104 protein-coding genes and 2 pseudogenes (2 of these 106 cut by a window edge) are annotated in these 110,681 nt (G+C 73.3%); 53 read left to right on the forward strand and 53 right to left on the reverse strand.

The window, feature by feature from the left end:
• Positions 1-583, reverse strand: partial view of an L-glyceraldehyde 3-phosphate reductase gene (mgrA, locus tag ACIG0D_RS26090; RefSeq protein ID WP_399805413.1) — the 5' portion only. The gene continues 410 nt to the left of window position 1, outside the view; the window shows 583 of its 993 coding nt (coding positions 1-583); its start codon is at positions 581-583; its stop codon lies off the left edge, out of view.
• 139 nt (positions 584-722) lie between these two features.
• Between mgrA and ACIG0D_RS26095 the strand changes: the two genes are divergently transcribed.
• Both ACIG0D_RS26095 and ACIG0D_RS26100 read left to right on the forward strand, forming a co-directional pair.
• A complete protein-coding gene (locus tag ACIG0D_RS26095) occupies positions 723-1,607 on the forward strand; it encodes a LysR substrate-binding domain-containing protein (RefSeq protein WP_399805415.1) in 885 nt (294 codons plus the stop codon).
• Positions 1,608-1,632: 25 nt separating this feature from the next.
• A complete protein-coding gene (locus tag ACIG0D_RS26100; RefSeq protein ID WP_399805417.1) occupies positions 1,633-2,148 on the forward strand; it encodes a DinB family protein in 516 nt (171 codons plus the stop codon).
• Here ACIG0D_RS26100 and ACIG0D_RS26105 read toward each other — a convergent pair.
• Complete coding sequence (locus ACIG0D_RS26105) at positions 2,130-3,209, reverse strand: adenosine deaminase (protein WP_399805419.1); 1,080 nt, start codon at positions 3,207-3,209, stop codon at positions 2,130-2,132. The genes ACIG0D_RS26100 and ACIG0D_RS26105 overlap by 19 nt on opposite strands.
• A gap of 48 nt (positions 3,210-3,257) precedes the next feature.
• Positions 3,258-3,653, reverse strand: coding sequence for a VOC family protein (locus ACIG0D_RS26110; protein ID WP_399805421.1), 396 nt, complete (start codon positions 3,651-3,653; stop codon positions 3,258-3,260).
• A 160-nt stretch (positions 3,654-3,813) separates the two neighbouring features.
• Between ACIG0D_RS26110 and ACIG0D_RS26115 the strand changes: the two genes are divergently transcribed.
• Positions 3,814-4,437, forward strand: coding sequence for a hypothetical protein (locus ACIG0D_RS26115; RefSeq protein WP_399805423.1), 624 nt, complete (start codon positions 3,814-3,816; stop codon positions 4,435-4,437).
• Positions 4,438-4,611: 174 nt separating this feature from the next.
• On the opposite strand, the gene ACIG0D_RS26120 is transcribed toward ACIG0D_RS26115, so the two are convergent.
• Positions 4,612-4,812, reverse strand: coding sequence for a hypothetical protein (locus ACIG0D_RS26120; RefSeq protein ID WP_399805426.1), 201 nt, complete (start codon positions 4,810-4,812; stop codon positions 4,612-4,614).
• A gap of 108 nt (positions 4,813-4,920) precedes the next feature.
• Here ACIG0D_RS26120 and ACIG0D_RS26125 point away from each other — a divergent pair, with 108 nt between their 5' ends.
• The 3 genes from ACIG0D_RS26125 to sph all read left to right on the forward strand — a co-directional run bounded on the left by ACIG0D_RS26125 (position 4,921) and on the right by sph (position 7,004).
• A complete protein-coding gene (locus ACIG0D_RS26125; protein WP_399805428.1) occupies positions 4,921-5,241 on the forward strand; it encodes a hypothetical protein in 321 nt (106 codons plus the stop codon).
• A gap of 214 nt (positions 5,242-5,455) precedes the next feature.
• Complete coding sequence (locus tag ACIG0D_RS26130) at positions 5,456-5,914, forward strand: pyridoxamine 5'-phosphate oxidase family protein (RefSeq protein WP_399805430.1); 459 nt, start codon at positions 5,456-5,458, stop codon at positions 5,912-5,914.
• A 103-nt stretch (positions 5,915-6,017) separates the two neighbouring features.
• A complete protein-coding gene (gene sph / locus ACIG0D_RS26135) occupies positions 6,018-7,004 on the forward strand; it encodes a sphingomyelin phosphodiesterase (protein WP_399805431.1) in 987 nt (328 codons plus the stop codon).
• Between the two features lie 35 nt (positions 7,005-7,039).
• Here sph and ACIG0D_RS26140 read toward each other — a convergent pair whose 3' ends face one another.
• Positions 7,040-7,654: a TetR/AcrR family transcriptional regulator gene (locus ACIG0D_RS26140; protein ID WP_399805433.1), complete on the reverse strand. Its 615-nt coding sequence runs from the start codon at positions 7,652-7,654 to the stop codon at positions 7,040-7,042.
• A gap of 62 nt (positions 7,655-7,716) precedes the next feature.
• Between ACIG0D_RS26140 and ACIG0D_RS26145 the strand changes: the two genes are divergently transcribed.
• Genes ACIG0D_RS26145 through ACIG0D_RS26155 form a run of 3 tightly spaced genes read left to right on the forward strand, consistent with a single transcriptional unit; the run spans position 7,717 to position 10,131 of the window.
• Complete coding sequence (locus ACIG0D_RS26145) at positions 7,717-8,871, forward strand: saccharopine dehydrogenase family protein (RefSeq protein ID WP_399805435.1); 1,155 nt, start codon at positions 7,717-7,719, stop codon at positions 8,869-8,871.
• Entirely contained in the window at positions 8,868-9,686 is an 819-nt protein-coding gene (locus tag ACIG0D_RS26150; protein ID WP_399805437.1) for a class I SAM-dependent methyltransferase, read from the forward strand. Before ACIG0D_RS26145 ends, ACIG0D_RS26150 begins: the two co-directional genes overlap by 4 nt.
• The gene (locus tag ACIG0D_RS26155; RefSeq protein WP_399805439.1) at positions 9,676-10,131 is read left to right on the forward strand and encodes an archease; all 456 of its coding nucleotides are present in this window, start codon (positions 9,676-9,678) and stop codon (positions 10,129-10,131) included. Before ACIG0D_RS26150 ends, ACIG0D_RS26155 begins: the two co-directional genes overlap by 11 nt.
• Before the next feature lie 31 nt (positions 10,132-10,162).
• On the opposite strand, the gene ACIG0D_RS26160 is transcribed toward ACIG0D_RS26155, so the two are convergent.
• The 5 genes from ACIG0D_RS26160 to ACIG0D_RS26180 form a co-directional block, all read right to left on the reverse strand.
• Positions 10,163-11,572 (reverse strand): RtcB family protein, encoded by a 1,410-nt coding sequence (locus tag ACIG0D_RS26160; protein WP_399805441.1) that lies wholly within the window; start codon positions 11,570-11,572, stop codon positions 10,163-10,165.
• 1 nt (position 11,573) lies between these two features.
• Positions 11,574-13,337 (reverse strand): DNA polymerase/3'-5' exonuclease PolX, encoded by a 1,764-nt coding sequence (gene polX, locus ACIG0D_RS26165; RefSeq protein ID WP_399805443.1) that lies wholly within the window; start codon positions 13,335-13,337, stop codon positions 11,574-11,576.
• 53 nt (positions 13,338-13,390) lie between these two features.
• Positions 13,391-14,704 (reverse strand): hypothetical protein, encoded by a 1,314-nt coding sequence (locus ACIG0D_RS26170; RefSeq protein WP_399805445.1) that lies wholly within the window; start codon positions 14,702-14,704, stop codon positions 13,391-13,393.
• Between the two features lie 97 nt (positions 14,705-14,801).
• A complete protein-coding gene (locus tag ACIG0D_RS26175) occupies positions 14,802-16,925 on the reverse strand; it encodes an MMPL family transporter (protein ID WP_399805447.1) in 2,124 nt (707 codons plus the stop codon).
• 178 nt (positions 16,926-17,103) lie between these two features.
• Positions 17,104-17,610 carry a MarR family winged helix-turn-helix transcriptional regulator gene (locus tag ACIG0D_RS26180; RefSeq protein ID WP_399805449.1) on the reverse strand — a complete coding sequence of 169 codons (507 nt, stop codon included), beginning with the start codon at positions 17,608-17,610 and terminating at the stop codon, positions 17,104-17,106.
• Positions 17,611-18,342: 732 nt separating this feature from the next.
• Between ACIG0D_RS26180 and ACIG0D_RS26185 the strand changes: the two genes are divergently transcribed.
• From ACIG0D_RS26185 to ACIG0D_RS26205, 5 genes are all read left to right on the forward strand, one after another.
• Positions 18,343-19,875: an SDR family oxidoreductase gene (locus ACIG0D_RS26185; protein ID WP_399805451.1), complete on the forward strand. Its 1,533-nt coding sequence runs from the start codon at positions 18,343-18,345 to the stop codon at positions 19,873-19,875.
• A 107-nt stretch (positions 19,876-19,982) separates the two neighbouring features.
• Positions 19,983-21,038: an acyl-CoA dehydrogenase family protein gene (locus tag ACIG0D_RS26190; protein ID WP_399805453.1), complete on the forward strand. Its 1,056-nt coding sequence runs from the start codon at positions 19,983-19,985 to the stop codon at positions 21,036-21,038.
• 91 nt (positions 21,039-21,129) lie between these two features.
• Positions 21,130-21,570, forward strand: coding sequence for an SPW repeat protein (locus ACIG0D_RS26195; RefSeq protein WP_399805455.1), 441 nt, complete (start codon positions 21,130-21,132; stop codon positions 21,568-21,570).
• A 196-nt stretch (positions 21,571-21,766) separates the two neighbouring features.
• Positions 21,767-22,039, forward strand: coding sequence for a GlsB/YeaQ/YmgE family stress response membrane protein (locus ACIG0D_RS26200; protein ID WP_399805457.1), 273 nt, complete (start codon positions 21,767-21,769; stop codon positions 22,037-22,039).
• 125 nt (positions 22,040-22,164) lie between these two features.
• The gene (locus ACIG0D_RS26205; protein WP_399805706.1) at positions 22,165-22,653 is read left to right on the forward strand and encodes a nucleoside deaminase; all 489 of its coding nucleotides are present in this window, start codon (positions 22,165-22,167) and stop codon (positions 22,651-22,653) included.
• Between the two features lie 3 nt (positions 22,654-22,656).
• On the opposite strand, the gene ACIG0D_RS26210 is transcribed toward ACIG0D_RS26205, so the two are convergent.
• Entirely contained in the window at positions 22,657-22,824 is a 168-nt protein-coding gene (locus ACIG0D_RS26210; RefSeq protein WP_399805460.1) for a hypothetical protein, read from the reverse strand.
• Between the two features lie 19 nt (positions 22,825-22,843).
• Between ACIG0D_RS26210 and ACIG0D_RS26215 the strand changes: the two are divergent.
• The 3 genes and pseudogenes from ACIG0D_RS26215 to ACIG0D_RS26225 form a co-directional block, all read left to right on the forward strand.
• A pseudogene (locus tag ACIG0D_RS26215) lies at positions 22,844-23,023 on the forward strand (UDP-glucose 4-epimerase GalE); the annotation flags it as partial.
• A 170-nt stretch (positions 23,024-23,193) separates the two neighbouring features.
• A complete protein-coding gene (locus tag ACIG0D_RS26220) occupies positions 23,194-24,327 on the forward strand; it encodes an aminotransferase class I/II-fold pyridoxal phosphate-dependent enzyme (protein WP_399805461.1) in 1,134 nt (377 codons plus the stop codon).
• Between the two features lie 5 nt (positions 24,328-24,332).
• Entirely contained in the window at positions 24,333-25,082 is a 750-nt protein-coding gene (locus ACIG0D_RS26225) for a class I SAM-dependent methyltransferase (protein ID WP_399805463.1), read from the forward strand.
• Between the two features lie 379 nt (positions 25,083-25,461).
• Here ACIG0D_RS26225 and ACIG0D_RS26230 read toward each other — a convergent pair whose 3' ends face one another.
• Positions 25,462-26,169 carry a chaplin family protein gene (locus tag ACIG0D_RS26230; protein WP_399805465.1) on the reverse strand — a complete coding sequence of 236 codons (708 nt, stop codon included), beginning with the start codon at positions 26,167-26,169 and terminating at the stop codon, positions 25,462-25,464.
• A gap of 286 nt (positions 26,170-26,455) precedes the next feature.
• Here ACIG0D_RS26230 and ACIG0D_RS26235 point away from each other — a divergent pair, with 286 nt between their 5' ends.
• The 3 genes from ACIG0D_RS26235 (at position 26,456) to ACIG0D_RS26245 (ending at position 30,358) form a co-directional block, all read left to right on the forward strand.
• The gene (locus ACIG0D_RS26235; protein ID WP_399805709.1) at positions 26,456-28,075 is read left to right on the forward strand and encodes an alpha/beta hydrolase; all 1,620 of its coding nucleotides are present in this window, start codon (positions 26,456-26,458) and stop codon (positions 28,073-28,075) included.
• Positions 28,076-28,129: 54 nt separating this feature from the next.
• The gene (locus ACIG0D_RS26240; RefSeq protein WP_399805467.1) at positions 28,130-29,224 is read left to right on the forward strand and encodes a chemotaxis protein; all 1,095 of its coding nucleotides are present in this window, start codon (positions 28,130-28,132) and stop codon (positions 29,222-29,224) included.
• Between the two features lie 108 nt (positions 29,225-29,332).
• On the forward strand, positions 29,333-30,358 hold the full coding sequence (locus ACIG0D_RS26245; RefSeq protein ID WP_399805469.1) for a Gfo/Idh/MocA family protein: 1,026 nt from the start codon (positions 29,333-29,335) through the stop codon (positions 30,356-30,358).
• A 1-nt stretch (position 30,359) separates the two neighbouring features.
• Here ACIG0D_RS26245 and ACIG0D_RS26250 read toward each other — a convergent pair whose 3' ends face one another.
• A complete protein-coding gene (locus tag ACIG0D_RS26250; RefSeq protein WP_399805471.1) occupies positions 30,360-30,773 on the reverse strand; it encodes an SsgA family sporulation/cell division regulator in 414 nt (137 codons plus the stop codon).
• A 375-nt stretch (positions 30,774-31,148) separates the two neighbouring features.
• On the opposite strand from ACIG0D_RS26250, the gene ACIG0D_RS26255 reads away from it, so the two are divergent.
• The gene (locus ACIG0D_RS26255; protein ID WP_399805473.1) at positions 31,149-32,588 is read left to right on the forward strand and encodes a PP2C family protein-serine/threonine phosphatase; all 1,440 of its coding nucleotides are present in this window, start codon (positions 31,149-31,151) and stop codon (positions 32,586-32,588) included.
• 114 nt (positions 32,589-32,702) lie between these two features.
• On the opposite strand, the gene ACIG0D_RS26260 is transcribed toward ACIG0D_RS26255, so the two are convergent.
• A complete protein-coding gene (locus ACIG0D_RS26260) occupies positions 32,703-34,205 on the reverse strand; it encodes a hypothetical protein (protein ID WP_399805475.1) in 1,503 nt (500 codons plus the stop codon).
• A gap of 243 nt (positions 34,206-34,448) precedes the next feature.
• Here ACIG0D_RS26260 and ACIG0D_RS26265 point away from each other — a divergent pair, with 243 nt between their 5' ends.
• Both ACIG0D_RS26265 and ACIG0D_RS26270 read left to right on the forward strand, forming a co-directional pair.
• On the forward strand, positions 34,449-35,585 hold the full coding sequence (locus ACIG0D_RS26265; RefSeq protein WP_399805477.1) for an aminoglycoside phosphotransferase family protein: 1,137 nt from the start codon (positions 34,449-34,451) through the stop codon (positions 35,583-35,585).
• A gap of 301 nt (positions 35,586-35,886) precedes the next feature.
• Complete coding sequence (locus tag ACIG0D_RS26270; RefSeq protein WP_399805479.1) at positions 35,887-37,863, forward strand: N-acetylmuramoyl-L-alanine amidase; 1,977 nt, start codon at positions 35,887-35,889, stop codon at positions 37,861-37,863.
• 10 nt (positions 37,864-37,873) lie between these two features.
• Here ACIG0D_RS26270 and ACIG0D_RS26275 read toward each other — a convergent pair whose 3' ends face one another.
• From ACIG0D_RS26275 to ACIG0D_RS26290, 4 genes are all read right to left on the reverse strand, one after another.
• Complete coding sequence (locus ACIG0D_RS26275; protein WP_365768418.1) at positions 37,874-38,371, reverse strand: hypothetical protein; 498 nt, start codon at positions 38,369-38,371, stop codon at positions 37,874-37,876.
• Positions 38,372-38,797: 426 nt separating this feature from the next.
• Positions 38,798-39,709: a universal stress protein gene (locus ACIG0D_RS26280; RefSeq protein WP_399805481.1), complete on the reverse strand. Its 912-nt coding sequence runs from the start codon at positions 39,707-39,709 to the stop codon at positions 38,798-38,800.
• Between the two features lie 146 nt (positions 39,710-39,855).
• A complete protein-coding gene (locus ACIG0D_RS26285) occupies positions 39,856-40,098 on the reverse strand; it encodes a DUF397 domain-containing protein (RefSeq protein WP_399805483.1) in 243 nt (80 codons plus the stop codon).
• A gap of 93 nt (positions 40,099-40,191) precedes the next feature.
• Positions 40,192-41,046, reverse strand: a complete 855-nt coding sequence (locus ACIG0D_RS26290; protein WP_399805485.1) for an alpha/beta fold hydrolase — start codon at positions 41,044-41,046, stop codon at positions 40,192-40,194.
• Positions 41,047-41,234: 188 nt separating this feature from the next.
• Between ACIG0D_RS26290 and paaK the strand changes: the two genes are divergently transcribed.
• A complete protein-coding gene (gene paaK / locus ACIG0D_RS26295) occupies positions 41,235-42,533 on the forward strand; it encodes a phenylacetate--CoA ligase PaaK (RefSeq protein ID WP_399805487.1) in 1,299 nt (432 codons plus the stop codon).
• A gap of 1 nt (position 42,534) precedes the next feature.
• Here paaK and ACIG0D_RS26300 read toward each other — a convergent pair whose 3' ends face one another.
• Positions 42,535-43,803, reverse strand: a complete 1,269-nt coding sequence (locus ACIG0D_RS26300) for a hypothetical protein (RefSeq protein WP_399805489.1) — start codon at positions 43,801-43,803, stop codon at positions 42,535-42,537.
• An 8-nt stretch (positions 43,804-43,811) separates the two neighbouring features.
• Positions 43,812-45,302, reverse strand: a complete 1,491-nt coding sequence (locus ACIG0D_RS26305; protein ID WP_399805491.1) for an acyl-CoA synthetase — start codon at positions 45,300-45,302, stop codon at positions 43,812-43,814.
• Positions 45,303-45,435: 133 nt separating this feature from the next.
• Between ACIG0D_RS26305 and ACIG0D_RS26310 the strand changes: the two genes are divergently transcribed.
• Together ACIG0D_RS26310 and ACIG0D_RS26315 are read left to right on the forward strand one after the other, a co-directional pair.
• Positions 45,436-47,877: a penicillin acylase family protein gene (locus ACIG0D_RS26310; RefSeq protein ID WP_399805493.1), complete on the forward strand. Its 2,442-nt coding sequence runs from the start codon at positions 45,436-45,438 to the stop codon at positions 47,875-47,877.
• Between the two features lie 125 nt (positions 47,878-48,002).
• A complete protein-coding gene (locus ACIG0D_RS26315; protein WP_399805495.1) occupies positions 48,003-49,799 on the forward strand; it encodes a serine hydrolase in 1,797 nt (598 codons plus the stop codon).
• A gap of 122 nt (positions 49,800-49,921) precedes the next feature.
• On the opposite strand, the gene ACIG0D_RS26320 is transcribed toward ACIG0D_RS26315, so the two are convergent.
• The 3 genes from ACIG0D_RS26320 to ACIG0D_RS26330 all read right to left on the reverse strand — a co-directional run bounded on the left by ACIG0D_RS26320 (position 49,922) and on the right by ACIG0D_RS26330 (position 54,947).
• Entirely contained in the window at positions 49,922-51,481 is a 1,560-nt protein-coding gene (locus ACIG0D_RS26320; RefSeq protein ID WP_399805497.1) for a phytoene desaturase family protein, read from the reverse strand.
• Positions 51,482-51,979: 498 nt separating this feature from the next.
• Positions 51,980-54,202 carry a tetratricopeptide repeat protein gene (locus ACIG0D_RS26325; protein ID WP_399805499.1) on the reverse strand — a complete coding sequence of 741 codons (2,223 nt, stop codon included), beginning with the start codon at positions 54,200-54,202 and terminating at the stop codon, positions 51,980-51,982.
• Between the two features lie 370 nt (positions 54,203-54,572).
• The gene (locus ACIG0D_RS26330) at positions 54,573-54,947 is read right to left on the reverse strand and encodes a ferredoxin (protein WP_399805501.1); all 375 of its coding nucleotides are present in this window, start codon (positions 54,945-54,947) and stop codon (positions 54,573-54,575) included.
• A gap of 126 nt (positions 54,948-55,073) precedes the next feature.
• Between ACIG0D_RS26330 and ACIG0D_RS26335 the strand changes: the two genes are divergently transcribed.
• The 3 genes from ACIG0D_RS26335 to ACIG0D_RS26345 are packed head-to-tail and all read left to right on the forward strand — an operon-like array spanning position 55,074 to position 56,276.
• Complete coding sequence (locus tag ACIG0D_RS26335) at positions 55,074-55,490, forward strand: ChaB family protein (RefSeq protein WP_399805503.1); 417 nt, start codon at positions 55,074-55,076, stop codon at positions 55,488-55,490.
• A gap of 25 nt (positions 55,491-55,515) precedes the next feature.
• Positions 55,516-55,884: a DUF6479 family protein gene (locus ACIG0D_RS26340; protein ID WP_399805505.1), complete on the forward strand. Its 369-nt coding sequence runs from the start codon at positions 55,516-55,518 to the stop codon at positions 55,882-55,884.
• A 41-nt stretch (positions 55,885-55,925) separates the two neighbouring features.
• Entirely contained in the window at positions 55,926-56,276 is a 351-nt protein-coding gene (locus ACIG0D_RS26345) for a hypothetical protein (RefSeq protein WP_399805507.1), read from the forward strand.
• Between the two features lie 154 nt (positions 56,277-56,430).
• On the opposite strand, the gene ACIG0D_RS26350 is transcribed toward ACIG0D_RS26345, so the two are convergent.
• From ACIG0D_RS26350 to ACIG0D_RS26365, 4 genes are all read right to left on the reverse strand, one after another.
• Positions 56,431-56,886 (reverse strand): RpiB/LacA/LacB family sugar-phosphate isomerase, encoded by a 456-nt coding sequence (locus tag ACIG0D_RS26350; RefSeq protein WP_399805509.1) that lies wholly within the window; start codon positions 56,884-56,886, stop codon positions 56,431-56,433.
• A gap of 264 nt (positions 56,887-57,150) precedes the next feature.
• Positions 57,151-59,520 carry a glycoside hydrolase family 65 protein gene (locus ACIG0D_RS26355; RefSeq protein ID WP_399805511.1) on the reverse strand — a complete coding sequence of 790 codons (2,370 nt, stop codon included), beginning with the start codon at positions 59,518-59,520 and terminating at the stop codon, positions 57,151-57,153.
• Positions 59,521-59,664: 144 nt separating this feature from the next.
• Entirely contained in the window at positions 59,665-60,069 is a 405-nt protein-coding gene (locus tag ACIG0D_RS26360; RefSeq protein WP_399805513.1) for a luciferase family protein, read from the reverse strand.
• 117 nt (positions 60,070-60,186) lie between these two features.
• Positions 60,187-61,155: a RimK family alpha-L-glutamate ligase gene (locus ACIG0D_RS26365; RefSeq protein ID WP_399805515.1), complete on the reverse strand. Its 969-nt coding sequence runs from the start codon at positions 61,153-61,155 to the stop codon at positions 60,187-60,189.
• A gap of 734 nt (positions 61,156-61,889) precedes the next feature.
• Between ACIG0D_RS26365 and ACIG0D_RS26370 the strand changes: the two genes are divergently transcribed.
• A complete protein-coding gene (locus ACIG0D_RS26370) occupies positions 61,890-62,390 on the forward strand; it encodes a DUF6069 family protein (RefSeq protein WP_399805517.1) in 501 nt (166 codons plus the stop codon).
• A gap of 96 nt (positions 62,391-62,486) precedes the next feature.
• Positions 62,487-63,236, forward strand: coding sequence for a hypothetical protein (locus ACIG0D_RS26375; RefSeq protein ID WP_399805519.1), 750 nt, complete (start codon positions 62,487-62,489; stop codon positions 63,234-63,236).
• A 417-nt stretch (positions 63,237-63,653) separates the two neighbouring features.
• Here the strand turns inward: ACIG0D_RS26375 and ACIG0D_RS26380 are convergent, their stop codons facing one another.
• Together ACIG0D_RS26380 and ACIG0D_RS26385 are read right to left on the reverse strand one after the other, a co-directional pair.
• Positions 63,654-64,490 carry a hypothetical protein gene (locus tag ACIG0D_RS26380; protein WP_399805521.1) on the reverse strand — a complete coding sequence of 279 codons (837 nt, stop codon included), beginning with the start codon at positions 64,488-64,490 and terminating at the stop codon, positions 63,654-63,656.
• The gene (locus tag ACIG0D_RS26385; protein ID WP_399805523.1) at positions 64,487-64,816 is read right to left on the reverse strand and encodes a hypothetical protein; all 330 of its coding nucleotides are present in this window, start codon (positions 64,814-64,816) and stop codon (positions 64,487-64,489) included. Before ACIG0D_RS26385 ends, ACIG0D_RS26380 begins: the two co-directional genes overlap by 4 nt.
• Positions 64,817-64,914: 98 nt before the next feature.
• Here ACIG0D_RS26385 and ACIG0D_RS26390 point away from each other — a divergent pair, with 98 nt between their 5' ends.
• A complete protein-coding gene (locus tag ACIG0D_RS26390) occupies positions 64,915-67,992 on the forward strand; it encodes a CHAT domain-containing protein (RefSeq protein ID WP_399805525.1) in 3,078 nt (1,025 codons plus the stop codon).
• Positions 67,993-68,206: 214 nt separating this feature from the next.
• On the opposite strand, the gene ACIG0D_RS26395 is transcribed toward ACIG0D_RS26390, so the two are convergent.
• The 13 genes from ACIG0D_RS26395 to ACIG0D_RS26455 all read right to left on the reverse strand — a co-directional run bounded on the left by ACIG0D_RS26395 (position 68,207) and on the right by ACIG0D_RS26455 (position 80,475).
• Positions 68,207-69,232 (reverse strand): peptidase, encoded by a 1,026-nt coding sequence (locus ACIG0D_RS26395; RefSeq protein ID WP_399805527.1) that lies wholly within the window; start codon positions 69,230-69,232, stop codon positions 68,207-68,209.
• A gap of 162 nt (positions 69,233-69,394) precedes the next feature.
• Positions 69,395-70,777: an NtaA/DmoA family FMN-dependent monooxygenase gene (locus tag ACIG0D_RS26400; RefSeq protein WP_399805529.1), complete on the reverse strand. Its 1,383-nt coding sequence runs from the start codon at positions 70,775-70,777 to the stop codon at positions 69,395-69,397.
• 12 nt (positions 70,778-70,789) lie between these two features.
• Complete coding sequence (locus ACIG0D_RS26405; RefSeq protein WP_399805531.1) at positions 70,790-71,989, reverse strand: LLM class flavin-dependent oxidoreductase; 1,200 nt, start codon at positions 71,987-71,989, stop codon at positions 70,790-70,792.
• Positions 71,990-72,064: 75 nt separating this feature from the next.
• Positions 72,065-72,952, reverse strand: a complete 888-nt coding sequence (locus tag ACIG0D_RS26410; protein WP_399805533.1) for a glutathione S-transferase C-terminal domain-containing protein — start codon at positions 72,950-72,952, stop codon at positions 72,065-72,067.
• Between the two features lie 129 nt (positions 72,953-73,081).
• Positions 73,082-73,207 (reverse strand): hypothetical protein, encoded by a 126-nt coding sequence (locus tag ACIG0D_RS26415; RefSeq protein WP_399805535.1) that lies wholly within the window; start codon positions 73,205-73,207, stop codon positions 73,082-73,084.
• Between the two features lie 57 nt (positions 73,208-73,264).
• Positions 73,265-74,365 carry an LLM class flavin-dependent oxidoreductase gene (locus tag ACIG0D_RS26420; RefSeq protein ID WP_399805537.1) on the reverse strand — a complete coding sequence of 367 codons (1,101 nt, stop codon included), beginning with the start codon at positions 74,363-74,365 and terminating at the stop codon, positions 73,265-73,267.
• Positions 74,366-74,513: 148 nt separating this feature from the next.
• Positions 74,514-75,071: an NADPH-dependent FMN reductase gene (gene ssuE, locus ACIG0D_RS26425; RefSeq protein ID WP_399805539.1), complete on the reverse strand. Its 558-nt coding sequence runs from the start codon at positions 75,069-75,071 to the stop codon at positions 74,514-74,516.
• Between the two features lie 33 nt (positions 75,072-75,104).
• Positions 75,105-76,085 carry an ABC transporter substrate-binding protein gene (locus ACIG0D_RS26430; RefSeq protein ID WP_399805541.1) on the reverse strand — a complete coding sequence of 327 codons (981 nt, stop codon included), beginning with the start codon at positions 76,083-76,085 and terminating at the stop codon, positions 75,105-75,107.
• 37 nt (positions 76,086-76,122) lie between these two features.
• Positions 76,123-76,887: an amino acid ABC transporter ATP-binding protein gene (locus ACIG0D_RS26435; RefSeq protein ID WP_399805543.1), complete on the reverse strand. Its 765-nt coding sequence runs from the start codon at positions 76,885-76,887 to the stop codon at positions 76,123-76,125.
• Positions 76,884-77,822 carry an amino acid ABC transporter permease gene (locus ACIG0D_RS26440; protein ID WP_399805546.1) on the reverse strand — a complete coding sequence of 313 codons (939 nt, stop codon included), beginning with the start codon at positions 77,820-77,822 and terminating at the stop codon, positions 76,884-76,886. Before ACIG0D_RS26440 ends, ACIG0D_RS26435 begins: the two co-directional genes overlap by 4 nt.
• A 3-nt stretch (positions 77,823-77,825) precedes the next feature.
• On the reverse strand, positions 77,826-78,770 hold the full coding sequence (locus ACIG0D_RS26445) for an ABC transporter substrate-binding protein (RefSeq protein WP_399805548.1): 945 nt from the start codon (positions 78,768-78,770) through the stop codon (positions 77,826-77,828).
• Positions 78,767-79,294 carry a GNAT family N-acetyltransferase gene (locus tag ACIG0D_RS26450; protein ID WP_399805550.1) on the reverse strand — a complete coding sequence of 176 codons (528 nt, stop codon included), beginning with the start codon at positions 79,292-79,294 and terminating at the stop codon, positions 78,767-78,769. Before ACIG0D_RS26450 ends, ACIG0D_RS26445 begins: the two co-directional genes overlap by 4 nt.
• The gene (locus ACIG0D_RS26455; RefSeq protein ID WP_399805552.1) at positions 79,291-80,475 is read right to left on the reverse strand and encodes an LLM class flavin-dependent oxidoreductase; all 1,185 of its coding nucleotides are present in this window, start codon (positions 80,473-80,475) and stop codon (positions 79,291-79,293) included. The genes ACIG0D_RS26450 and ACIG0D_RS26455 overlap by 4 nt, the downstream gene beginning before the upstream one ends.
• Positions 80,476-81,183: 708 nt before the next feature.
• Between ACIG0D_RS26455 and ACIG0D_RS26460 the strand changes: the two genes are divergently transcribed.
• From ACIG0D_RS26460 to ACIG0D_RS26485, 6 genes are all read left to right on the forward strand, one after another.
• Positions 81,184-82,365 carry an acyl-CoA dehydrogenase family protein gene (locus ACIG0D_RS26460; RefSeq protein ID WP_399805711.1) on the forward strand — a complete coding sequence of 394 codons (1,182 nt, stop codon included), beginning with the start codon at positions 81,184-81,186 and terminating at the stop codon, positions 82,363-82,365.
• Positions 82,366-82,715: 350 nt separating this feature from the next.
• The gene (locus ACIG0D_RS26465; protein WP_399805555.1) at positions 82,716-83,174 is read left to right on the forward strand and encodes an RrF2 family transcriptional regulator; all 459 of its coding nucleotides are present in this window, start codon (positions 82,716-82,718) and stop codon (positions 83,172-83,174) included.
• A 127-nt stretch (positions 83,175-83,301) separates the two neighbouring features.
• The gene (locus tag ACIG0D_RS26470) at positions 83,302-83,403 is read left to right on the forward strand and encodes a putative leader peptide (protein WP_365767734.1); all 102 of its coding nucleotides are present in this window, start codon (positions 83,302-83,304) and stop codon (positions 83,401-83,403) included.
• A gap of 150 nt (positions 83,404-83,553) precedes the next feature.
• Positions 83,554-84,660: an ABC transporter substrate-binding protein gene (locus ACIG0D_RS26475; protein ID WP_399805557.1), complete on the forward strand. Its 1,107-nt coding sequence runs from the start codon at positions 83,554-83,556 to the stop codon at positions 84,658-84,660.
• Positions 84,661-84,745: 85 nt separating this feature from the next.
• Positions 84,746-85,540: an ABC transporter ATP-binding protein gene (locus ACIG0D_RS26480; RefSeq protein WP_399805559.1), complete on the forward strand. Its 795-nt coding sequence runs from the start codon at positions 84,746-84,748 to the stop codon at positions 85,538-85,540.
• Positions 85,527-86,426 carry an ABC transporter permease gene (locus tag ACIG0D_RS26485; RefSeq protein ID WP_399805561.1) on the forward strand — a complete coding sequence of 300 codons (900 nt, stop codon included), beginning with the start codon at positions 85,527-85,529 and terminating at the stop codon, positions 86,424-86,426. The genes ACIG0D_RS26480 and ACIG0D_RS26485 overlap by 14 nt, the downstream gene beginning before the upstream one ends.
• On the opposite strand, the gene ACIG0D_RS26490 is transcribed toward ACIG0D_RS26485, so the two are convergent.
• Entirely contained in the window at positions 86,416-87,120 is a 705-nt protein-coding gene (locus tag ACIG0D_RS26490) for an adenosylcobinamide amidohydrolase (protein WP_399805563.1), read from the reverse strand. The genes ACIG0D_RS26485 and ACIG0D_RS26490 overlap by 11 nt on opposite strands.
• Before the next feature lie 114 nt (positions 87,121-87,234).
• Between ACIG0D_RS26490 and ACIG0D_RS26495 the strand changes: the two genes are divergently transcribed.
• A complete protein-coding gene (locus ACIG0D_RS26495; RefSeq protein ID WP_399805565.1) occupies positions 87,235-87,630 on the forward strand; it encodes a hypothetical protein in 396 nt (131 codons plus the stop codon).
• Positions 87,627-88,103: a hypothetical protein gene (locus ACIG0D_RS26500; RefSeq protein ID WP_399805567.1), complete on the forward strand. Its 477-nt coding sequence runs from the start codon at positions 87,627-87,629 to the stop codon at positions 88,101-88,103. The genes ACIG0D_RS26495 and ACIG0D_RS26500 overlap by 4 nt, the downstream gene beginning before the upstream one ends.
• Here the strand turns inward: ACIG0D_RS26500 and ACIG0D_RS26505 are convergent.
• Positions 88,079-88,552: a carboxymuconolactone decarboxylase family protein gene (locus ACIG0D_RS26505; protein WP_399805569.1), complete on the reverse strand. Its 474-nt coding sequence runs from the start codon at positions 88,550-88,552 to the stop codon at positions 88,079-88,081. The two genes, ACIG0D_RS26500 and ACIG0D_RS26505, sit on opposite strands and share 25 nt — an antisense overlap.
• 413 nt (positions 88,553-88,965) lie before the next feature.
• Here ACIG0D_RS26505 and ACIG0D_RS26510 point away from each other — a divergent pair, with 413 nt between their 5' ends.
• From ACIG0D_RS26510 to ACIG0D_RS26520, 3 genes are read left to right on the forward strand one after another with little or no spacing between them, the layout of a single operon-like run.
• Entirely contained in the window at positions 88,966-89,586 is a 621-nt protein-coding gene (locus ACIG0D_RS26510; protein ID WP_399805571.1) for a DUF6230 family protein, read from the forward strand.
• The gene (locus tag ACIG0D_RS26515) at positions 89,577-90,134 is read left to right on the forward strand and encodes a DUF6114 domain-containing protein (protein WP_399805573.1); all 558 of its coding nucleotides are present in this window, start codon (positions 89,577-89,579) and stop codon (positions 90,132-90,134) included. Before ACIG0D_RS26510 ends, ACIG0D_RS26515 begins: the two co-directional genes overlap by 10 nt.
• Before the next feature lie 21 nt (positions 90,135-90,155).
• Positions 90,156-90,836, forward strand: a complete 681-nt coding sequence (locus ACIG0D_RS26520; protein WP_399805575.1) for a hypothetical protein — start codon at positions 90,156-90,158, stop codon at positions 90,834-90,836.
• A 173-nt stretch (positions 90,837-91,009) separates the two neighbouring features.
• On the opposite strand, the gene ACIG0D_RS26525 is transcribed toward ACIG0D_RS26520, so the two are convergent.
• A complete protein-coding gene (locus ACIG0D_RS26525; RefSeq protein ID WP_399805577.1) occupies positions 91,010-91,357 on the reverse strand; it encodes a hypothetical protein in 348 nt (115 codons plus the stop codon).
• A gap of 218 nt (positions 91,358-91,575) precedes the next feature.
• On the opposite strand from ACIG0D_RS26525, the gene ACIG0D_RS26530 reads away from it, so the two are divergent.
• The 3 genes and pseudogenes from ACIG0D_RS26530 to ACIG0D_RS26540 all read left to right on the forward strand — a co-directional run bounded on the left by ACIG0D_RS26530 (position 91,576) and on the right by ACIG0D_RS26540 (position 94,059).
• The gene (locus ACIG0D_RS26530) at positions 91,576-92,325 is read left to right on the forward strand and encodes a hypothetical protein (protein WP_399805579.1); all 750 of its coding nucleotides are present in this window, start codon (positions 91,576-91,578) and stop codon (positions 92,323-92,325) included.
• 271 nt (positions 92,326-92,596) lie between these two features.
• Positions 92,597-93,245: pseudogene (locus tag ACIG0D_RS26535) on the forward strand (hypothetical protein).
• Between the two features lie 58 nt (positions 93,246-93,303).
• Positions 93,304-94,059, forward strand: a complete 756-nt coding sequence (locus ACIG0D_RS26540) for an SOS response-associated peptidase (RefSeq protein ID WP_399805581.1) — start codon at positions 93,304-93,306, stop codon at positions 94,057-94,059.
• Positions 94,060-94,420: 361 nt separating this feature from the next.
• On the opposite strand, the gene ACIG0D_RS26545 is transcribed toward ACIG0D_RS26540, so the two are convergent.
• Positions 94,421-95,398 (reverse strand): SDR family oxidoreductase, encoded by a 978-nt coding sequence (locus ACIG0D_RS26545; protein ID WP_399805583.1) that lies wholly within the window; start codon positions 95,396-95,398, stop codon positions 94,421-94,423.
• A 253-nt stretch (positions 95,399-95,651) separates the two neighbouring features.
• Between ACIG0D_RS26545 and ACIG0D_RS26550 the strand changes: the two genes are divergently transcribed.
• Positions 95,652-96,221 (forward strand): DUF6328 family protein, encoded by a 570-nt coding sequence (locus ACIG0D_RS26550; protein WP_399805585.1) that lies wholly within the window; start codon positions 95,652-95,654, stop codon positions 96,219-96,221.
• Between the two features lie 115 nt (positions 96,222-96,336).
• Here the strand turns inward: ACIG0D_RS26550 and ACIG0D_RS26555 are convergent, their stop codons facing one another.
• A complete protein-coding gene (locus ACIG0D_RS26555; RefSeq protein ID WP_399805587.1) occupies positions 96,337-97,776 on the reverse strand; it encodes an MFS transporter in 1,440 nt (479 codons plus the stop codon).
• A 309-nt stretch (positions 97,777-98,085) separates the two neighbouring features.
• Here ACIG0D_RS26555 and dhaK point away from each other — a divergent pair, with 309 nt between their 5' ends.
• Genes dhaK through ACIG0D_RS26570 form a run of 3 tightly spaced genes read left to right on the forward strand, consistent with a single transcriptional unit; the run spans position 98,086 to position 100,134 of the window.
• Positions 98,086-99,078, forward strand: coding sequence for a dihydroxyacetone kinase subunit DhaK (gene dhaK / locus ACIG0D_RS26560; RefSeq protein WP_399805589.1), 993 nt, complete (start codon positions 98,086-98,088; stop codon positions 99,076-99,078).
• A gap of 44 nt (positions 99,079-99,122) precedes the next feature.
• Positions 99,123-99,722 (forward strand): dihydroxyacetone kinase subunit DhaL, encoded by a 600-nt coding sequence (dhaL, locus tag ACIG0D_RS26565; RefSeq protein WP_399805591.1) that lies wholly within the window; start codon positions 99,123-99,125, stop codon positions 99,720-99,722.
• Positions 99,715-100,134 (forward strand): PTS-dependent dihydroxyacetone kinase phosphotransferase subunit DhaM, encoded by a 420-nt coding sequence (locus tag ACIG0D_RS26570; RefSeq protein ID WP_399805593.1) that lies wholly within the window; start codon positions 99,715-99,717, stop codon positions 100,132-100,134. The genes dhaL and ACIG0D_RS26570 overlap by 8 nt, the downstream gene beginning before the upstream one ends.
• Positions 100,135-100,215: 81 nt before the next feature.
• On the opposite strand, the gene ACIG0D_RS26575 is transcribed toward ACIG0D_RS26570, so the two are convergent.
• Entirely contained in the window at positions 100,216-100,953 is a 738-nt protein-coding gene (locus tag ACIG0D_RS26575) for a glycoside hydrolase family 75 protein (protein WP_399805595.1), read from the reverse strand.
• Between the two features lie 368 nt (positions 100,954-101,321).
• On the opposite strand from ACIG0D_RS26575, the gene ACIG0D_RS26580 reads away from it, so the two are divergent.
• Both ACIG0D_RS26580 and ACIG0D_RS26585 read left to right on the forward strand, forming a co-directional pair.
• A complete protein-coding gene (locus ACIG0D_RS26580; RefSeq protein WP_399805597.1) occupies positions 101,322-102,290 on the forward strand; it encodes a fibronectin type III domain-containing protein in 969 nt (322 codons plus the stop codon).
• 157 nt (positions 102,291-102,447) lie between these two features.
• A complete protein-coding gene (locus ACIG0D_RS26585; RefSeq protein WP_399805600.1) occupies positions 102,448-102,984 on the forward strand; it encodes a hypothetical protein in 537 nt (178 codons plus the stop codon).
• Here the strand turns inward: ACIG0D_RS26585 and ACIG0D_RS26590 are convergent.
• The 3 genes from ACIG0D_RS26590 to ACIG0D_RS26600 form a co-directional block, all read right to left on the reverse strand.
• Entirely contained in the window at positions 102,972-103,523 is a 552-nt protein-coding gene (locus tag ACIG0D_RS26590) for a PadR family transcriptional regulator (protein ID WP_399805602.1), read from the reverse strand. The genes ACIG0D_RS26585 and ACIG0D_RS26590 overlap by 13 nt on opposite strands.
• A 33-nt stretch (positions 103,524-103,556) precedes the next feature.
• Positions 103,557-105,572, reverse strand: coding sequence for an FAD-dependent oxidoreductase (locus ACIG0D_RS26595; protein WP_399805604.1), 2,016 nt, complete (start codon positions 105,570-105,572; stop codon positions 103,557-103,559).
• A 172-nt stretch (positions 105,573-105,744) separates the two neighbouring features.
• Positions 105,745-106,113, reverse strand: coding sequence for a hypothetical protein (locus tag ACIG0D_RS26600; RefSeq protein ID WP_365765069.1), 369 nt, complete (start codon positions 106,111-106,113; stop codon positions 105,745-105,747).
• A 336-nt stretch (positions 106,114-106,449) separates the two neighbouring features.
• On the opposite strand from ACIG0D_RS26600, the gene ACIG0D_RS26605 reads away from it, so the two are divergent.
• Positions 106,450-108,528 carry a SpoIIE family protein phosphatase gene (locus ACIG0D_RS26605; protein WP_399805606.1) on the forward strand — a complete coding sequence of 693 codons (2,079 nt, stop codon included), beginning with the start codon at positions 106,450-106,452 and terminating at the stop codon, positions 108,526-108,528.
• 615 nt (positions 108,529-109,143) lie between these two features.
• Here the strand turns inward: ACIG0D_RS26605 and ACIG0D_RS26610 are convergent.
• Together ACIG0D_RS26610 and ACIG0D_RS26615 are read right to left on the reverse strand one after the other, a co-directional pair.
• Positions 109,144-109,950, reverse strand: a complete 807-nt coding sequence (locus tag ACIG0D_RS26610) for a putative protein N(5)-glutamine methyltransferase (protein WP_399805608.1) — start codon at positions 109,948-109,950, stop codon at positions 109,144-109,146.
• A 179-nt stretch (positions 109,951-110,129) separates the two neighbouring features.
• A protein-coding gene (locus ACIG0D_RS26615) for a hypothetical protein (RefSeq protein WP_399805610.1) crosses the window boundary here: on the reverse strand, positions 110,130-110,681 show its 3' portion. It continues 480 nt past the right edge of the window; the window shows 552 of its 1,032 coding nt (coding positions 481-1,032); its start codon lies beyond the right edge, outside the window — the gene reads right to left on this strand; it ends in the stop codon at positions 110,130-110,132.

Consider the following 110,681-nt stretch of genomic DNA (forward strand, 5'->3'; position numbering starts at 1 on the left):
AGCGCGGCTGGTGGATCAGCAGCGGGGTGCCCAGCTCGCCGAGGATGCGGGCGGCCTCGCGGGTCTGCTCCGCGGAGTAGTTGGAGACGCCGACGTACAGCGCCTTGCCCTGCTGCACGGCGGAGTGCAGGGCGCCCATCGTCTCCTCCAGCGGAGTCTCCGGGTCGGGGCGGTGCGAATAGAAGATGTCGACGTAGTCGAGACCCATCCGCTTCAGGCTCTGGTCGAGCGAGGACAGCAGGTACTTGCGGGAGCCCCACTCGCCGTACGGGCCGGGCCACATCAGGTAGCCGGCCTTGGTGGAGATGACCAGCTCGTCGCGGTACGGCGCGAAGTCGGCCCTCAGCGCCTCGCCGAACGCGGACTCGGCGGCGCCGGGCGGCGGGCCGTAGTTGTTGGCGAGGTCGAAGTGGGTGACGCCGAGGTCGAAGGCGCGGCGCAGGATGGCGCGCTGGGTCTCCACCGGGCGGTCGGGGCCGAAGTTGTGCCACAGGCCGAGCGACAGCGCGGGGAGCTTGAGGCCGCTGCGTCCGGTGCGCCGGTAGGGCATGGCGGCGTAGCGGTCGGGGTGTGCGGTGTACAACGCGACTCCAGAGGGGTTGGCACACGGGAGGCGGTTCCGTGGGCCGGTGCCGGCGGAACCGTCCCCTACTCTGGCGTGACCTGCGACCAGTGGTCCAACAGAAGAATCCGATGGGATTCAGCGATTACGCTTCTCGGTCATGGAACTGCGCCAGCTCAGGCACTTCCTCGCGGTCGCCGAGGACCAGCACTTCACCCGGGCGGCCGAACGGCTCATGGTCTCCCAGTCGGGCCTCTCGGCGTCGATCCGCGCACTGGAGCGGGAGCTGCAGACCCCGCTGTTCGTGCGCACCACGCGCCGGGTGACGCTCACCGAGGCGGGCCGGGCGCTGCTGGTGGAGGCGGAGCGGGTGCTGGACCGGGTGCGGGCGGCGCACGAGGCGGTGGCCGCCGTACAGGGCGTGCTGCGCGGCACGCTCGCGCTGGGCACCGAGCAGTGCATCGCCGGGGTGCCGGTGGCGGGGCTGCTCGCCGCGTTCCGGCGGCGCCACCCGGACGTGGAGATCCGGCTGCGGCAGGCGGGCTCGGGGGCGCTGGCCGAGGAGGTGGCGGCGGGGCGGCTCGACCTGGCGTTCGTGGTGCGCACGGACACGGACACCGAGCATTTGCGGGCCGTGGCGCTGACCAGCGAGCCGATGACCGTGCTGTGCCATGCGGACCATCCGCTGGCGGCGGCCGGGGCGGCCGTCACCCCGGGGGACATCGGCGGGGAGGTGTTCGTCGACTTCCACCCCGACTGGGGGCCGCGGCGGACCACCGACGCCGCGTTCGCCGCCGCGGGCGTGCGGCGGACGGTGGCGCTGGAGGTGAACGACGTGCACAGCCTGCTCGACCTGCTGGGCGAGAACCTGGGTATCGCCGTGGTCCCCCACCACTTCCGCCACAAGCGCCCGTCACTCACCGCGCTGCCCCTGAAGGGCACCGGCGAGGCCGCGTACGAGACGGTGGCCGTGCTGCCGCCACCCGAGGCCACCAGCCCGGCCGCGCGGGCGCTGATGGCGCTGCTGGAAACGGGGGGCGCGTGAGCGGCGTCCGGGTCATGGTGGACGTATGCATGCGAAGGACGTCCTCATCGACGGCTACAGCCGTATCCAGGAAGAAGTCCATGCCGCCGTCGACGGTCTCGGGCCCGAGGAGCTGAACGCCCGGCCGTCCGACGACGCCAACTCCATCGCCTGGCTGATCTGGCATCTCACCCGGGTCCAGGACGACCACATCGCCGACGCCTCCGGGCTCGACCAGGTGTGGCTGGCGCAGGACTGGTCGAAGCGGTTCGGGCTGAAGCTGCCGCTGGGCGACACCGGGTACGGGCACAGCCCGGCCAAGGTCGCCAAGGTGCGGGTCGACTCCCCCGACCTGCTGACCGGCTACTACGACGCCGTGCACGAGCAGACGCTGGGGTTCGTGCGCGGGCTGACCGCCAGGGATCTCGAACGCATCGTGGACGAGAACTGGGATCCGCCGGTCAGCCTCGGCGTACGGCTGGTCAGCGTCCTGTCCGACGATCTTCAGCACGTCGGACAGGCCGCCTATGTGCGCGGGCTGCTTCAGAGCGCCGCGGCGTAGCCCGGCAGCACGACGTCCTCGAGGAGGGCCTTGCGCTCGTCGAACGGGATGAACGCGCTCTTGACCGCGTTCACGGTGACCGTGCGCAGGTCCTCGACGGTCCAGCCCGCCTGCTCGACCAGCAGGGACATCTCGCGGGTCATGGTCGTGCCGGACACCAGGCGGTTGTCGGTGTTCAGGGTGACCCGGAAGCCGAGGTCCTTCAGCGCGGTGATCGGGTGCTCGGCGATCGAGGTGGCGCAGCCGGTCTGGAGGTTGGAGGTGGGGCACATCTCCAGCGCGATCCGGCGGTCGCGCACCCAGCTCGCCAGTCGGCCGAGCTTGCCGGCCGCGAGGTCGGGGATGTCCTCGGTGAGGCGGACGCCGTGACCGATGCGCTGGGCGCCGCAGACCTGGAGGGCCTGGTGGATGCTGGGCAGGCCGTGGGCCTCGCCGGCGTGGATGGTGAAGGGCACGCTCTCGCGGCGCAGGAGCTCGAAGGCGGCGAGGTGGTCGGCGGGCGGGAAGCCGTCCTCGGCGCCGGCGATGTCGAAGCCGACGACTCCGGCGTCGCGGTAGGCGACGGCCAGCTCGGCGGCCTCCTGGACGCGGTCGAACATCCGCATGCCGCACAGGAGGGTGCCCACGCGGACCGGGGTCCCGGCCGCGGCGGCCTTGGCCATGCCCGCCGCCAGGCCCTCCTGCACCGTCTCGACGACCTCGCGCATGGACAGCCCGCCGTTGGTGTTCAGCTCGGGCGCGTACCGCACCTCGGCGTAGACGACGCCGTCCGCGGCGAGGTCGAGGACGTACTCCTCGGCGGTGCGCAGCAGGCCCTCGCGGGTCTGCATCACGGCGAGGGTGTGCTCGAAGGTGGCGATGTAGCGGACCAGGTCGCCGGAGTTGGCGGCCTCGTAGTACCAGGCGGCCAGCTCGTCCGGGTCGGTGGTGGGCAGGGTGTGGCCGACCTCCCGGGCCAACTCCACGACGGTGGCGGGGCGCAGGCCGCCGTCGAGGTGGTCGTGCAGGACGGCCTTGGGGAGGCGGCGGAGGAGGTCGGTGTCTATGCGCGTAGATGACATGGTGCGGTTCGTTCCTCGGCAGTTCGGTGAGCGGGTGTCCGGGGTGGATCAGGCGGTGGCGGGCTGGAGCAGGTCCCAGCGGTTGCCGTACAGGTCGCGGAAGACGGCGACCGTGCCGTACGGCTCGTGCCGGGGCTCCTCCAGGAAGGTCACCCCCGCGGCGCGCATCCGGGCGTGGTCGCGGGCGAAGTCGTCGGTGTGAAGGAAGAAGCCCACCCGGCCGCCGGTCTGGTCGCCGATCCGCTCGCGCTGGACCTCACCCTTGGCACGGGCCAGCAGCAGCGCGGTGCCGGCTCCCTCCGCGGAGGGCTCGACGACCACCCAGCGGGAGCCGTCCGGCCGCGGAGCGTCCTCGGCGAGCCGGAACCCCAGCGCCTCGGTGTAGAAGCGGATCGCCTCGTCGTAGTCGTCGACGACGAGGGTGACCAGGGCGATGCGTCTCATCGGGACCTTTCGGGGGCGGGATCCGGAGGGGATTGACGGGAGAGGTTATACGTAAAACCTCGCGGATGCCAGTCGTCTTCTCTCGCCGTCGTCCTGATGGCCGGGCCGGCCCAGGGCGGCGTCGACCTGCTGAGGGCCCGCGCGGTCGACGGGGGGGGCGGTGTCCGACACGGAGCGGTCCGGCACGGGGGCCGCGAACGCGACCACCGTCGGGCTCAGGACCGTCAGCCCCAACATCTGCGGCGACCTGTGCAACAACGGCAAGACGGACAAGCTGCCGTACATCCCCGAACAGATCGACAACTACGCGCCCCACCTGGTGATGATGCAGGAGGTGTGCCGGTCGCAGTCCGAGTGGTTCAAGGGGCACCGCTTCACCTCGGGCACGTACCAGTTCGAGTTCACGCCGCTGCTGACCAACTACTCCAAGTGCGCCGGCGGGGCGGACTGCACGGTGAACGAGGACAGCGACCCGGCCAACGACAACAAGCTGTGTGAAGTCGGCCAGGTCCTCGGTGCCCGGGGCGTGTTGAGCAACACGGACAAGATCGACCTGGGCGGGGAGCGCCGGGCGGGGCTGGGGCGTGTTCCGAAGCCGACCACGACGACCCGGACTTCTGGAAGCTGCCGAACCCGGACTGTGTCGTGGGCACGCACACGAGCTGCCGAAGCGGTGAATCAACCCTGGTCGACGAGTCGCCCACCAAGAAGCACAACACCAAGTACGACTACATCTTCAGCACCCTCATCTGGCTCGACGCGTGATGGACAAGACGCTCACTAGGCCCGTCAAGCACAACCCGGCTCGGCCGACGTGAGCGGTGGCTTCATCGTGAGCGAGAGAAGGGTCGTGGCCAGCGGGCTGGGGACCTCTGTTGCTCAGTTTCCGAGCGGCGTGCGGGTGCCGGTTGAGGGCACAGTTGTACGCCGAGATCGTTGCGCCTGGTCTGACCTGCAGTCAAGCGGCTTTGCGTTCGGCGCGCTTCACGGCGAGAGCGGTGATGTCGGCGACCGCGTACCAGGGCTGGCGGGGGGTGCCTCCGGCGCGAGTGAGCTGACCGCGATGGACGATGCTGCGGAGTCCGGTCAGCCCTACGCCGAGGAAGCGGGCGGTCTGGTGGGTGGTGAGGCAGCCGGGGCGGATCATCTGCGACTCCATGCGGCCAGTGTGGCGGTTTTGCCGCGCTGGTGCAGCGAGTTGCGAGCCCCATATGGGCGAGTACGGTTGATATTACCTGTACGTAACCCATGTCCGAGGAGGCAGGCCATGCGCTCTAGCAGGAGGATGCGAGCCGCCGTGCTGAGCTCGGCCATCGCCGCAACCGTCGCCCTTACCCCGGTCGGCTTTCAGCAGGCTTCTGCCGCCACACCTAGCGAAACTCACGTCAGTGCGGCCGTCATTGTCCCTGAGGCACCCAGAGACTACCGACGCGGCTACAGGGATGGCTTCCGGATTGGCTACCGAGATGCCGACGACAACTGCCGACGAGACTGGCGCGGCTTCGACTACCGCAACCGCGACTACGAACGTGGGTTCCGCCAGGGTTACAGGGACGGGTTCAGGGAGGGGCGGTTCAACTTCTGCTGACCTGCTGGAGGATCAACATGCCGGGTCAGGCGGGCAGCGGTACGCAAGTGAGTGAGGCTGCAGAGGGCGCCAAGAGGCTGTGCACGGGCGGCCGGCCGCCGTATCAGTCCAACGAGCAGATGATCGGAAAGACATCCCCTACGGCCTCCGCCCGAGTCGGCCGTCCGTCCCGGGACCGAGGCGCGTGTGCCCCCGCCGGCCTTACCGTCCCCCCATGGAGATCACCAAGACCCCTCGCACCCCCGCCCAGCGCAAGCGGGACGTTCTGGACCGGCTGGCGCGGGAGGAGGACGTCTGGGTGGCGTCCGCGGATGCGGGCGGGACGCCGTGGCTGGTCGCGCTCTGGTTTCTGTGGGACGGGGAGGCGGTGTGGCTGGCGACGCGGACGACCAATCCCACCGGGCGGAATCTGCGCGAGGGCCGCCGGGTCCGGCTGGCGCTCGGGGACACCCGGGACGTGGTGCTGATCGACGGGGAGGCGGAGGTCTTCACCCGCGACGAGGTGCCGGCGGCGACCGTGCGGGCGTACACCGCCAAGTACGGGTGGAATCCGGGCGAGGACGCTCCCTCGTACGCGTACTTCCGGGTGCGGCCGCTGGTCGTGCAGGCGATGCGCGGGGAGCACGAGATGGCGGGGCGGCAGCTGATGCGGGACGGGCGGTGGGTGATCTGACGTCTGCCCGACATTCTTTTCGCGCACGGTAGTTACCTGGGAGTAATCCCCGGTGGTTTGATGTGCGGCGCCACTCAACCCCCTTCACCCACAGGGAGATCCAGTGCCGCTGTCCGCCCCGCGCCGCACCCCCGGCGCCGCCGTGTTCGCCCTCGCCCTCGCCACCGCGGGGCTCGCGGGGACGGCGCCCACCGCCACGGCCGCCGAGCAGACGCCGCCGGTGCGGGTCCTGTCGTACAACGTGTTCCTGTTCAGCAAGAGCCTTTACCCGAACTGGGGTCAGGACCACCGGGCGGCGGAGATCGCGAAGGCGCCGTTCTTCCAGGGCAACGACGTGGTCGTGCTCCAGGAGGCCTTCGACAACTCCTCCTCGGACGCGCTGAAGCGGGCCGCCTCGGCCGCCTACCCGTACCAGACGCCGGTGGTGGGCCGGAGCAAGGACGGCTGGGACGCGACGGGCGGCGCCTATTCGTCGACGACGCCGGAGGACGGCGGGGTCACCGTGCTCAGCAAGTGGCCGATCCTGCGCAAGGAGCAGTACGTCTACAAGGACGCCTGCGGGGCGGACTGGTGGTCCAACAAGGGCTTCGCGTACGTCGTGCTGAACGTGAACGGGGCCAGGGTGCATGTCCTCGGCACGCACGCCCAGTCCACCGACCCGGGCTGCGACCCGGGCGAGGCCCCCGCTATGCGCAGCCGTCAGTTCAAGGCGATCGACGCGTTCCTGGACGCCAAGAACATCCCGGCGAGCGAGCAGGTCATGGTGGCGGGTGACCTGAACGTGGACTCGCACAGCGCCGAGTACGCCTCGATGCTCGCCGACGGCGGCCTGGTAGGCGCCGACGCCCGCACCGGGCACCCGTACTCCTTCGACACCGAGGAGAACTCCATCGCCCGCGACCGCTACCCGGACGACCCGCGCGAGGACCTGGACCACGTCCTGCACCGCGCCGGTCACACCCGTCCGGCGGTGTGGAAGAACGACGTGGTGAAGGAGACGTCGGCGCCCTGGACGGTGTCGAGTCGGGGCACCTCCTACACGTACACCAACCTGTCCGACCACTACCCGGTGACCGGTCAGGCGGGCTGAGCGGGCACGGACGCGGGCGGCGCGGGCGTGTTGGGTCAGGGCAGCAGCTGTCGTACGAGCGCCTCGGCGGCCCAGCGCTCCCAGCGGTCCGCCGCCCAGCCGCGGCCGGTGACCAGCAGGTCGTAGGTCTCCGGGCCGAGGATCGTCAGCGCGATGTCCGCGGCGGACGCCGCGTCGTTGCCGTCGCGCAGGGCCGTCTTGGCCACCAGGGCCTCGGCGAAACGGAGTTGGACGGTGTGCCGCTGCTCGCGGTTGAGCCGCCACAGCCCGGCCAGCTCCGGTTCGGCGGCGGCAGCGGTGCGCACCACCTCCAGGACGGGTGCGGCGCGCTCCAGGACGCGGCGCGCGCCGGCGGCCTGGCGGGCGAGCTGTGCGGCGGGGTCGGGCTCCGCCAGCACCTCCCGCGCCCAGGGGCGGTCGAGGGTGGCGACCGGGTCGGTGTCACCGGCGACGGCGACGTCCAGCACCTCCTTCAGCAGGGCCCGCTTGTTGCCGAAGGTGAAGTACACGGTCTGCACGCCGACTTCGGCCGCCCGCGCCACGTCCTCCACGGTCGTCCGCGTCCAGCCGCGCTCGGTGAACAGGCGGGCGGCGGCATCGAGCATCCGCTGCCGGGTGCGGCGGGCCTTCTCGGCGCGGGTGATCGGCATGGATCTGCTCCCGGTGGCTCACTCTTTGACTGTAGTGACACTACAGTGTAATTCACTGGAGTATGACTACAGTGAAGCCGCCGGGGGCACCCCCGGCCGGACGGGTGCTCGTCGTCGGGGGCTACGGCGCGGTCGGTACGGCGGTGACATCCCGTCTGGGCGGCTGGTTCCCGGGGCGGGTGGTGCCCGCCGGGCGGGACGCGGAGCGGGTACGGCGCCTCGGGGGCGTCCGCGTGGACGCCGGTGACCCGGAGGGGTTCCGCCGGGTGCTCGACCGGCTGGGCGACGTGGCGGCGGTGGTGCTGTGCGTGGAGCCGCCGGACGCGGAGGTCGCGCGGGTCTGTCTGGAGCGCGGCGTGCATCTCGTGGACGTCGGCGCCACCGCCGGTCTCCTCGACGCGGTCGCCGGGCTGGACACGGTCGCGGTGAGCGCCGGGGCGACGGCGGTGCTCAGCGTCGGGGTGGCGCCCGGCCTGACGAACCTGCTCGCCCGCCGTGCCCACGAGGCGGTGGGCGGTGCCCGGCGGATCGATCTGACGCTGCTGTTCGGCACGGGTGAGCACCACGGCACGGACGCCCTGCGCTGGACGCTCGCCGGCCTGTCCGAGCCGGTCCGGGCAGCGCCGCGGCGGGTGCGGCTGCCCGGTCACGGCACCCGCACCGCGCACCCGTTCCCCTTCTCCGACCAGCACACCCTCCCCCGCACCCTCCCCCGCACCCTCGGTGTCCCCCGGGTGACCACCCGGCTGTGCCTGGACTCGCGCCCGCTGACCGCCGCGCTGTTCGCGGCGCGCCGCGCCGGACTCGCGGGACCGCTCGCCCGGCCGGTGGTGCAGCGGCGGCTGGCGCGGGCCCTCGGGCGGGTGCGTGTCGGCGGGGACGGTTTCGTGGTGCGGGTCGACGCGTGGGGTGGAGGTGCCTCGCGGGGCGACGCTGCCTCCTGGGGCGAGGCTGCCTCGTGGGGCGACGCTGCCGCACGCGGCCGTCGTGCCTCGTGGGGTGATGGTGACCGGCACGCGGCGTACGCGCTCACCGGGCGCGGGCAGAGCCGGGTGACCGGTCTGGTGGCCGCCCACGCGGTGCGGGTGCTGATGGACGGCGCGCTGGCGCCCGGAGTGCGCCATGTGGAGGAACTGCCGCCGCTGGCGGCGCTGCCCGAGTCGCTGGCCGGGCACGGCGTCCGGCTGCTGCGGCTCGACGAGGGCGGCCTGCGGTGAGCGGCGCGTGGCGGGGCGGCGACTACACGGCCGCCGGGGACGCCTGGGCCCACGCGGCGGACGACGTGGTGGAGGCGGCCCTGGCCGGGCTGTCCGGCGCACCGCGTGTGCTGGACGTGGGCACGGGCTCCGGTCCTGCCGCGCTGGCCGCGGCGCGGTCCGGGGCGCGGGTGGTGGGGCTCGACCCGGAGGCGGGGCTGCTGCGGGTCGCGGCGGAGCGGGCGCGCCGGGTGGGGAGCCCGGTCGGCTGGGTGGCCGGGGACGCCCGGCTGCTGCCGTTCCCGGCGGGCACCTTCGATGTCGTCCTGTCGACATTCGGTGTGATGTTCGCGCCGGAACCGGCGCGCGTGGCCGCCGAGTTGGTGCGGGTGACCCGGCCCGGCGGGCGGCTCGCGATCGCCTCGTGGACACCGGACGGGATCATGGGCCGGATCGCCCCCACGGTCCTGCGCCATCTGGACGCCCCACCCGCCCCTGGCGGGCCCACCCGGTGGGGCGAAGCCGGGCGGGTCGAGGCGTGGTTCGCGCCGCTGCCGGTGACCGTGCGCTGCCGGGTGGCGCGGGTGCGGGTCCGGTATCCGTCGGTGGCGCACGCGGTGTCCGTCTTCGAGGGCAAGCCCGGCCCGATCCGCGCCCATCGCCTGGCCCTGGAGCGCGCCGGACGCTGGGACCGGGCCCGTGCCGACCTCGCCGCCCTGTTCGCCGCGCACAACCGGGCCGGCGACGGCAGCCTGGTGTTCGACGCGCCGTATCTCCTGGTCGAGGGCCGTGTGCGGAGCGGCGGGGCGGGGAACTCGGCGGGGCATGGTCGGTGACACGGACGACGACATCGCGGTCCGGCGGCGGGGTGCGAGCGGGCACCGGAGGTCCGGGCACACGGCCGACGTACGGATCGAGGCATGGGGAGCCGACCGGGACAGCTGCCTCATGGAGGCCGTACGCGGCCTGGTCGAGTCCTTCGCGGACGTGGCCGGGGCGCGGCCGTCCGGGGTGGCCCGGGCGCGGCTGCCCGACGAGGGCGACGAGGAGCTGCTGGCGGCCCTGCTCGACGAGGTCGTCTACCGCCTCGAGGTGCACGGCGAGATCCCCGTCGACGTGGCGGCCGGGTCCGCCGAGGACGCGCTCGACGTGCGGTTCACGATGGCGGACCTGGGCAGTGTGGAGATCACCGGGGCGGTGCCGAAGGCGGTCGCCTGGCACGAGCTGCGGATCCGGCCGGACGCATACGGCTGGTCGTGCACGGTGACGGTCGACGTCTGACCGGCCCCGGGGGCAGAAGCCGCTCGGCGTCTCAGCCCTTCACCACTCCCAGCGGCACCAGCCGCGCCACCGTGCGGCACAGCCCCGCGCCCTCGCTCGCGGCCACGACCGCGGTGACGTCCTTGTAGGCCTCGGGGGTCTCCTCGGACAAGCCGCGCCAGGAGCGGGGGCGCACCGCGATGCCGGCGTGTTCCAGGCGGGCCCGCAGTTCGCGGCCGGTGACCGTGCGGGCGGCCTCGTGGCGGCTCATCCGGCGGCCGGCGCCGTGGCAGGTGGAGGCGAAGGCGTCGCCGCCGGTGACTCCGGCGAGGACGTAGGAGGCGGTGCCCATGGTGCCGGGGATCAGCACCGGCTGCCCGGCCTCCCGCAGGTCGGCGGGCAGGTCGGGGTGGCCGGGCGGGAAGGCGCGGGTGGCGCCCTTGCGGTGCACGCACAACCGGCGGGGCCGCCCGTCGACGGGGTGGGTCTCCAGCTTGGCGAGGTTGTGGGAGACGTCGTACACCAGGGACAGGTGGACGCCCGCGGCGCGCCGGAAGATTCTGCGGGCGGCGTGGGAGAGCAACTGGCGGTTGGCGCGGCCGTAGTTGGCCGCCGCGGCCATCGCGCCGAGGTAGGCGCGGCCTTCGGGTGAGTCCACGGGGGTGCAGGCGAGCTGCCGGTCGGGCACGGTGATGTGGTAGCGGGCCATGGCGCGGTCCATCGCCCGGACGTGGTCGGTGCAGATCTGGTGGCCGAGGCCGCGCGAGCCGCAGTGGATCATCACGCAGACCTGTCCGGCGGTGATCCCGAAGGCGGCGGCGACGCTCTCGTCGTACACCTCGGCGACCTGCTGCACCTCCAGGAAGTGGTTGGCGGAGCCGAGGCTGCCGACCTGGCCGAGGCCGCGCTCGCGGGCCCGTTGGCCGACCTCGCGCACCTCGGCGTCGTCGACCGCTCCGCCGTCCTCGCAGCGGACCAGGTCGCGTTCCTCGCCGTAGCCCTGGGCGACGGCGTAGCGGGCGCCGCCCTCGAGGATGCGGTCCAGTTCGCCGGGGCGGGGGTGCCAGACCCCGCCGGGTCCGGCGCCGCGCGGGATGGCGTGGTCCAGGCCGTCCATGATCGCGCCGAGGGCGGGGGCCAGGGTGGCTCGGTCGCAGTCGGCGGCGAGGAGCCGTACGCCGCAGGAGATGTCGAAGCCGACGCCGCCCGGGGAGATCACCCCGCCCTCGTCGACGGCGGTGGCGGCCACGCCGCCGATGGGGAAGCCGTAGCCCCAGTGGATGTCGGGCATGGCGTACGAGGCGGTGACGATGCCGGGCAGGGTGGCGACGTTGGCGACCTGGGTCAGGGACTGCTCGGCGTCGGCGAGCAGGTCGCGGGTGGCGAAGACCACGCCGGGCACCCGCATGGCGCCGTGCGGGTCGAGGCGGAAGCGGTGCGGGGTTTCCTCGACGAGTCTCATGTCATCTCCCTCGGCCCTTGCGCAGGAAGCGGCGCAGCCGGGTGAGCGGCCAGGTGTTGATCACGTCGTCCGCGGTGAGCCAGCCGCGCTGGGCGGTGCCCACGCCGTAGCGCAGGTTGGGCAGGTGGACGACGGCGTGGGCGTCGCTGTCGACGGCGAACTTCACCCCATGCCGCCTGGCGCGCAGGATGTCCTCGTCGCGCAGGTCGAGCCGGTCGGGGTGGGCGTTGATCTCCAGGGCGGTGCCGGTGCGCGCGCAGGCGGCGAACACCGCGTCGAGGTCGGCGTCGATGCCGGGCCGCTTGCCGATGATGCGGGTGGTGGGGTGGCCGATGACGTTGACGTACGGGTTCTCGCAGGCGCGCACGATCCGGCGGGTGAGGGCGTCGCGGTCCTGGTTGAAGTGGGAGTGGACGGAGGCCACGCACAGGTCGAACCCGGAGAGGAAGTCGGCGGACCAGTCGACGTCACCCTCGGGTCCGATGTTCAGCTCGGCGCCGTGCAGCAGGCGCATCCCGCCCTGTCTGCCGGTGGCCCGGCGCCGCCCGTTCCGGCCGTAGGCGCCGTCCAGGGCGCGGACCTGTTCGCGCTGGGCGAGCATCCGCTCGTCCGTCATGCGCTGCATGGCCATGTCGGGTCCGTGGTCGGTGATCGCGTAGTAGGCGTAGCCGCGCGCGGCGGCCGCGGCGACCATGTCCTCCAGCGGGGCGAGCCCGTCGGTGAGGTCGGTGTGGGTGTGCAGGTCGCCGCGGATGTCGTCCTCGGTGACCAGCTCGGGCAGTTCGCCGCGCAGCCCGGCCTCGATCTCGCCGCGGTCCTCGCGCAGGGTGGGCGGGATCCACGGCAGGCCGAGCCGGGCGTAGACGTCCTCCTCGGTCCCGGAGACGATCCGTTCACCGCTCTCGGCGTCGAAGAGGCCGTACTCGGAGAGCTTCAGGCCCTGGTGCACGGCCAGTTCGCGGGTGCGGATGTTGTGCGCCTTCGACCCGGTGAAGTACTGCAGGGCCGCTCCCCACGACTCCGGCGGTACGACGCGCAGGTCGACGGAGAGGCCCTTGGCGGTGCGCACGGACGTCTTGGTCCGGCCCTGGGCGACGACCTCGGTGACGAAGGGCAGTGCGGTGAACGCCCGCATGACCGGGCCCGAGTCCTCGGCGGCGGCCAGCACGTCGATGTCGCCGATCGTCTCGCGGACCCGCCGCAGGGAGCCTGCGTAGGCACAGCGCAGGCAGCCGGTGACGGTGGACAGTTCGCCGACGATCGTCTCCGCGGTGTCCATGGCGACGTCGATCAGTACGCGGTCGCCGGCGGACCGGAGCAGGGAGATGCCGTGGAGGATTTTCTCCTCGGTGCGGGGCCCGAAGCCTTTGAGGTCGCGCAGGCGTTCGGCGTGGATGGCGTCGACGAGTTCGTCGACGGAGGCGATGCCCAGCTCCTCGTAGAGCACCTGGGCCTTCTTCGGACCGAGCGTGGGGATGGCCGTCAAGCGCCGGACGCCGGCCGGGATCTTCGCGCGCAGTGCCTCCACGGCGGACACCCTGCCGTCGCGGAAGTACTCGACCACCTTCTCGGCGACCGACCTGCCGACCCCGGGGATCTCCTGGAGCCCCTTCACATCCAGGCCGGCGACATCGGTGTGGTGACCGCCGATCGCCCGGGCGGCCTTCTCGTAGGCGCGTGCCTTGAACGCGTCCCCTCCGGTGATCGAGATCAGGTCCGCGTACTCGGAGAACAGCGCGGCGACCTCGTCGTTGGAACGAGCCACGTTTCCAGGGTAGGCAGGGATGCGGTGATCGGGGGGTTGGGATAGGTGGGTGCTCAGGCGGTCATGGCCATGTCGGCGGCGTCGCGGTAGCGCAGCACCACGCCGATGCCGTCCGTCAGGGGCACCCGGTCGGACGGTGGCACGATCAGTTCGGCGCCGGTACGGACGGCGGCGGCCAGCAGGGCCGCGCCCGCGGGTTCCTCGTGGACGGACGGCGTGCCGTACGCCTCCAGCTCCGCCGCCGACAGGGCGATCTGCGTCGGGTCGGCACCGGACCACAGCCGCTCGGGCAGCCGCAGCGCGTCGGTGAGCAGCAGCGACCGGGCCTGCCGGCGTTGCAGGGCGGTGACGGCCGCGGTGACGCCTTCCGACTTGGGCCGGTGGCGGGCGCGCTGGGCGAAGAAGGTGTCCAGCTGGTGCTGGTCGGCCGACCGCAGCCGGCCGCGCAGGAGGCGGGCGAGATGGGGGTGCGGGGTGCCGGGGCCGAGGGTCCCGGGTTCCTCGTCGACGGTCGTCAGCCGGTTCTGAAGGTGGATGGGCAGCCGGTTGACGAGGACGCCGGACAGCCAGGGGTCCCCCGCGTCACGGCAGACGAGGACCACCTCCGCGGCGTGCCGGTCCGCCAGGTCGGTCAGCTCCCGGGCCAGCAGCGGGGCCGTCCGCTGCCACTCCGCGACGGGGACCCGCCGGGTCAGCCGCGGGCCCGGGTGGACGCGGCCGGTGGGCCAGTGGCCGGTTTCGCAGGTGAGGAGGATGTGCGGCGCGTCGGCGGGGGGCGCGACGCCCGGGAAGTCGCCCTCGTGGCTGTCATAGTCCTCGAAGTCGTCGTAGTTGTCGGAGCCGCCGTAACCGTCGTAGCCGTCGTAACCGTCGAGATCGTCCAGCCCGCCGTAGGCGTCGTGCCCGTCGATGGCGTCGTGCGCCTCGGTGGCGTGGGAGCTCTCGGGGGCGTGGAGGGTGTCGGGGCCGTCGAAGGGCGGCTCCTCCGCGGGCGGCTCCCAGCGCGTGATGGTGATCGCGGCGTAGGGGATGTCGGGGGCGCGTCGCAGGGCGAGCGGGAGGGCGTCGGGCAGGGGGTCGAAACGGGCGTGGTCCCGTTCGGGCGGGTCGGGCAGGTCCGCCGCGAGGGCGAGGCGGCCGTGGGCGGCGAACAGCGCCTGGCCCGGGGCGTCCGAGGTCCCGACGGCCTCCTCCAGAGCGGTGACCGTGGCGATGTCGGCGCCCTGGGCGAGCAGGGCGTCGCGCTGGTGACGCCAGCGCGCGGCGACGGCCCCGTCGGGATCGTCGCCGTTCCGGGTGGTGTCGAGGTAGACACTGGCCCAGGGGCCGGGGGTGGCGAAGAGCGGGTCGAGGAACGAGAGCTTCATGGCCTGCTCGGGTCGGGTCGTGCCGTACGGTGGTCCGCGCCCGGCCGAGTACCCGCGCGCCCCCTGGGCATGCGGCGCCCTGAGTGCCGGTCCGGGCTCAACTCCGCGTGGTCTCCGGCCGCGTGCCGGTCTCCGTGCCGTCGTGGACGCGGGTGCGCGCGAGGCGGCCCGGCCACCAGGCGGGTGGCCCGATGTCGCGGACCAGGGCGGGGACGAGCAGGGAGCGGACGACGAGGGTGTCGAGCAGCACGCCGAAGGCGACGATGAAGGCGATCTGCGCCAGGAAGGCCAGCGGGATCACGCCGAGCGCGGCGAAGGTGGCGGCAAGGACGACACCGGCCGAGGTGATCACCCCACCGGTGCTCACCAGGCCGCGCAGCACGCCTCGGCGGACGCCGTGCCGGAGGGACTCCTCGCGGACCCGGTCCATCAGGAAGATGTTGTAGTCGACGCCGAGGGCGACGAGGAAGACGAATCCGTACAGGGGAACGGACGGGTCGGTCGCGGTGAAGCCGAACACGTGCGGGAAGACCAGCGCGGAGACGCCGAGCGTGGCCAGGAAGTTGAGCGCCACGGTCGCAACGAGCACGGCGGGCAGCAGCAGGGAGCGCAGCAGCACCGTGAGGATGACGAAGATGATCGCCAGCACCACGGGCACGATGAGGCCGCGGTCCCGCTCGGCCGTGCGCACGGTGTCGTACCGCTGCGCCGTGTAGCCGCCGACCTTGGCGTCGGCACCGGGCACGGCGTGCAGCGCGGTCCGCAGCCGGGCCACGGTGTCCTGGGCGGCGTCGCTGTCGGAGGCGGCGCGCAGGGTGAGGTCGACCCGGACCCGTCCGTCGACGACGAGCGGTTCGCCGCCGGGACGGCCGTTCCCGGTGACCGCGGCCGCCGCGGCGACGCCCTCGGTGGCCCGGGCCGCGGCGAGCACCCGGGGCAGCCGGTCGGCGTCCGCGATGACCACGGCCGGGGTGCCGGAGCCGCCGGGGAAGTGCCGGCCGAGGGTGGCCTGCGCGGCCACGGACGGGGCGTCGTTGACGAAGGTCTCGTCGAGGGGCACGCCCTTGGAGGCGAGGCCGGGCGCGAACGCCGCGCAGGCGAGCAGCGCGGCGAGGGACACCGCCCAGACCCGGCGCGGCGCCCGGTCGACCAGGCCCGCGATCCGCTGCCAGATCCCGGTGCCGCCGGTCGGATCGGCGGCCGGGCGTGGCTTGGCGGGCCAGTAGGCGACGCGTCCGAGCAGCACCAGGACGGCGGGCAGAAAGGTGAGGGACGCGAGAACGGCGCAGCCGATGCCGATCGCCCCGACCGGGCCCAGCGCCCGGTTGTTGGTCAGATCGCTGAGCAGCAGAGCCAGCAGCCCGAGCGCGACGGTGGCCGCGCTGGCCACGACGGCGCCCCAGGAGCGCCGTACGGCGGCGGTGACGGCCGCGAACCGGTCGGTGCGGGCGGCGAGTTCCTCGCGGTAGCGGGCGGTAACGAGCAGCGCGTAGTCGGTGGCGGCGCCGATGACGAGGATCGAGAGGATGCCCTGCACCTGTCCGTCGACGCGCACCACGCCCCGGTCGGCCAGCGCGTAGACGATCGCGCAGGCCAGGCCGAGCGCGAAGACCGAGCCCAAAATGATCACCAGCGGCAGCAGCACGCTGCGGTAGACCAGCAGCAGGATGACCAGGACGGTCGCCAGGGCGACGCCGAGCAGCAGACCGTCGATGCCGGCGAAGGCGTCCGAGAGGTCGGCCTGGGTCGCGGCGGGTCCGGCCGTCTGGACCGTGGTGCCGGGGACGCGTTCGGCGGCGGTACGGATCCGTTCCAGCGCGTCGGGGAGGTCGTCGCCGAGGTCGGGCCGCAGCGGTACGACGCCCTGGAGCGCCTTTCCGTCCTCGGCGAGCAGCGCCGGGGAGACCTGTCCTGCCACGCCGGGCGTGCCGGTGAGCGAGGCGAGGACGCGGCCGGCCTCGTCGCGACGGTCGGCCAGGGAGGCGTCGTCGGTGCCGGTCCACACCACGACGGCGGGCAGCGTCTCCTCCTGGCGGAACGCCCGCTGTTCGGCGATGACCTCCGTTGACTCGGCGCTGCGCGGCAGGAAGGCGGCCTGGTCGTTGGTCGCGACCTCACCGAGCCGGCCGGCGAAGGGACCGAGGGCGCCGCCGATGCCGAGCCAGACGGCGAGCAGCAGCAGGGGTACGAACAGACGGGCGCGTCGGGGGTTGGGGGGCATGGTCTCCGGGCTCCGGCGTAGCAGGGTGGTCGGTCAGAGCGACAACTAACTCAACGGAAAAGAATCTCAATGATTGAGTTATCTCGCGGCGAGGGTGATCCTAGGCGACGTACTCTCCACCGGTGACGGGCGGCCCCTGGATGCGGGACCCGGACGCGGGATAGGGGAATCCGTCGTTTCAGTGGCCGCTGCGGGGCTCGCGCCCGCCCAGCTCCTCGTTCATCGCCGTGAGGAAGCGCAGCGCCACGGCCAGTTCGTCCTCGTCGAAGCGGTCGGTGGCGGCCTGGGTCGCCTCCGCCAGCGGGCGGAAGTGGACCCGCGCGGCCGGGCGGGCGTCGGCCGCGTAGTGCAGGTGGACCACCCGGCGGTCCGCGCTCTCCCGCACCCGCCGGATGTGCCCGGCGCGCTCCAGCCGGTCCAGGCACGCCGTGACGGCGCCGGAAGTGAGGCCGAGGTGTTCGCGCAGCCGCCCGGGGGTCATCGGCTCCTCGGCGTCGAGGATCGCGGAGAGCGCCTGGACGTCCGTCACGTGCAGCCCCTGTTCACCGGCGAAGCCGTGCATCAGGCGGTTGATCTCGCCGTGCAGCCGGCGCAGCTGGACGGCGAAGGAGTGCAGGTCGGACCCGGCGCCCACGCCGGGCTCCGAGTCTCGTGCCGGCTGCTCCCGGTCGTCTTCCGTGGCCACGTGATCAGCCTATAGAACCACCGCCGGGCGCCACCCGACCGGTCGGTGCCCGCGCCGACGGCAGGCGGTCCGGTCCCGAGGCGGACCTGGGGGTGGCGGGGTGGCCCGGGACGTCGGTCGCGCGCGGCCTCGGCTCCGGGTCAGCCGTGGGCGCGCGCTCGGCCGGGCGGGGGTGCGCCGACCGGAACGCGCGCCCTCGGACCGGCCGGTCCGGAGCCACGGGCGCGCGGTCTCGGGCGGCGACCGGGCCGGCTGCGGTCCGCCACCGGCCGGCGCGGACTGGCCGCGCGCCCAGCCTCGATCCGGTCCCGCGCCGGCCCGCACGGCATCGCACCGCACCGCACCACACCGCTCGCACCGCACCGCTCGCAGCGCACCGCACCGCACCGCTCGCAGCGCACCGCACCGCACCGCTCGCAGCGCACCGCGCTGCACCGACTCCGACGCGCGCCGGGCCCGGCGCGAACCGCCCGCCCCGCCCGCCGTGCACAGCCCCGGCCCGGCTCGACGCGGGCCGGGGCTGGGTGCGCGGGACCTGCGGGACGCACCGCGGCGGCGAAGCGCGCGTCAGCCGTCCGGCGCAGCGCGCATCCACGCCGGCCCGTTCCGTGGAAGTCATCAGGAGGCCGCGAGACCACGGGCGCACGAGCACACGGGCGCACGGGTTCCGCGCGACCGGGGCGCGGTGCGGCCCGGTGCGGCGCGGCGCGGGACGAGAGAGGGACCGAGGGGATGAACGGTGACGACACGGCGGATGAGCGCCTGCGCTGCCTGGTGACGGGCGCGACCGGCTACATCGGCGGGCGGCTGGTCCCGGAACTGCTGGCGGCCGGACACCAGGTGCGGTGTCTGGCCCGGTCCCCCGGCAAGCTGCGCGACCACCCGTGGGCGGGCGAGGTGGAGATCGTCCGCGGGGACGTCACGGACGACGCCTCGGTCGGCGCGGCCCTGCGGGACGTGGACGTGGCGTACTACCTGGTGCACGCGCTGGGCACGGGAAAGGGCTTCGAGGACACGGACCGGCGGGCGGCGACCGTGTTCGCCCGGCAGGCCCGCGCCGCGGGGGTGCGGCGCGTGGTCTATCTCGGCGGCCTCACCCCGGCGGGCGTCCCCGAGCGGGACCTCTCGCCGCACCTGCGCTCACGCGCCGAGGTCGGCCGCATCCTGCTGGAGTCCGGTGTGCCCACGACCGTGCTGCGGGCGGCGGTGATTCTCGGCTCCGGCTCGGCCTCCTTCGAGATGCTGCGGTATCTGACCGAGCGGCTGCCGGTGATGGTCACCCCGAGCTGGGTGCACACCCGGATCCAGCCGGTCGCCGTACGGGACGTACTGCGCGCCCTGGTCGGCAGCGCGCGCATGCCGGCGGAGGTGAACCGGGCGTTCGACATCGGCGGCCCGGAAGTGCTGACGTACCGCGACATGATGCAGCGTTACGCGCGGGTCGCCGGTCTGCCGCGCCGTCTCGTCGTCCCCGTGCCGGTCCTCACGCCCGGCCTGTCCAGCCAGTGGGTCGGCCTGGTCACCCCGGTGCCCGCGTCCATCGCCCGGCCGCTCGCCGAGTCGCTGCGCCACGAGGTCGTGTGCCACGAACACGACATCGCACGCTACGTCCCGGATCCGCCCGGGCATCCGCTCGGCTTCGAGGAGGCGGTACGGCTGGCCCTCCAGCGGGTGCGGGAGGCCCGCGTGGACACCCGCTGGTCGAACGCCTCGGTGCCCGGCGCCCCGAGCGATCCGCTGCCCACGGACCCGGACTGGGCGGGCGGCAGTCTGTACACAGACGAGCGGGAGATCACGGTGGACGCCTCACGGGAGGCGCTGTGGCGGGTCGTCGAGGGCATCGGCGGTGAGCACGGCTGGTACTCCTTCCCGCTCGCCTGGTCCGTGCGCGGCCGGCTGGACCGGCTGCTCGGCGGGGTCGGACTGCGGCGCGGACGCCGGGACGCCCAGCGACTGCGGGCCGGTGACTCGCTGGACTTCTGGCGGGTGGAGGAGATCGACCCGGGGCGGCTGCTGCGGCTGCGGGCCGAGATGCGGCTGCCGGGGCTGGCCTGGCTGGAGATGTACGCCGAGACGGACCCGGCCGGCCGCACCCGGTACCGCCAGCGCGCCCTGTTCCACCCACGCGGTCTGCTCGGCCAGGCCTACTGGTGGGGCGTGTCCCCCTTCCACGCCCTCGTATTCGGCGGCATGGCCCGCAACATCGCGAAGGCGGCGGCCCAGGAACCGACCATCCGGGACCGAAGCCCGTCACCCGCCCGCTGACTCCTTCACCCGCTGACTCCCTCGCCGCTGACTCCTTCACCCGCCCACTCCCCTCCCCCGCTGTCCCGCCACCGCCCCGACGCGCGCCCCCTCGGGACAATGGCCCCATGACCACCACACCGCACCCCCTCGTCACCCGAGCCCGACATCTCGCGCGCGAACTGCTCCTCCCGCACGCCGAGCGGGTCGACCAGGAGGGGCTGCCGCCGGGTCATCTGGCCGCCGTCCGCGAGTCGGGGCTGCTCGGGGTGAGCGCGCCCGAGGCGTACGGCGGTGCGGGGGCGCCCGACGCGGTGGCGCGGGAGGTCCAGGAGATCCTGGCCGGGGCGTGCGGGTCGACCTGGTTCGTGCAGACGCAGCACCACACACCGGTACGGCTGCTGGCCCGCTCGGAACTCCCGGTGCGTGAGCGCCTGTTGCGCCCGCTGGCCTCCGGTGAGCTGATGGCGGGCATCGCGTACGCCCATGTGCGGGCCTTCCCCCGGGTCCCGGTGCGGGCGACGGCCGAGCGGGGCGGCTGGCGGTTCGACGGCACGGTGCCCTGGTACACCGGCTGGGGCCTGAACGACGTGATGCTGCTCGCGGGCGTGACCGAGGCGGCGGAGCTGGTGTTCGCGTTCACCGAGGCGCGGGAGCAGCCGGAGCTGCGCGCCTCGCCGCCGATGCGGCTCGCCGCGCTGACCGCCGCGCGGACCGTGTCCCTGGAGCTGGACGGTCTGCGGGTGCCGGAGGAGTCGGTGGTGCTGCGCACTCCGCAGGAGCGGTTCGCCCTCGTCGACATCCCGCGCAGCGCCAACGCCTCCCCGGCCGTCTTCGGGGTGGCGTACGCGGCACTGCGGCTGCTGGACGACAACCCCGGCGCGCGGGAGACGGCGCAGGCGCTGCGCGGCCGGCTGGACGAGGTGCGGCGCCGGGCGTACGCGCTCGCCGACCATCCCGTCCCGCAGGAGCACATCGAGGAGCGGCTGGAGCTGCGCACCCGGGCGTTCGACCTGATGCGCGCGGCCACGACCGCCGCGGTGGTGGCCGGCGGCGGCCGGACCATGAGCCTGGACAGCCCGGCCCAGCGGCGCGCCCGCGAGGGCATGTTCCTGCTGATCCAGGGCCTGACGGCGCCGGTGCGCGACGCCCAGCTGGCCGCCCTTACCCAGACCTACACATAAAGGATAAATAAGAGCAGAATGAAGATGTGCGGCTCGCTCATCGCCTGCCGCACCCGACGCAGTACGGCCTGCTAGTCAAAGGAGACGAGTCATGGCCAACGTCTCGCCCGCCAGAGGTGACATCAGCAGTCACCCCGATGTTTCCGAGATGCGGGCTCGGTACGACCGCGTGCTCGGCGGTCGTGATGTGGCGCTCGTGGACGGACCGGTGTTCCTCCTCGGTCTGTACTGCGCCGTGTCCCCGTGGATAGTCCACTACACCACCAGCCAGCCCAACCTTGTGCCGCACAATCTGATCATCGGCATCGCGATCGGCCTGCTGGCGCTCGGATTCACCCGGGCTCCGGAACGCATGTACGGCCTGAGCTGGGCCTGCTGCGCTCTGGGCGTGTGGATGATCGTCTCCCCGTGGGTCGTCGGCGACGGACCGGACGCGGGCGTGATCTGGAACAACATCATCATCGGCGCCCTGGCCGTGGTCCTGGGCATGGTCTGCGCGGCTACGGCCGCGAAGAGCGCCCCCCGGCCGTAGAGACAGGCGTGCAGAGACAGGGAGAGACGTAGGGAGACAGGGAGAGACAGAGAGGCCGGCCCCCGCGGGCCGGCCTCGTCATGTACGGCGCGGTGCCGCGGATCACCGGAAGAGTGGTCCGGGGTTCGGCGGGCACCCGCATGCGAGCGGGTGTCGTTCACGAAAACCCGGCAGTCTCTCAACACGAGGAGCGGAGATGGAGATATCAGGCCTCATCAGCGCCCTGGTGATCGGCGTCGTCATCGGCATCCTGGGCCGCCTGGTCGTGCCGGGCCGTCAGCACATCGGAGTGCTGTGGACGATCCTGGTCGGCATCGTGGCCGCGCTGCTCGGCTCGGCGCTCGCCGCCGGGATCGGCGTGGGCGACACCAAGGGCGTCGACTGGGTCGAATGGCTCATCCAGATCGCCCTCGCCGCGCTGGGCGTGGTGGCTCTCGACCGCACGAAGGTGTCGAGGGTCCGGCACTGACACCGGCGCGCGACCAGCACAGTGCGGACGCACGCCTCGGTGCCTGCCGTCCGGACGGACACCCCCTGACGTCCGGACGGCAGGCCTAAACTGGCGTGATCACATCGCGAGAAGGGCCGTACGCCATGGTCGTGAAGGAGACCGAACTGCCGTATCTGCGGCGCTGCGTGGAGCTGGCGGAGCAGGCTCTGGACGCCGGTGACGAGCCGTTCGGCTCGGTGCTGGTGGGCGCGGACGGCACGGTGCTCGCCGAGGACCACAACCGCGTGGCGTCCGGCGACCGCACCCGGCACCCTGAGTTCGAGCTGGCCCGCTGGTCCGCGGCGCACCTGACACCCGAGGAGCGCGCGGCGGCGACCGTCTACACCTCCGGGGAGCACTGCCCGATGTGCGCCGCCGCGCACGCGTGGGTGGGCCTCGGCCGGATCGTGTACGTGGCGTCCTCCGAGCAGCTGTCCTCCTGGCTGGCGGAGTGGGGCGTGCCCGCGCCGCCCGTGCGGACGCTGCCGGTGAACGAGGTCGCGCCGGGCGTGGAGGTGGACGGCCCGGTACCCGAACTCGCCGACGACGTACGCGCGTTGCACCGCCGGTTCTTCCGCGCCCCCTCCCCCTGACCGTCACGCGAAGCGGTCGAGCAGCGCGTCCGGCCCCGCCGCCGGCGCCTCCGGCCCGCCGGCGTCGGCCAGGGCGGGGGCGGTCGCGCGCAGCCGGGGCAGTTCCTGGGCCGAGATGCGGTGCAGCCCGATGCGAAACGCGGGATCGGGCTCCTCGGGCGCGTCGTCCATGGCGCGCAGCTCGACCAGCGAGGTCGTCGGACGCCGCCCGGGTGACGTTCCCGAGCTGGTCGCGGACGCGGGCGCGGTGGCCCGTGCCTGGGGGTGGCGGCCCACCCGCGACCTCGCCGCGATGTGCCGGGACGCCTGGCACTTCCAGCAGCTCGACCCCGACGGCTACGCCGGATCCGCCCGGCGGCCGCCGGGCTGAACGATCTGCTCGCCCGGACCGCGGAGTCGGGGCGGCATCGGTGCCGCGCAGCCGTGACGCCCCCGCGCGGCCCCAGGCCGCCCGAGATGCAGGTGCCGACCGCCGATGCCTACGATCGAGAGGAAACCGGCCACGTCGACGGCCCGGTCTCCTCGGGGCCGAGGAGGAGCTTGCCCTTGCTGCCGGCCCAGCGGCTGATGGCCGCTCATGTGGCGCTGGTCGTGGTCGCCACCGTCGGCTACATGACGGTCCCCGCGACCCGCACCCCGCTGTGGGCCGTGATCGGTCTCGCGGGCGCCGCCGCCCTCGTCACGGGGATGCGGCTCCAGCGGCCCGCGCACCGGTGGCCCTGGTGGGTGCCGGCGGCCGGCCACTTCCCCATCGACGTACTGAAGATCGACAAATTGGCAGGTGTTCGTCGAGGCGTCCGCGCACAAGACGGTGTACGACGGCTGTCTGGTGGCCCGCGGCTCGGTGATCCCGGTGCTGGCCGACGAGGGCGTTTCCACGACGGGCGGCCCGACGAGCTGGACGGCATGCTCGCCGCCGCACCGGCCGGGGCGCCCCGGCTGGTGTGTCTGGACGGCGTCGACAGCATGACCGGCAACGTGGCCGACCTGCCGGCGCCGGCGGCGGTGTGCCGGGCGCACGGGGCGACGCTGTACGTCGACGACACGCACGGCTTCGGGGTGATCGGGGAACGCGGGCCGGGCGAGCCGTGCCGGTACGGGGCGCGCGGCAACGGCGTGGTGCGGTACCGCGGGGAGTCGTACGACGACAGCGTGCCGGTCGGCGGGTTCTCCAAGGCGCACTCGTCGCTGCTGGCGTTCGTGGCGCTGCCGACCCCGCTGAAGAACCGGCTGAAGACGACCGCCGGCCCGTATCGGTACTCGGGTCCCCCGCCGACCGCGTCGCCGGCGACGGCGCTGGCCGGGCTGGACGTCAACGACCGGCGCGGCGACGCGCCCCGGGCGGATCCGTACCGCAGGACGGAGCGGGTCCTGGACCATCTCGACGGGCTGGGCGCCGACACGCTCAACCGGGACCGGCTGCCGATCGTGGAGGTCCCGCTGGCCGACCCCGGCGACCTGGAGGAGGTCGCCGCGTTCCTGTGGCGGGAGGGGATCTGTGTGACACCGGCCGCCTACCCGCTGGTCCCGCGCGACCGGGCCGGCTTCCGGATCCAGATCACGGCCCTCAACTCCGACGAGGACATCGACCGGCTGAACGCCGTGCTGACCCGGCTGGCGGCCCGCTTCCCGCTGCGGTCCCGCAGCCGTTCGGATCAGTCGGTGAAGAGGTGACCGGCATGCGGAGCACACACAACGACGACGTCGACTGGGACCGCTGGCCGGTGGCGGACTACCTGGCCGAGAACTACCGCACCCTGCACCGGGCGGACGCGGCGGTGATCGCGCACCACTCCGCGTACTACCGCCGGCTGCCGCCGCACGGGCTGGCCCGCAGCGTGGAGCTGGGCGCGGGCCCCAACCTCTACCCGCTGATCCTCGCCTCGGCGGTGAGCCGGCGGATCGACGCGGTGGAGGCGGGCGCGGGCAACGTGGCCTATCTGCGGCACCAGATCCTCGACCACCCGGACACCAGCTGGCTGCCGTTCCACGCGCTGTGCCGGCGGCTGAACCCGGCGGTGCCGGCCACCCTGGCGGCGGCGCTGGCGCCGGTGGAGGTGGTGCACGCCGATGTGCGCGCGCTGCCGCCGGGGACGTACGAGCTGGCGTCCATGCACTTCGTCGCCGAGGGCGCCACCGAGGACCCGGCCGAGTTCGCCGAGTTCTGCCGGGTGTTCGTACGGTGCGTGGTGCCCGGCGGGCATCTGGTGGCCGCGTTCATGGAGAACATGCCGACCTACCGGATCGGACCGGAGTCGCGCTGGCCGGGCTGCCCCGTGAACACCGAGCTGGTGCGGGAGGTGTTCGAGCCGCTGACGGAGCGTCTGGAGGTGACCCGGATCGACTCCGACCCGACGCTGCCCGACCACGGGGACACGGGGATGGTGCTGCTCACGGCGGTGTCGGCGCCGCGTGGCCGGGCGTCGTGACCGAAGGGCGAAGGCGGCCTCGACCAGGGCGAAGTGGCTGAACGCGTGGGGAGCGTCGCCCAGTTGGCGGCCGGTGACCGGGTCCCACGGCTCGGCCGGCAGGCCGACGTCGTCGCGGACCGACAGCACCCGCTCGAAGGCGTCCCAGGCCCGGCCCGGCTCTCCGGTCGCGGCGAGCGCGTCGGCGTGCCACAGCGAGCAGTCGACGAACGCGTCCTCGCCGTCCGGCGCGCCGTCCCCGGCCCGCGCGTAGCGCCGCAGGAATCCCTCGCGCTCCAGCGCCGCCATCGCGCGCACCGTGTCACGCAGAACGTGGAAGGCCCTGCCGGGCGGTGGCGTCCGGGGGCCTTCCGTCGTCGGGTGACCGCAGGTCGGACGGTCAGTGGCTCTCGCCCGGGCGGAACCTGCGGCGCAGGGCCGCGCCACCGAGGACGAGGGCCGCCGCGCCTGCGGCGGCGGGCAGGATCGCGTCCGTGCCGGTGTCGGCGAGGACGGACGGGGCGGGCGGCTGCTCCGCCTGCGGGGCGTGAGCCGGTTCGGGCTCCGCCTCGACCGGCGGGGTCCCGGTCTCGGGCTGCGGCTTCACCGGCACGTCGGGCTTGCCGGGCGTGTTCGGGTTGCCGGGCCGCTCGGGTTCGACGGGGTTCTTCGGCCCGCCGCCCGGGGTGTTGACGGACTCGTTGCCGGTGACCGGGTTGCCGATGCCGACCACGTCCACGGTGTTGCCGCTGACGTTGACCGGGAGGTCGACGGGAAGCTGCACCCCGTTGCCGGAGATCACGCCGGGCGAGTCCTGCGTGACGCTCTCCGCGGTCGCGCCGCCGCCCGAGGAGTCCTTCCCGTCGCCGCCCTCGTTGACGCAGGTGTTGCCCGCGGCGGGGTTCAGCAGCCCCACCACGTTCACGGTGTTCCCGCACACGTTGACCGGCACGTGCACCGGAGGCTGGACGGTGTTGCCGGAGATCGCGCCGGGCGAGCCGGCCGCGGCGCCCTCCGCCGTGGAGTCGGCGTGCGCGGGCATCGTGAGAGCCATCGCACCGGACGCGGCGGCGACGGCGAACACACCGTTTCGGGTAACCCGTCTCATAGGTTCCCTGCCTTCCAGAGAGACACGCGGGCACTCACCCGCACCGGACAGACAACGAGGGAACCATCCGGGTTATGGATCGGGTCCCGGCGTGTCCACCGTTCATCCCATCTAGCGACAGGAGCAGCCGATAGAGCGATGAAACGTTCCTCAGCCTGGCCGAAAATCGCACAGGAGACGACGCTCCGGCCGCCCCACCCCGCCCGGAGGCGCCCCTTCCGGCGTCCGCTTATGGTGAGCGAGGGTGCCGTTCCCCGGTCCGCAGCCCGGCGCCCTGGAGGCATCGATGCCGGCAAAGCCGTCGAGGCGGCCCGCACCGCGGCGCCGCGCACTCATCGGGGCCCTCTCCGTGACGCTGCTGTGCGCGGGACTTCCGGCGGTGGCGGCCACGGGCGACGGCCAGCCCGACCTGACCCGCTTCTACCGCCAGAAGGTCGCGTGGGGCCGCTGCCAGGGCATGGACATGCCGAAGGACATGCAGTGCGGCAAGGTCACCGTCCCGCTCGACTACGCCCGCCCGCAGGCCGGCACCCTGGACCTGGCCCTCGCCCGCTACCGGGCCAGCGGCGACCGCCACGGCTCGGTCGTGCTGAACTTCGGCGGCCCCGGCGGATCCGGCCTCGCCGGACTGGCCGGCGGCGGCCGGGAGTACATGGACCTGACCGACCGCTACGACGTGGTGAGCTTCGACCCGCGCGGAGTCGGCCGCTCCTCCCCCGTCAGCTGCGGGAACTCCTTCCAGGCCGCGGAGAACACCGACGACACCGACGAGGTCCTGCGCGATCCGGGGGCGCTGCTGCGGCAGTTGCGCAAGGAGGCCGACGCCTGCGAGGAGCACTCGGGGCCGGTCCTGCCGCACATCGGCACCGTGAACGTCTCCCGCGACCTGGACGTCATCCGCCAGGCGCTCGGCGACAAGAAGCTCAACTACCTCGGTTTCTCCTACGGCACCCGGCTCGGCGCGGTGTACGCCAAGCAGTTCCCCGACCGCGTGGGCCGACTGGCGCTGGACGGCGTGGACACCCTCACCGAACCGCTCACCGAGCAGGGCATCGCGGGGGCGCGGGGGCAGCAGACCGCGCTGGAGGACTTCCTCGACTGGTGCGCGCAGGACGTCGCCTGCCCGTTCGGCCAGGACCCGCGCCGGGCCAGGGAGGACATGCTGCGCCTGGTCCGCTCGCTCGACCGGGACCCGGTGCCGACCGACTTCGGCTACGAGTTCACCGGCCAGGACCTGGTGGGCGCCATCGGACAGGCGCTCTACAGCAAGGAGCTGTGGCCGTCGCTGGAGCGGGCCCTCGCCTCCCTCATGGAGGACGGCGAAACCCACCGCATCGAAGCGTTCGCGACCGGCGGCTATCTCCTCCCGGGCGTCCCGCCGGGCGGCCGGGAGGAGACGCGCCGCCGCGAGACCGGACCGGAGACCGACGGCGGCCTGGCCGACGAGGAGGACATCCCCCTCGACAACCTCGCCGCGGCGCTGATGGCGATCAATTGCGCGGACGATCCCGATCGCCCCACGGCCGACCAGGTCGAACGCGACCTCGACCGGCTGCGCGCCGCGTACGAGCAGGCCTCGCCGGTCTTCGGCCGGTACCGGCTCACCGAGGTGCTGCTCTGCTACGGCCGCCCTCCGGGCACCGACTTCATCCGAGAGCAGGTGAAGGACGTCGACAGCCCGAAGCTGCTGCTGGTGGGCACCCGCGGCGACCCCGCGACGCCGTACCGCTGGACCGTGCAGACCGCACGCCGGCTCGGCCCGTCGGCGGTCGTCCTCGACAACAAGGGCGACGGGCACACCGGATACAGCTCCTCGAAGTGCGTGCACCGCAAGGTCGACGACTTCCTGCTGTACGGCTCCCTGCCGCCGAACGGCAGTTCCTGCGGGCCGGAGGACCAGGAGTGACCTGGGATTTTCTCCCCGAATGCCCGGAAGGTGAATCGGTCCTATGGTGCTGTCATGGAGCACGCACTCAGTCCCACGACCCTCGCCGAGCTGCGCCGCCCGCGCCCCTACCCCGCGGTCTCCGTGCTGACGCCGACCCACCGCCGTGAGCCGGACAAGGCCCAGGACCCGGTCCGGCTGCGCAATGTGGTGGCCGAGGCCAAGAAACAGCTGGAGCACGATCCCGCGGTGCCCCGCGACCGGCGGGCCGATGTCGTCGCCCACCTCGACCAGGCACTGGCCGAGGTGGATCTCACGCACACCGAGGACGGTCTGGTGATCTTCGCGGCGCCGGGTGAGCACCAGGTGTGGTCGCTGGCGCGGCCCGTGCCGGAGCGGGTGGTGCTCTCGGACACCTTCCTCACCCGCAACCTGGTCTCCGCGCAGGCCGCCGAGCGGCCGTTCTGGGTGCTGTCGGTCGCGTCCGACCGGATCACGCTGTGGAACGGCGGAGCCGACCGGGTCGCCGAGGAGCACGCCGGCGGCTTCCCGATGATCCGCGACACCGAGAACTTCGACCCCGAGCGCCAGGAGCGCGTCGGCGACCAGCGCAGTGCCTACCGCGACGAGGGCACCCGGCACTTCCTGCGTGAGGCCGACCGGGCGGTCGGCGCGGTCCTGCGCGACAGCCCGCGCCCGCTGTACGTGACCGGCGAGCCCGCCGCGCTCGCCCTCCTCAACGACGTCGGCGAGGCCACCAAGGGCGCCGCCCAGGTCCCGCGCGGCGGTCTGGCGCACGCCTCCGCGGACGCGGTCTGGCAGGCGCTGCGCCCGCTGATCCAGGCCGAGGAGGCCCGCACCGTGGACAGCGTGGCCGACCAGCTGGAAGCGGCCCGCGGCCACCGGGAGTTCGTGGCCGGCGTGGACGAGGTCTGGCAGAACGCCAAGCAGGCCCGCGTGCGGCTGCTCGCCGTGGAGGAGAACTACCGGGTGACGGTGCGCGACGACGGCGACCACTTGGTCCCGGCCGACAGCGGCGACCTCGACGCCCGCGAGGACATCGTGGACGAGGTCGTCGAGCAGTGCCTGGAGACCGGCGCCGACGTGCGCTTCGTCCCCGACGGCACACTGGGCGAGGCGGGCGGCATCGCCGGGGTGCTGCGCTACTGACCGGCGGCAACCGGGGCACCGCGCCACTGACGGCGCCCGCGACCCCGCCCGTACGCTACGCCGGGACGGTCGGCGAGGTCGACGAGGTCGGCGAGAGGGAGTACGGGCGTGGGTGACCTGCTGGGTGTGGCGGTGCTGGGTGCGGGACACATGGGAGCCGATCACATACGGCGGCTCGATCAGGTGGTGAGCGGCGCCAGGGTGGCCGCGGTGGCCGACCCCGACCCGGACCGCGCGAAGGAGGCGGTGGCCGGGCTGGACGGGGTCACCGTGCACACCGAGACCGAGGCGGCGCTGGACGCGCCCGGCGTGGACGCCGTACTGATCGCCTCCCCCGGCCCGGCGCACGAGGAGGCGCTGCGCGCGGCGTTCGCGCGCGGGCTGCCGGTGCTGTGCGAGAAGCCCATGGTGCCGGAGTCCGCGGGCGCGCTGCGGGTGGTCGAGGCGGAGGCGCGGCTCGGGCGGCGGCTCGCGCAGATCGGGTTCATGCGGCGCTACGACGCCGAGTACCGCGGGCTCAAGGAGCTGCTGGACTCCGGGCGGCTGGGCCGGACGCTGATGCTGCACTGTGTGCACCGCAACGTCTCCTCCCCGCCGGACTTCACCAGTGCGATGCTGATCGACAGTTCCGTCGCGCACGAGATCGACGCGGCCCGCTGGCTGCTGGCGCAGGAGCTGACGGCGGTGACGGTGGTGCGGCCCCGGCCGTCCGCGCTGGCCCCGGAGGGGTTGCTGGACCCGCAGTTCGTGCTGTTCGAGACCGAGGCGGGCGCTCTGGTGGACGTGGAGGTGTTCGTCAACTGCGGCTTCGGTTACCAGGTGCGCTGCGAGGCGGTCTGCGAGGCGGGCAGCGCGCGGATCGGTGAGCGGCACACGATGGTGGTGACGGCCGACGGCGAGGCGCGCGAGGAGGTGCCGCGTGACTATCTCGTCCGGTTCGCGGACGCCTACGACCGCGAGGTGCAGGCCTGGGTGGACGCCACCCGGCGGGGGCGGGTGACCGGCCCGAGCGCCTGGGACGGGTACGCGGCGGCGGCGGTCGCGGAGGCCGGGGTCCGCTCCCTGGAGGGCGGCGGCCGCATGGCCGTGGAACTCGCCCCGCGCCCGGCGCTGTACGCGGGCCCGGGGGCCTGACTCAGACCTCGTCGAACAGACTGCTCAGCCCCCGGTCGACGGCCTCCGCCACATCCTCCCGACCGGCGGCCACCACGGCGTAGCTGCGCAGCAGGAACCGGCGCAGGGCGGCCGTGTCGAACTGGAGGAGCGCCAGCCCGTACGGCGAGTGGAACTCCACCGCGGTGCGCTCCCGGCCGCACGGCCACAGATGCACGTCCCCGCAGCCGGCGGGGCCGCGCAGCCCCTCCTCCAGCAGGGTGCGGGCGAAGGTCCAGCTGACCGCCTCGCCGTCCAGGGCCGCGTGGGGCGGGAAGTCGAAGTACACCGCGAACGGGTCGTCGGCGGTGTACCGGAGCACGGCGGGCACGGGCTTCTCCTGCTCGTCCGCCGTGATCAGGCGGGCGCTCGCGGTCTGCTGGAGGGTCGGTTCCATGGGCGTCTCCCTGCGGGTGCGCGATCGGGCCGGTGTGCCAGTACGAGCGCGCTGAGGCCCGTCACATTCTGTGATCCGCGTCACTTCGTCGAGAAGTACCGCACGACCTGGAACAGAGGTGCGTCGAACAAGCGAATGAGCGCCGCTTCGAGCGCCCGACAGTCAGTCAAGTCGCGTACGTGACCTACGACTTGGACACCGGATGACGTACGCCCGAGGTACGCCGCAGCCACTCCGGGAAGACTCTGGCATATGCCAGAAGCACCACCGTATCGTGTGTTGCCGAATCCCTTACGGGGCGTCTCGGGCTGTGCAACAGTCATAGCGGTCCCCCCTTTTTCTCCTTGGCCAACCGTTCCCGCATCGGAGTACGTCATGCCGTCCCATCTCTCCGCGGACCACCCAGCCGCCCAGCCGCCCGGACGCGGCCAGGTCGACGCCCTGATCACCCAGGCGCGGCGGCTCAAGGGCGAGGTGGACGCGGTACGACGGGACACCCGGGGGGACGGAACGGACGACGACCCGCGCGGCCGCTGGGAGCGCGCCCTGTACGACCTGGCGCTGCATCAGCTGAACGACCTCGACGAGCATCTGGCCCAGCTGCGCGATGGGCCGCGCCCCGCACCGGCGCCGCAGGCCGCGGTGCCGGCCGCCCGCACCGCACCGGAGCCGGCCGCGAGCGGTTCGCTGCTCAGCCGGGTCGGCAGCGCCGAGTGGGACCTGCTGACCGACGCGGCCACCTGGTCCCCGGAGCTGTACGCGATCCTCGGCCGCGATCCCGCCACTCCCCCGCTCACCCTGGACGAACTGCCGTCCCTGGTGCTCGAGAAGGACCGTCCGAAGCTGACCGCGATGGTCACGGGCTGCCTGGTGGACGCCCGGCGTATCGACGACGAGTTCCGGATCGTCCGCCCCGGCGGCGAGGTCCGTACCGTGCACATGATGGGCGAGCCCGTGCTCGACGCCGACGGCAGCACCGCCTCGATGTGGGCGGTCCTGCGCGACGTCAGCGAACTGCGCCGCAGCCAGCGGGCCGTGAGCGAGACCCGTGACTCGCTCCAGCGCCACCGGCACCAGGCACAGACCGAGCACCGGCTTGCGGTCGAGCTGCAGGAGGCCGTGCTGCCGGCATGGCGCGGCACCCTGCGGCTCCCGCACCACGGCCGGGAGAGCCTGGACCTGTCGGGCCGCTATCTGCCCGCGACGACGAGCACGTTCGTGGGCGGCGACTGGTACGACGCGCTCGAACTCCCCGGCGGCGACACCTTGCTGAGCGTCGGTGACCTCACCGGGCACGGCCCCGCCGTCACCTCCCACATGGCGATGCTGCTGGGCGCCCTGCGCGGCATGGCGATGGCCGGCACCCGGCCGGGCCCGCTGATGGCCTGGCTCAACCAGCTGCTGGACACCACCGCCCAGCCCGCCCTCGGCAGCGCCGTCTGCTGCCGCTACCGCCCCGAGACCCGCACGCTGGTCTGGGCCCACGCGGATCACCCCGCCCCCCTGCTGTTCCGCGACGGAACGGGACGCAGGCTGAGCGCGCCGGACGGCGTCCTGCTCGGCGCGACCTCCGGTGCCGGCTACGGCGAGGCCGAGGAGACCCTGGAGGCGGGCGACCTGCTCCTGCTGCACACCGACGGGCTGGTGCCCGGGCGAGCGGCGGATCCGGCCGCCGGGGACCGACTCCTCGCCTTGGCCCCGCGGTTCGCCGCGGCGCGCACCGCGGAGGACTGTGTGCGGGCGGTCGTGGAGGAGCTCGGTGAGACGGGGCGTGAGGACGATGCCTGTGTGCTCGTCGCCCGGGTGACCGCGTAGCGCGTGGCGCCCCGGCTCCTCCTCGGCGCCCGATGCTCGCGTGGACCGGCGCGTTGTCCGGTGTGCGGTCCTGCGCGTGGTCCGGTGTCCGTTCTTCTCGTCGGCCGATGACGCTCACGCGCGGGCCGCGTTGCCGCCGCCCAGCTTCCTGGCCTGGTCCTTCGGCAGGGCCAGCTTGATCTCCTCCCGCAGCTCCTGGATCTTCGGGTAGGTGGCGTACTGGGCGGTGAGCCGGTACATCTGTCGCAGCCGGTCCCAGGTGCGGCGCGAGGAGTTGGAGCTCATCGACACCAGCGCGAGGCGCGCGTACCCGGCGGCCTGCTCCGGGTCGTCGGCGATGAAGCAGGCGGACGCCATGGAGAGATGGTCGAAGATCTTCGACCGCTCCTGTGCGTCGACCCGCAGGGCCAGCGCCTTGTCCGCGTAGTGCTGGGCGTGCACGGCCGCCCCCGGCTCGAACTCCGCGAGCGTGCGATAGGCGAGGGCCTGCATGCCGTACAGATCCGCCTCGTTGAACAGCTGCATCCAGCTGGGCGGTGGCACGTCGCCCTTGTCGGAGACGAAGAGGTCCTCCGCCTGGCCGAGGGTGCGGCGCATGGCCTGGCCCTTGCCCATGGACGCCTGGGCCCACGCCTCGATGGTGTGGAACATCGCCTTGGTGCGGGGCAGCACCTCCTCGCCGGAGCCGGACTGGGCGAGCTTCATCAGGTCCAGCGCGTCGTCGGGCCGGCCCAGGTGCACCATCTGGCGGGCCGCCCGCGACAACGCCTCGCCGGCCCGGGGACGGTCACCGCCCTCTCTCGCGGCATGGGCGGCGATCACGAAGTACTTCTGGGCCGTGGGCTCCAGGCCGACGTCGTGCGACATCCAGCCCGCGAGGACGGCGAGGTTGGCCGCGACGCCCCACAGGCGCCGTTGCAGATGGGGTGGGTGGTGGTAGGCGAGGATGCCGCCGACCTCGTTGAGCTGGCCCACGACCGCCTTGCGCTGGAGCCCGCCGCCGCGGGCGGCGTCCCAGGCGCGGAACACCTCGACCGAGCGCTCCAGCTCCTCGATCTCCTGCGACCCGATGGGGGCGGCCTCGTAGCGGTCGAACCCAGCGGGGTCGGCGTGCAGGGGATCGTCGAAACGGGGGGCGTCGGCCGCCAGGGCCGGGTCGGTGTGCAGCCAGTCGTGCATGGCGCTGCTGAGTGCGGATCCCGCGGCGAGCGCGGCGCCCGCGCCCACCAAACCGCGTCGGTTGAGCATGAGGTCCATTCCCGTGAATTCGGTGAGGACCGCGGCGGTTCGCTCGGGCGCCCACGGCACTCCGTCGGGATGCTGCGCATTCCCGCCGCCCTGCCGTTTCCCCGCACGCCCGTGCCGTACCAGACCGAGGTCCTCGATGGTCACGACACGGCCGAGACGCTCGGTGAACAGCGCCGCCAGCACCCGCGGCACCGGATCGCGCGGGATCTCTCCCATGTCGATCCACCGCCGCACCCGCGAGGTGTCGGTCGCCAGCTGGGGGTGGCCCATGGCCGCCGCCTGCCGGTTGACCAGCCTCGCGAGTTCCCCCTTGGACCAGCCGGCCAGGCCGAACAGGTCCGCAAGGCGGGTGTTGGGTTGTCCGCTCACGTCAAGCCCCCAGGTACTCGGCTGAGTTGACACTAGCCCGGTGAGACATGCCGGGCGACTATTCGCCAGGGTTCGCCAGGGTCCGCCAGATGGTGTGCCACCGGCCATCGGGTGTCAGGTAGGAACGCGCCACCCCGACCCGGTCGCCCCTGATGCGACAGGTGCATTCCCCAGGGTGTACCCGGACGGCCGGGTCGGGAGGCGTTTTGCAGACGCAGGCACACGAAGGGATCTGTATCGCCCATGTACGCAGCATCGTCCTCCGTGTCCGCCCCGCCCCGGCCGCTGTACCCCCGCCCGGGTGGCGGCGGCCCCTACCTCGCCCCCGCGCGCCCGGCCTCCCCCGTGCTCGGACAGGGCACGGCGCGGCGCGGCGGGGGGTTCACCCAACCGCTCAGCGGGAGACTCGACTTGTCCGGCCCTCAGGGCGCCCAGCTGCGCACGGCCATCGCGTCGGTGCACCGGATCTGCCCGGAGTTCGCACCGGTGCAGGTCCTGCGGCGCAGCGGGCGGTCCGTGCTCCTGGTCGGCACGACCGGGCGCAGCACGGCCGTCGCCAAGTGTTTACTGGACCACTCCCCCGTGTGGGCGGAGCGGATCCGGCACGAAATAGCTGCATACCGCTCGTTCGTCCGGCACCGCCCTCCGGTGCGGGTGCCGAGGCTGATCGCGGCGGATCCGGACAACTGCACCCTGGTGATCGAGCGGATGCCGGGCCGGGCGGCGGCGTTGCAGCGCCACCCCGTGGAGGCTCCGCCGCGGGCGGACATCCGGGCGGCGCTCGGCGCGATCTGCCGGCTGAACGCCTGGCGGCCGCCGGCGGGCACGTTCGACGCGCCGCTGGACTACGCGGCGCGGATCAACCGGTACCACGAGCTGGGACTGCTGACCGACCGTGACCTCGGCGACCTGCAGAAACTGCTGCACGGCATCGCCATGGCGGCCGGACGGCAGGGCATGGGCCAGTTCTGCCACGGGGACGCGCTGCTGTCGAACGTGCTGCTGTCGCCGGCCGGTCCGGTGCTGGTGGACTGGGAGCACGCGGGCTGGTACCTGCCGGGCTATGACCTCGCCACACTGTGGTCGGTGCTCGCGGACGCCCCGGCGGCGCGGCGGCACATCAGCCAGATCGCGCAGTCCGCGGGCCCGGCCTCGCGGGACGCGTTCCTGGTGAATCTGATGCTGGTCCTGACCCGGGAGATCCGCACCTACGAGACGGCCGTACAGCGTTCGATGCACGAGACGCCCCCGGCGGCACCGGGAGCGGCCCACCCGGCCGCCGCGCAGTCCGGCGAGGAGCAGCGGCTGCTGCTGCGGCGGCTGCACGACGACTGCCAGCTGGCCCGCCGGGCCGTGCGCGCGGCGGTCGGCACTCGCTGACGGGGATCGCGGTCCGCGGCGCGCCGACGACGACGGCGCACCGCGGACCCCGTCATGTCCGCGCACCGCGGACCCCGTCATGTCCGCGCACGACGGACCTCACATCAGCGCCCCGCCACCCCCACTGGTGTACGCCAGTGACGCTTCGCAGGCCCGCGTCCCGCCGCCGCGAAACTCCCGCCGAACCGCGTTGACGTGGGAAGTCGCTCGGTGTCTTGCATGATTGACGGATCGTCGGAGAGCCGGTACCACTGTCAGGCTCCGCACGGCTCATCGCGCCCGACCGTCCCAGGAGGCTGCCTTGCGAGGTTCCGGAACCGATTCCCGTCGAGCCGCCGGGCCGAGACCCGGACGGCGTGTCGCCGGTGCCGTGGCCGGCGCGGCTCTGCTGCTGCCGTTGCTGGGCGCCGCCCCGGCCGAGGGCGGTGAGACGGCGGGCGGTCTGCAACAGGCGTTCGCCGCCGCGTCCGAGACGTACGACGTGCCGCAGAGCGTGCTGCTCGGCGTGTCCTACCTCCAGTCCCGCTGGGACACCCACGCCGGAGCGCCGAGCGTCGTCGGCGGCTACGGCCCGATGCACCTCACCGACGCCCGTACCGCCCTGGCGACCGCTCCCCCGCACCACTCCGAGGACACGGAGGACCCGCGCGGCGACGACTCCCGCCCGCCGCTGCTCCCCACGGCCGAGGTACCGCACGTCACGGACCTGCCCGCCCGTCTCACCACACTGACGAAGGCCGCCGAGCTGACCGGCCTGGCGCCCGAGCGGCTGCGCACGGACCCGGCCGCGAACATCGCCGGCGGTGCGGCGCTGCTCGCCGCGGCGCAGCGGGAGCTGGGGGCGCCGCCGAGCGCGGATCCGGCGGACTGGTACGCGGCGGTGGCCCGCTTCTCCGGCGCGGACGACACCGCCACGGCGGCGGCGTACGCGAACGACGTGTACGACGTGCTGCGGGCCGGCGGGGAGCGGCGCACGGACGCCGGGCAGCGGGTCGCCCTGCCCGCGCAGCCGGACCTGGTGCCCGACACCGCCCGGCTGCGGCAGGCGGGTCTGCGCACCGCCGACGCCGAGGGCACCGAGTGCCCGCCGACGGTGTCGTGCGAGTGGATCCCGGCACCGTACGAGGAGTTCGGGGACGGCGACTACGGCAACCACGACCTCGCCGACCGGCCCCGTTCCCAGGAGATCGACTACATCATCGTGCACGACACGGAGGGCCGCTGGGAGGGCGTCCTGGATCTGGTGCAGGACCCCACCTATGTGTCCTGGCACTACAGTCTGCGCTCCACCGACGGTCACATCGCCCAGCATGTGAAGGCGAAGGACGTGGCCTGGCACGCGGGCAACTGGTTCGTCAACGCCAAGTCGATCGGCCTGGAGCACGAGGGTTTCCTGGCGTCGCCGGACGCCTGGTACACGGAGGCCATGTACCGCTCGTCGGCGCGGCTGGTGAGGTACCTGGCGAAGACGTACGACATCCCGCTGGACCGGCAGCACATCCTCGGTCACGACAACGTGCCGGGCCCGACCCCGGCGACCGTGCCGGGAATGCACACCGACCCGGGGCCGTACTGGGACTGGCAGCACTACTTCACGCTGCTCGGCCGCCCGTTCCAGCCCACGGCGGGCCAGGGCTCCGGTGTGGTGACGATCCGCCCGGACTACGCCGCGAACCGCCCGGAGTTCACCGGCTGCGTCTCCCGGGGCGAGCCGTGCGCGGTGCACGGGTCGAGCGCGGTGCGGCTGTACTCCGGTCCCGGCGAGGGGTATCCGCTGGTCAAGGACATCGGTCTCCGTCCGGGCGGCGGTGACTCGACGACCGGCGTCAACGACATCGGCTCGCGGGTCTCCACCGGGCAGCAGTACGCGGTGGCGGACCGCTCCGGTGACTGGACGGCGATCTGGTATCTCGGCCAGAAGGCCTGGTTCAAGAACCCGAAGAAGTCCCCGGCGGCCGTCCCGGCGAGGGGCGTGGTGGTGACGCCGAAGGACGGCCGGACGAGCGTCCCGGTCTACGGCCGCGCCTATCCGGAGGCCTCCGCCTATCCGGCGGGCGTGCCCGCGCAGCCGGTGACGCCGCTGCCGTACAAGCTGCCGGCCGGGCAGCGCTATGTCGTGGGCGAGCGGCTGCCCGGCGAGTACTACTACGCGGTCACCTACGACACCGGCTCGCACCGCGTGGTGACCGGCAAGGACCTCTACTACGAGATCCAGTTCGGCCACCGGGTGGCGTTCGTGCGGGCGGCCGACGTCGACGTGGTGCCGTCGGCCGGGTGACGCGCGGGCCTCAGCCCTGCTGGAAAAGCTCCGCCGGGAGCGGCTTCAGCAGGGCGTAGAGGTCGTCGGTGATGGGGCGGTCCCAGGCGGCGATGGTGACCAGGACGTTGTCGCTGCGGTCGAACTGGACGCAGGAGATCCGGCTCTCGGAGAGCTTGACGCGGCGCACGATGAGCAGGTTGTCGCCCTGCATCACGGGTACGTCCTCGGTCCCGACGACGGTCACCTCCTCGTCGTTCTCCAGCGCCAGCAGCAGCTGGGCCACCTCGAAGGGGACCTGGCCCTCGGGGACCTCACGGGCCGGGGAGCCCTCGGGGAGGTTGCCGATGATCATGGCGGGGCCACGGCCGCCGAACAGGTCGTAACGGAGGAAGACGCCCTGGCAGCTGCCGTCGGGGGCGGGCAGCAGGCCCGCGCCCAGATTGCCGGGCCAGTCGCCCGGATCCATGGCCAGTACGTCGAAGTCGGGCCCGGCGGGAGTGGCACTGCGGCGGCGGAGGAACGACATGTCGCCATGGTACGTGGCCGCACCGCATCGGCGCCGGGCGGGATGCGGCTCGACGGGATCGAGTGCGCCGACTGTGGGGGCGGCTCGGCGCGCGGGGGCTGCGGGGCGGGGGCCGGTGCCAGGACACCCTGCGCCGGTTGCGGGGGCCGGGGCCAGGACACCCTGCGCCGGTTGCGGTCCCCCAGGGCGCCGGGCCCGGGCGGGCCGCGGCGCCCGGGCCCGCGGTGAACAGCCGGCGGTGCGGCTCGGGGCCGTCGGGGCCGAGGTCCGGGAAGGCGATCGCGGCTCGGACCGAGAGGGAGCGCCGGGCGTCCGTGCCGCCGCGGCCCGTGCGGGCCACGGTCACCCCGCACGTCGCGTGGGGCCGGTGGCGGTGGCCAGGGCGGCTCGCCGGTGCCGCGTCGCGGCCAGGGCCGGAGGCCGGTCTCAGCCGCCGTCCTCCGGGGGAGCGGGCGGGACCACCGCGACCGGGCTCGGGGCGTGGAGGAGGACGGCGTGGGTGACCGAGCCGAGCATGCGGGCGGGGGCGAGCAGGCGGCGGCGGTGGCGGCCGACGACGGTCAGGGTGGCGCCCTGAGCGGCGGCGACGAGTTGTCCGGCCGCGTCGCCGGGTGCGACGTACGGTTCCACCTCGACCTCGGGGTGGCGGGCGCGGTGCGGGGCGAGGAAGCCCTCCGCGAGGACCCGGATCTCGTGTTCGACGGCGTCCTGGTCGATCCCGGTGGGCAGCAGCTCCCCGGGCGCGCCGGTCCACAGTTGCACGGGCCACGGATAGGCCGCGACCGCCTGGAGGCGGGCGTCGCGCAGGGCTGCCTCGGCGAAGGCGAAGGCGAGCACGGCGTCGTCGGGGCTGTCCACGTTGAGGCCGACGACCACGCGGGGGCCGGGGGCCGCCGGGGGGATGCCGTCGAGTTCGCGTCCGGGCCGGGGCACCACGACGACCGGGCACTCGGCGTCCCGCGCGGTGGTCAGCCCGTTGGAGCCGAGCAGCAGGCTGGTGAAGCCGCCGCGGCCCCGGGAGCCCAGTACCAGGAGCTGGGCCTCGGCGCCGAGTTCGGGCAGGGTGGCGCCGGGTGCGCCGTCCACCGCGACGAGCTCCACCGACGCCGGGCCGGTGCGCCCGTCGAGATAGTCGCGTGCCTGGTCGAGCACGGGGTCGGTCGCGGCCCGTGGCGGCATCGGGAGCGCGATCCCGGCCGGGGCCCAGGCCGCGTACTGCCGTACGTGCACCACGCGCAGCGTCGCGGCGCGCCTGCGGGCGGCGTCGAAGGCCCAGTCGAGGGCGCGCAGGCTGTCGTCCGAACCGTCGAACGCCGCGATGACCGGCAGGGTGTCCATGGGTTCCTCACCTCCGGAATGCGATCCGCCGCTTCCGGGGCCAGCCTGACGCAGGCGGCGGCCCCGGAGCGCCGTACGGCGTCACGTGTCCGGAAAAAGCGGCGGTGAACCCCCGGATCGGCTCCCCGGCCGGCCGGTCCCCCCGGTCAGGTGAGGTCGAACTCGCCCTCCCGCGCCCCCGACACGAACGCTCCCCACTCGGCGGGGGTGAAGATCAGGGACGGGCTCTCCGGGCGGCCGCTGTTGCGCATCGCGATGAACCCCTCGACAAAGGCGATCTGGACATCCCCGAGTCCGCGGCTGCCGGACTGCCACTCGGCCTTGCTCAGGTCCAGGTCCGGCTTGTCCCAGCCGGTCAGCGGCTTGTGCTGGGTGGTGCTCTCGGCCACGTCCGTGCTCCTCCCGATTCGTCGTCCGCGGCCAGCCTAGCGATCGGGTCCCGCGGCGGACAGGCCACGTGTGGGGGACCTTTCCCCCGGGGACTACCGGTCCGCGCGGGAGCCGGCGGCCAGGAAGGCGGTGACGCGGTCCGTGAACCACTCCGGGTCGTCGAGCCACGGATAGTGCCCGGCACCGGGCTGCACGACGCACCGCGCGTGCGGGAGGACGGCGGCGGCGCGGCGGGCGAGGGCGGGGCTCGGCCCGCCGTCGAGTTCGCCGGCGAGGACGAGGACGGGGGCGGTCAGCCGGGCGAGGGCGGCGCGGGTCGCGGGCGGGTCGTAGGCGCCCTCGGAGCCGTAGACGTCGGCGGCCTCCTCGTTGGTCTCCGCCTCCTCGCGGGCGGCGTGCGCGGCGGCGGTGGCGTCCCAGCGGCCGTAGAAGAAGGGCACGAGGGCGTCGTCGAAGTCGCGCTCGCCCGCGAGCCAGGCCTTGAACACCGGGAAGGCGCGCTCGAACCACGGCTCGCCCGCTCGCAGCCGGGCCGCCGCCAGCCGGTCCTCGGCCGTCGCGGGCAGGCCCAGCGCCCTGGGCGTGACGGTGACCAGCACGAGCCGCGCCACCCGATCGGGGTACCGGGCGGCGTACAGCATCGCCAGGCTTCCGCCCGCCGAGTGCCCGAGCAGGTCGATCCGCTCCAGACCCAGCTCCCGCCGCAGCGCCTCCACGTCGTCGACCAGCCGGTCACAGCGGTACGACGCCGGGTCCGCGGGCACCTCGGACTCGCCCGTGCCGCGCAGGTCCGGCAGCACCAGCCGCCGGTGCCGCCCGAGTCCACCCAGGTTGCCGAGGTAGGCGGAGGCGCGCATGGGCCCGCCGGGGAGGACGACGAGCGGGTCGCCCGCGCCGCGCAGGTGGTAGGCGAGGCGGGTTCCGTCGGGGGCGCTGAAGGTCGGCATGGCGCCGATGATCGCCGGGGCCCGCCGGCTGCCGCAAGGCAGTTCGGGCGGGGCGGGGTCCCGCGTGGGCGAGAAAGTGCGCGCTGACCTCTTGCGCGTGTGCCGCCGGGGCTGGATTACTGATCTCCACGACCTCGACCGAATGATCGGTCGCCCGGATTGGTGCGGTTGGTGAGGGAGTAGTCCGCATGGCGGAAGCGACGGAGCTGCTGGACGCGGGAGAACGGCTCGATCCGGAAGGGCTGCGGGCGCTGCAACTGGAGCGGCTGCGGGCCACGCTGCGGCACGCGTACGCGAACGTGCCCTTCTACCGGGAGTCCTTCGACAAGGCCGGTGTCCACCCGGACGACTGCCACTCGCTCGCCGATCTGGCCCGGTTCCCGTTCACGACCAAGGCGGACCTGCGGGAGAACTACCCGTACGGGATGTTCGCCGTACCGCAGGACCGTATCCGCCGCATCCACGCCTCCAGCGGGACGACCGGGCAGCCCACGGTGGTGGGGTACACCGAAAGCGATCTGTCCATGTGGGCGGACATGGTGGCGCGTTCGATCCGCGCGGCGGGCGGCAGGCCGGGCGACCGGGTGCATGTGGCGTACGGATACGGCCTGTTCACCGGCGGCCTCGGCGCGCACTACGGGGCCGAACGGCTCGGCTGTACGGTCATCCCCGCGTCCGGCGGCATGACCGCCCGCCAGGTCCGGCTCATCCAGGACCTGAGGCCGGACATCATCATGGTCACGCCGTCGTACATGCTCACGCTGCTGGACGAGTTCGAACGGCAGGGCGTCGACCCGCGCGGAACCTCGCTGCGCGTCGGTGTCTTCGGCGCCGAGCCGTGGACCGAGCGGATGCGGCGGGAGATCGAGGAGCGGTTCGCCATCGACGCGGTCGACATTTACGGCCTGTCGGAGGTGATCGGCCCCGGCGTCGCCCAGGAGTGCGTGGAGACCAAGGACGGGCTGCACATCTGGGAGGACCACTTCTACCCCGAGGTCGTGGACCCGGTCACCGGCGAGGTGCTGCCGGACGGCGAGGAGGGGGAACTGGTCTTCACCTCGCTCACCAAGGAGGCGATGCCCGTCGTCCGCTACCGCACGCGTGATCTCACCCGGCTGCTGCCGGGCACGGCCCGGGTGTTCCGGCGGATGGCGAAGGTCACCGGACGCAGCGACGACATGGTGATCCTGCGCGGGGTGAACCTCTTCCCCACGCAGATCGAGGAGATCGTGCTGCGCACCCCGGGCGTGGCCCCGCACTTCCAGCTGCGCCTCACCCGGGAGGGCCGGCTCGACGCCCTCACGGTCCTGGCCGAGGCCCGCCCCGACGCGGGCCCCGAGGTCCGTGAGGCCGCCGCCCGTTCGATCGCGGCGGCCGTGAAGGACGGCATCGGGGTGTCGGTGTCGGTGGCGATCGTCGACCCGGAGTCGCTGGAGCGGTCGGTGGGCAAGATCCGCCGGATCGTGGACCTGCGGCCGAAGCGCTGAGTCAGTCGCGTTCCCGCCCGCGTCGCGGCGTGCCGCGCAGGGAGGCCACGACCAGGCGGCCGTACCGGGTGGTGAGGGCCGCGGCGGTGGCGGCCAGGGCGCCGGTGAGGGCGATGAGGAGGTGCCAGGGGTTCTCGTCGCCCAGCACCTGGAGGACGGAGAGGGCGGTGCCCAGGGGCAGGCCGAGGACGGTGAGGACTCCGAGGGCTCCCGCGATCTGCCGGCTCTCGCGGGTCTGGACGATCCGGCTGTAGTCGGCGGCCTCGGCCAGGATGTCGGTGAACAGTTCGGGCAGCCGGTGCTGGGCCTGGAAGGCGCGCAGCAGTCCGTCGGCGGGGCCGTGCACGGTCTGGTGGCGGCGCCAGCAGGTGCTGCGGAAGACGGCGATGTGCCGTTCCAGCGCGGACACCCGCCGGGCCAGTCCCGGGGTGCTGTCGAAGACCTGGGACAGCTCGTCGGTGAGCGCGTCGAGGTGGTCGCGCTGGACCATGCCGAGCAGGAGGGCGTCCAGGTACACCGCGCGGGCCTGGACCGCCGCGAATTCGTAGAAGTCGCCGGGTCCTTGGTCGGGCCGGTGGCCGAGGAACGCGGCGCCGTGGCGGCCGACCAGGGCGCTCCAGTCGGCGGAGATGCGGATCGCCTCGGCGGAGATCCCCTCGACGCGTTCCGGTGGGGACGGGTTGTCGGCCTCCGTCGACCGCCACGCCAGCTCGCGCAGCCGGCGGTCGGCCGAGACGGGCAGCCGGCCGTCGGCCTCGCGCAGGACGGCGGTGTGGGTGGCGCCGGGGCTGAAGAAGGCCACGGTGTACGGCCGGGCCAGCGCGAAGGGGGCCCGGGGCGGCGCGGTGTCGGCCACGCCGCCGAACAGCACGGCCGGATCCAGCGCCCCGGTCAGCGGATCGGGGCCCGCGCCCGCCCGGTGCCCGATCCCCCGCAGGACCGCCGGCAGCGGGACATCGCGTACGGCGAAGTGCAGTACGCCGAGCGCGTGCCGGGGCTCCTTGGGTGTCGCCACCCGCAGCAGTTCCAGGCCCTCCAGCGTCAGCGGGCCCTCGGTGACCGACGCTCTGCGGTGCCATCGGCGTCCGTAGAGAGCGCGTGCCGCCGCCGGCGCGTAGTACTGGCCGCGGCGTTCCGCGTCCCAGCGCCGCTCCTCGGTGCCGAACGGCAGCGGCCCCCGCTCCCAGTCCGGCTCGCCGTCCAGCAGCACCGGTATCACCACCGACACCGCCTGCCGCGCGCCCGGTGCCTCGACCGGATCGTCGCTCACTCCGTCGTTCAACCGCGGTCCCGCAGTTCCCGTTTGAGGATCTTGCCGCTGGCGTTGCGGGGCAGGCTGTCGACGAAGACGACGCGTTTGGGCGCCTTGAAGGGGGTCAGGCGCTCGCGGGCGTGCGCGATCAGCTCGGCCTCGCTCACCTCGCCGCGCGGGACGACGAAGGCGGTGATCGCCTCGATCCACTTCTCGTCGGGCAGGCCGACGACGGCCGCCTCGGCGACGCCCTCGTGGGTGTAGAGGGCGTCCTCGACCTGGCGCGAGGCGACCAGGACGCCACCGGAGTTGATGACGTCCTTCACGCGGTCGACGATGGTGAAGTAGCCGTCCGCGTCGCGGACCGCGAGGTCGCCGGAGCGGAACCAGCCGTCGCGGAAGGCGGCGGCGGTCTCCTCGGGCTTGTCCCAGTAGCCCTCGCACAACTGCGGGGAGCGGTAGACGATTTCGCCGGGTGTGCCGTCGGGCACGTCCTTGCCGTCCTCGTCGACGACGCGGGCGTCGACGAACAGCACGGGCCGGCCGCAGGAGTCCAGGCGGCCCGCGTGCTCGTCGGGGCCGAGGACGGTGGCGAGCGGACCGATCTCGCTCTGTCCGAAGCAGTTGTAGAAGGCCAGTTGGGGCAGGCGCGCCCGCAGGCGCTCGAGGACCGGTACGGGCATGACCGAGGCCCCGTAGTACGCCTTGCGCAGCCCGCCGAGGTCGCGGGTCGCGAAGTCGGGGCGGCCGGCGAGGCCGATCCACACCGTGGGCGGGGCGAACAGGCTGTCGACCCGCCCGGCCTCGATCAGGTCGAAGAGCCGGTCGCCGTCGGGGGCGTCGAGGACGATGTTCGTCGCGCCGACCGCGAGATACGGCAGCAGGAAGACGTGCATCTGCGCCGAGTGGTAGAGCGGCAGCGCGTGCGCCGGGCGGTCCCCCGCGCTCAGGTCGAGCGCGGTGATGGCGCTCAAGTACTCGTGCACCAGCGCCCGGTGGGTCATCATCGCGCCCTTCGGCAGGGCCGTGGTGCCGGAGGTGTAGAGCAGCTGCACCAGGTCCTCGGCGCGCGCCTCGGGGCCGTCGTACGGCGGGGCGGAGGCGAGGAGGTCCAGCAGGGAGCCGACGGCGTCGCGCAGCGGCACCACCGGGGTCCCGTCGGGCAGCCGGCCGGCCAGGTCCGGGTCGGCGAGGACGAGGGAGATGCCCGACTGGTGGACCGGATAGGCGAGGTCGTCGCCGGTGAGGTGCTGGTTGACGGGCACGTGCACCAGGCCGGCGCGGGCGCAGGCGAGGAAGCCGATGAGATAGGCGTCGGAGTTGTGGCCGTACGCGCCGACGCGGTCGCCGGGGCTGAGGCCCCGGTCCAGGAGGGCGCGCGCGGCTCGGGAGACGGCGTCGTCCAGCTCCGCGTACGTCCACCGGCGGTCGCGGTACTCCACCGCGACGCGGGCGGGGGTGCGGCGGGCGCTGCGTCGCAGCACCCCGTCGACCGTGCTGCCGTGTCCGGGCCTCATGGCCCCCGATCCTCGATTCCCGGGCCGTGCGGGGTCAAGAGAGCGAGACGAACACCGCGCCGGACCCATGCATCCGGCACATACCCGTTGGTACGCTCAACCGCCCCTTCCCCCAATGATGTCGGGAGGCTCCATGCGCATCCGTCCGAGACGGCTCACGGTCACGGCCGTCGCCCTGTTCACCGCGACGGCCGGTCTGCCCGCGGCCGCCGCCGCGCCCGACGGCCGGGAGGACCGTCCCGCGCACGGCGGGCTGTCCGCCGTCATCCGGTACACCGAGTACGGCATACCGCACATCGTCGGACACAGCTGGGCCGACCTCGGCTTCGGCACCGGCTGGGCGCAGGCCGCGGACCAGGTGTGCGTCCTCGCCGACGGCTTCGTGACCGTACGCGGCGAGCGGTCCCGGTACTTCGGGCCGGACGCCGCGCCCGACGCCTCGCTCTCCTCGGCGGCCACCAACCTCTCCAGCGACCTGTACTTCCGCGGGGTGCGCGACGCGGGCACGGTCGAGAAGCTGCTCGCCCAGCCCGCCCCGGCGGGTCCGAGCCGGGCGTCGAAGGAGCTGATGCGGGGTTACGCCGCCGGCTACAACGCCTGGTTGCGCGAGAACCGGATCACCGACCCGGCGTGCGCGGGCGCCGCCTGGGTACGGCCGGTGACGACGCTGGACGTGGCGGCGCGGGGGCACGCGATCGCGGTGCTCGGCGGGCAGGGGCGGGCCGTGGACGGCATCACGGCCGCGCGTCCGCCGGCGCGGTCCGCCGCCGGTGCCGGCACCGGCACTGGCACCGGCACCGGCACCGGCACTCCGGAAGCCGAGGACACCGCCCGCGCCGCACGGGACCTCTTCGCCGCCCAGGCCTCGGACATGGGCTCCAACGCGGTCGCCTTCAGCGGGGCGACCACCGCGAACGGCCGGGGCCTGCTGCTCGGCAACCCGCACTACCCCTGGCACGGCGGGCGGCGGTTCTGGCAGTCGCAGCAGACCATCCCCGGGCGGCTGAACGTGGCGGGCGGCTCGCTGCTCGGGTCGGCCACGATCTCCATCGGGCACAACGCGTGGGTGGCGTGGAGCCACACCGTGGCCACCGGCGTCACCCTGAACCTGCACCAGCTGACCCTGGACCCGGCGGACCCGACGGTCTATCTGGTCGACGGCCGGCCCGAGCGGATGACGAAGCGTACGGTCACCGTCACCGTGAAGGACGGCGCGCCGGTCACCCGCACGCAGTGGTGGACGCGCTACGGCCCGGTGGTCGGCGGGCTCGGCAGCGGTCTGCCGCTGCCGTGGACCACGACGACGGCGTACGCCCTCAACGACCCCAACGCGGCCAACCTGCGCGCGTCCGACACCGCGCTCGGCTTCAGCACCGCGCGGAGCACGGACGACGTGCTCGACGCGCTGCGCGACACCCAGGGCCTGCCGTGGGTGAACACCATCGCCGCCGACTCGTCCGGGCACACGCTGTTCACCCAGTCGCAGGTGCTCCCCCGGATCACCGACGACCTCGCCCGGCGCTGCTCCACCGCGCTCGGCAAGGTCACCTATCCCTCGTCGGGGGTGGCGGTCCTGGACGGCTCGCGCGGCGACTGTGCCCTCGGCCGGGACGCCGACGCCGTACAGGCGGGCATCTTCGGGCCCGCGCGGATGCCGACGCTGAAGGACGCGCCGTACGCGGAGAACTCGAACAACAGCGCCTGGCTGGCCAACGCGGACCGGCCGCTGACCGGGTACGAGCGGGTCTTCGGCGACCTCGGCACCCCGCGCTCCCTGCGCACGCGCGGCGCGCTGGAGGACGTGGCGGCGATGGCGGGCCGCGGGGAGCTGACCGTACGGGACCTCCAGCGGCAGCAGTTCGCCAACCGGGTGCCCGCGGGCGACCTGGCCGCGGCCGACGCGGCGAAGGCCTGCGCCGGGCTGCCGGGCGGGACGGCGACGAGCAGCAAGGGCGCGCCGGTCGACGTACGGGAAGCGTGTGACGTGCTCGCCGCCTGGGACCGGACCGTGGACACCGGCAGCCGGGGCGCCCTGCTGTTCGACCGGTTCTGGCGCAAGCTGATCGCGTCCGTGCCCGCGGACCGGCTGTGGAAGGTGCCGTTCTCCCCGGCCGACCCGGTCCGCACTCCGCACACCCTGAACACGGCCGAGCCGGGCTTCACCACCGCCCTCGCGGACGCGGTCGCCGAGCTGCGCGCGGCGGGCGTCCCGCTGGACGCGCGACTCGGCGCACACCAGTTCGTGGTGCGTGGCGGTGAGCGTCTTCCCGTGTCCGGCGGCACCGAGTCGCTGGGCGTGTGGAACAAGATCGAGCCGGTGTGGGACCCGGCCCGGGGCGGCTACACGGAGGTGACCACGGGCTCCAGCTACCTCCAGGCCGTCGGCTGGGACGGCGGCCGGTGCCCGGTGGCGCGGACCCTGCTGTCGTACTCCCAGTCCTCGAACCCCGCCTCGCCGCACCACGCCGACCAGACCCGGCTGTACTCCGGGGAGCGGTGGGTGACCTCGCGGTTCTGCGAGAAGGACATCCTGTCCTCGCCCGCGCTCGAGGTCGTGCGGGTACGGGAGCGCTGAACGGCCCGCCGGGCGCGTCACAGGGGTTTGTCCCCGGGCGCGTCCGGCCCAGCGGGGATTTACGGGGGAGGTCCGCTGGACATGCTTTCGAGTGCAGCCGGCCGACCATGTGCGGGAGGGACTCGATGAGCGAGGACAGAGCGGGCAGAGCAGACGGAGGGGTGACCCGTCGTCAACTTGGGAAGGCGGCGGTGGTCCTGGGCGGAGCACTCGCCTTCGCCCCGCTGCCCGCGGCGCCGGCCGTGGCCGCCGCACCCGGGCGGGCGGGGCAGGGGCACCCGACCCTGCGCCACGGCTCGCCGGAGCGCGCCGGGCTGCTCGCCGGCCCGCTGCGCCGGCTCGTCACCGACGCCGAGGTGTTCCTCGGCCCCTCCCCCAAGCACCCCTGGTACGCGGGCGCCGTGCTGCTCGCCGGGCGGGGCGGCACGGTCGCGCTGCACCAGCCGATCGGGACGGCGGTGCGCTACGCCGGGTACGACGAGAAGACCGACACCGCAGTGGAGTTCCCGGCCGAGGAGCAGATCCCGATGGCGGAGGACACCGTCTTCGACCTCGCCTCGGTGTCCAAGCTGTTCACCTCGATCCTCGCGGTGCAGCAGATCGAGCGGGGCGCGCTGGAACTGGAGGGGCGGGTCGCCTCGTATCTGCCGGAGTTCGGGGCCGCGGGCAAGCAGGATGTGACGATCCGGCAGCTGCTCACCCACACCTCCGGGTTCCGCGCCTGGATCCCGCTGTACGCCGCGCCGACCTACGAGGAGAAGCTGCGGCTGATCTGGAACGAGGCGCCGGTCGCGCCGCCCGGGAGCCGCTACCTCTACTCGGACCTCAACCTGATCTCGCTCCAGCTGGTCCTGGAGAAGATCACCGCTCGCACTCTGGACACCCTGCTCCACGACGAGATCACTGCTCCACTCGGGATGCACCGCACTCGTTTCAACCCGCCCGCCTCCTGGAAGCCGAAGATCGCGGCCACGGAGGTCGCCCGCAAGCCGTGGTCGGGGCTGGACCGGGGTCTGGTCTGGGGTGAGGTGCACGACGAGAATGCCTTCTCCCTCGGCGGGGTCGCGGGCCACGCCGGGGTGTTCTCCACCGCGTGGGACCTGGCCGTCCTCGGCCGGACCCTGCTCAACGGCGGCTCCTACGGCCGTACGCGCGTCCTGGCGCCGGAGTCGGTGGAGCTGATGTTCACCGACTTCAACACCGCCTTCCCCGGCGACGAGCACGGCCTCGGCTTCGAGCTGTACCAGCACTGGTACATGGGCGCGCTGGCCACCCCGCGCACCGCGGGCCACACCGGGTTCACCGGCACCTCGCTGGTCCTCGACCCGACGACCGACTCGTTCCTCGTGCTGCTCGGCAACTCGGTGCACCCGGTGCGGAGCTGGCGCTCCGGCTCGGCGCCCCGGGTGGCCGCCGCGAACAACCTGGCGCGGGCGGTGCCGGTCCGGCCGCCGCGTGGGCGTACGGCCTGGTTCTCCGGCATGGCGAGCGCGACGACGGCGACGCTCACCCTCCCCTCGGTGGACACCTCGGGCGGCGGCGCCCGGCTGCGCTGTCTGCTGTGGTGGGACACCGAGCCGGGGGCGGACTCCCTCGTCCTGGAGGCCTCGGCGGACGGCGGCGCCTCGTGGCGTCCGGTGCCGTTCACGATCTCCCGGCCCAGGGAGGAGCCCGTGGACCGGCCGTCCGGCGCGGTCGGCGGCTGGTCGGGCCGGGTGTGGCACCGGCTCGTGGCGGACCTCCCGGCCGTGCGGGGGCTGACGGTGCGGTGGCGGTACACCACGGACCGGCTGTACGTCGGCCGGGGTGCGTACGTCGACGCGCTGCGCGTGACGGCGGGCGGCGAGGTCCTGTTCGACGAGGCACGGCCCGCCGACGCTGCCCGGATCACGGCGGCGGGCTGGTCGGCGACCGCCGACTGACGTCCTGCTCCAGGCCGCGTCCGCGGCCTGCGCCCCGTCACGGGGACTACAAGGACTACAGGGACTACGGGGACTACGGGGACTGTGCGGGGATTACAAGGACTACGGGGACTGTGCGGGGATTACGGGGACTGTTCCAGCACGGCCATCGCCGCGTTGTGTCCCGGCACCCCGCTCACCCCGCCGCCGCGCACGGCGCCCGCGCCGCACAGCAGGACGTTGGGGTGCCGGGTCTCGACGCCCCAGCGGCCGGTGCCGTCCTGGGCGTGGGGCCAGGACAGGTCCCGGTGGAAGATGTGGCCGCCGGGCAGCCTCAGCTCGCGTTCCAGGTCCAGCGGGGTCTTCGCCTCGATGCAGGGGCGGCCGTCGGCGTCCTCGGCGAGGCAGTCGGCGAGGGGTTCGGCGAGCTGGGCGTCGAGCTGGGCGAGGGTGCGTTCCAGCAGGTCGTCGCGGACGGTGTCGTGGTCGCGGGCGAAGAGCCGGGCGGGGGTGTGCAGGCCGAACAGGGTGAGGGTCTGGTAGCCGCGCTCGGTCAGTTCGGGGCCGAGGATCGTCGGGTCCGTGAGGGAGTGGCAGTAGATCTCGGAGGGCGGGGCGAGGGGCGGATCGCCGGCGGCGGCCTGGGCGTGGGCGGCGGCCAGCTGGCGGTAGCCCTCGGCGACGTGGAAGGTACCGGCGAACGCCTCGCGCGGGTCGGTGTCCGGGTCGAGGAGTCTCGGGAGCCGCTTCAGCAGCATGTTGACCTTCAGCTGGGCGCCCTCGGGGGGCTCGGGCGGCGGGTCCCCCGTGAGGGCGGCCAGTTCCCGCGGTGAGGCGTTCACCAGCACGTGCCGGGCGGCGGCGACGCCCTCGCCGTCGGCGGTGCGGTAGGTGACCTCGGCGGCCGTGCCGTCGGTGGCGATACGCACCACCTCGTGCCCGGTGGCCAGGACGGCGCCGGCCGCGCGGGCCGTGGCGGCGAGCGCTTCGGTGAGGGCACCCATGCCGCCGACGGGAACGTCCCAGGCACCGGTGCCGCCGCCGATCACGTGATAGAGGAAGCACCGGTTCTGCCGCAGCGTGGGGTCGTGGGCGTCGGCGAAGGTGCCGATGAGCGCGTCGGTGAGGACCACGCCCCGGACCAGGTCGTCCGTGAAGTGCTCCTCGATGGCGACGCCGATCGGCTCCTCGAACAGCATCCGCCAGGCGTCCTCGTCGTCGACGCGGCGCCGCAGCTCGGCCCGGCTGGGCAGCGGCTCGGTCAGCGTGGGGAACACGCGTTCGGCGACCCGGCCGGTCATGCCGTGGAAACGCCGCCAGGCGGCATACTCCCGCTCCCCGCCGGTCAGCCGCGCGAACGCCTCCCGAGTCCGGCGCTCGCCGCCGCCGACGAGCAGGCCGGTGGGGCGTCCGTCGCGGACGACGGGGGTGTACGACGAGACGGTGCGGGTGCGGACCCGGAAGTCCAGGCCGAGGTCCCGCACGATCTTCTTCGGCAGCAGGCTGACGAGATACGAGTAGCGCGACAGCCGCGCGTCCACCCCGCGGAACGGCCGCGTGGACACCGCGGCGCCGCCGGTGTGCCCCTGCCGTTCCAGAACCAGGACCGACCGTCCGGCACGGGCCAGATACGCGGCGGCCACCAGACCGTTGTGACCACCACCGACGATGACGGCGTCGTAGGCGCGAGCGGGTGCGGGCATGATCCTTGGTAACACGCGTGATCGCCTGCCGCCAGGGGCTGGGCGGGCGTCTTCGGGGCGCGGGCCGACTGCGGCCGGGGGTGGGGCGGGCGTCTTCGGGGCGCGGGCCGACTGCGGCCGGGGGTGGGGCGGGCGTCTTCGGGGCGCGGGCCGACTGCGGCCGGGGGTGGGGCGGCGGGTTCGGCTGTGGCCAGGGTGGGTCCGGCGCGTCCAGCTGCCGCCGGGGCCGGGCGCGGCGCGTACGGCTGCGCCGGGGCCGGGCGCGGCGCGTACGGCTGCCGCCGGGGCGAACCGACGTCTTCGCTGCCGCCGGGGCGGGCGCGGCGCGTTCGGGCCGCCGCCGGGCGGTGGGTCCGGCGCGTGCGGCTGCCGCTGGGGGCAGGTCCAGTGCGTGCAGCTGCCGCCGCCGAGGCCCGGCGCGGCGCGTTCAGCCACCGCCGAGGCGGGCGCAGTCCACCGCCCTCCACCCACCGCCGATCACACACCCGCCGCCACCGCTCACACCCCCTGCTGTCGCGGAACCGCCGCCCTCCGGTAAAGCTCCGCCGCCTCGGGGCCGCGGCCGAGTTGTTCCAGGCAGTGGGCCTCGTCGTTGCGGCTGGTGAGGGTGTCGGGGTGGTCGGGGCCGAGGACCCGGGCGCGGGCGGCGGCGACGGTGCGGTACTCGGCGAGGGCGTCGTGCCAGCGGCCGAGCCAGCCGAGGCCGACGGCGACCTCGCGGCGGCTGACCAGGGTGTCCGGGTGGTCGGGGCCGAGCACGCGCTCGCGGAGGGCGCACACGTCGCGGGCCTCGACCAGGGCCTCCTCCCAGCGGCCGAGGCGGCCGAGGTTGACGCCGAGGCCGTGGCGGGCGCGCAGGGTCTCGGGGTGGGCCGGGCCGTGGACGCGGGTGCGGTCGTCGACGAGGTCGCGGTAGAGGCGCAGTGCCTCGGCGCTGCGGCCGAGCCGGCCGAGGCAGATGCCGACCTCGTGACGGGCGGCGAGGGTGTCGGGATGGTCGGGGCCGAGCGCGCGGGTGCGGGCCTCGGCGACCTCACGGTAGACGTGCAGGGCCTCCGCCCACCGGCCCAGCTGGCCGAGCGCGTAGGCGACCTCGTAGCGGCTGACGAGGGTGTCGGGGTGCTCGGGCCCCAGCACCCGGGCGCGGTCGCCGACCACCTCGCAGGCCATGCGGTACGAGTCCTCCAGGCGGCCGAGCCGGCCCAGGTTGAAGGCGAGGTTGTGGCGGCAGCGCAGGGTGTCGGGGTGGTCGGGTCCCATGGTGCGCTCCCGCGCGGCGAGCACCGCGGTGTAGACGCGGTCCGCGTCGAGCGGGCGCCCCAACTGGCCGAGGACGTACGCCATTTCCTGGCGTGCGGCCAGGGTGTCGGGGTGGTCGGGGCCGAGGACCCGGGCGCGGAGCCGGGCGACGTGGCTGTACTCGCGCAGCGCGTCGGCGGCGCGGCCGGTGCGGCTGAGAGTGAAGGCGACCTGGTGGCGGCTGTCCAGGGTGTCCGGGTGGTCGGGGCCGAGCAGATGCTCGCGCTCGGCGGCGACCGCCCGGTGTACTTCCTCCGCCTCCTCCCAGCGGCCGAGCCGGGCGAGGCTGAGGCCCGCGTTGTGGCGTCCGGCGAGGGTGGCGAGCACGGCGGGGGGCGGCAGGGGCGGCTCCGGCCGTACGGCGGGCTCCTCCTGGACCGGGCCGGTCACGGGGCGGGGCGTCCACGCGGCGGAGGGACCGGCCGCGGCGTCCGGGGGCGTGCCGCGCGGTGCGGGGCCGCCCGCCCCGGGGTCGGCGGTCAGGGAACGGGTCCAGGCCGGCAGCCGCGACTCGGCGACGCCCACGCCGCCGTCGGCGGCGGGTGCGAGGACGGTGGGGACGTACGGCGGGGTCTCCCGGGCCACGCTGATCCGCCGACCCACCTCCCGGGCGTCCGCGGGCCGCTGCTCGGGCCGTTTGGCCAGCAGGTCGAGGATGATCCGCTCGAGATAGGCGGGCAGGTCGGGCCGGTGGCCGCGCGGCGGGCGCGGGGGCGTGTCCCGGTGGCCGAGCAGGATCGCCCAGGCGTCGTCGAGGTCGAACGGCGGAACGCCGGTGGAGATCTCGTAGAGCACACAGCCCAGCGAGTACAGGTCGCTGCGCTGGTCGACGCCGTCCCCGCCGATCTGTTCCGGTGACATGTAGTGCGGGGTGCCCATGGCGACGTCGGTACCGGTGAGCCGGGAGGTGAAGCCGATGTCGTGGCCGAGGCGTGCTATCCCGAAGTCGCAGATCTTCACGGTGCCGTCGGTGAGCCGCACGATGTTCGCGGGCTTCAGATCCCGGTGCACGATGCCCTGTTGGTGGGTGTAGGCGAGGGCGGCGGACACCTGCTCGGCGATGTCGACGACCTCGTCGACCGGCAGCGGGTGATGCTTGTTGTCCTCCAGGAGCCGGCTGAGGTCGCGGCCCTGGAGGAGTTCCATGACGAGGAAGAGCACCCCGTCGCACTCGCCGAAGTCGTGGACGACGGTGATGCCCCGGTGCTGGAGCGCCGCGGCCACGCGCGCCTCGCGCCGGAACCGCTCGCGCACCACCCGGGTGAACGAGTGGTCGTGCTGCTCGCCGAGCGGCTTGAGGCACTTCACGGCGACCAGCCGCCCCAGCGACTCGTCGCGTGCCCGCCACACCTCGCCCATGCCGCCGCGCCCGATCAGATCCAGCAGCCGGTAGCGGCCCTGGATCAGCCTGGTCTCCCCCATCGCGTGCCGTCGCCCCCGTCGGTGGTCCGCGCCCTCCCCTGGCCGGTCCAGTATGGCGTGCTATGAACCGACTTTGTACGGTGCCGGACGGCCACCGGGTCCGATTCCGGCCCTCCCCCGCAGGATGCCCGCGGGATGCGTCCGGGCGGCGCTCGCCCACGCGGACGTGCGGGAACGGCGCGGTGCCGGTGGGACACGGTCGCCGGGTGACGATATCCGCTGCGGGGGCCGGATCGCCGTACCGCGCGCGGGCGCACCGGAGCAGCGAGCCGCACGCCGGACGCGCCACGCGCCGCCACAGCGACCGCGTGCGCCGGTACAGAAGGGCGCTCAGGCGGCGGCCCCGGCCGACGGCCGGGCAGGGCGCGGGTCAGCCCAGGCCGGCCAGGAAGTCGCTGCAGGCGCGGGCGCAGGCGCGGCAGGCCTCGGCGGCCTCCTCGGTGCCGGGGCGGCCGTCGAAGACGTGCGCGCTCTCCAGGCAGACGGTGCGGCACCACTCCAGCTGGACGCGCAGGCCGGTCTCGTCGACCTGGCTCTGCTCGGCCAGCACTCTGCAGGTGGCGTCACACACCTCAGCGCACATGATGCCCTTGCGCCGGACCAGCTCCTGTTCGGTCGTGCCGTCCGGATCGACCAGGCTCGCGCGCAGCGCGCAGGCCCGCGCACACTCCGTGCACGCCTGCGCGCAGACGAACCGGTCTTCCAGGAACCGGACGAGTTCTGCTCGCGATGGCGTCGAAGTCACACCGCGCGGGTAGCCGCCGCGCGGTCCGTCAAACGCGCCGGACCCCGGTGACGGCGGGGTTTTTCGCCTCCGCCCCCGGGCACTCGGGCGGCCCGAGAACCGGCGCGTTCGATGGAGGTGCGACGGATGCCCGGACGAGAGGAACTGCCGTCGACGCTGGAGCGCTCCCCCGAGGACGCCCAGCGGACGTGGATCAAGGCGCACGACTCGGCGGTGGAGCAGTACGGCGAGGGCGAGCGGGCGCACCGCGTCGCCTACGGCGCGCTGAAGCACTCGTACGAGAAGGTCGGCGACCACTGGGAACGCAAGGAGGGCGGTCGCCGGGGCCCCTCGGACCCGCAGTCGGCGCGGCCTCGGCAGGTCGGCGGTCGCAGCGGCGAGGGCGTGGACGAGCAGGCGTCCAAGGAACACCTGTACGAGGTGGCGAAGCGGCTGGACGTCGAGGGGCGGTCCCGGATGTCCAAGGGTGAGCTGCTGGAGGCGATCCGCAAGGCCAATCGCTCCAAGACGCGCGAGGCCCGCTCACGCCGATCCGGTTCATGACCGAATTGAGGGGTATTCGCACGGTATGAGTACCGCAACGATGCAGTTGGCCGAGCCGAGCGGACTGCTCAGCATCGGGATGTTCGTGGTCCCCGTCGCCTTGCTGGTGCTGCTGCTGGGCGGCTTCTGGCTCGGTACGCGTATCAGGCTCCGGCAGTCGCGTCCGCGACCCGAGGAGCAGCCGCACCTGCCGCCGGGCGGCGCGGTGCACGAGACCATGGAGAGCCGGGAACCCCGCGAGGTACCCCGGGTGCCGAAGGGCGGCCGCCCGCTCCTGCCGCACGAGATGGGCAGCTTCGGCAACTCGTCGACCCAGTCGGGCTCCGTGCAGGAGCGGCCCCGCTGGACGCCCGGAAGCAGCGGTGCCTGGGGCGGAGGCGGCCCCGGCAGGTGACCCGGCAAGCGACCCGGCACACTACGGAGGAAGTGAGATCCATGGCCGAGCCCGGCCGCAGTTCCCTGCCCCTGCCCGACTACGACCACCTGCCCATCGGCGGGCTGGAGAGCCGGGTGCGCTCCCTGAGCGCCGAGGAGGTGGAGGAGCTGATCGCCTACGAGCGGACGCACGCCGACCGGCTGCCGGTGACCGAGCTGCTGACGGCCCGCCTTCAGCAGTTGCACTCGGGCGCCGAGCCGACCTCCGGGGATCCGTCGGCGCTGCGCCCGGAGCAGGCCCAGGGCCGCGCGGGTTCCCACGTGTCCCCGGCGACCGCGGCCCAGCCCTTCGGTCCTCCCCCGCACGGCACCCCGGACCAGCGGGGTAAGCCGAAGAGCGACCGGACCTAGCCCGCTCCCCGATCCCGACGACACGGTGCGCGGGGCCCCGCCCGGGGTCCCGCGCACCGGCGCGTCCGGCGGCACTCCGGCACCGAATGGGCGGTGAACCGCGCTAGCCGTTCTCCCCCCCTGCTTCTCCTGGTCTCCGTTTTCCGGGCGTCGCCTAGTCGGCGGCGCGGTGCTCGTCGAGGCCGGCGACGCGGGAGACGTTCTCGCGGTCCTCCGGGTCCTCGCTGGGGTTGGCGGCGAACCAGGCGTCGAGGATTTCCTTCAGCAGGGGCTCGGACGTCAGGCGCAGGCTCAGGGCCAGGACGTTGGCGTCGTTCCAGCGGCGGGCGCCATCGGCGGTGTAGGCGTCGGTGCACAGGGCGGCCCGGACGCCGGGCACCTTGTTGGCGGCGATCGACGCGCCGGTACCGGTCCAGCAGCAGACGACCGCCTGGTCCGCCGTGCCGTCGGCGACGTCCCGCGCCGCAGCGGCGGAGCAGGCCGCCCACTGGGAGTCGTCCCCGGGCCGCAGCGCCCCGTGGGTGACCACCTCGTGGCCCCGGCCGCGCAGCTCGCCGACGAGGAGGCGGGCCACGGGTTCGTCCATGTCGGAGGAGACGGAGATCCGCATGTCAGGAGACTACCTCCGCGGCCGGGGCGGGGGTCCCGATCGGTCCGTGCGGACCGTACGGCGGGGGTACGGCCCGGTTCGTGCGGACCCGAGGGCGGAGGTACGGCCCGGCGGACCCAAGGGCGGAGGTACGGCCCGGCGGACCCGAGAGCGGAGGTACGGCCCGGTTCGTGCGGACCCGACGGCGGAGGTACGGCCCGGCGGACCCGAGAGCGGAGGTACGGCCCGGTTCGTGCGGACCCGACGGCGGAGGTACGGCCCGGTTCAGTCCGGCAGGACCAGCCGCCCCGTCTCCCCCGGCTGCAGCCGTACCGCACGGTCCGGGAGGCGGACGTCGATGGGGGTGGTGTCGGAGGCGGGGAGGGTGATCTCCAGCTGGGAGTGGCGCAGCCGCAGCCGGACGCCCCAGTTGCCCTGGTAGCGCAGGGAGAAGCCGTAGGTGGACAGCTCCGGCAGGGGGACGGGGTCCAGCCAGAGGGCGCCCTGGCGGGTGGTGAGGCCGGTGAGGCCGCGCTGGACGAGGTCGAGGGTGCCGGCCATGGCGCCGAGGTGGATGCCCTCGCCGGTGGTGCCGCCCTGCACGTCGGCGATGTCGCCGCGCAGCGCCTCCTGGCAGAACTGCCAGGCCTCGGCTCGCCGGGCGCGGACCAGCACCCAGCCGTGGACGAGCCCGCTGAGGGTGGATCCGTGGCTGGTGCGGTGCAGGTAGTAGTCGACGGTGCGGTGCCAGGTCTCCTCGTCCAGGCGCAGCCCGAGCCGGTCGAAGAGACCCTGCAGTTCGGGCGGCGAGAAGAGGTAGCCGAGCATCAGCACGTCGGCCTGCTTGGAGGCCTGGTAGCGGTTGACGGTGTCGCCCTCGGCCTCCAGGATCCGGTCGAGGCGGCGGATGTCGCCGTACTGCTGCCGGTAGCCGTGCCAGTCCAGTTCCGCCAGGTCGCCATAGCCCTCGAACTGGCTGATCACGCCCTCGTGGAAGGGCACGTGCAGGGTGCGGGAGACCTCCTCCCACCGGGCGAGCTCCTGGCTGTCGAGACCGGTGCGCTCGGTGAGTTCGCGGCGCGGCGGCTCCGGCAGGTCGCGCAGCAGTTCGAGGGTGCGGGTGAGCACCCAGGCGGCCATGACGTTGGTGTACGCGTTGTCGTCGAGGCCCGGCGAGGTGGCGCCGGGGTAGGCGTCGTGGTATTCGTCGGGGCCCATCACACCCTTGATGCGGTGACGTCCGAGACGGTCGTCCCAGGTGGCCGCGTCCGCCCAGAACCGGGCGATCTGGAGCAGCATCTCGGCGCCCTTGGTCTGCCGGAACTCGATGTCGCCGCTGGCCTCGCAGTACTCCCACACGTTGTACGCGATCGCCGAGCCGACGTGGTACTGGAGGTGCGAGTGGTCCGGCAGCCAGCGGCCCGAGCGCGGGTTCAGATGCAGCTGCTGGGTCTCCTCCCGGCCGTCGCTGCCGCTCTGCCACGGATACATCGCGCCCCGGCGGCCCGCTTCCCGGGCGGCGGTGCAGGCCTGCTCCAGACGCCGGTGCCGGTAGTGCAGCAGTGCCCGGGAGACCTCCGGGAAGCGCAGGTTGAGGTACGGCAGCACGAACAGCTCGTCCCAGAAGACATGGCCGCGGTAGGCCTCCCCGTGCAGTCCGCGCGCCGGGACGCCGACATCGAGGTCGGCGGTGTGCGGCGAGAGGGTCTGCAGGACGTGGAAGAGGTGCAGGCGCAGGATGCGGCCCGCCTCGCCCGGCACGTCCAGGTCGCCCCGGCGCCACAGCTGCGCCCAGGCGATCCGGTGGGTGGCGAGCAGGTCGTCGAAGCCGGGGGCCCGGCCGACCCTGGCGACCGCGGCGTGCAGCGGGTCGCTGATCGCCGGGTCGCGGGAGGTGTGCAGGGCGATGGTCTTGTCGACGGTGGCCGGGGTGCCGGCCGTCAGCCGCAGCCGGGCCCGCTGGATGGTGCGCGGCCGGGCGTGCCGGACCGTGATGGGCCCTTCGGCGGTGAGCCGGGAGGCCATGCCGATACGGATGTCGGAGGTGCGGGTACGGCAGCGCAGCCACACGGTGTCACCGGCGGCGGTGCCGGTGTGCGCGTGGGTGAGGTGCCGGCCGTCCAGGTCCCGGTAGCGGGGTACGCCCGCGTTGGTGACGCCGGCGTCCAGGGCGGCCTCGACATGGAGTTCGCCGCTGAAGCCCTGGGCGGTGAACTCGGTCCGCAGCGCCGCCATGTGCGGGTCACCCATGTGCACCAGCCGCTGCTGGCGCACCGTCAGGGAGCGTCCGTTGCCCAGGCCGTAGCGGGTCAGGCGCTCCAGTACGCCCGCGTCCAGGTGGACGGTCTGGCGGTGTTCGAGCACGGTCGCGGTGTCGGGGGTGAGCCAGGGGCGTCCGCGCAGCCGGAACCGCAGCGGGAGCCAGTTGGGCAGGTTGACCAGGTCCTCGTTCTCGACGCCGCGCCCTGCCACATGGGACGTGAGCCGGTTGTAGCAGCCCGCCACATAGGTGCCCGGGTAGTGGACATCGTCCGCGACGCACTCGGGGAGTGCGCCGCGGGTGGCGAAGTAGCCGTTGCCGAGCGTGCACAGCGACTCCCGCAGTCGCTCGTCGGCGGGCTCGTAGCCCTCGTACGTCCAGGTCCAGCCCGTCACTTCGGTGCTCCTCCCGCGTGCGGCGCGCCGGCCCCGTCGTGGACGACGGTGTCGGCGCCGTGCGGCAGCAGTCTCTCCCCGAGGGCGGGTCCGGCCGTGCGGTCCACGCCGGTCACGGGGTGAAGCGGCGGATCTCCGGGCGGGTCAGCGGGGCGCGGCGGTGGCCGCTCCCTCGCGCGGGAGGACGGTGACCCGGTGGAGGTTGCAGCCGCCGGGCGGCAGGTCCTCCGGGGCGGGCCCGCCCTGGTGGGCCTTGAGGGCGACGCTGACCAGGGTCTGGAGCAGGTCGACGTCGGTGTCGCAGTCCAGGTGGACGGTCACCCACCGGGAGCCGGGCAGGAGGCGTATCGCCGTCGACTCCGCGAGGTCGGCGGCGAAGCGCCGCAGGGCCCGGCTGGTGAGATGGAGGTCCACGTCGTGGTCGGAGTGGAAGTGGGCGATCTCGCTGTGGGCGGTGCGAAGTGCCCGCCCGGTGCCGCAGCTGGCCGGTCCCGCCGTGAGGTCGGGCCAGGCCTCGAGTTGCTGCAGGGCGCGCTGGGCCAGAGTCATGGCCCCATCGTCACCCCCTTACCGCGCCGATACCAGAGGTTGCGCGTTTCGTAACCCAGGCGTGAGGTTCGCCCACGGTCACGAGACGGTGCCCGGGGCGGTGCTCCAGGCCGTGCCCTAGGCGGGCAGCCGCCGGTCCGGCGCCGGTGCGCGGCGGGCGGCCAGGGCGGTGAGGTGCGCCTGGACGTACGGCACGGCGACCAGCGGGAGTTCGCCGTCCACGAAGGCCGGCTGCACGTTGACCTCGAAGACCACGCCGCCGTTCTCGATCGCCAGGTCGACGCCGGCGAACGGCAGCCCGACCGAGGCGGTGGCGGCGACGGCGAGCCGGCCCAGCGGCGCGGGCAGGTCGGCGGGGGCGATGTGCACGGGGGTGGCGCCCTGGCAGGTGTTGCAGGGGGTGTCGGGTTCCGGCTGGATGTGTTCGCGGGCGTGGATCACCTGGCCGTGCAGCACGAAGACCCGGAACTGGTGGCGGCGGCCGTCGGGCCGGAAGTTGCCGGCGTCCCGGGACAGCAGCCAGTCGGTGTCGCGCTCGGCGTAGTAGGCGGCGGCCTGCTTCAGTTGCTCCTCGGTGGTGACGTGGAAGGTGTCGTCGCCGCCGGTGCCGATCACGGGCCGGGCCCAGGTGTCGCGGCCGAGCTTGTCGAAGGCGGCGGCGGCCTCGTGCGGCGCGGGCCGGGACAGGACCACGGTCTCCATGTGGGCGATGCCGTCGCGGCGGAAGCGCTCCACGGTGCGGTCCTTCTCGGTCGCGGTGCGCCAGGCGGCGGTTCCGGTGCCGAGGGTGACGACGTCGTGCTCCCGCAGCAGCCGCTGGAAGGCGGCCAGGGAGCGGCGGCGGTGCGGCGGGATCTCGTAGAGCACGACGATGTCGGGCACCACGTCGAGGCGCTCCTCGGGCACCCGCAACCGTAACCGGTCCCCGGCGCGGGCGGCGCGGCCGGATCCGCCGTCCGCGAAGTGCCGGGAGTCGATCCGCACCGGCGGGGCGCCGGTGAGCAGTTCGACGGCGCGGGCGAGGTAGTCGGCGCAGCCCTCGGGCGAGGTGGGGTCGGCGATCAGGGCGATGCACGGTCGGGACACGGCTGCCTCCAGTGGTTCTCCGAGCGCACGGTGCCGCGCGCACTCGGTCGCGCGGCCCGAGCGAACTCACGGGGTGGTGTCTGATGCGCGGCGGTCGGCGGCCCGTCGCTGCCGGCTGCTCCGCCCGGGTCGATCGGCCGGTGTCGACCGTGATGTCGACCGTGATGTCGACCGTGGTGTCGATCGGCCGGTGCGGAGGCGTGCCGCCACACTGTAGGCGCCCGGTGAAGGCCCCGGACAGGGCGCACGCGGGGGCGGGATCCCGCTCCGGCCTCTGCGCCGTACGCGACCGTGCGTGCGCCGTCCCACGCCTTCCGCGCAGATCAAGCCATCGGCGCGAGGCAGTTCCTCGGCGTCTGCCAGACCCTCGGTGGGCGTCAGATTTTCGGTGGGCGTCAGATCTCGGCGCGGGTCAGGTCCTCGGCGCGGGTCAGGTCCTCGGTGGGCGCGCGTCAGGTCCGCGGCGCGGGTCCGGTGCTGCGGCGCACCGGCCGGCCGGGTCACGTCGTCCATGACGGGGCTGCTGCCGGCGAAGCCGCGCCGACCCCGGGCGCGCGGGGCCGGGCCGTCGGCGGGCGTGCGAGTCACGGCTGGGGGGGCGTCCTTCGGGCCCCGTTCGGGGCGGAGCGGTTCCGCAGCCCTGGTCCCGGCTGCCCCGAACGGGCCAGCGTGGGCAGTGCCCCCACGGCGAGGGGGTACGGATAGCGCACCCGTACCGAGCGAGGAGACCGAACGTGCAGCCCTCGAACCAGACTTCCGGTCCGCGGCAGATGCCGTACGGCGGTGGCCCCGCCACGGACGCCCCGCCGCCCGCGTCCCGGCTCGACGCCGTCCGACTGTGGGCCGGCGGTGTCATGACCGCGGGCGTCGCCGGATTCACCGCCGTGGCCGCCGTGCTGCTGGTGCGCGGGTCGCTCGCCATCCCGGTGTTCGCCCCGGAGGGCGCCGGGACGATGGGCGACGCCTCGACCGGACTGCTGGCGGCTGGCGCGTCGGTGGCCGCGCTCGCCGCGACCGCGCTGCTGCATCTGCTGATCCTCGGCACTCCGCGGGCGGGCCGCTTCTTCGGCTGGATCATCGCGCTGGTGACGGTGGCGATGATGCTGCTCCCGTTCCGTACGACGGCCCCGATGGACTCCAAGGTGGGCACCGCGGTGGTGTACCTGGCGACGGGCGCGGCCATCGGGTCCCTGCTGTCGGCGGTCGCCCGGGGGGCCACCCGGCGGGCCGCCTGAGGCACCGCACGGCAGGCCACCCGAGGGATCTCCCGGCGGGCCGTCCGCGCCGCCGACCAAGCGGGGGCGGGGGCGGCCGAGCCCACCCTGGGGGCGGTGCTGCGCACGCGCGGCTACGCCCGGCTGCGTCTGCTCAGCCTGGTGCTGGGCGTGCCCATCACGGTGGCCTGCTTCTTCTTCGTCGGCCTTCAGCACGAACTCCGGCACCGGGTGCGGGAGTCGCTGCCTGAGACGGCCGGGTGCGAGGCTCCTGTGGGGCGTGCCGATGGCGGCGCTGATCGCGACAGTGATCACGCTGGGCCGCGCGCTGGGCGGCGCACCGAGCGCTGGACCGGCCGGCACACCGCGCTGCGCACCCTCGCCTGCGCCACCGCCGTCGGCGTCTGCCTCACGGCGTACGCGCTGCTCACCGGCCGCTCGCCCGTGGAGGCGGCGCTGTCCGGTCAGGACGCGCCGGCCGGGCTCGCCGCGGATCCGCACGACCGGCCGGTGGCGGCCCCGGTGGCGCTCGTCGTCTGCAAGCGCCTGGCCTGGGGCGTCGCCCTGGGCAGTCTGCGCGGCGGGCCCATCTTCCCGGCGGTGCTGCCGGGCGCGGCGACCGCGCTGGCCTGCTCCGGGCTGCCCGGCTTCGGCACCACCCCGGCCTTCGCCCTCGGCGTCGCCGCGGCCGGTGCCCCGGTCACCGGACTCCCGCTGACCAGCGCGGTGCCGGCGGCCCTGCCCCTGGGCGGCGGCGCACGCGACCAGCTGCCGCTGATCGTGACGGCGTCGGTGGTCGCGTTCGTGGTGTCGTGGGTGGTACGGCGCGAGGGGCCGGCCCGGGGCGAAGCCGTACGCACGGGGTGAAGGCGTACGGCCGGTCCCTCGGGTGCGGATCCCGCTCGTCATCTTCGAGCCTCTGCTCGTCATCTTGGAGATCCTGCTTGGGATCGTGATCGGCCCCGCCGTGCCGCGGTGGCTGCCTCGTGGGTGCTTTACCTGCCGGTGATGCCGACCGGAAGGAGGGTTCGGGGCGAGGTGACCGGGTGCCCCACTTCGAGGGATCCGAGGAGGCCGTCCAGCAGCGCCGACGCCCCGCTGCCGTCGCCTATCCCCCGCTGCGCGCGCGGACGGCGGCGACGATCTTCTCCCACGTGCATCACAGGCCCTTGGCGCGGGCCGCGCCGTCCCTCCCGGCCTTCCCACGGGAGGGTCGACGGCTGTCCGGAGGCACTCCTCACCCGCCGTTGCCTCACACGAGGGGAAACAGTGTCGCGTAAGGTCTCACGCCCCTTTGCGGAGGCGTTCGCTGATCTGTCTGCCGAGAGCGGGTGTGACGTAACCGGAGGGGAGGTCCACCCCGAGCGACAGCGCGAGGTCCGCCGCGTAGAGGTCGACGGCCGACTCCGTGAGGTCGGCCAGGTTGGCTGCCGCTTCCCGGCCGCGGCGCCGACCCATGAGCAGGAGTACGGCGCCGGCCAGGGCGGCGGGCCACCACTGGGTGCCCAGGCACAGGTAGAGCAGGCCCCAGCCGCTCTGCGTCGATGAGCCGGTCAGGGCATCGCGTGCCGCGATCAGGTCGTTGCGGCAGTTGTCCGGCAGGAGGACCCACAACCGGGGCCAGGCGAAAGGGAAGTCGAGCCCGTACTGGCCGTGGACGCGGACCCCCACGGCCCGCAGCCGGTCACCGATCCACGTCGGTCTGTCCGGCAGGGTGAGCGCGATGGCGTTGCGGGATGCGGCGAGCGCGGCGGGATCGGCGCCGGAAGCGCTCCTCCACCGGTCGCGGCGCCGGCGGACGAGCCGGCCGGTCAGCCATGCCGGGCCCGACATCAGCCACACCCACTCCACCACGGCGCCGAGCCCGCGCGCCAGCAGCCCGACGCCCGCCCCCGCCCCCAGGACCGCGGCGGACAGCAGGACGGCCGACACCGGGCGGTGGTCGTAGTGAGCCGTGAAGTCCTCGGTGGCACGGACCAGCCGCCGCCAGTCGAGGGCGTCACGGTGCCCGAGCACCGAACCCGCCGCGGTGAGGGCGGTGAAGAGCGCGCCGGGCAGGACGAGCAGGCTCACCCAGCGTTCGGCGAGCTTCTTGCCCAGTTCGGACAGAAAGGTGTTCATCCGAAGGACATCGGCTCGTCGAGCACGAGGCATTCGGGCAGCTGCCCGCCTGGCTCGCGGTGCTCCGTGCGCGAGCAGTGACGGCCCGGGCAGGCGTAGGAGCCGGGCGGTGGTGGCGCGGGCACCTGGCCTGGGACCGGGGCGTACCCCCGCGGCCGTACCGGCAGCCCCAAGTGCCCGTGGACCACTTCCACGACCGCCGTCACCGGCCGCGTACCGTCTCGGACATCGTCCAGGGCACGGGCCAGTTCGGGCCACCACCCCTCCGTCTTCGCCTGCGCGCGCACAGCCGGCAGCTCACTGCAGACCCACACCAGCTGATCCACCCATTCCCCTCCCCCACGCGACCTTCACCGAATAGTCTCATTCGTCATACCGATAAGTCATGAGTTCGGCGGCATTCCACGCGCCGCTGGGGGGAACAATGAGCATCGAGGAACTCACCTTTGAAATGGAGGAGTTACTCGACTCCTTCACCTCCCAGGGCGACCCGGCCGTCCTGCGTCAACCGCAGGCAGAGCGACTGGCCGAGCGCCTGTACTACTCCGTCGACTGGTTCGCGCCCTTCACGGATGCGGCGGAGAGCGCGCGGGCGCTCAACGTCGCGATGCTGCTGGCACCCTTCTATTGGTGGCGCTTCCAGTACGACCGGGTACGCGAGGACGCCCAGCGTGCCGTGTTCTTCTACCGGGAAGTGCGGCAGGTGGCCCCGCACCACGTACCCGACCCCCTGCTGGAGATGTACGCGAAACGGGGGAACCCGGTGGGCGAGGGGCTGCCCGCGCGCGAACTGGCCGCCTACACGGCTCACGGCGTCAACCTGCTCAAGGAAGCGGAGACGAACGGAGACCCGCGCCTGCTCGACGATGCCGTCGCAGTGTGCCTGTTCGCCGTACGCGCCAACCCGCGCCAGGACGTGATGTGGGCGGAGTCCCTGGTCACGCTCGGGAACGTACTCACCCGCAGATACGAGTACACCGGGAACGCCGATTCGCTGGAGAGGGCCTACTGCGTGACGGCCAAGGCCGCCCAGGTGATCCCGGAGGGCGACCCGTGCCGGCTGAAGGCCTCTTCGGGCATGGGACACATCGCGATCCGGATGTTCCAGCGCGACGGAGACCTCGACACGCTCGACCTCGCGGTGCGAGCCCTCCGCGAGGCGGCGTACGAAGCCCCCGACGACGACCCTCACCGTGCCGCCTTCCTCACCAACCTCAGTTCGGCACTCAGCCACCACTACCACCACACCAGCAGCGTCGACTCCGCGAACGAGGCGCTCGGAGCACAGTTCGAGGCGGTACGGATCACCCCGCGCGACCATCCCGATCTGCCGAGCCGGCTGATGAACCTGGCGGCCGCGCTCCAGAGCCACCCCGGATCCGTTCCTCCGGAGACCGACCGCTACGACGAAGCGGTCACCGTGCTGCGGGACGCCCTCTCCCTCCTCACCGACGGCCACCCCGACCGGCCCGGCTGCCTGAGCCTCCTCACCGACGCCCTCACGGAGCGCTTCACACACAAGCGCGACCCGCGCGACCTGACCGACGCCGTCGCGACCGCCCGGGCGGCGCTCCTGGCCGGCGCGCCCGGCGACTACCAGCGGCCGAACCTGCTCCGAAGCCTCGCCGACTGCCTGAAGACGTACGCCCGCCACTTCTCGGACCCCGGCGTCCTGGGCGAGGCCGTCGAGGCGCTGCAGGAAGCCGACGCCCTTCTTCCCGCGAACCACCCGGACCGCACGGACGTCCTCACCACGCTGGGGTTCCTGCTGCGGGACCGCTTCGATATCAACGCGGACCCCGCCGACCGCGAGCAGGCCATTCGTGCCCTGCGCGCCGCCTCCGACGTCAAGTCCGCGCCGGCCCGGGCCCGTACCCGGGCTGCCGCTGCGGCCGGGCACATAGCGGCCGAGGCCCAGGACTTCTCCGGCGCCGCCGAGTCCTTCGCCCTCGCCCTGGACCAACTGGAGCTGACGGCCTGGCGGGGCCTGAAGCGCGACGACCGGGAGCGCCTGATCGCGCAGTTCCCGAACCTGGTCGCGCACGCCGCCGCCGTCGCCGTACGGGCCGGGCAGGCCGAACGCGCGGTGGAACTCCTCGAACAGGGCCGCGGCATCCTGCTCGCCCAGGCCCTGGAAACCCGCACCGATCATGAAGCGCTGCTCGCCCAGGCCCTGGAGACCCGCACGGACCACGAAGCGCTCCTCGCCCAGGCGTCGAAACTCGCCGACGAGCTGCGCCAGGTCCTCGACGAGCTGGACCGGCTGCCGGACGGCCCGTACAGCACGGCCGCGGCAGAGGCGCACGACCGCCGGTGGGCGAACGATCAGCGTGCGGCCCTCGCCCGGCAGCGGGACAAGCTCCTCGCCGGCATCCGCAAACTGCCCGGGCTCGCCGGCTTCCTCCGCCCGCCCTCCTTCGACACCCTGCGCGCCGCCGCCGATCGCGGACCAGTGGTGCTGCTCAGCGCGAGCGAGCACGGCTGCCACGCCCTCCTCCTGACCAAGGCGGGAGTACAGGACCTCACCCTCACGCTCGAGGACCGGGAACTGGCCGAGCGGGTCGACCAGTTCACCAGTGCCGTCGGTGGCGAGACCTCACCGCTGAAGACGCGTACGACGATCGAGAACACCCTCACCTGGCTGTGGGAAGCTGTCGCCGAACCGGTGCTGAAAGCCCTGGGCCATACCGAGCCCCCGGGCCCCGGGGAAGAGTGGCCCCGCCTGTGGTGGTGTCCCACTGGCCTGTTCACGCTGCTGCCGCTGCACGCAGCGAGGCGTAAGGTCCCGCACGACGGCGGCGACACCGTGCTGGACCGGGTCGTGTCCTCCTACACGCCCACGCTGCGCGCCCTGCTGCACGCCCGGAACCAGCCCCGGCAGCACCGCCGGCCATCAGCGGGAGGGCACGCCGCCCGCGGCCTCATTGTCTCCCTGCCTTCGACTCCCGGGTGGGCCGACCTCCCGGCGGCCGAGCGCGAAGCCCGGGAACTGCACCGGAGACACCCGGACGCTCAGCTCCTCACCGGGTCCGCCGCCACCGCGCCCTCGGTACGGGAGGCGCTCAGCCGCTGCTCCTGGGCCCACTTCGCGTGCCACGGCATGCAGGACCTGGGACGCCCTTCGCGCGGCGCGCTCATCCTGCACGACGGCCCGCTGACGCTGCGGGACATCGTCAACCTCCGGCTGCCGGACGCCCGGTTCGCATTCCTCTCCGCCTGCGAGACCTCGCGCGGCGGCATCGTCCTGGCCGACGAGGCGATCAGCTTCGCCGCCGCACTCCAGCTCGCCGGCTTCCGGGACGTCGTCGGCACACTGTGGTCCATCGACGACACCCTCGCACCGGAAGTCGCCGGCCTCGTGTACGAGGACCTGCCCTGCCCTCCCTCGCCCGACACGGCCCCCGACCCGGCGACCGCGCTGCACGCCGCGGTACGAGCCGTACGGGCACGGCTCCCTCAGGCCGTGACGAGCTGGGCGCCGTACGTCCACGTAGGCCCGTGACCGGCCGGCGTCCATCGGGTCGCCGAAGAGACGAATACCGTTCCTCGTCGCAGGGCGGGCACAGTCGGCGCACCGCGGTCGTGCTGGAGTTTCCGACGCTCGTGGAACGGACCGGAACGGTCGGACAGAGCGACGTCGGTCAGCCAGTGGGTGACCAGCACGACGGCGCGCTCCCGGACGGTCCTGTGCCCTCCCCACGGGAGGGCACAGGGCTCTAGGAGGTCTGGGCCCTGTCGTACAGGGCCTTGGCGTCGTTGCCGAAGTACGGGCCGAACATGCGGTTCGGCAGGAACGTGTAGCCGAAGCTGTTCACCGACACCTGCATGCCCTGTCCGGTCGCCTCGTTGAAGCCGGTGAACCACGGACCGCCGCTGGAGCCGCCCGTCATGTTGCAGGCGAGGCTGTGGTCCTGGGAGAACAGGAAGTCCTTGGAGCTGTTGCCGCTGCAGTAGATCAGCTTGCTCCCGTCGTACGGGGAGGCGGCGGGGAAGCCGAAGGCGTACATCGGCTTGTTGTAGCCGCCGTTGAACTGGATGCCCTGCGCGCCGACGACCGAGGTCAGCGTCCGGCCGTTCAGCGGGGCGACGACCGCGGCGCCGACGTCGTGGTTGATGTCCTCGCTCGCCTCCCACTGCGGGGTGGTGAGGGTCTTGGTCGCGGTCCACTGGCCGTACGGCGCGCTGCCGTTGTCGTAGGCGGGCACGAAGACCCAGTTGGTGTGCCAGCTGCCCTGGTACTTGACGCAGTGGCCGGCGGTGATGACGGTGCTGGCGTTCTGGCTGGTCACGGCGTTGCCGGAGCAGGATGCGGTGCGGCCCTGGAAGGTGAAGAACACCCGGCCCGACGTCTTGACGACCGCGCCGCCGCCGGTCCACGGGCCGCCGGCCTGCGGGAAGGCGGCGGGGGCCGCCGTGGGCTCCACGGTCGTCACCGGACCCTCGGGGGCCTTGGGGGCCTTCAGCCGCTTGGCGGCCTGGGGGGTCACCAGCAGATCGAGCGGGGTGGCGCCGCGCATGCGTTCGGCCGTCCAGAAGGTGCGGGCCGAGCGCTGTTCGGCGGGGGATGGGGTGCGGGCCGCCACGGCGGTTCCCGAACCGGGGCCCGCGGCGGTGGCGTCGGTGCGCCCGGCCGGCCTGGTGCCGGCCTCTGCCGCGCCGGCGGCGCCGGCCTCGACGAGGGCTCCGGTGAACAGGGCCGTGACGGCCAGCAGTATGCCCGCGGCAGTGCGATGGCGTCTCACGCATGTCTCCTTCTGCCGTGCCCGGACGTCGCCGTCCGGGCAGGGTGGGGGTACGAAGAGCGGTGCGGATAGACGTGCGTGACGCAGCGTGCCACGAAAAACCTTTCCTGTCAGGGTCGCGTCAACGTACTTTTTGCGGGCACGACGCGCGGGCGAGGCGCTTCACGAGGCCGCCCGCTCACCGGCCGCCGCCCCCGCCGCGTCCGGGTGGGCCAGGCCGAGGTGGTCGCGCAGGGTGGTGCCCTCGTACTCGGTGCGGAACACGCCGCGTTCCTGGAGGAGCGGCACGACCTTGTCGGCGAACTCGTCGAGTCCGCCGGGGGTGAGGTGCGGGACGAGGATGAAGCCGTCGGCGGCGTCGGACTGTACAAAGTGGTCGATGGTGCCGGCGACGGTTGCCGGGGAGCCGACGAAGTTCTGGCGGTTGCCGGTCTCGATGACCAGGTCGCGGATGGACCAGTTGCGGGCCGCCGCCAGTTCCCGCCACTCGCGAGCGGTGGCGAGCGGGTCGCGGTACATGCGGACCTGGGCGCGGCCCCGGGCGATGTGGTGGCCGGAGGGGTCGGGATCGATGTCGGGGAGCGGGCCGTCCGGGTCGTAGCCGGACAGGTCGCGGTTCCAGACGAGTTCGAGGTGCTTGAGGGCGGTGGCGCCGCTGACCTGCCGGCGGCGGACCTCCCTGGCGTGTTCCTCGGCCTCGGCGTCGGTGTCGCCGAGCACGAAGGTCGCGGCGGGCAGGATGAGCAACTGGCCGGGGTGCCGGCCGTACCTGGCGAGGCGGGACTTGACGTCGGTGTAGAACGCGCGGCCGGTGTCGAGGTCGGCGTACCGGCTGAAGATCGCGTCCGCGCCGGCGGCGGCGAACTCGCGGCCCTCGTCGGAGTCGCCGGCCTGGAAGATCACCGGTCGGCCCTGGGGGCTGCGCGGGACGTTGAAGCGGCCGTGGATGTCGAAGTGGTGTCCCTCGTGGACGAAGGCGCCGGCCTTGGCGTCGCGGAGGAAGGTGCCAGTCGCCGGGTCGGCGGCGATCTCGTCGCCCCGCCAGGAGTCGAACAGTTCGGTGGCGGTGGCGAGGAATTCCTTGGCGCGCGAGTAGCGTTCGGACTCCGGGAGGAAGCCGCCGCGGCGGAAGTTCTCGCCGGTGAAGGCGTCCCAGGAGGTGACGACGTTCCAGGCTGCCCGCCCGGCCGACAGATGGTCGAGGGTGGCGAACTGGCGGGCCACCTCGTAGGGCTCGTTGAAGGTGGAGTTGATGGTGCCGGTCAGGCCGAGGCGGTCGGTGACGGCGGCGAGCGCGGACAGCACGGTGAAGGTGTCCGGCCGTCCGACGACGTCGAGGTCGTAGAGCTTCCCGCCCTGTTCGCGCAGTCGCAGTCCCTCGGCGAGGAACAGGAAGTCGAATCTTGCGCGTTCGGCGGTGCGCGCGAAGTGCGCGAAGGAGGCGAACTCTATGTGGCTGCCGGCCCTCGGGTCGCTCCACACGGTGGTGTTGTTGACGCCGGGGAAGTGGGCGGCGAGGTGGATCTGCTTCGGCGGCTTGCTCATGGGCGCACTCCCTCAGGCGGCGTAGCGGTTGGCGGGGCGGGTGAGGCCGAGGAGACCGCGCAGGGTGCCGGCCTCGTAGGCGTCCCGGAAGACGCCTCGGCGCCTGAGTTCGGGCGCGAGTTCCCGGGTGATCCGCTCCAGGTCGTGGCCGATGACGCCGGGGCGCAGCCGGAAGCCGGTGAGCCCGGCCGTCGCCAGTTCCTGGAGGTGGTCGGCCAGTCGGGCGGGCGTGCCGGTGAAGATGTCCGCGTCGCTGGTGTACGGCTGTCCGGCGAGGTCGTCGAGGCGGGCCCGGCGGTCCTCGGCCGCCGCGGGGGTGTCGTCGAGGAAGACGACCAGGTCGCCGAAGACGTGCACCGGCTCCTCGGCCCGCCCCGCCGCTCGCTGGGCGGCACGGATCTCGGCGACGGCGGCGCGGGCCTGCTCGGCACTGTGCGGGGTGACGTAGCCGAGGTCGGCCGAGCGGCCGACGAGTCGGTACGGCACGCTCTGGTGGGCGAGCGCGGTGACGACGGGCTGGCCCTGCGGCGGACGGGGCGTGATCGAGGGGCCCTTGACGTCGAACCAGCGGCCCTCGAAGTCGATGTAGTGGAGTTTGTCGCGGTCGATGAAGCGGCCGGTGGCGACGTCGCGGATCTCGGCGTCGTCCTCCCAGCTGTCCCACAGGCGGCGCAGGACCTCGACGTAGTCGTCGGCCTCCGCGAAGAGGTCGGCGATCAGTTCGCGGCCGGAGGGGGTGTCCCACTCGTCGGGGGTGAGCCGGGGGAAGGTGCGGCGGCCGAAGTGGTCCGCCTCGTCGGGGCGTGCGGTCACCTTCAGGCGCAGTCCGGCACGGCCGGTGCTGACGTAGTCGAGGGTGGCGATCGCCTTGGAGAGGTGGAAGGGCTCGGTGTGGGTGGCGACCACGGTCGGCACCAGCCCGATGTGCCGGGTGAGCGGGGCGACCCGGGCGGCGACGAGGACCGCGTCAAGGCGGCCCCGCAGCCGGTCGGTGCGGTCGTCCGGCTCCGTGGGGTGGGAGGACTGGGGCCCGAGGTCGTCCTCGATCGTGACGAAGTCGAGCAGGCCGCGTTCGGCCTCGGTGACGAGGTCGGCCCAGTAGCCGGCGGTGAACAGGTCGCGCGGCCGGGCGCTGGGGTCGCGCCAGGCGGCCGGGTGCCAGCCCGCGCCGTCCAGGGCGACGGCGAGGTGCAGGGGTGCGGATGCGGACACGGAGTACGTGCCTTTCTCTGTCGGGTCCGGGAGGTGCCGGCCCTCGTGCGGAGGGCCGGCGGCGGAGGAGAGGGGTCAGGGGCGGCAGAGGGAGGAGGTGCGGCCGGTGCCGTCCGCGATGTGGGCGGCCCAGTCCAGGATCTGCACCGCCGCGCCGGCGGCCTCCAGCCCCTGGCAGCGCGCGTGGTGGCGGCGGGCGATGCCCGGCAGGTCGAGGTGGCGGCCGAAGGCGGGGTGGGCGGCGAGCCTGCGGGCGTACGCCCACAGGTGCGGGTGGCCGGCGATGCGGTGGACCGCGGCGGCGTCCAGGTGCCGGCGGTGGACGAGGTCGAGCTGGACCAGGGTCACCCACACATGGACGTCGGCCACGGTCAACCGGTCGCCCAGGACGAAGTCGTGGAAGCCGAGCCGGGACTCGCACTGCCGCAGCGTGCCCAGCAGCCGGGCCAGGGCGGTCCGGCGTTCGCCGGCGCCGGCGCCCACGCGGCCCGCGCTCTGGGCGGCCTCCTCGACGCCGTACGTACACAGGTGCTCGACGGCGTCGAGCTCGGCCTCCGCGCCGCGCGGCCACAGCTCGCGGCGGTCCCGGCCGAAGTGGCGGGCCATGTCCCGCAGGATGTCCGGGGCGTGCGTGCTGACGATCCGTCCGGTCCACTCGTCGCTCAGCACGGGTGCCGTGGCGGGGCCGGGGTGGCGGTGGGAGCTGGCCTCGTACAGCGGGCGCAGCACCGCGTGCCCGCCGCCCGGCGCGTCCGGCACGGGCGGGAGCAGCGTCACCGGGAGGGTGTCGTCCAGGCCGAGCAGGCTGTGGGCGACGGCGAGGCGCAGCGAGTGCGGGCAGGACGGCGAGAGGTGGAGGCGGTAGCGGCGGGCGACGGCGTAGTAGCCGCTGCTCGCGTCGCCGCCGATCCTGCCCCGGAAGGAGGGCAGGGGCAGCGGGCTGGTCAGGGGTGCGGCGGGCATGTGTCTCCCTGGGTCCGGATCCGGCGTGTGGCGCGCGCGATGGCGGCGATGGGCGCACGGGAAGGCAGGGAGGAACCGCCTGCGGCGCGGGCCTGCCCGTGCGCGGGACGGTGCCGGGGGCGCCGTCCGTCAGTGGGACAGGCTCGCCGCGCTGCAGACGCGCAGGAGATCGATGTGGCGGCGGGAGGTCAGGAGCAGAGCCGGACGCCCCGCGCGCACCGCGCGGTCGGCGGACGACTCCGGACGCTCCATCATTTCCTACCTGTCCACTAGGGAATCTCTCAGGGAGTGTCGGCCCGCCGCGGTTCTCCGTCAAGAGGGCCGGGACCACAGTCCGCGCGCGGCGAGACGCGGCAGCACGTTCTCGCCGAACCAGTACGCCTCCTCCAGGTGCGGATAGCCGGAGAGCACGAACTCGTCGATGCCGAGGCCGTGGTACTCGGCGATCCGGTCCGCGACCTCGTCATGGCTGCCCACCAGCGCCGTACCGGCACCGCCGCGCACCAGCCCGATGCCCGCCCACAGATTGGGGTGGATCTCCAGACCGTCGCGCCGGCCGCCGTGCAGGGCGAGCATGCGCCGCTGCCCCTCGGACTCGCTGCGGGCCAGCCCCTCCTGGACGGCGGCCACGGTCGCGGGGTCGAACCCGTCGAGCAGCCGCCGCGCCTCGGCCCAGGCCTCCTCGGCGGTGTCGCGGGTGATGACGTGCAGCCGGACGCCGAAGCGGAGGGTGCGCCCCTCCTTCTCCGCGAGCGCCCGGATCCAGGTGGTCTTCTCCGCGACGGCGGCGGGCGGTTCGCCCCAGGTGAGGTAGACGTCCGCGTGGCGGGCGGCGACCTCTCCGGCGACGGGCGAGGACCCGCCGAAGTAGATGTCCGGGCGCGGTTCGGGCACCCGGGTGAGCCGCGCGCCCTCGACGCGCAGGTGCTCACCCGCCAGATCGACGGTCCGGCCGTCCCACAACTCCCGCACGATGTGCAGGAATTCGTCGGTACGGGCGTAACGGGCGTCCTTGTCGAGGAAGTCGCCGTAGGCGCGCTGCTCCTGGCTCTCCCCGCCGGTGACGACGTTGAGCAGCAGCCGCCCGCCGCTGTGCCGCTGGAAGGTGGCCGCCATCTGCGCGGCGAGCGTCGGGGAGACGAAGCCGGGCCGGAAGGCGACCAGGAACTTCAGCCGCTCGGTGTGCCGGCTGACCATGGCCGTGGTCAGCCAGGCGTCCTCGCACCAGGCACCGGTGGGGGTGAGGGCACCGGTGAAGCCCAGGTCCTCGGCGGCGCGGGCGATCTGGCCGAGGTAGCCGACGGTGGGCGGCCGGTTGGCCGCGGCGGCGGTGGCCGGGGTGCCGTGGCCGCCGCCGACGACGTGGCGGCTGTCGCCGTTGGTGGGCAGGAACCAGTGGAAGGTGAGGCTCATGGGCGGGTGGGGCCTTTCGCGGTCGTGCGGGGCGTGGCCGCGGGTCGGTGGGCAGTGCTGCGTCCGCGCGGCTCGGCGCGTCGGTGGGCGGTCCCGCGTCCGCGCGGGGCGGTGCGGGACGGCTGGCGGCCGCTCGTCTGACGGGTACTCATCCGGCGGCTGCCAGCAGGGTCGTACGGCCGTCGAGGGCCGCGGAGAACTGGTCGACGACCTGGAGCAGGGCCTCGGCCGGGCCGGGGGCGACGGACAGCTTGCCGTCCTCCGTCACCGCGATGTCCTTGTCGAGGGTGAACCAGCCCTGGACGATGTGTCCGGCGCCCATGGAGCTGAGCACCGGGCGCAGGGCGTAGTCGATGGCGAGGACGTGCGCGGTGGTGCCGCCGGTGGCGAGCGGCAGCACCGTCTTGCCGGTCAGGGCGTACTGCGGCAGCAGGTCGAGCAGGGACTTCAGGAGCCCGGAGTAGGCCGCCTTGTAGACGGGGGTGCCGATCACCACACCGTCGGCGCGGTCGAACAGGGCGGTCGCCTCGGCGATCGCCGGGTGCCGGACGTCCGCGCCGAGCAGCGCCTCGGCGGGCAGGGTGCGGACGTCCAGCGGGATCACCTCGTGTCCCTGGGCCGTGAGCCGCCGGTCCAGGTGGCGCAGCAGCCGGGCGGTTCGGGAGGTTGCGGACGGGCTTCCGGAGACGGACAGGACGGTGGCCATGGGGAACCCTTCGGTGTGGGTCGGGCGGGGTGGCTACTGGGCGGTCTCGGGCAGTCCGGGCGGGTTGATCTCGGACGTGGTGACGGCCTCGTCGGACAGTCCCCAGCGCTTGAGGACCTGCGCGTAGGTGCCGTTGCGGATGATTTCGTTCAGTGCGGCGGCGAGCGGCTTCACCAGGCCGCTGTCCTTCTTGGTGGTGGCCGCGATGAGGCCCTGGAGGTCGGCGCCGGCGCCGGAGTAGGTGCCGACGACCTCGGTCTCGCCGGTGGTGGCGGCGTGGTAGGCGGCGGTGGGGTGGGGGCCGAGGTAGAGGTCGATGCGGCCGGACCGGAGGGCGAGGTAGGTGTCGCTGTCGTTCTGGTAGTACTTGATGTCCACCGGCTCGCGGCCGGCCTTCTCGTTCGCCTCGCTCCACTCGATGAGCAGCTTCTCCTGGTTGGTGCCGCTGCCCACGGCGACGGTCCTGCCCGCCACGTCCTCGGGGCCGTCGACCTTCAGGCCGCTGCCCTTCTTCGCCTCGAAGCCGAGGTTGTCCTCGCGGTAGGTGGCGAAGTCGTACTTCTCCTTGCGTTCCTCGGTGACGGTGATGTTGCTGAAGCCGACGTCGTACTTGGCGCTGTCCAGGCCGACGAAGATGTTCTCCCAGGAGACGGTGTTGAGGTGCGGCTTCAGGCCGAGGACGTCGGCGACCAGGTAGGCGATGTCGGGTTCGACGCCGATGACGGTCTTGTTGTCGGTGGCGACGAAGGTGAGCGGCGCGGCGGACCCTGAGGAGTCGACGATCTCCAGGGTGCCTCTCTCGCGGATCTCCGCGGGCACTTGGGCGGCTATGGAGTCGACCTTCCCGGTGGTGACGCGGTCCTGGTCGGGACTTGTGTTGATCTTGGTCTTGGTGCCCTTGGTGTCCGCGACCTCGGTGGTGCCGCCGTCGTCGGGGTCGGCGCAGGCGGCGAGGACGAGGGCGGTGGCGAGTCCGAGGGCCGCTGCGGCGGAACGGCGGGTGAGGGTGGACACGGTGGTTCTCCTTGCGTGCGGGGTGAGGTGGGGAGGGTCAGAGGACCTTGGCCAGGAAGGCGCGGGTGCGTTCGTGACGGGGGGTGTCCAGGACGGCCGCGGGCGGCCCCTGTTCCACGACGACTCCGGCGTCCATGAAGACGACGGTGTCGGCGACCTCGCGGGCGAAGCCGATCTCGTGGGTCACGACGATCATGGTGGTGCCGCCGGCGGCCAGGTCCTTGATGACGTCGAGGACTTCGCCGACCAGCTCGGGGTCGAGGGCGGAGGTGGGCTCGTCGAAGAGCAGCACCTTGGGTTCGAGGGCGAGTGCCCGGGCGATGGCCACGCGCTGCTGCTGGCCGCCGGAGAGCTGCCGCGGGTAGGCGTCGGCCTTGTCGGCGAGACCGACCCGGTCGAGCAGCCGGCGGGCCGTCTCCTCCACGGTCCGGCGGGGGCGGCGCAGTGCGGAGACGGGCGCCTCGACGACGTTCTCCAGCACGGTCAGATGCGGGAAGAGGTGGAAGTTCTGGAAGACGAAGCCGATGTTCGTCCGCTGCCTCAGAACGTCCTTCTCCTTCAGCTCGTGCAGCTTGTCGCCGGAGCGGCGGTAGCCGATGAGTTCGCCGTCGATGCCGATCCAGCCGCGGTTCACCTTCTCCAGGTGGTTGATGGTGCGCAGAAGGGTGGACTTGCCGGAGCCGGACGGGCCGAGGATCACGGTGACCTCGCCGGTGCGGACCTGGAGGTCCACGCCGCGCAGCACCTCGTGCGGGCCGAAGCTCTTGTGGACGCCGTGGACGTCCACCATCACCTGACTCATCGGCTCTCTCCCAGGGTTTTCACGAAGCGACGGGCGCGCTGGAGCGGGGTGGGCGGCGGGGTGCGGTTCGCGCCGCGGGCGAAGTGCCGTTCGACGTAGTACTGGGCGACCGAGAGCACGGTGGTCAGGACGACGTACCAGGCGGTGGCGACGAGCAGCAGCGGGATCACCCGGCCGTTGCGGCCGTAGATCACCTGCACCTGGTAGAACAGCTCGCCGATCGACATGACGTAGACCACCGAGGTGCCCTTGAGCAGGCCGATGATCTCGTTGCCGGCGGTGGGCAGGATGGCGCGCATGGCCTGCGGCAGCACGATCCGGCGGATGCGGCGCAGCCGGGGGATGCCGAGCGCGGCGGCGGCCTCCAGCTGGCCGGGGTCGACGGAGATGACTCCGCCGCGGACGATCTCGGCGGCGTAGGCGGCCTGATGGAGCGTCAGCCCGATGACGGCGGCGCCGATGGTGCCGATGAGGCTGTTGCTGTCGACGGACCAGAAGACCGGGCCGAAGGGGATGCCGACGCCCAGCCGCTCGTACAGGGCGCTCAGATTGAACCAGAACACCAGCTGCACGATCATCGGGATGGACCGGAAGATCCAGATGTACGTCCAGGCCACGGTCCGCAGCACCGGGCTGTGCGACAGCCGCATGAAGGCGAGCACGGTGCCGAGGAGGAAGCCGAGGACGGTGGCGTAGGCGGTGAGCTGGAGGGTCACCCACACGGCCTGGACGATCGTCTCGGAGAAGACGTAGTCGGCGAAGACGTGCCACTCCCAGACCGGGTTGGTGGCCAGGCCGTGCGCGAACTGGGCGACCAGCACGAGAACGGCGACGGCGGCGGCCCAGCGGGCGGGGTGCCGGGCGGGGACGACCTTCGACTCGGCTGTTCTGTCGCCCAGTCGCTCGGCCGGTGGGGTGAGGGTGTCGCTGCTCATGGGTCACCTGTGCTCGGGTGGGTTGATCCGCGAGGCGTCGATCGCGGAGGCGGTGGTGCCCCACTTGGCGAGGATCTCGGCGTAGGTGCCGTCCTCGATCAGCTCGTTGACCGCGGCCTGGAAGGCCTTGGTGAGCGGGGAACCCTTCTTGAAGGCGAGGCCGACGTCGAGCCGGTGGTACTCGCCGAGGAACGTCGTCTGCGCCGCCGGCTGGGACGCCTGATGGCGCAGGCCGTTGATGGTCGACATCACCACGTCGATACGGCCCTGCTGGAGGGCGGTGAGGATCGCCGCGTCCTCCGAGTAGACCTTCACGTCGTAGGGCTTCTTGCCGGCCTTGGCGCACACGCCCTTCTCCGCTTCGAGGGTCGCCTCGAAGGTGGTGCCGGCGCCGGTGCCGACGGTCAGCCCGCACAGCTGGGTGAGGTCGGTGACCTTGCCCTTGAGGGCGGTGCTGCCCTTCTTCACGGCGAAGCCCTGGCCGTCGTTGACGTACGTGACGAAGTCGATCCGCTTCAGGCGCTCGGTCGTGACGCCGAAGTTGCCGGTGCCGACGTCGTACTTGCCGCTGCCGAGGGCGGGCAGGATCGACTCGAACGAGGCCTCCTGGCGGTCCAGTCGCACGCCGAGGACCCTGGCGACCGCGTCGGCGAGGTCGATGTCCAGGCCGGCGGGCGCCCGGTCGGAGCCGTTCGGGTAGTAGGCGCTGGGCGGGTCGCCGATGGAGCTGCCGACGCGCAGGGTGCCCGACTTCCGTACGTCGGCGGGCAGCAGCGCGGCGATGGAGTCGACGGTGCGCACGGCCGCCACGGGGTCGCCGGTCGGCGCGGGGGACGCCTGGACGCCCACGGCGGTGGTGCCGGGTGTGCCGCCGGAGCCGCAGGCGGTCAGCGCGAGGAGGGGCAGCAGGGCCAGGCCGAGGGCGGGCGCGGTGGCTCGGAGGTTCACAGGGTGGCTGCCTTTCCCGTGGGTGCGCTGGTTCGGTGGGCCCGCGGGAGGTGCTTCTCGAAGGGCAGCGGGCCGATGGTCTCCGGATCGGCGTCCGGGTCGAAGAGGGGGGTGTAGCCGGTCGCCAGGTACAGGCCGCGGGCCTCGGGCTGGCGGGGTCCGGTGGTCAGGTACACGCGCCGGTAGCCGCGGGCGGCGGCCTCGCGTTCGAGTTCGGCGACGACGCGCCGGGCGAGGCCGCGCCGCCGGTGCGCGGAGTGCGTCCAGATCCGTTTCAGCTCGGCGGTGCCGGCGTCGTAGCGGCGGAAGGCGCCGCCCGCGACCGGCTCGCCCGCTTCGAGGAGGAGCAGCAGGACGCCGCCGTACGGCGCGGTGAACTCCTCGTCGGGGTAGCGGGCCAGCTCTTCGTGGGCGTCCTTGCCGTAGCGGCGGGAGTACTCCTCGCCGAGTTCGCGCAGCAGGGGGCGCACTCGGGGGTCGGAGACGGGTACGTGGACGACCGTCAGGTCGGGGGCGGAGGTCATGCCCGCACCGCCGCGAGGGACTGGGAGGCCGCGCTGGGGTCGGCGTCTCGCTCGGCGGTGGGTTCGGCGGTGTGTTCGGCGGCGTGCTTGGCGGCGCGTTCGGCGTCGCGCTTGGCGACCTCCTCGCGGACGATCGGGATCACGTACCGGCCGAAGTCGATGGCGTCGTCCAGGAGGTCGTAGCCGCGGGCGGAGAGGATGTCGACGCCGAGGTCGTAGTAGTCGAGCAGCGCCTGGGCGACCGTCTCGGGGGTGCCGACCAGGGCGTTGGAGTTGCCCGCGCCGCCGGTGGCGGCGGCCGTCGGGGTCCACAGAGCGCGGTCGTAGCGCTCCCCCGCCTCGGCGATGGCGATCAGCCGCTGGGAGCCGGTGTTCTCGGGGGCCGTGCCGCGGTGGTGGCGGACAAGTCCGGCCTCGCGGCGCCGGCGGATGGCGTCCACCGTGCGGTGGGCCTTCTCCCAGGCCAGTTCCTCGGTGGGGGCGATGATCGGCCGGAAGGCCACCTGGATGCGGGGCGTGTCGGTGCGGCCCGCGGCCCGCGCGGCGGCCTTGACGGCCTCGATCTGCTCGGCCGTCTTCTCCAAGGGCTCGCCCCACAGGCAGTAGATGTCGGCCTCCGCGCCGCCGGCGGCGTACGCGGCGGGCGAGGAGCCGCCGAACGAGACGGCGGGGCGCGGCTGTTGGACGGGGAACACATCGCTGACGAAGTCGTGGAAGCGGTAGTGGTCGCCTTCGTGGTCGAAGGGCTCGTGGGTGGTCCAGATCTTCTTGACGATCCGGATGTACTCGCGGGTGCGGGCGTAGCGCTGGTCCTTGGTGAGGGTGTCGCCCTCGCGGGCCTGCTCGTGGTCGTTGCCGCCGGTGATGAAGTGCACGGTCAGCCGGCCCTCACTGATCTGGTCGAGGGTGGCGAACGTCTTCGCGGCGAACGTCGGGTACGAGACGTTCGGGCGGTGGGCGAGCAGGATCTGCAACCGCTCCAGCCTGCTCGCGACGTAGGCGGCGGCCGGGGCGGGGTCGGGCGATCCGGAGCCGTAGGCGAAGAGCACCCGGTCCCAGCCGTGCTCCTCGTGGGCGCGGGCGAGGCGGAGGGTGTACTCCTTGTCGAAGGCGGCGCCGGAGCGCGGGGTGGTCTCTGAGCCGTCGTTGGTGGCGGCGATGCCAAGGAACTCCACGGGCATGGAAGAGGGCCTTTCCTCGGGTGCGCTGGGGCGGGCCGTGCCGTGGGGGGGCGTACGGGTACGGCGGAGCGGCCGTCAGCGCGGAACCGGGTGATGAAGCGGAACCGGGTGCAGCGGAACCAGGTGGTGAACGGGTGTGACGACGCCCGGGCGTGGGCCTCGGGCGGGGCGAGGGGTGGCGGCAGCGCGGGTGCGGTGCGGACGCGGGTGCCGGTGGCGGGGCGGCGGAAACCGCCTGTTCGTCATCGGCCCGTCGACGGGACGGCCGAGGAAGAGAGGAAGAAGGGGCCGGTCAGACGGCCCGCTGCCGCGTCAGGCGCAACACGCCGCGGACCACACTCGACCGAAGTCGATGTGGTCACGGGTGACCAGGCGCTGCTCGGCGTTCATGCGATTACTTGAGCAGTACATCGCATGTCTCGTCAACTGCGGCTCGGATGGCGGACCGTGGCGGGCCGGGGTGCGGGTGCCGCGAGGCGGCGGTCCTGTCGCGGCGACTTTCCTAGTTTCCCTATCGATTTACTAGGAAAGTATTGACGGTGGTTCAGAAGGGTGCGCAGGATGAGCCACATGCCCACAGCCGCCGCGCCGCACCGACCCGCCACGGAGCCCGAGCGAACGGGGCCCGCGCCAACGGAGCCCGACCGCACCGGATCCGGCGGCACGGGAACCGATGGGACGGGATCCGGCGTGACGGGGCCCGATCGGATGGTGCCCGACCGGACGCACTGGCTGCGCGTGGCGCGCGAGACGGCCGACGACCTGGCCACCGACGCGGTCGCCCGGGAGCAGGCCGGCAAGGCGCCGTTCGACGAGGTGTCCCGGCTGCGCGAGGCGGGCCTGCTGACGCTGCTGGCTCCGGCCGAACTCGGGGGCGGCGGCGCGGACTGGCCCACGGCCTACGCCGTCGTCCGGGAGATCGCCGCCGCCGACGGGGCGATCGGCCAGCTGCTGGGCTGTCACACCTTCCTGTCGTGGAGCGCCCGGTTCCTCAACGAGCCCGCGCTCGCCGCACTGATCGACCGGCGCTCCGCCGCGGAGCAGTGGTACTGGGGCGGCGGCCTGGCCCGCCAGGAGCCCTCGCTGGCGCTGACCCCGACCGCCGACGGCCAGGTGCTGGACGGCCGGCAGAGCTACGTCACCGGGGTGCTGGTCGCCGACCGTATCGCCGTGCGGGCGGTGCGCGCCGAGACCGGGGAACCCGTCGCCGTCCTGGTCGACCCGGCCGCTCCCGGCGTACGCGTCGACAACGATGCCGAGACCTTCGGCCAGCGGCTCGCGGCCGGCGGCAGTGTGGAGTTCGACGCGGTGCCGGTGGCCGCCGGCGACGTCCTCGGGTCCCTGTCCGCGGACGAGGAGGTGCTGTCGCCCCGGGCCGCCCTGGTGTCGCCCGTGGGACGGCTGCTGTCCGTCCAGCTCCAGCTCGGCATGGCCGACGGCGTGCTCGCCGAGGCCCGTGACTACGCCCGCGCGGGCCACGCGCCCTGGCACCCCGCCTGGCCGGTCGGCTCCCCGCACGACCCGCACGTCCTGACCGCGTTCGGCGAGCTGGCGGTCCTCGTCAGGGCGGCGTCCGCCCTCGCCGACCAGGCGCTGGCCGCGGTGTGCGCCGGGCTGGCCAGAGGCGACGACCTGACCTTCGAGGAGCACGCGGAGATCGCCGTGGTGGTGGCCATGGCGGAGGCCGCCGCCTCCCGGGCCGCGCAGGAGTCCACCGCCCGCGCCCTCGACGTCGTCGGCGCCCGCTCGACCTCGGCCCGGCTGGGCCTCGACCGCTTCTGGCGCAACGCGCGCACCCACACCTTGTACGAGCCCGTCGCGCACCGGCTGCGCGATGTCGGGGACTACTTCCTCAACGGAGCGCATCCGCCGTTCGCGCTGCCGCTCTGACCCCGCCCACGAGGGCGCGCCCACGGAGGACGCCCCCAAGAGGCCCGCGGAGCCGCCCGGCAAGAGGCCTGCGGAGCCGCCCGGGGCCTACGGAGCCGCCCGGAGGCCTACGGAGCCCACCCTCAAGAGCTCCACGGAGGCCCGCCCGCGGAGGCCGCCGGCGCCGCGCCGACGCGCCGCCCTCGGAGCCCCGCCCCCGGAGCCCCGCCCCCGGTGGCCCGCCCGCAGAGACCCGCCCACGGCGACCCACCGCGAAGCCCGCCCGACCGGACCCCGACCGACCGGACCCCGACCGACCGGACCCCGACCGCGCCGGAGGAGACGGCCGGGACCTGCGGGATAATGGCCGTATGCGGATCTCAGCCAGGGCGGACTACGCGGTACGTGCCGCACTACAGCTCGCCGCCTCACGGGACGACGGCCCACTCAAGGCGGAGGCGATCGCGGCTGCCCAGGACATTCCGCACAAGTTCCTGGAGAGCATCCTCAACGACATGCGCCGCGGCGGTCTGGTGCTCAGCCAGCGCGGCGGCAACGGCGGCTACCGGCTGGCCAAGCCCGCCGAGTCCATCAGCATCGCCGACGTCATCCGCGTCGTGGACGGACCACTGGTCTCGGTGCGCGGGGTCCGGCCCCCCGAGCTGTCCTACACCGGGCCCGCCGAGTCGCTGCTGCCCCTGTGGATCGCGCTGCGGTCCAATGTGCGCGAGATCCTGGAGGGCGTCTCGCTCGCCGACGTCGCCTCGGCCCAGCTGCCTGCGGATGTGTCCGCGCTGACCCACGCCCCGGACGCCTGGGTGAACCCCTGACCCCAGCCTGATCCCAGAACCTGGGATACCGAAGTCCACCATGTGAACACCCTCTTGGGGTAGGGACGTGTTTCTGCCACGATCCCTAGCAGCCAGGTAGGAAAACTAGGAAACTGCGGGGGTTGCCATGCGCGTGCTCGACCACGCAGATCCGCTCCTGCCTCGGCTGACCTCGCGCCGCCACATCGACCTCGGCCGTGTCTCCAGCGCCATCTGTCGTCTCGTCTGAGACCGCCGCAGCGTCACCGGCCCGCGCGGCACACCGCCGCGCCCCCTTCCCGCCGCCCGCCCCGCCCGCGCTCCCTCGCCGGCGGCCGGCCCGGCACACCCATGGCCTGACGAAGGCCTCCTGTTCCCGCCTTCCCGAGAGGACACCTCCGTGTCTGCCGCACGACCGCTCACCACCCTGCGCGCCCTCGCCGCGATAGCGGCACTCCCCCTCCTGCTGACCGCCTGCGGCTACGGCTCCGACGCACAGGACGACACCCCGCGGGCGGAGGTCGCGGCGGACGCCGAGAAGCTCTCCACCGACGAGGTCCGGATCGGCTACTTCCCCAACCTCACACACGCCACCGCCTTGGTCGGCCGTGAACAGGGCTTCTTCCAGAAGGAGTTGGGCGGCACCGAGGCGAAGTACGCCACCTTCAACGCGGGCCCCTCGGAGATCGAGGCGCTGAACTCGGGGTCCATCGACATCGGCTGGATCGGCCCCTCCCCCGCCATCAACGGCTTCACCAAGTCGGGCGGCAAGAACCTGCGCATCATCGGCGGTTCGGCGTCCGGCGGGGTGAAGCTGGTGGTGAACCCGGAGAAGATCAAGTCCCTGAAGGACGTCAAGGGCAAGAGGATCGCCACCCCGCAGCTCGGCAACACGCAGGACGTGGCGTTCCTCAACTGGATCGCCGAGCAGGGCTGGAAGGTCGACGCGCAGAGCGGCAAGGGCGACGTGTCCGTCGTCCGCACCGACAACAAGATCGCGCCGGACGCCTACAAGTCCGGTTCGATCGACGGCGCGTGGGTGCCGGAGCCGACCGCGTCGAAGCTGGTCTCCGAGGGCGCGAAGGTGCTGCTCGACGAGTCCGATCTGTGGCCGGACAAGAAGTTCGTGATCACGAACATCATCGTGTCGCAGGACTTCCTGAAGAAGCACCCGGACGTGGTCGAGGCCGTGCTGCGCGGCGCGGTGAAGAGCAACGAGTGGATCGACGCCCACCCCGACGAGGCGAAGGCCGCGGCCAACGAGGCACTGAAGCGGGAGTCCGGCAAGGCGCTGCCCGCCGAGGTCATCGACCCGGCCTGGAAGTCGATCACCTTCCTCGACGATCCGCTGGCCGCCACCCTCGACACCCAGGCCGAACACGCGGTCAAGGCCGGCCTGCTGGAGCAGCCGGAACTGAAGGGCATCTACGACCTCACGCTGCTCAACAAGGTCCTCGAGGCCAAGGGTGAGGCCACCGTCGACGACGCCGGACTCGGCGCCGAGTAACCGAGCGAGTCGAAGAGCCGGGCCGGTCGGCCGCACCGCCGACCGGCCGGGCCACGAACCCGAGAGTCCCCAGGAGGTGACGACCATGGCCACAACCCTCGCCAAGGCCGCCGACGGTACCGAGACGACGGCCGCCGCGCACGCCGCCCGCATCGAGCACGTCTCGAAGTCGTTTCCGGGCCCCGCCGGGCAGCAGCTCGTCCTGGACGACATCAGCCTCGATGTCGCGCCCGGCGAGTTCGTCACGCTCCTCGGCGCCTCGGGCTGCGGCAAGTCCACCCTGCTCAACCTGGTGGCCGGGCTGGACAAGCCGTCCGCCGGGTCCGTCACGACCGACGGCCGCCCCGCCCTCATGTTCCAGGAGCATGCCCTCTTCCCGTGGCTGACGGCCGGTCAGAACATCGAGCTGGCACTGAAGCTGCGCGGCGTCGCCAAGGCCGAGCGTCGGCCCGAGGCGCAGCGGCTGCTGGAACTCGTCCGGCTGAAGGACGCGCACCGCAAGCGGGTGCACGAGCTGTCCGGCGGTATGCGCCAGCGCGTGGCCATGGCCCGCGCGCTCGCGCAGGACAGCAGGCTGCTGCTGATGGACGAGCCGTTCGCGGCGCTGGACGCCATCACCCGGGACGTACTGCACGACGAACTGACCCGCATCTGGAGCGAGACCGGACTGTCGGTGCTGTTCGTGACGCACAACGTGCGCGAGGCCGTGCGGCTCGCGCAACGCGTGGTGCTGCTGTCGTCCCGCCCGGGCCGCATCGCGCGCCAGTGGACGGTGGACATCCCGCAGCCGCGCCGTATCGAGGACAGCGACGTCGCCGAGCTGTCCCGGGAGATCACCGAAGAACTGCGTGGGGAGATCCGCCGCCATGGCCAGCACTGACACGTCCGTCGACGCACCCGTCAAGGACGGCGGCGACCTGGCCGGCCTGGAGGCCGGTCTGGACGCCCTGGAGACGGTCGAGTCGGGCCGCACCCCGCTGCGCGAGACCCTGCTGCGCAAGGTGCTGCCGCCGGTCACCGCCGTCGCGCTGGTACTGGTGGTCTGGCAGCTGCTGGTGTGGGCGAAGGTCGCGCCCGACTACAAGCTGCCCTCCCCGGCCGCCGTCTGGGGCGAGGTGGAGACGGCCTGGCTCCAGGGCACCCTGCTCGACTACATCTGGACCTCCGTCTCCCGCGGCCTGCTCGGCTTCCTGCTGGCGCTCGCCATCGGCACGCCGCTGGGACTGCTGGTCGCCCGGGTGGGCTTCGTCCGCGCCGCCCTCGGTCCCGTCCTGTCCGGGCTGCAGTCGCTGCCCTCGGTGGCGTGGGTGCCGCCGGCGGTCATCTGGCTGGGCCTGAACGACTCGATGATGTACGCCGTGATCCTGCTCGGCGCGGTTCCGTCCATCGCCAACGGCCTCGTCGCGGGCATCGACCAGATCCCGCCGCTGTTCCTGCGCGCCGGGCGGACCCTGGGCGCGACCGGGCTGCGCGAGGCCCGGCACATCGTGCTGCCGGCCGCGCTGCCCGGCTACCTGGCCGGGCTGAAGCAGGGCTGGGCGTTCTCCTGGCGGTCCCTGATGGCCGCCGAGATCATCGCCTCCTCCCCCGATCTCGGCGTCGGCCTCGGCCAGTTGCTGGAGAACGGGCGGAACAACGCCAGCATGTCGCAGGTGTTCCTGGCGATCTTCCTGATCCTGCTCGTCGGGATCGCCATCGACCTGCTGATCTTCAGCCCGCTGGAGCGGCGGGTGCTGCGCGGCCGGGGCCTGCTGGTCAAGGGCTGACGGCGGCGCGTACGGCCCGGTGCACGGCTCGGGCCAGCCGGGCGCCCCACAGGGAACGCGGCCCGGCGAAGGCCTGCGCCTCGTCTCCGGGGCGCGGTACGGCGGCGGCGACGCACACCGCGTCGGTGGGGGTGCCGGAGCAGTCGAGGCCCGCGTCCAGCAGTGCCTGGACCTTGGCCTCGGTCGCCGTCGCCACGGCGTTGACCAGGGCCGCGTCGGTCAGCGGCACGGGCAGCGCGACGACGATGTTGATCGTGCCGGGGGCGGCCGGCACGGCGGTGCCCTCCCCGGCGGAGGCGGCCCAGCCCCGCACGCTCACGCCGGCGGTGACGACGGCTTCCGCGCCACCGTCGCCGGCGTGGGCGTACGCCGACACATCGGCCGCCGTCATCAGACCTACGCCCGCTCCGGACAGGCCCATGGCGTCCGCCAGCTCCGCCAGGTGCCGTTCGGGGTCGTGGCGCCGATAGCCGTGGGCGACCTGGGCGTTGAGCACCCAGGCGCGTTCGCCGATGCCACCGCCCAGGACCGCGTTGCTGATCATCCGCTGTCCGGGCCCCGGCGCCCACAGCAGCGCGGGCAGCCGCTCGCCGTCCTCCCAGCGGCTGAGACATTCCACGGACAGCGGCCCGGGCGCGGGACGCGGCCGGGGGACGAGCGGGGACACGGGGCGCGAACACCTCAACTGACTCATCCGGACGGGGGACCGGCCGATCGTACGTGCTTCGGGCCATCCGTGGATCTTGTGACACCGCTGTGACCGGACGAGTGGCCTCCGCCACAGCTCGATCCGCGGTGCCCTGGTGAGGTGGAGAGCCCTTGTCTCGACCACTCGACCGGACCGGTCGTTTCCGCACCGGGAAGGAGCGAGTTGATACGCCGCTGCTGGGCGCCGCTGCTCGTGAATCTGCTGATCGGCATCCCGATGACCGTCGTGGTGCTGTGCGCCCGCTGGTACGCGGCCCACGGGCACTGCGACTACGACGACCTCAAGCTCCGTGACCTGGACGGGTGTTCCTACGACCAGATCGAGAACAGCGGCTGGGTGCTGGGCGCACTCGTCGTCACCGGCCTGCTGGTACTGCTGCTCGTTCTCGTCGCCGACGTGTTCGGTCCGCGCAGCCGCCGGCGTCCGCTCGGTCCGGGGCTGCTCACCCTGCCCGCCGTGCTACTGCCCTACGTCCTGCTCACCCTGGCCACATGACACCGCTCGCGGTCTTCGTGGCGCTCGTGGTCTGCTGGGTCGCGCTGCGCGGTTTCCTGGCGTATCCGCTGCTGCCGGGCTGGGTGAAGGCCGTGGCGCTGTGCTGTGCGCCGGGCGCCGCCCTCGCGTGGTCGGCCGTCGTGACCGCGGACGACGCCTTCCTGTTCCCGGAGACGGCCCCGTGCCCCGCCGAACCGCTGCGCGAGGGCGTCATCGGGCACGGCGAGGTCCGGGGCGTCTCCACGCCGTTCCCGCCACGGGCGTACTGCCGGTGGGAGGACGGCACCACCTACGCGCTCGCGCCGACCGCCGAGTCGCTGTTCTGGGGCTGCTTCGCGGTGACCGCCGTAGCGCTCGTCCTCGGGCTGTGGTTCGCGCTGCGCGCTCCGAGGGCGCTGCTCCGGCCGGCGGTCACCGCGAGCCCGCTCGGTCGAGGAACGGCGGACCGTCAGGCGAACTGGCCGACCCGGTAGTCGCCGGCGGGCTGCTGGACGAGGACGTTGACCCGGTTGAAGGCGTTGATGAGCGCGATCAGGGACACGAGCGCGGTGAGCTGCTCCTCGTCGTAGTGCTTGGCGGCGTTGGCCCAGACCTCGTCGGAGACCCCGCCGGCCGCGTCCGCTGTCCGGGTGCCCTCCTCCGCCAGTTCGAGCGCGGCGCGCTCGGCGTCGGTGAAGACCGTCGCCTCCCGCCAGGTCGCGACCAGGTTGAGCCGTACCGCCGACTCCCCCGCGGCGGCGGCCTCCTTGGTGTGCATGTCGGTGCAGAAGCCGCACCCGTTGATCTGGCTCGCGCGGATCTTCACCAGCTCCTGTGTCGCGGCGGGCAGCGACGAGTCCCCGATGGCCTTGCCCGCCGCGACGAAGTGCTTCAGGACCTGCCCGGCGAGGGGGCTGCCGAAGACGTTCAGTCGAGCGCTCATGGTGTTGTTCTCCTCTGCCGTTTCACCGTTTCGATGACTGCACCGGTATGACGGAACGGCCCGGCAGGGATGTGACAGCGAGGAATGTGACCTGCGTCTCCCTCGCCTCAGGGGTGGGGAGGGGTCCCGCGCAACGAACCGGCCATGGTCGACGACAGCGGCATCGGCGCCCTGAGCGGCCGGAAGAAAGCGGTTCCCCGGCCCCGCGCGGGGCGGAAACATGACCGAATTTCCGTTCGTCCGGCAACTATGCCAACACCCACTGGCGCCTTTAACCTGACTCGCCAGTAACCCTCGCACGACCTCCTACGGCGCGACCCCGGCGCGGCCCGTGCCCGCCCCGCTCACGCCGTCGATCCGTCACGCCTCTTCCCGACAGGGTGCTCTTTTCCGCCACCGAAAGGACAAAGAGGATGAAAGACGAGCAAGGCAGACAGGTAGTGGGCCGGATCCGGTGGAGACGGTTCGCGCTGCTCGCCGTCCCCGGCTGCGCGGCCACCGCCGCCCTCGGCATCGCCCTCGCCCAGGGCGCGCTCGCCGCCTCGTTCGCCGTCTCGGGGCAGCAGTTCAAGGTCTCCGCCGACCGGCTCACCGGTGAGGGCTTCGCCCAGTACGGCAACATCGACACCAACGCCCGGGGCGATCTGCTCCCCGTCGCCACCGTCGGCATCAGGACCGCGAAGATCGACAGCCTGTGTCAGTCGGTGGTCACCAGTCTCCCGGTGATCGGCGACATCTCCCTGAACCTCACGGCCGGGACCGGCGGCACCCCCGTCGAGGCGAAGGACCTGTTCCTCGACGCCACCCAGCTCGAGGGAAACGCATCCTTCCGCAACATCGAGATCGGCCGGGACGCCTCCACGCTCGACAAGGGGCCCGACGGCGCCCAGGGCATGCAGGACGCCTTCTCTCAGCAGGCCGACGACCTCACCATCACCGGCCTCAAGCAGGTGGCGTGGGCCGCCAACGCCGGCACCTTCAAGCTCTCCGGGCTCAAGATGAAGATCACCAAGGGGACGAAGGAATGTTTCTGAGCCGGCGCGCGTGGCGCACCTGGCGCCGCGGCCGGCCCTTCTGGGGCGGCCTGGTCACCGTCCTCGCCGGCGCCGAGATCAGCGTCCTGCCCCTGGCTCCGCTCGAGGTCATGCTCCAGCAGGGCATCGCCGGGCTCCCGTCGGTCCTGCTCGGCCTGATGATGATCGTGATGGGCCTGTCCGCGTGGGTCGCGCCGCACTACCGCGGACTGGCCGGCGTGGTCACCGTGCTCCTCGCCGTCGCCGCGCTGGTCATGTCCAACCTGGGCGGGTTCCTCATCGGGACGGTCCTGGGCATCGTCGGCGGCTCGATGATCTTCGCGTGGCAGCCCTTGCCGGCGGCCACAGAACCGGCCGAGCCCGCTGAACGGGCAGAACCGGCCGGACCCGAGGGATACGCCCAACCCTCGGAACTCCCGGAACCTTCGGAACCCACGGACCCCACGGAACCCACGGGACCCGTCCCCGCTCGCACGTCACCCCCCACGGCCACCACCCCGCACGACGCCACACCATCCGCTCACCCGACGTCCGTCGAACACCACTGATTCGAGAGGAAGGGTCAAGACATGCCATCACGTCCCCACCGTGTGCGCGCCCTGCTCGCCGCCGGCACCGGTACCGCCGCGACCGCCGCGTTACTGCTCGCCGGCTCCACCGCCGAGGCGCGCACCGCCGCCGAGGCACCGTCCGCCGCCGAGTCGACCACCGTCACCCCGGCCGGGCACGCCTACAAGGCCACCCTGTCCGGCAAGGCCACCTTCAAGGCGGGCAGCGTGACCCTGACCTGCTCGGTCTCCACGACCACCGGCCAGGTCCCGGCCGCCCCCGGCAACCACAACAGCGCGGGCCCGGTGGCCTCCACCCTCGCCGCGCCCACCTTCAGCTCCTGCACGTCGAGCATGCCCGGCGTGACCCCCACCATCACCACCAGCGGCACCTGGGGGATCTCGGTCCAGAACGGCTCCCCGGACACCGGAACCCTGACCGTGCCCCAGGGCGGCCTGGTCGTGAAGACCACCGGTCTCGCCACCTGCACCATCACGTCGGCACCGAGCGGCCCCGCGTCCATCACCGGCACCTGGACCAACGGCGCGCCGTCGAGCCTGTCCTTCGTCAACGCCGTCGTACCCGTGACCGTCACCGGCACGTTCGGCTGCCCGACCAGCGCGACGACCTCCACCGTCAACCTGGCCTACACCGTGTCCGACACGACCGACCCCGCCCAGCAGATCACCGTCGATCCCTGACCGGCCCTGGCACCCAGGGTGCGCAGGCTCGCCTGCGCACCCCCGGCCCTCGGACAGCCGAATTGCCGACCGGTCAGCCGGTCATCCGGTGGGCAGACCGAGCCCGTAGTAGGTGACGTCGTACCCGTCCACGTACTCGGCCTCACCGCCGACGATCAGGTCGGTGGGCTCGCTCACCCCTTTCGCCCGCGCCGTGGCGGCACGAAGGGGGCGCCCCACAGGGGTCCGCTGTCGTAGAAGGGGCCCAAGTCGCCGTGCGATCCCATGACGGACGGCTTGCCCAGCGCCGCGGTCACGGCCTCGCGGGCGGTCCGGAAGGCGTCGGCCTGCGCGGCGGCGTCCGGCGCGGCGACCGCCACCGGCACGGTCGGCTCCACGTACGACTCTCCGCTGACGTAGGCCTGTTCGTACCTCCCGACCGGGCGGAGACGGGCCTCCCCCGTGGCCCGGCCGGTGGCCCGGCCGGTGGCCACGACGGTCTCGTCCGCCGCCCCCGTCCACTCCCAACCAAGCCCGCCCACCAGGGCCTTCACCCGTCCGGCGTCCAGCCACCGGTGTCCGCCGCGACGAGCCGCCGGACGAGATCCGCGATGGACTCCTCATCGATGCTTCCCCGTTGTGGTGTCCACGTGATCATCGCGCCGTGTCCCGGGCCGGGCCCCGGAGGCGGGGCCCCCACCGCCTCGGGCAGCCGCACATCCGGGAGTACGAGGCCCCGTGGATCTGCTTGGATGACGAGATGACAAGTGGTTCCCCGGCCGGCAGCCGCCCGGACGACGCGGGCTCCGGCCTCCTCACCACCTTGCTGAACCGTGCCGCCACCGGCCGCGACGGTCAGGCGTGGAGCGACCTGTGGACGGGGCTGTACCACAACGGCTCTCTCGACGTGTCCGATCCGCTGTTGTTTCCCGCCCTGATGACCATGGCCGAGGGCGACGACGCCGACACGGCGGCATCGGCGCTCCACCTGGCGGGTGCCCTCCTCACTCAGGCCGACCAACGTCACGAGACCCGGGAACTGCGCGAGCGGCACGCCTCCGAAGTCGCACGCCTGCTGGCCGCCGCGCACCGGTGGCGGCAGTCCGCACCGGACCGGAACGCGTACTGCCACCTGCTGGAGACGGTGCTGAACCTGGAGGGGGAGGTCGACTGGGCGGAGGACCTGATCTGGGGCATCGTCAGCGAGGAGTACGAGCTGGAGTGCCCCGATCCGGACGGCTGCACGGTGGTCTGGGTGGTCATCGGTGAGCGGGGCTTCTTCAGCACGTCCGAGGACTACGCCCTGTCCGAAGACGTCAGAGCACTCCTCCTTCGTCCGGCCGATCCCGCCGCCCTCGACGGCCCGGGACGCCGTCTCCACGAGCTGGCCCTGGCGGACGGCCACGAGGACGTGGCGCAGGCCCTGACCTACGCCTTCGGCGAGGCGACGTGCCCGGAGTGCGAAAGAAGCTTCTCCGTCGTCGGGCAGGTCGTCGCGCGTTCGAGCTGAGAAGCCGGGCCGGCCCGCCCGGGCGGGGGCGGATTGTCACCCGGGCGCATCCCTGCCGCCACCGGACGGGCCAACAAAAACCGCCACCGGATACGGAAGTCACCCATCTGGCCTACCCGCGCTGACCTCCCCAGCGGCGGAAGGTCTTCACTCGTGCAGTGGACCGGCGCGCAGCACCGTGACGCGCGGCCGATGACCTGCCGGCCGGTCGACAGGCCCGTCTCCAGGACGTCGGGCCTCCCTGCCCAGCACGAGTGAAAGGCCGAGCTTCATGCCCGTACTGTGCCATCCCGCCGTCGACGTCCCCGAGCACATCATCACCGCGGAGGAGACGCTCGCCTTGGCGGAGCGCCAGCACGCCGCGCACCCTCAGCTCCCCCTCGCACTCATCCGCAACACCGGGGTGAGGAAGCGCCACATCATCCAGCCCATCGAGCAGACCCTGCGCCACCCCGGTTTCGAGGAACGCAACAGCCCACCGACGTGGACATCGGCTCGCTGCTGTCCGACGGCCTGTTCGGTGACGCGGTCGCCGCGGCGGTCGTACGCGGCCGGGGCGGCCGAGGGCTGGGCCTGGAACGCAACGCGTCCTACCTGATCCCGCACACATCCACACCGGCGGTCCTCGGATCCTCGACGACCTGTGCCGCTTCCTGAACGTCGACCCGCACGCGTTCCGCCACAGCCGGGCCACGCTCACCCAGTACGGGAACATCGCCGGCGCCGTCGTCCTCGACGCATGCAGGCGCCTGTTCGAAGAAGGCGGAGCCCCGGACGGCGCGCCCGGCATCCTCGCCGGCTTCGGTCCCGGCATCACCGCCGACATGGCCGTGGGCCGGTGGGTCGGCAAGCCGGCGCCGACGGCCTCGGTCCGCTCCCGGACCGACTGGGTGATGTCCGCGGCCGGGGCCTTGCACTGAGGAGGCACCCCGACCCGGGTTGCGTCGCCCGCGAGGGGCGGCGTGGCACAGTGGCGGTATGTGCGGCCGCTATGTCTCCACCCGCAGTCCACAGGACCTCGTCCGTCTCTTCGACGTCGCCGAGTGGCACCCCGAAGAGACGCTGGCACCGAGCTGGAACGTCGCCCCGACCGACGAGGTCTACGCCGTACTGGAACGCCCCCCGCGCGAGAAGGCCCCCGACGCGCCGGTGCGCCGGGAACTGCGCCCGCTGCGCTGGGGGCTCGTGCCCTCCTGGGCCAGGGACCCGAAGATCGGCTCCCGGTTGATCAACGCACGGATGGAGACGGTGCACGACAAGCCCGCCTACCGCCGTGCCTTCACCCGGCGCCGCTGCCTCCTCCCGGCCGACGGCTTCTACGAGTGGACCCCGCTGAAGGATCCCGCCACCGGCAAGACCCGCAAGCAGCCGTACTTCATCCACCCGGCCGACGGGCAGGTCCTGGCCCTCGCGGGCCTGTACGAGTACTGGCGCGACCCCGAGATCAAGAACGACGACGATCCCGCCGCCTGGCTGATGACGTGCACCGTCATCACCACCGAGGCCACCGACGCCGCCGGCCGCGTCCACCCCCGCATGCCCCTCGCCCTCACCCCGGACCACTACGAGGCCTGGCTCGACCCCCACCACGACGACCCCGAAAACCTCCGCACCCTCCTCACCCAGCCCGCCGACGGCAACCTCGCCGCCCGCCCCGTCTCCAGGGCCGTCAACAGCGTCCAGAACAACGGCCCCCAACTCCTGGACGAGGTCGTCCCCCCGCAGAAGTCCTGACGAATCCAGGGAGTAAGCACACGGATGGACGTGAAACCGATGCCACACGCCGGCGCGGCATCGTTCCGGCTGACCGGTGTCGAGATATGGCGCTTCCGCGACGAGGACGCCGGCATCCGCGCCGGGGAGAGCCCCCGCACGTCCAGCGCGCGTCTCGGTCCCCGGGTGCGGCCGAATCCGGGCAGGTCCACCGCGGCGGTCGTGGCGTGCGGAGCCAGGGCCCGGGCGAACGGCAGCCAGTCACGCTACGAGCAGCCCAGGCCATGGACGCGCGCGACCTCCGGGGCGCCGGAGGGCCCGAGGAGCGCGGCGTGCACACGGGTGCCCGCGGCGGCGGTGAACTCGTGCGCGTCCCAGCCGCTCACTGAGTCCGGACCCGCCGCGCGATGCCCGCCGCCGCACACGCCAGCGCCGTGGCCGCGGTCAGTCGCCGTACGGCGGTACGACGGCGGCCGCCCCACCCGCCGTGGGCCGCGCCCGTACCCGGCGCGGGCACGTGGAGATTGCCCTGGCCGACCGGGGCGGGCTCCGTCCGGGACAGGTGGGTCTTGTCCACCTGCCGGGCCATCATCCGCTCCACCATGCCCGGCATGATCCTGGACTCCAGCACCATGGAGCGGCCCATCGGACCGACCACGACCTCACGACGCGGCACGCGCACCAGGTCCACGATGGTCCGCGCCACGCGCTCGGGACTGTAGACCGGCGGCATCGCCAACGCCTTGCGCCCGGTGTAGTTCGCGGCGTGCTCGAACAGCGGTGTGTCGATCGTGGCGGGCAGCACCGTGCACACGTGGATGCCCTTCGCCTTGTCGAGCCTCAGCTCCTGGCGCAGGCTCGCGCTCAGTGCCCGGACGGCGTACTTCGACATGCCGTAGGCGTGGGTGTACGGCTGGCTGACGACTCCGACGATGGAGGAGACGTTGATCAGCGTTCCGCTGCCCTGGTCGCGCATGACGCGCAGCGCGGCACGCGCGCCGTGGACGTAGCCCATCACGTTGACGTCCAGGACCTTGCGGATGTCCTCCAGCGGCGTCTCCTCGAAGGGCCCGAACACGGTGACGGCCGCGCAGTTGACCCATACGTCGATACGGCCGAAGCGCTCCACCGCCCGCCGGGCGAGGTCCTGGACGGCTGCGGCGTCCGTGACGTCGGTCGGCACGACGAGCGCCTCGGCGCCACGGCGGCGTTCGCACTCCTGGCGGACCGTCTCCAGCGCCTCGGCCCGCCGCGCCGCCAGGACGACAGCGCATCCCTTGCGGGCGAAAGCCTCGGCGGTGGCCCGGCCGATACCGCTGGAGGCACCGGTGATCACGACCACGGAATCACGCACTCGCATGGAGCATCCCTTCTTCGCGCTGCGTCCGACTCATCACTCAACCACCGGACCGCTCGTCCCACCGCTCGGCGGGCCTCCCTGGGATGCCGCGTTACGCCACCTGACGGCACGGACGCGGACGCTGCCGCCCCACGGTGCGGCCAGGGGCGGACGACCTCACGAGCGGTTCACCGCCTCCGCCCTCACCCGTCATGTGACCTGCGTAGAAACGTCCGAGCGGGGCAAACGGTCGGCCTGGGATGTGGAGGAAACCATGACGATGACGGAGCAGCCGACCGAATCGGCGAGGGAGGACACCACGTGCTGCGGACACGCGGGCGGGCACAGCCCGCGCCGCGGTGCCGAAGCACCGGAAACACCGCGTGAACGGGTCAACCGCCGCTGGAACGAGATACTCCAGGAGACCCGGGTCACCCAGACGGGCGTGCAGATCCTCTTCGGGTTCCTGCTGAGCGTCGCCTTCACCCCCACCTTCAGGGAGTTGGAGACGCTGGACCGCGGCATCTACGTGACCACCGTGGTGCTCGGCGCGGCGGCCACGGCCTCGCTCATAGCGCCCGTCTCCATCCACCGCTTCCTGTCCGGTCAGCGGATGAAGGACGAGGTCGTGGAGGCTGCGGGCCGCCTGATGATGTGCGGCATGGTCCTCCTCGCCCTGACCATCGGCTGCACGCTCCTGCTGCTGCTCCGTTTCGTGGTCCCGGGCGTCCTCGCCGAAGTGCTCGTCGGCACGGTCATGCTGTGGTTCGGCCTGTGCTGGTACGTGCTGCCGATGCGTCTGCGCCGCCGCGCCGCTCGGCGCTCCCGCAGCGACGACGCGTAGCGCGGCCACTCGGACAGGCGGGCGCGACGAGCCATCCGCCGTCCGGCCATGAGGTCGGACGGCGGATGGCTCCGTGAGTTCTGGCGTTCTACGGCAGTGCGCACCAGCCGAGCAGCTACACACGAACCCGGTCGGCCTGCGCTGCGGAGTCAGCGTCGGGAGTGGCGGCAGTCTTCCCCTCGCCGCGCATCCCCAGCAGGGTGATCAGCCCGCCTGCCGCGGCGATCGCGGCGGCCCAGACGAAGGCCGCACTGAAGCCGTCCGTCAGCGCGGGCAGGTCGCCCAGCCGGCCCGCACCCTGCGACGTGGCGACCGCGGTCAGCGCCGCGAGGCCCAGGGCGGAACCCACCTGGTAGGTGGTGTTGACGATGCCGGACGCCAGGCCCGCCTGCTCCTGCGGGGCACCGGACATGGCGGCCATCATCGCCGGGATGTACGCGAGCGACATGCCGAGCGCCGCGACCAGCGAGGCGGGCAGGACGTCGACCGCGAAGGTGCCCGTGGGCTCGACGGCGGACAGCCACAGCAGCCCCGCCGCGAGGACCAGCAGACCGCCGCCGATCAGCGGCTTGGCGCCGAACTTCGCCAGCAGCCTGGCCGTGATCGCCGTCATGAAGATCATCAGCAGACCGGTCATCGGCAGCAGGGCGGCACCGGAGGCGAAGGCGCCGTAGCCGAGGACCTGCTGGAGGTAGAGGTTGAGGAAGTACCACATCGGGATCCACGCCGCACCGAGCAGGGCCATCGCCAGGTTGGCCGAGCCGAGCCGCGGGACGCGCCAGATACCGAGCGGCATCAGCGGTTCACGCACCGTCGTCTGGATCACGATGAAGAGAGCGAGCAGTGCGGCGGCGCCGATCAGCTGGAGCACCGTACCGCTGGACGTCCAACCCGCCTCCGGCGCACGGACGACGGCGAAGACGGCGAGCGCGAGACCTGCGGTGACCGCCGCCGCGCCGAACACGTCGACGGCTCCGCGACGGCCGCCGACCTCGGGCAGCAGCTTGGTGGCGGCGAGAGTGGCGACGCCGATCGGGACGTAGATGATGAAGATCCACGGCCAGCTCAGCCACTCGGTGAACACCCCGCCGAGGAAGACACCGGCCGTGCCGCCCGCGGGTGCGGCTGCGCCGTAGAGGGCCATGGCCTTGCCGAGCTCCTTCGGGTCGTGCGCGAAGAGCATCATCAGCAGGGTCATGGCCGAGGGGGCGATCAGCGCACCGCCCACGCCCTGCACGGCGCGGCCGACGACCTCCACCCATGCCGTCTGCGCCGCAGCCGCGACGACCGAGCCGGCGATCAGTACGACCCATCCGGTGTTGAAGATCCTGCGTGCGCCCAGCAGGTCGGAGAGCCGGCCCCCCAGGAGCAGCAGACCGCCGAAGGCGATGACGTACGCGTTGAAGACCCACTGCAGCTCGCCCTGCGAGAAGCCGAGGTCCTTCTGCATCTCGGGGAGAGCCACCCCGATGATCGATGTGTCCATGATCACCATGAACTGGGCCGCGGCGAGCACCACCAGTGCCCACCAGCGGCGCGGATTGACAGTTGTCATGACCGGACTCCTTTCCATATACCCCAGGGGGGTATCCCGCATCGGCAAGGTAACATACCTGAGGGGGGTATGTAAGGGCTGGGGCTCGGCGGCGCCCCGGGGCACTCGTGCCGGGGCGCGCCACCGGCAGGCGTGACCTTCGCTGCCGCAAGGTCGATACTTCCCTCAGCGAGCCTTATCCGCCCGACGTTCGCCGAGCCACCCGCTCCCGACCGCCGCCAGACCGCCGAGATCACCGACAGGATGGCGCATCCGACCTGCGAAAAGGCAGGCCGGAGAGTCGCCTGGCAATCCCTTCCGGAGGAACCCATGAGGATGCTCATCAACGTCCCGGAGACCGTCGTCGCGGACGCGCTGCGGGGTATGGCCGCCGCGCATCCGGAGCTGACCGTGGATGTGGAGAACCGGGTGATCGTGCGGCGGGACGCGCCGGTCGACGGGAAGGTGGCACTGGTTTCGGGCGGGGGGTCGGGGCATGAGCCGCTGCACGGGGGGTTCGTGGGGCCCGGGATGTTGTCGGCGGCGTGTCCCGGGGAGGTGTTCACCTCGCCGGTGCCCGATCAGATGGTGCGGGCGGCGGCGGCCGTGGACAGTGGCGCGGGCGTGCTGTTCGTCGTGAAGAACTACACCGGTGACGTGCTGAACTTCGACATGGCCGCCGAGCTCGCCGAGGACGAGGGCATCCAGGTCGCCAAGGTGCTGGTCGACGACGACGTGGCGGTCACCGACAGTCTGTACACCGCCGGGCGGCGCGGCACCGGTGCCACGCTCTTCGTGGAGAAGATCGCGGGCGCCGCCGCCGAGGAGGGGCAGCCGCTGGAGCGCGTGGAGGCGATCGCCCGGCAGGTCAACGAGAGCTCCCGCAGTTTCGGGGTGGCGCTCAGCGCCTGTACGACCCCCGCGAAGGGCAGCCCCACCTTCGATCTGCCCCCGGGCGAGCTGGAGTTGGGCATCGGCATCCACGGCGAGCCGGGGCGCGAGCGGCGGCCGATGATGACGTCCGGGGAGATCGCCGACTTCGCCGTGCACGCGGTGCTGGAGGATCTGCCGCCGCGCAATCCCGTGCTGGTCCTGGTCAACGGCATGGGCGCGACGCCGCTGCTGGAGCTGTACGGCTTCAACGCGGAGGTCCAGCGGGTGCTGGCCGCGCGCGGTGTCGCCGTGGCCCGCACCCTGGTCGGCAACTATGTGACCTCCCTCGACATGGCGGGCGCCTCCGTCACGCTGTGCCAGGTCGACGAGGAGTTGCTGCGGCTGTGGGACGCGCCGGTGCGCACGCCGGGTCTGCGCTGGGGTATGTGACCCGGGCCGACGCGATCAACCGACCTACCACGCAAGGAGATTCCGTGCTCGACGCCGATTTCTTCCGCCGTTGGATGACGGCGACCGCCGCGTCCGTGGACCGCGAGGCGGACCGGCTCACGGCCCTCGACTCCCCCATCGGGGACGCCGACCACGGCAGCAATCTGCAGCGCGGGTTCACCGCGGTGACCGCGGCGGTGGAGAAGGAGGCCCCCGCGACGCCGGGGGCCGTGCTCATGCTGGCCGGACGGCAGCTCATCTCCACGGTGGGCGGTGCATCCGGGCCGCTCTACGGCACGCTGCTGCGGCGCACCGGCAAGGCGCTCGGAGAAGCCGCCGAGGTGAGTGAGGAGGAGCTGGCCGGGGCGCTGCGGGCCGGGGTGGACGCGGTGATGGCGCTGGGCGGGGCCGCGCCGGGCGACAAGACCATGATCGACGCGCTGGTGCCGGCGGTGGAGGCGCTCGGCGACGGCTTCGGCGCGGCGCGGGCCGCCGCCGAGCAGGGCGCTCTCGCGACCACGCCGTTGCAGGCCCGCAAGGGACGGGCCAGCTATCTCGGCGAGCGGAGCATCGGCCATCAGGACCCGGGTGCCACCTCGGCGGCGCTGCTGGTCGCGGGACTCGCGGAGGCCGCCGGTGAGTGACGTGACGGCCGAGAGGATCGTGGGGATCGTGCTCGTGTCGCACAGCGCGCAGGTCGCCGCCTCCGTCGCCGACCTCGCCCGCGGGCTGGCCGGTGGCGGTACGACGGTGCCCGTGGCTCCGGCGGGCGGCACGGAGGGCGGCGAGCTGGGCACCAGTGCCGAGCTGATCGCCGCGGCCGCAGCCTCCGTGGACCGCGGGGCCGGAGTCGCCGTGCTCACCGACCTGGGCAGCGCCGTCCTCACGGTGAAGGCGCTCCTCGCGGAGGGCGACGAACTGCCCGCGACCACACGTCTGGTGGACGCGCCCTTCGTGGAGGGCGCCGTCGCCGCGGTGGTCACGGCGGCCACCGGTGCGGACCTGGACGCGGTGGCCGCGGCGGCGGGCGAGGCGTACGACTACCGCAAGGTGTGAGACCCACGGGTGAGAGTACGGCGGCGGACCCGGGGCCGGGCCGGCCGGTCCTCGGTTCCGCCGCCGTTTCCCGCGTGCCGGTCAGCCCGCGTCGACCCACCGCCGTGCCAGCCGCTCCCCCTCCGCGACGGCGGCGGCGTGACTCTCGATGGGTGATGCCTGGGAACCTTTGAAGACGATGTAGGTGACGCCGGAGTCCGTGCCGCCGCGCCGGGGGTCGGGGTTGATGCCGAGCCGCTCGGCCGTGGCGTACGACGCCTCCCCGATGACGTGGCCGGGTCCGACGTCGCCGACGACCGCGTACTGCACGCGGTCGCGGTGGACCACGGCCGCGACCGAACCGCCGCGTACGTCGTCGTCCCGGTGGTTCCAGATGGCGCTCGCGGCCGGGACGACGATGAAGGGGAGCCGTTCGGCGTCCAGATAGCGGCCGTCGGACTGGGTGAAGGCCGTACTGGCGGAGAAGTAGGGGTCGGTGTCGCCGTTGCAGTGGCGGCCGGGCCGGCCGTCGCAGTCGATGTCGAGGTCCGCCTTCCAGAAGACGGCGTCGCGGGTGCCGCACACCGGGATGTCCGCGGGTGCTCCCTCGTCGCTGCGGTAACGCCCGCGGGAGACGGGGGCGCAAGTCCGGGCCTTGGCCAGCAGGTCGGCGGCGCTCACGGCGCCCTCTCGGGCGGCGTCCGGCGTCACGCGCGGGTGGGCCGGACCGGCGGCGGGAGCGGGGGTCGTGGCGGCGACGGGGGCGGGAGATTCGGGGAGCGTCGTCGGGGCGAGCAGGGCGGCGCCTGCCGCGGCCAGCGCGAGTGACTGGACACGCACGATAAGAGGGCCTCTCCTCAGGGTGGCTGACGGGCACTCAGACCAGTGTGCGTGCCGGCGATCACGCGGCCACCCCGACGGGGCCGGACGGTGCACGCCCTCGATCTCCGGTGGGGGCCGGGCGTCTGACTCCGTGTCGGATCCGGCCGCCCGGCCGCCCGCACCGGACGCGGGACGAGCGACGACAGCGATACCCGCGCCCCGGACCCGAACTCCCCGGCATCCGAGGCCAGTTCGTCCGTGGGAAGGTTCAGCATACGCACCCCCGCGCGGGCGTCGGCAAACGACCCCGCCCTCTTGATGTGATCGCGCCAGGGCGCCATATTGGTCCGGACCATTCCGTCGTCCCGTCCCCGGGAGGCCGAGTCGTGCGAAGCGTTCCCGTATCCGCGCTGCTGGTGTGCGGCGCGCTGACGCTGGTGTCCTGCGGCTGGGGCGGGGACGGCGCGGACCGTCCGGCCCCCGGGGCGCCGACCGGGGTCACCGCGTCGGCCGGCAGCGCGACCAGCGTGCACGTGATGTGGAACGCCGTCGCCGCGGAGGCGGGCGTGCGCGTCTACGAGGTGTACCGCGGCACCACCAAGGTCCGGGAGGTGCCCGGGTCCCGGCACATGGTGGACGTCACCCGGCTGCGGCCGGCCACGACCTATGTCTTCACCGTGCGCGCGCGGGACGCCGACGGACGGCTCGGCCCGCCCAGCCGGGAGGTGCGGGCCACCACCCCCGCCGCCGTGGCGGCCGACCGCTCGGCGCCGTCACGGCCGGCCGGGGTGCGGGGCCGGGTGACCGGGAGCCGGGCCGTCCAGCTCACCTGGGAGGCGGCGAAGGACGACCGGGGGGTGGTGTCGTACGACATCCATCAGGGCGGTACGAAGATCCACAGTGTGGGCGGGAGCCAGACCGGGACGGTCGTGACGGGGCTGCGGCCGGGCACGCGCTACTCCTTCACCGTCCGGGCCCGGGACGCGGCGGACAACGTCTCCCCGGCGAGCACGGCCGTACGGCTCACCACCGCGCCGGGCGACGACGACGGCCGCGGCACCGCGCCCACCGGTTTCCGCGCCACCACCCGCACCGAGGACGGCGTCCACTATTTGGACCTGTCCTGGGTGCCGCCGCGAGCCGACGGGGTGATCACCGAGTACCAGATCCACCTCGACGGGCGGGCGGCGACCTCCCTCGTCTGGGGCGGGTCCGCGCCGCGCGAGAAGGCGACGTACAGCTTCTACCTCGGCCGTGAGGACGGCGTACGGCACCGGGTGCGCATCCGCGCCAAGCTGCCGGACGGCACCTGGGGCGGGTTCTCGGCGGAGCGGACGGTCACGACCGGCGGATGAGCCGCCCGGACGGCGTAATCCGTCACCTGGCCGGCCGCCGTCCACATGCGGGGCGCAACCGGGGGCCGTTGGCTGACCCTGAGGCAGCACGGGCGTTTCCCGACCCCGGCGGCGCAAGGGATGTACCGCCAACCGTGCCGCCGGAAGGACACGTCCCATGAGCAGATCCCAACCACTTCTCCGCTGCGGGCTCGCCGTGGCAGCCGCCGCCGCGCTGCCCCTCGGCCTGGCCGCACAACCCGCCGGCGCGGTCTCCGGCATCTCCGTGAGCACCAGCGGCTCCACGGTCTCGGTGACCACCAGCGCCTGCACCCAGGTCGGCGGCAGCTGGGGCAACGCCTCGCTGCTCAACAGCAGCCAGACGAGCTTCGCCCAGGGCCGGCAGGCCGCGCTGACCGGGACGGCCAGTGTGCAGTCCGCCGCCTGGTCCGGTGTCGGCCCGGGGACGTACACGGTGACCGTGGTGTGCTCCAACGGCTCCACCGCGGGCACCCAGACCGTCATCGTCTCCTCGGCCACCACCCCCACCGCCTCCCCGACGGCCTCCCCGTCCCGGGGTGTGATGGGCGGCATGGGCGGCGGCACCAAGGACTACGGCACGCTCACCATGGTGGCGGGCGGGGTGCTGGTCGGCACGGGCGTCATCGCGGGGGGCTGGTTCCTGCGCCGCCGCGCCAAGCCTCACCGGCTCTGATCCGGCGGCAGCTCGGCGAACTCCGCCAGCGCGTGGGTGAGCCACTGGGTCCAGAAGGTCTCCAGGTCGATGCCCGCGCGCAGTACCAGATGCCGCAGCCGGTCCTGGGCGCTGTCCCGGCCGGGCGGGAAGTCCCGCTTCTCGATCTCCCGGTACTCGGCGAGCTGCCGCCGGTGCAGCTCCAGGTGACGGCGCAGGTCCTCCTCCAGGCCCTCGGTGCCGACGACCGCCCCGGCGCGCAGCCGCAGCAGCAGGGTGTCGCGGTGCGGCTTGGGGTCCTGGGACGCGGCGGTCCAGCGGGCCAGCTCCTCGCGGCCCGCGGGAAGCACCTCGTAGCTCTTCTTCTGCCCGCGGGCCGGCTGCTCGCTCGGCAGGGCCCGGATCAGGCCGTCGGCCTCCAGTTTTCCCAGCTCGCGATAGATCTGCTGGTGCGTCGCCGACCAGAAGTAGCCGATCGACTTGTCGAACCGGCGGGTCAGCTCCAGCCCCGAGGAGGGCTTTTCGAGCAGAGCGGTGAGGATCGCGTGCGGGAGTGACATGGGGGTCATCCTAGGGACGGCCCCGGGTCCGGCTCAGAGCGCCGCCGCCAGCTCCGTGCCCTGCTTGATGGCGCGCTTGGCGTCCAGTTCGGCGGCCACGTCGGCGCCGCCGATGAGGTGGGCGGGGCGGCCGGCCTCGATCAGCGCGTCGTAGAGGTCGCGGCGCGGCTCCTGGCCGGTGCACAGCACGATGGTGTCGACCTCCAGGACGGTGCTCTCCTCGCCGACGGTGATGTGCAGTCCGGCGTCGTCGATACGGTCGTAGCGCACGCCCGGGACCATGGTGACGCCGCGGTGCTTCAGCTCGGTGCGGTGGATCCAGCCGGTGGTCTTGCCGAGGCCCGCGCCGACCTTGCTGGTCTTGCGCTGGAGCAGGTGGACGGTGCGCGGCGGGGCGGGCCGCTCGGGGGCGGCGAGGCCGCCGGGTGCGGCGTACGCCATGTCCACGCCCCAGTGACGGAAGTACGTCTCGGGGTCCTCGCTCGCCTTGTCGCCGCTGTCGGTGAGGTATTCGGCGACGTCGAAGCCGATGCCGCCGGCGCCGAGGATGGCGACGCGGTCGCCGACGGGGGCGCCGTCACGCAGTACGTCGAGGTAGCCGAGGACGCTCGGGTGGTCGACGCCGGGGATGTCGGGGGTGCGCGGGGTGACGCCGGTGGCGATCACCACGTCGTCGTAGCCGGAGAGGTCGTCGGCGGTCACCCAGGTGTTCAGCCGTACGTCCACGCCGTGGGCGTCGAGCTGGTGGCGGAAGTAGCGCAGGGTCTCGTCGAACTCCTGCTTGCCGGGGACCTGGCGGGCCACGTTGAGCTGGCCGCCTATCTCGGCGGCGGCGTCGAACAGGGTGACCTCGTGGCCGCGTTCGGCGGCGGAGACGGCGCACGCGAGGCCTGCCGGTCCGGCGCCGACGACGGCGATCCGCTTGCGCAGCCGGGTCGGGGAGAGCACGAGCTGGGTCTCGTGGCAGGCGCGCGGATTGACCAGGCAGGAGGTGATCTGGCCGCTGAAGGTGTGGTCGAGGCAGGCCTGGTTGCAGCCGATGCAGGTGTTGATGGCCTCGGGGGTGCCGGCGGCGGCCTTCTTCACGAACTCGGGGTCGGCGAGCATCGGGCGGGCCATGGAGACCATGTCGGCGGTGCCGTCGGCGAGGAGCTGCTCGGCGAGTTCGGGGGTGTTGATGCGGTTGGTGGTGACGAGCGGGACGGAGACCTCGCCCATCAGCCGCTTGGTGACCCAGGTGTAGGCGCCGCGGGGCACGGAGGTGGCGATGGTGGGGATGCGGGCCTCGTGCCAGCCGATGCCGGTGTTGATGATGGTCGCCCCGGCGGCCTCGACGGCCTTGGCGAGGGTGATCACCTCGTCCAGGGTGGAGCCGCCGGGCACCAGGTCGAGCATGGACAGCCGGTAGACGACGATGAAGTCCTCGCCGACGGCCTCGCGCACCCGGCGGACGATCTCGACGGGGAAGCGCATGCGGTTCTCGTAGGAGCCGCCCCAGCGGTCGGTGCGCCGGTTGGTGGGCGCGGCGATGAACTCGTTGATGAGGTAGCCCTCGGAGCCCATGATCTCGACGCCGTCGTAGCCGGCCTCGCGGGCGAGGCGGGCGGTGCGGGCGTAGTCGTCGATGGTGCGCTCGACCTCGGCGTCGGTCAGCTCGCGCGGCGGGAAGGGGCTGATCGGGGCCTGGAGGGGGCTCGGGGCGACCAGGTCGCGGTGGTAGGCGTAGCGGCCGAAGTGGAGGATCTGGAGGGCGATCCGGCCGCCCTCGCGGTGCACGGCCTCGGTGATCACCCGGTGCTGCCCGGCCTCCGCCTCGGTGGTGAGCTTGGCGCCGCCCTCGTAGGGCCGGCCCTCGTCGTTGGGGGCGATGCCGCCGGTGACGATGAGGCCCACGCCGCCGCGGGCGCGCTCGGCGTAGAAGGCCGCCATCCGCTCGAAGCCGCCCTCGGCCTCCTCCAGGCCGACGTGCATGGAGCCCATCAGGACGCGGTTGGGCAGGGTGGTGAAGCCCAGGTCGAGCGGGCTCAGCAGGTGCGGGTAACGGCTCATCGACGCCTCCGTGCGCGGTCTCGTGCCCTGTAGTTGTAGAGGACCGCACAGGTTTTGTGCAACTAGTTGCACAACGCTGGGGCGAGGACGTGACCGGTCGCACAGCTCGGCGCGGGACACGGATCGGGCGGTCACCGGACCGCGCCGGTGACCGCCCGTTCACTCACCTGGGTCAGCGGCTCTCCAGGATCAGGTGCAGCTCCCGCTCCTGGTCGCCGGAGGCCGTGCTGAGGTCGTGGACCGAGAACAGCGAGTCGAGGGTCGTACGGAACCGGTCGATCGCCCAGTAGCCGCCCTGGACGTCGGCCGTGACCGGGGCCGAGAGCCGGGCGGGACGGGCGCCCTGGTGGGCGTCGGCGACATCGAAGGTGCCGAGCCAGACCATCGGACGGGTCTCGTGCCACTGCTCGGGCACGTCGTCCGCGCAACGGTCGGACGCGAAACACGCGCACAGGGTGTCGAAGACGATCCGGGCGTCCTCCTTGCTGCACCCGCTGATCTCCACGGAGACGGACTCCGGGTGCGACCGTTCGCCGTTCATGGTGACCGCTCCTCTCATGGCAGTGCCGGAGATACGCGAGTGCCCCGCGCGACCGCCCGCACTCCCCCAGGAAAGCACCAGCACCGGCGGAGCACCACCGGCAACGGCCCCCGGCGGAACTCCACCGGCCGGCCGATCCCCGGCGGGAGCCACCGAACATCGCCCGGCCGCAGCACCCGTCGCGCACCGCTCCCGGGTGATTCGTCCGACCAGCCGGGCCGTCTCGGGGGATGGTGGAGTGGGGCGGGGTGGCGTAAGAGAGATGGTTGAGCGCAGGACGACAAGGGGAGTCGGCACGCGGGGCGGGGCGTGCCGAAGGCGAAGGCGGTGCGTGCGATGGGTGCAACCGGGCCTCCCGTGGCTGACGGAGCCGGGCCGGGCCGCGGTGCGGGCCGGCCCAGCGGGCTGCTGGACGAGCTGGGCGTGGCCTCGGTGGTGCTCGACGCCGAGGGCCGGATCGTGCTGTGGAGCCCGCAGGCGGAGGACCTGTTCGGCTATCCGGCGGACGAGGCGCTGGGCCGGTACGCGGCGCGGCTGATGGTGCACGAACAGCACCTCGATCTGGTCGTCGAGCTGTTCGCCGACGTGCTGGCCACGGGGCGGGGCTGGGCGGGCGCGTTCCCGGTGCGGCTCAAGGACGGCAGCACCCGGTTGGTGGAGTTCCGCAACATGCGGTTGCTGGACGACCGGGGCGACGTCTACGCCCTCGGGCTCGCCGCCGATTATTCGACCGTGCGGCGGCTGGAGCGTGACGTCGCGCTGTCGTCCCGGATGGTGGCGCAGTCGCCGATCGGGCTGGCGGTGCTGGACGGCGGGCTGCGGTATGTCTCCGTGAACCCGGCGCTGGAGCGTATCGACGGCGTCCCGGCCGAGCAGCACATGGGGCGGGCGGTGCGCGAGGTGGTGCCGGGGATGGACGCGGACGCCCTGGAGGAGGCGGCGCGCCGGGTCCTGGAGACCGGGCGGTCGGTCGTCGACCGGTCCACGATCGGGCGGACCCCGGCCGACCCGGACGAGGACCGCGCCTGGTCGGTCTCGCTGTACCGGCTGGAGGACACGCTCGGCACGGTGCTGGGTGTGGCGCTGTCGGTGGTGGACGTCACCGATCAGTACCGGGCGGGCGTGGAGGCGGAGGCGGCCCGGCGCCGCCTCGCCCTGATCGCCGACGCCTCCACGCGGATCGGCACCACCCTGGATCTGGAGCTGACCGCGCGGGAACTGGCCGACGTGGCCGTGCCGGAGCTGGCGGACGTGGCGGCCGTGGATCTGCTGGCGGCCGTGGTGGAGGGCCGCCCCAGCACCGTCGGCCCGGCCGAGCCCGCGGTGATCCGCGCGCTGGCGGTGCGGGCCAAGGGATCGCCGGAGGCGCTGAGCGCCGCCGACCCCCCGGGGCAGGTGGCCCGCTACGGGCCCGACCGGCTCGTCACCCAGTGTGTGCGTACGGGGCGTCCCGTGCTGGTGCCGCAGGTCAAGGACGAGGATCTGCCGCGTATCGCGCGCTCCCCGGAGGCAGCCGTGCTGCTCGGCCGGGCGGGCGTCCACTCGTATCTGGCGGTGCCGCTGATCGCGCGCGGCGAGGTGCTCGGAGCGCTGGATCTGAAGCGGACCGGCAATCCGCTGCCGTTCGGGGAGGACGATCTGCTGCTGGCGCGGGAGCTGGCGGCCCGGGCGGCGGTGCAGATCGACAACGCCCGCTGGTACCAGAACGCCCGGAACACCGCGCTCACTCTCCAGCGCAGCCTGCTGCCCAGCCATCCCCCGGTCACCGGGGGCCTGGAGGTGGCCTCCCGCTACCAGCCGGCCGGGGCGACCGTCGAGGTCGGCGGGGACTGGTTCGACGTGATCCCGCTGGAGGACGGCAAGACGGCGCTGGTCGTCGGCGATGTGATGGGCAGCGGTATCAACGCCGCCGCGACGATGGGCCGGCTGCGCACCGCGACCAACACGCTGGCCGCCCTCGACCTCGATCCGGCCCGGCTGCTGGAGCATCTGGACCGGATCACGGCGGATCTGGACCACTCGATCGCCACCTGTCTGTACGCGGTCCACGATCCGCGGCTGCGGCAGTGCCGGATCGCGAACGCGGGCCATCTGCCGCCCGTGCGGGTGCGCGCCGGGAACGGGCCGGAACTGCTCGACCTGCCCACGGGGGCGCCGCTGGGCGTGGGCGGGGTGGCCTTCTCGACCACGGTGTTCGACCTGGAACCGGGCGACCAGCTCGTCCTCTACACCGACGGGCTGGTGGAGACCCGTCGGCATTCCCTCGACGAACGGCTGGACACCCTGCTGTCCCTGCTCGGCGGTCCGGCGCGCCCGCTGGACGAGATCTGCGATCTGCTGCTGCGCACCCTGCACCATCCCGACAACCACGACGACGTGGCGGTCCTCATCGCCCGCGCCCGCACCGAGAACTGAGGGGGCGTCAGTCCCACTTCGGGGACGGTGGCCGGGCCGCGGCTGGTGGCGATGGTCATCTCGCCGAGCCGTACCCGGGTCACGGTGAGCGGATGCGGGCCGCTGCCGCGGTCCAGGTCCGCGTACGCCTCCCGCGCGTCCGTCAGGGGCAGGGTGAGCGAGCCGCCGCTCTCCCACTCGACCGTCCCCTTGTCCTGCCCCGGTTCGGGGAGTTCGCCGCGCAACTCGAGGTTCCGGGTGCCGTAGGCCTCCTTGTCGGTCTCGTCGTGGAAGGCGTCCTCGGGCAGCCGGATCTCCTCCCCCGTCGGGTGGTAGCCCGTACGCCACAGCTCGGCGGCGCGCGAGCCGTCCCAGGCCTCGGCGACCAGCCGGGCGCGGACGGCGGCCCCCGGGGCCTGCCCGCCGTCGCGCACCCCGGACGCCTCCCTTGGCCGCTCGTTTCCGCAGCCCGCCGTGGCGGCCCCGGCCGCGAGCACGACGAGGGCCGCGAGGACGCGCGCGGCGCGTGGATGGTTCGTACGCATGGACTCCCCCGGGACGGACGGCCGATGTCCCTCCTGTGACGCGCGAGCGGGGCGCGACGTTCACGTCGGACCCGCTCGCGCGGTCAGGCGATCAGGCCACGCCGATGACGACCTGGGCGTACCACTCCTCGGAGACCGCCAGCCGGGTCGTCAGCCCGGCCCGGGTGAACGCCTCGACGGCCGCGGGGGCCTGGCGCTCACTGGTCTCGGTCAGCACGCAGCCGCCGGGAGCGAGCCAGCGGGGTGCCTCGGCGGCGATCCGGCGGGCGACGTCGAGGCCGTCGGCGCCGCCGTCGAGGGCGGTCAGGGGCTCGTGGTCGCGGGCCTCGGCGGGCAGCAGGCCGACCTCGCCGGTGGGGACGTACGGCACGTTGGCCGCGAGGATGTCGACCCGGCCGCGCAAGGTGGCGGGCAGCGCCTCGAACAGGTCGCCCGCGTACACCCGGCCGCCCGCCGGGGCGAGGTTGCGGCGGGCGCAGCGCACCGCGGCCGGGTCGATGTCGGCGGCGTGCAGTTCGACGGGGCCGAGCGCGTCGGCGAGGGCGGCGCCGACCGCGCCGGAGCCGCAGCACAGGTCGACGACGAGCCGCGCGCGCGGTGCCTGGGCGAGCGCCTGCTCGACCAGGAACTCGGTACGGCGGCGGGGGACGAACACGCCGGGTTCCACGGCGATACGCAGGCCGCGGAACTCGGCCCAGCCGACGACGAGTTCCAGGGGCAGACCGGCGACCCGGCGGTCCACCAGGGCGGCGAGTTCGTCCGGGGTCCGGGCGGCGCCGAGGAGCAGGTCGGCCTCGTCCTCGGCGAAGACACAGCCGGCGGCGCGCAGCGCGGCGATGACGGCCGTACGGGAGAGGGGGGACTCGGCGGAGGAGCGGGAGGAAGGGGAAGCGGGCATGAACCCTGAGCCTTTCGGGAGCCGAAGGGCGTCCTCGGGCCTCAGCCGAGCCGGCGATCCGCGCCGTGGCGAGGTGAGGGCACCCGAGCCGTCACAGCGGTAATGGGTCTCACCTCCCGGGGTTCGCACGGCCGGGTCCGTCCACGGCCGGGGGTCACCTTATCCCACGCCTCGAACGGTCAGACGCCGACGGCTTCTTCGGCCTCCTCCTCGGCTTCCTGTCCGGTCTCGCGGTGGGCCGGGGCGGCCCGGCCGGCGCGCGCCCGCTCGTACGCGCCCGCGATCGCCGTGACGGCGAGGCCCGCCACCAGCCAGGCGAGCAGCGTGCCCACGGTGCGGCCCAGTCCGTCGCCGTCGAAGTACAGCAGGCTGCGGGTGCCCTCGACGAAACCGGCGCCGTTCCAGAAGGCGTGCAGGGTGCCGAAGAAGCCGTTCTGCAGCTCGGGCCGGAACAGGCCGCCGGAGCTGGTGAAGTTGAGCATCACGAACAGCACCATCATGGCGAGGGTGGTCCAGCGCTTGAGGAAGGTGTGCAGGCCGACGCCGATCAGCAGGATGCCGGCGGAGTAGAGCCAGGCCAGCGCCCAGACGCCGGCGAGGTCGTGGTGGGCGAGGTGGAAGACGGGTCCGGCGAGCAGCGCGCCGATGCCGCTGACCACGACGGAGACGCCGAGGGTCAGCAGGGCCCGCGACCGCATCGGCAGGGCGCCGCCCGCGCCGCCGAGCACGGC

This window comes from Streptomyces sp. NPDC052773, from assembly GCF_044547145.1.
In the GTDB taxonomy this organism is placed as follows: Bacteria; Actinomycetota; Actinomycetes; order Streptomycetales; family Streptomycetaceae; genus Streptomyces.

What these genes read in the sequence shown, in the direction of transcription:
- ACIG0D_RS26095 (WP_399805415.1), top strand. Translation starts at nt 723, where the DNA reads ATGGAACTGCGCCAGCTCAGGCACTTCCTCGCGGTCGCCGAGGACCAG.
- ACIG0D_RS26100 (WP_399805417.1), top strand. Translation starts at nt 1,633, where the DNA reads ATGCATGCGAAGGACGTCCTCATCGACGGCTACAGCCGTATCCAGGAA.
- ACIG0D_RS26105 (WP_399805419.1), bottom strand. Translation starts at nt 3,209, where the DNA reads ATGTCATCTACGCGCATAGACACCGACCTCCTCCGCCGCCTCCCCAAG.
- ACIG0D_RS26110 (WP_399805421.1), bottom strand. Translation starts at nt 3,653, where the DNA reads ATGAGACGCATCGCCCTGGTCACCCTCGTCGTCGACGACTACGACGAG.
- ACIG0D_RS26120 (WP_399805426.1), bottom strand. Translation starts at nt 4,812, where the DNA reads ATGGAGTCGCAGATGATCCGCCCCGGCTGCCTCACCACCCACCAGACC.
- ACIG0D_RS26125 (WP_399805428.1), top strand. Translation starts at nt 4,921, where the DNA reads ATGCGCTCTAGCAGGAGGATGCGAGCCGCCGTGCTGAGCTCGGCCATC.
- ACIG0D_RS26130 (WP_399805430.1), top strand. Translation starts at nt 5,456, where the DNA reads ATGGAGATCACCAAGACCCCTCGCACCCCCGCCCAGCGCAAGCGGGAC.
- ACIG0D_RS26140 (WP_399805433.1), bottom strand. Translation starts at nt 7,654, where the DNA reads ATGCCGATCACCCGCGCCGAGAAGGCCCGCCGCACCCGGCAGCGGATG.
- ACIG0D_RS26145 (WP_399805435.1), top strand. Translation starts at nt 7,717, where the DNA reads ATGACTACAGTGAAGCCGCCGGGGGCACCCCCGGCCGGACGGGTGCTC.
- ACIG0D_RS26155 (WP_399805439.1), top strand. Translation starts at nt 9,676, where the DNA reads ATGGTCGGTGACACGGACGACGACATCGCGGTCCGGCGGCGGGGTGCG.
- ACIG0D_RS26160 (WP_399805441.1), bottom strand. Translation starts at nt 11,572, where the DNA reads ATGAGACTCGTCGAGGAAACCCCGCACCGCTTCCGCCTCGACCCGCAC.
- ACIG0D_RS26170 (WP_399805445.1), bottom strand. Translation starts at nt 14,704, where the DNA reads ATGAAGCTCTCGTTCCTCGACCCGCTCTTCGCCACCCCCGGCCCCTGG.
- ACIG0D_RS26175 (WP_399805447.1), bottom strand. Translation starts at nt 16,925, where the DNA reads ATGCCCCCCAACCCCCGACGCGCCCGTCTGTTCGTACCCCTGCTGCTG.
- ACIG0D_RS26185 (WP_399805451.1), top strand. Translation starts at nt 18,343, where the DNA reads ATGAACGGTGACGACACGGCGGATGAGCGCCTGCGCTGCCTGGTGACG.
- ACIG0D_RS26190 (WP_399805453.1), top strand. Translation starts at nt 19,983, where the DNA reads ATGACCACCACACCGCACCCCCTCGTCACCCGAGCCCGACATCTCGCG.
- ACIG0D_RS26195 (WP_399805455.1), top strand. Translation starts at nt 21,130, where the DNA reads ATGGCCAACGTCTCGCCCGCCAGAGGTGACATCAGCAGTCACCCCGAT.
- ACIG0D_RS26200 (WP_399805457.1), top strand. Translation starts at nt 21,767, where the DNA reads ATGGAGATATCAGGCCTCATCAGCGCCCTGGTGATCGGCGTCGTCATC.
- ACIG0D_RS26205 (WP_399805706.1), top strand. Translation starts at nt 22,165, where the DNA reads ATGGTCGTGAAGGAGACCGAACTGCCGTATCTGCGGCGCTGCGTGGAG.
- ACIG0D_RS26210 (WP_399805460.1), bottom strand. Translation starts at nt 22,824, where the DNA reads ATGGACGACGCGCCCGAGGAGCCCGATCCCGCGTTTCGCATCGGGCTG.
- ACIG0D_RS26225 (WP_399805463.1), top strand. Translation starts at nt 24,333, where the DNA reads ATGCGGAGCACACACAACGACGACGTCGACTGGGACCGCTGGCCGGTG.
- ACIG0D_RS26230 (WP_399805465.1), bottom strand. Translation starts at nt 26,169, where the DNA reads ATGAGACGGGTTACCCGAAACGGTGTGTTCGCCGTCGCCGCCGCGTCC.
- ACIG0D_RS26235 (WP_399805709.1), top strand. Translation starts at nt 26,456, where the DNA reads ATGCCGGCAAAGCCGTCGAGGCGGCCCGCACCGCGGCGCCGCGCACTC.
- ACIG0D_RS26240 (WP_399805467.1), top strand. Translation starts at nt 28,130, where the DNA reads ATGGAGCACGCACTCAGTCCCACGACCCTCGCCGAGCTGCGCCGCCCG.
- ACIG0D_RS26250 (WP_399805471.1), bottom strand. Translation starts at nt 30,773, where the DNA reads ATGGAACCGACCCTCCAGCAGACCGCGAGCGCCCGCCTGATCACGGCG.
- ACIG0D_RS26255 (WP_399805473.1), top strand. Translation starts at nt 31,149, where the DNA reads ATGCCGTCCCATCTCTCCGCGGACCACCCAGCCGCCCAGCCGCCCGGA.
- ACIG0D_RS26265 (WP_399805477.1), top strand. Translation starts at nt 34,449, where the DNA reads ATGTACGCAGCATCGTCCTCCGTGTCCGCCCCGCCCCGGCCGCTGTAC.
- ACIG0D_RS26275 (WP_365768418.1), bottom strand. Translation starts at nt 38,371, where the DNA reads ATGTCGTTCCTCCGCCGCCGCAGTGCCACTCCCGCCGGGCCCGACTTC.
- ACIG0D_RS26280 (WP_399805481.1), bottom strand. Translation starts at nt 39,709, where the DNA reads ATGGACACCCTGCCGGTCATCGCGGCGTTCGACGGTTCGGACGACAGC.
- ACIG0D_RS26290 (WP_399805485.1), bottom strand. Translation starts at nt 41,046, where the DNA reads ATGCCGACCTTCAGCGCCCCCGACGGAACCCGCCTCGCCTACCACCTG.
- paaK (WP_399805487.1), top strand. Translation starts at nt 41,235, where the DNA reads ATGGCGGAAGCGACGGAGCTGCTGGACGCGGGAGAACGGCTCGATCCG.
- ACIG0D_RS26305 (WP_399805491.1), bottom strand. Translation starts at nt 45,302, where the DNA reads ATGAGGCCCGGACACGGCAGCACGGTCGACGGGGTGCTGCGACGCAGC.
- ACIG0D_RS26310 (WP_399805493.1), top strand. Translation starts at nt 45,436, where the DNA reads ATGCGCATCCGTCCGAGACGGCTCACGGTCACGGCCGTCGCCCTGTTC.
- ACIG0D_RS26315 (WP_399805495.1), top strand. Translation starts at nt 48,003, where the DNA reads ATGAGCGAGGACAGAGCGGGCAGAGCAGACGGAGGGGTGACCCGTCGT.
- ACIG0D_RS26320 (WP_399805497.1), bottom strand. Translation starts at nt 51,481, where the DNA reads ATGCCCGCACCCGCTCGCGCCTACGACGCCGTCATCGTCGGTGGTGGT.
- ACIG0D_RS26325 (WP_399805499.1), bottom strand. Translation starts at nt 54,202, where the DNA reads ATGGGGGAGACCAGGCTGATCCAGGGCCGCTACCGGCTGCTGGATCTG.
- ACIG0D_RS26335 (WP_399805503.1), top strand. Translation starts at nt 55,074, where the DNA reads ATGCCCGGACGAGAGGAACTGCCGTCGACGCTGGAGCGCTCCCCCGAG.
- ACIG0D_RS26340 (WP_399805505.1), top strand. Translation starts at nt 55,516, where the DNA reads ATGAGTACCGCAACGATGCAGTTGGCCGAGCCGAGCGGACTGCTCAGC.
- ACIG0D_RS26345 (WP_399805507.1), top strand. Translation starts at nt 55,926, where the DNA reads ATGGCCGAGCCCGGCCGCAGTTCCCTGCCCCTGCCCGACTACGACCAC.
- ACIG0D_RS26350 (WP_399805509.1), bottom strand. Translation starts at nt 56,886, where the DNA reads ATGCGGATCTCCGTCTCCTCCGACATGGACGAACCCGTGGCCCGCCTC.
- ACIG0D_RS26360 (WP_399805513.1), bottom strand. Translation starts at nt 60,069, where the DNA reads ATGACTCTGGCCCAGCGCGCCCTGCAGCAACTCGAGGCCTGGCCCGAC.
- ACIG0D_RS26380 (WP_399805521.1), bottom strand. Translation starts at nt 64,490, where the DNA reads ATGAACACCTTTCTGTCCGAACTGGGCAAGAAGCTCGCCGAACGCTGG.
- ACIG0D_RS26390 (WP_399805525.1), top strand. Translation starts at nt 64,915, where the DNA reads ATGAGCATCGAGGAACTCACCTTTGAAATGGAGGAGTTACTCGACTCC.
- ACIG0D_RS26400 (WP_399805529.1), bottom strand. Translation starts at nt 70,777, where the DNA reads ATGAGCAAGCCGCCGAAGCAGATCCACCTCGCCGCCCACTTCCCCGGC.
- ACIG0D_RS26410 (WP_399805533.1), bottom strand. Translation starts at nt 72,952, where the DNA reads ATGCCCGCCGCACCCCTGACCAGCCCGCTGCCCCTGCCCTCCTTCCGG.
- ACIG0D_RS26415 (WP_399805535.1), bottom strand. Translation starts at nt 73,207, where the DNA reads ATGATGGAGCGTCCGGAGTCGTCCGCCGACCGCGCGGTGCGCGCGGGG.
- ACIG0D_RS26420 (WP_399805537.1), bottom strand. Translation starts at nt 74,365, where the DNA reads ATGAGCCTCACCTTCCACTGGTTCCTGCCCACCAACGGCGACAGCCGC.
- ssuE (WP_399805539.1), bottom strand. Translation starts at nt 75,071, where the DNA reads ATGGCCACCGTCCTGTCCGTCTCCGGAAGCCCGTCCGCAACCTCCCGA.
- ACIG0D_RS26435 (WP_399805543.1), bottom strand. Translation starts at nt 76,887, where the DNA reads ATGAGTCAGGTGATGGTGGACGTCCACGGCGTCCACAAGAGCTTCGGC.
- ACIG0D_RS26440 (WP_399805546.1), bottom strand. Translation starts at nt 77,822, where the DNA reads ATGAGCAGCGACACCCTCACCCCACCGGCCGAGCGACTGGGCGACAGA.
- ACIG0D_RS26450 (WP_399805550.1), bottom strand. Translation starts at nt 79,294, where the DNA reads ATGACCTCCGCCCCCGACCTGACGGTCGTCCACGTACCCGTCTCCGAC.
- ACIG0D_RS26455 (WP_399805552.1), bottom strand. Translation starts at nt 80,475, where the DNA reads ATGCCCGTGGAGTTCCTTGGCATCGCCGCCACCAACGACGGCTCAGAG.
- ACIG0D_RS26460 (WP_399805711.1), top strand. Translation starts at nt 81,184, where the DNA reads ATGGTGCCCGACCGGACGCACTGGCTGCGCGTGGCGCGCGAGACGGCC.
- ACIG0D_RS26465 (WP_399805555.1), top strand. Translation starts at nt 82,716, where the DNA reads ATGCGGATCTCAGCCAGGGCGGACTACGCGGTACGTGCCGCACTACAG.
- ACIG0D_RS26470 (WP_365767734.1), top strand. Translation starts at nt 83,302, where the DNA reads ATGCGCGTGCTCGACCACGCAGATCCGCTCCTGCCTCGGCTGACCTCG.
- ACIG0D_RS26480 (WP_399805559.1), top strand. Translation starts at nt 84,746, where the DNA reads ATGGCCACAACCCTCGCCAAGGCCGCCGACGGTACCGAGACGACGGCC.
- ACIG0D_RS26485 (WP_399805561.1), top strand. Translation starts at nt 85,527, where the DNA reads ATGGCCAGCACTGACACGTCCGTCGACGCACCCGTCAAGGACGGCGGC.
- ACIG0D_RS26490 (WP_399805563.1), bottom strand. Translation starts at nt 87,120, where the DNA reads ATGAGTCAGTTGAGGTGTTCGCGCCCCGTGTCCCCGCTCGTCCCCCGG.
- ACIG0D_RS26500 (WP_399805567.1), top strand. Translation starts at nt 87,627, where the DNA reads ATGACACCGCTCGCGGTCTTCGTGGCGCTCGTGGTCTGCTGGGTCGCG.
- ACIG0D_RS26505 (WP_399805569.1), bottom strand. Translation starts at nt 88,552, where the DNA reads ATGAGCGCTCGACTGAACGTCTTCGGCAGCCCCCTCGCCGGGCAGGTC.
- ACIG0D_RS26510 (WP_399805571.1), top strand. Translation starts at nt 88,966, where the DNA reads ATGAAAGACGAGCAAGGCAGACAGGTAGTGGGCCGGATCCGGTGGAGA.
- ACIG0D_RS26515 (WP_399805573.1), top strand. Translation starts at nt 89,577, where the DNA reads ATGTTTCTGAGCCGGCGCGCGTGGCGCACCTGGCGCCGCGGCCGGCCC.
- ACIG0D_RS26520 (WP_399805575.1), top strand. Translation starts at nt 90,156, where the DNA reads ATGCCATCACGTCCCCACCGTGTGCGCGCCCTGCTCGCCGCCGGCACC.
- ACIG0D_RS26530 (WP_399805579.1), top strand. Translation starts at nt 91,576, where the DNA reads ATGACAAGTGGTTCCCCGGCCGGCAGCCGCCCGGACGACGCGGGCTCC.
- ACIG0D_RS26540 (WP_399805581.1), top strand. Translation starts at nt 93,304, where the DNA reads ATGTGCGGCCGCTATGTCTCCACCCGCAGTCCACAGGACCTCGTCCGT.
- ACIG0D_RS26545 (WP_399805583.1), bottom strand. Translation starts at nt 95,398, where the DNA reads ATGCGAGTGCGTGATTCCGTGGTCGTGATCACCGGTGCCTCCAGCGGT.
- ACIG0D_RS26550 (WP_399805585.1), top strand. Translation starts at nt 95,652, where the DNA reads ATGACGATGACGGAGCAGCCGACCGAATCGGCGAGGGAGGACACCACG.
- ACIG0D_RS26555 (WP_399805587.1), bottom strand. Translation starts at nt 97,776, where the DNA reads ATGACAACTGTCAATCCGCGCCGCTGGTGGGCACTGGTGGTGCTCGCC.
- dhaK (WP_399805589.1), top strand. Translation starts at nt 98,086, where the DNA reads ATGAGGATGCTCATCAACGTCCCGGAGACCGTCGTCGCGGACGCGCTG.
- ACIG0D_RS26585 (WP_399805600.1), top strand. Translation starts at nt 102,448, where the DNA reads ATGAGCAGATCCCAACCACTTCTCCGCTGCGGGCTCGCCGTGGCAGCC.
- ACIG0D_RS26590 (WP_399805602.1), bottom strand. Translation starts at nt 103,523, where the DNA reads ATGTCACTCCCGCACGCGATCCTCACCGCTCTGCTCGAAAAGCCCTCC.
- ACIG0D_RS26595 (WP_399805604.1), bottom strand. Translation starts at nt 105,572, where the DNA reads ATGAGCCGTTACCCGCACCTGCTGAGCCCGCTCGACCTGGGCTTCACC.
- ACIG0D_RS26600 (WP_365765069.1), bottom strand. Translation starts at nt 106,113, where the DNA reads ATGAACGGCGAACGGTCGCACCCGGAGTCCGTCTCCGTGGAGATCAGC.
- ACIG0D_RS26605 (WP_399805606.1), top strand. Translation starts at nt 106,450, where the DNA reads ATGGGTGCAACCGGGCCTCCCGTGGCTGACGGAGCCGGGCCGGGCCGC.
- ACIG0D_RS26610 (WP_399805608.1), bottom strand. Translation starts at nt 109,950, where the DNA reads ATGCCCGCTTCCCCTTCCTCCCGCTCCTCCGCCGAGTCCCCCCTCTCC.